Genomic DNA, 114380 nt, shown 5'->3' on the forward strand with positions numbered 1-114380 from the left:
TGGGTGAACCAGCTGTGGCTGGAAAAGGATGAGCGGATCGGGCGGTTGCGTTGGGAATGAATGCACTTTGTTGCTTCTGTGGCTCTAGCGCCGGCAAGCCGGGGCCTGAAGGATCATGACAGCCATCAGGACATTTAGGCGGTAGGGCTACTTGACGCTGGAACAGCCTGCCAATGCCCGCCAAACTTTTTTCGGCCTCCTGATACTTCTTGTCACACACCCCTTTTGTGGATAAAGATCGATCACAGACAACTACAAAAAACTCTGGATCGATCGATGACCCAACCATCAAGCTCAGCCCCACCCCAACTCCGTCGAGTTCTGGGCCTCCCTGCCCTGGTATTCTTCGGCCTTGTGTACATGGTCCCGCTGACCATTTTCACCACCTACGGCATCGTCACCGAGCTTACCGGTGGCCGCACGTCAGGCGCCTATCTGATCACGCTGATGGCCATGCTGTTCACAGCCGCGTCCTACAGTTTCATGGTCAAACGCTTCCCGGTCGCGGGTTCGGCCTACTCCTACACCCACATGGCTTTCGGCCAGAACACAGGCTTTCTGGCGGGCTGGTCGCTGCTGCTCGACTACCTGTTCCTGCCGATGATCAACTACCTGCTCATCGGCCTGTTCCTGAATATCGCCTTCCCAGCAGTGCCGGCTTGGGCTTTCGTACTCGCCTGCATCGCCTTGGTGACCGTCCTCAACGTGCTCGGTATCAGCTCGGTGGCCAAGACCAGCAACCTGATCGTGGGCGCGCAAATCGTCTTCATTGGGGTGTTCATCGCGCTGTCCTGGCAGACCCTCAACCACGGCCAGCCCATCGACTGGCTGGCGCCGCTGCACGGTGACGGTAGCGCACCTGGCTTTGGTCCGATGATGGCAGGCGCGGCAGTGCTATGCCTGTCCTTCCTGGGGTTCGATGCCGTCTCCACCCTCGCCGAGGAAAGCCGCGATGCTCGGCGTGACGTGCCTCGGGCGATCATCCTCACCACGCTGTTCGCCGGCCTGCTGTTCACCGTGCTGGCCTATGTGAGCCAACTGGTGCTGCCAGGCAGCACCTTCGCCAATGCCGATGCTGCTGCGAATGAGGTCATGCTCAAGGCAGGCGGGCAGTTCCTGGCCAACTTCTTCACTGCCGCTTATGTCGCCGGTAGCCTCGGCTCGGCCTTGGCATCGCAGGCCGCAGTGTCGCGCATTCTCTACACCATGGGCCGTGACCGGGTGCTGCCGCAGCGCACCTTCGGTCACCTGTCGCCACGCCTCGGTACACCGGTATTCGCCATCGTGGTGGTGTCGGCGTTCTCACTGCTGGCGCTGGTGATCGACTTGTCCACCCTGGCCTCGCTGATCAGCTTCGGCGCCTTGGTGGCGTTCTCGGCGGTGAACCTGGCGGTGGTGAAGACGCATCTGATGGACGATGCAAGCCTGCGCACTGCGAAAGGGCTATTGAGCTATGGCGTAGTGCCACTGGTGGGCTTGGGATTGACGCTGTGGCTGTGGACCAGTCTGTCGGCGCTGACCTTGGTGATTGGCCTGTGCTGGTTTGCGCTGGGGCTGGCATACCTGGCAGTGCTGACCGCCGGCTTCCGCCGCCCGGTGCGCTTGGTGGACTTCACCGAGGCTGCCTGACCCAATCATCTCGCGGCCTGCGCGGCCCCTTGAGCGGCCTTGCCGGGGCGCCGGACCGGTCGGAAAGGGCCGCGTAGCTGTCCTGGCAATCTCCGAGGCGAAGCTGAAATTCCGGAGCCGCTACGCCAGGGCAGCTCCCCTGAAGTAGTCTGAAGCCAGCGGCGTGCACTAGTAATTCTGCTAGTTGTACCTGGCCTCGAAAGCGCCAAGACTCAGGCTTACCGACTTGCAAGGCCAAACCCTGTGTCAACAACGCTGCCTGCCTATTGCCCTTATGGGTACCACCAAAATCAAGCAAGCCCTGCATCCATGCTTGGCTTCAATGGTGAGCGATACGACCCGTTTACTTATGGGTATGCCTTGGGTCAAGGCTACCGTTGCTACAGCCCGACATTGATGCGTTTCCAAGGGCCAGACGACCTCAGTCCGTTTCTAGAAGGAGGGTTTAATACCTATATTTATTGCAAGGGTGATCCCGTTAATTACCAAGACGACTCAGGGCGTGCTCCGACGCCCGCGCAACTGACTGCGGCCATCAATAAGCTGAAGCCTGTTTCATCGGCCCGTGCCGAACAGCAAATCTTTACCAAAACAAATAGGCACCACGAGCAACCCGCCGCCCGTGCGATTAAAATGAAGCAGAAGGCAAAAAGCGTGAGTTTTGCGGAAGACACCATCTTTGAAAGGAACCGCTCTGCTCATTACAGGGAGTACCAAGAGCGAAAAAAACTTATCAACGAAATGAATCGGCTTCATACATTCAATGAGGAACTGAATAACGACCTCAATCAACTCTGGAGCCCTGTCACTCGAAGCAACTATCGAGCGTATGACCTCTTACCCGATTATCGGCGCCGGCTTGAGTCGATCAATCACAGCCTCCGTAAAGTGCAGTTGAAAAAGGAAGCAATCCAGTTACGCCTGCAACAAATCCGGCGATAAAGCACGCTATTTCACACCGACGGAGTGGCTGCCGCTGCTGGCATAGTCCATAGACTACCCAGATTCTGCAACAACGACCCGGCAATCCCCTGCTGCCCCAGGTACTGCAGAATCAACGGCGCAAACTTCCCGATCATCCCGGTATCCATCCCCAGCGCTTTGAACGCATTGTCCAGGTCGCTCCGGCTCTGCACATCGTAGCCCAACGCCTTGTTCAAGGCGGACTGGCTGCCCTTGTCATTGCCCAGCAATTCACCCAGCCCGCTCAACCCGCCCAGGACATTGGCGCCCGACAGCAGGTCCAGGCGCGGCATGACCTTGGTCAACTGGCCATAGTCGTCGCTGCTCAGGTTGTTACGCGCCAGCCCCAGCATCGCCCCTGCCCCGCCCACGGCCTGCTCGAGGGTAATGTTCAACTGGCTGCCCAGCGTGTTGAGCAGGTTGGCCTGCCCTTCAGGCGACTGCACCTGGCCTTGTTGCTGCGGGTTCTGCATGGCGGAGACGGTGTTGGCAGCATCGCTGAGGTTGAAGGCGAACACAGGGCTTGCGGTGAGGGTCACCAGGGTTGCCAGGGTGAACGCTTGCATCGGGAGGGACCTCGTTGGCCGGGATGGCCTGGGAAACGACGATTTTGACTCGGTAATTGGGAGATTGTTCCGATACTGTTGTCAGCGGGTGTTTTCCGACCAGAACCGTTAGCCACTCCCTGTTATTTCTGCCAGTAGCGGTGTGCGCAGATCGCCGAGATACTAAGCAGTACCCATGTAACGGGGCGAAAAATATGTTCCGCCTTCAAAGCGAGCACAACGGAACAAAGTACCCAAAGCACGCCATCGAGCATCAGCCGGTCACTAACTCGAGGCGGACCACGCCTACGGGTTTCGATTAAAAGATCGGAAACCGCATCCCAGGCCTCATGCGAGATTTCGTATCGCTTTGCCATCACAGGATTCCTTTCCGTTGGTGGCCGGGGAATGTACGAAATCATTGGAGATGCGTGGAGATAACTGGGTTTCTACGAATTTTGTACAGAGCCTAGAAGCAGACGTGCTTTGTGTTGGGACAGGTCGGCTTGTGAAACACAGCTTGAACGCGTGGCGTCTAGCAATTCTGCTAGTTGTGGATGGTCTTACTGTGAGGAACACTTAGCCGACACGTCCTTGCGGAGCCTACACGGTGACAACGGCCTACAGCGCTTACGAGTACAACAGTCAATCTCACCAGCTCGCCATCCTTGGGCTCAACGGAGAGCGGTGCGACCTACTCAGTAGCTTACACATGCTAGGGCAGGGCTTTCGATCATACAGTCCCATGCTGATGCGCTTCAATGCATCGGACAGCTTAAGCCCATTTGATGACGGGGGGGTATCAATATGTACAGTTATTGTTCTGGAGACCCTATCAACTATTCAGACCCAACGGGCAATTTTAGAAGTGTGGCGGGACGCCCAAGAAGCATCCTGAAAAGAACCTCGACCTCCGTATCTATGTTTGCTGAAACGGGTACGCCACGCAGACAGGTTCAAACAGCCGACTGGGTTAAATTCCACCATTACGACGAGGAGGTTCGCATGAGATCTGCAAAGCTCTATACTGAGATGAAACCTATAAAGCTTGAGCCAGACATGACACAGCCCCCATTCGCGGCCCAACCTTGTTACCCATACCTTCACGTCAAAAATTGACAGAGGGTTATCGAGGATTGGTTACAATCTACAGTACAACAACCACTAAGCTTCATCGAGCAAGGTCATATCTTGAATATAAAGCGATCCGGCAGGAGTCAGTATCGCTAGACAATCTTGAGCGCATTGAAAATGCTGGAGTTCCGATACAGTACATTACGCAATCTGTATTATAGCTACCATACCGATTATAGGCGGTCGCCCCCACAGCATGCGGCGGAAGTCCGGCAGTTTGGTTGACTGCTCGATGGTCAGAAACGAGCGCTCCTAAAGGAACCGACGGCGTAGCCGGGAGTTACGACAGTGACGTGCGTTTCCGCAGACACTAGAGACACGATCTGGGCTTAATCGTCCTGATCAGGTTCTGGGGCCGCGCTCCGTGGTGAAACCCTGTATAAACCGGGGCCATGAATTCTCTGTCTGGTGACCTTTCTGATGACCTTATTTTGCTCAAGCAACTTTTGTTTTAGCCCCTCAATCGCCAGGATGAAACCAGGTGCTGAGGCAGCGATCCTTCACCTATCACTTATACCAGTAGATGGACATAAACCAATCAAGATACTGATAGTCCATGGGACGCCAAGTACTCTCAAATATCCAGGAGGTCTGAAAGATGGAGTTGATTGAAACACGTACTTATACTGCCTATGGGCAGTGGCGAGCGTTGTCATCGAACGCGACACGCCTAGGGTTCAACGGAGAGCCCATAGATAAGTCTTTAACACTCTACCTTTTAGGAAATGGCACCCGCGGCTATTACCCGGCATTAATGCGATTCATAAGCCCCGATACAGAGAGCCCATTTTTCAGAGGGGGCCTGAATTGCTATTGCTTCACACTCAACGACCCGATTAACGGTAGCGATCCAACGGGCCACTTTACGATATTCAGTAAAAGCATAACTTACAAATATCCATTATTGCCAGTCAAAAATCTCCCGGGCAAAGCCTTCTATGCCCCCTCCCCTGTTAACCCCGAGGTGAAGGCTCTAACGATAATGGCGCATTCTGGAGAGCAGGGCTTTGGCAATAGAACAACTGTAGACTATCGAGAATTAATGACGTTATTAACCAATGCCAAGGTACTCAAGAAAGGAATGCCCTTACATATCATAGGCTGCAGATCTGCACACTTGGCCGAATCAATCACAAAAGACTATAACATCGAAACCATTGCTTATAAAGACATTGTGAACGCCCCCTTTATCCGCGCACCCGCACTCCACTCCAATTTCAAACTCATCGAAAAAGAGTCTACGTTCAATAAGTTGACCGGCAGTAAATCAGCTTACTCCAGCCGGGTAGTTTTCGAACCCATCAGATCAGCTCGGAGGCATACTACAAACAGCCAAGCCATCAGAAACCCTAACCAACGGACTGATTTACTTTATTAAACGAACGCTGCTACCGTCGCCATGACTCCATCCGCACCGGAGGTTGCTCAAATTCCCGAACATTTGAATGTGCATTATTCCCTGGTGGAGGCTTTTGAAAGATACTTGCCGGCGCTCTAGGTCGCTTTTACACTGGGCTGCATGATGGTCTCGGCCCGTCGTTGTGAACGTGCCGTCCGAAGGGCGCGGGTCGGCGTTCTAGGGATTCGTACAGCGCCTAGCATTTTTGTCAGTAGCGGCTCCCCCCTCATCCGATCCATGATCGGTCACATCTCAGTGAATCATGACGGGAAGTCTCCCATGTCAACGAGTATGAATATCACTCAATTGTTCTACTCTGGTAGCCATTTGCATACCGTTTCAGGAGCAACTCACAGCGTCCTCCTGCGTGGCGGAGTCCTGCCACTGGCTGAACTCAACAGCACGCTCCCTACGGGAGTGCTCGCAACCGATCAAAACGGCTCAGCCATGCACGCTGTTAACTCAGCTGACCAACTCAAGGTGTATACCCCATACGGCTACCACCGCGCTGCGCCATCAGGGCTGCAACTCGTAGCCTTTAACGGTGAACGGCTCGATCCAATATCGGCAGGTTACCCGCTCGGCAATGGCTACCGGCTATACAGTCCGGCACTGTTGCGTTACTTGGCGGCTGACAGCCTTAGCCCATTCGACATTGGCGGCATCAATCCCTATTGCTACGTGCTAGACGACCCCATCAATAAATCCGATCCTTCCGGACGTGCCCCAGGCATACCGCTGATAAACAAACTAGGTGTACTGGCAATCGCGAAAAAAAAACCTTTTAGCAGGTCGCTTACCATCCAGGCTCATGGTGGGCCAGGCGAGGCGCTCGTGGGCAGTGAAAGACTGGGTGCAGCGGAATTTAATGCGTTTCTTCAAGAGAATGGCGTGTTTGCTGAAAAATACAAAAAAATAACGTTATGCATGTGTTATTCAGCCAGCACCGCCGAGAATAATTCGATTTCTTTTGGGCAAACATTCGCCAACTTTACCGGCCGTCCAATCAAAGCGTTCGATGGCATCGTATTTCACCTCGTGAGTGAATATAAAAAATCCGGAAAATTTGAAATTCAAATCTTGAAAAAGGACGCTCGCAATCACACCGATGCGCAAATCAGTGTCTCTCCGGACGTGCCCTTCAACTACCGCCCCAAAATATTCATGCCAATTGATCAACAAAAAAAGGTAAGGCAAGACTGACCAGTCGGAAATTTATAGGTTCGAGACAGCTCTAGTGCCATACTAAGAAAAGTACAAAAATTTGAGCATGAAGAAAGCTTTAGCCTTTTCAAGACACAACAATGACGCCCCAACCGGCCTCAAATATCTTACGAGTAGTTGACCCATAGGGCAATGGAGGCTTTCTTGCTTAATCTATTCTACCAACACAGCACCTTGTGCACAGTCACTGACGCTCATCGTCAACGCTCCCTCTTTCGGTCCGATAAACATAGTCTGGCAGAACATAATTCCGATAGGAGTGGAGCACCTCTTCTGCTAGGCTACGGACCAAAGAAACATCATTCTGTATGACCGCTCTGGCCGGGATCTAGACGCTCACACCTATCTGCCTTTCGGATATTCAGTAAATTCCCTAGCCAGCGAATACTACAAGGCTTCAATGGAGAGTTCATTGAGCTACAGCTCGGCGCCTATCTACTAGGTTTGGGATACCGCATGTATACGCCTGCACTGATGCGCTTTCAATCGCCAGACAACCTAAGCCCTTTTAGGCGGGGGGGGGGATCAACTGTTATGCCTACTGTAGCAATGCCCCCGTCAACTACACCAACCCGACAGGCCATGCACTTGTCCACTTGAAAAATGGTCAAACACTGCAACCTTATAAGAACCACGCGGCGCCCCTGCCTCATGTGTTCAAGCCATCCAGGCTAAGACGCACAACCTCTCATGCTAGCGCGCTGAATCCAAACCCACCCAAATATGTTCCTCCCACAGAAGACTATTACAAGAGGATCAGGGAGCCTGACATATTTGAATCAATCATCAGCAATCTTACTTTCCAAGATGCCGCCGCCTTTGCAAAGACCGCCCAATCCAATAGAAGCTATGCCGTGCCGGTCATCGAGCGGTACATGTCAATAATCTCAGATACAGATGCCACCATGGAAGCCGTCCGGTCTGGCGTACTCCCCGGTGTCCCTAGGAGGTTTGGACAAAGCCTGGGCTTGGAGCTGAATCCCTATCTGCGAGACATAAACGCTTTAAGCTCAATTCATAGAGCAGCGCTTGACGGCATCCGAAACATTGCCCGACTTATAAGATTTAACAGGGAGTATGATGCACGCGCGAATCGTTCGCGTAGCGACAGTCTGCTGGGAGAATGAAACACGGTCGAAGCATCGTGGTTAAATTAACTTGCTATAAATACGCCTGGGATCAACTTACTTGTTCCCTTGATGCAGAAAGCCCCTCGGTTTGAGGGGCTTTCGTTACTCGATGCTAATTACGCCGCCCCCCACATCTTATGCGGGTCAATCACAAACTTCTTCGGCACACCCGCATCAAACTCGCCATACCCTTCTGGCGCCTGATCCAGGTTGATCACCTGCACGCCCACCACTTCGGCAATGTTGATGCGGTCCCACATGATTGCCTGCATCAGCTGGCGGTTGTACTTCATGGTCGGAGTCTGGCCGGTGTGGAAGCTGTGCGACTTGGCCCAGCCCAAGCCGAAGCGGATGCTCAGTGCACCGATTTTGGCAGCAGCGTCCACCGCACCCGGGTCTTCGGTCACGTACAGGCCCGGAATACCGATCTGCCCAGCCACACGGGTCACCTGCATCAGCGAGTTCAATACAGTTGCCGGCGCCTCGTGCTTGGCGCCTTCATGGCCATGACCGCGAGCTTCGAAGCCTACGGCATCGACGGCGCAATCCACTTCCGGCTCGCCGAGAATGTCCACGATCTGTTCGTGAAGCGGCGTGTCCTTGGACAGGTCGACCACTTCGAAACCCTGGGACTTGGCGTGGGCCAGGCGCGCAGGGTTCAGGTCACCGACGATGACGCAGGCAGCGCCCAGCAGGCGGGCCGAAGCGGCAGCAGCCAGGCCTACAGGGCCAGCACCGGCTACGTAGACGGTGCTGCCAGGGCCGACCCCAGCGGTCACCGCACCGTGGTAGCCGGTCGGCAGAATATCGGACAGGCAGGTCAGGTCACGGATCTTCTCCATGGCCTTGTCGCGTTCTGGCAGTTTCAACAGGTTGAAGTCAGCGTACGGCACCAGCACGTATTCGGCCTGGCCGCCCGTCCAGTCACCCATGTCGACATAACCGTAGGCACCACCAGCACGGGCCGGGTTGACGGTCAGGCAGACGCCCGTATGCATTTCCTTGCAGGAGCGGCAGCGACCACAGGCGACGTTGAACGGTACCGAGACCAGATCGCCGATCTGCATGCGCTCGACGTCACTGCCCTTCTCGACAATTTCGCCGGTGATTTCGTGGCCCAGCACCAGACCGACCTGGGCCGTGGTACGGCCTCGGACCATGTGCTGGTCGGAACCGCAGATGTTGGTGGAAACCACCTTGAGGATCACGCCGTGCTCGATCTTCTTGCCGCGTGGGTCTTGCATTTTCGGGTAGTCGATTTTCTGCACCTCGACCTTGCCCGCGCCGAGATACACCACTCCACGATTGCCAGACATGCTCTTACCTCGCTTTATTTGTATTTATGCAGCGGTGGTGAACGCGCCGCCATCCATGGGCGGCATGTGTTACTGGATGGGGGAATTGTGGGCTCGATGGGCGATGTCACAGTGACTGGTTGCGACAGGGGTATGCCTGTTAGCGGCGCCTACCGCCTGGAGGGTGAGCGGTCGCAGCCAAGCCGCTACCTGACATTTATTTGTATGCAGCCAGCGGTGGTGAACGCGTCACCCTCCATGGGCAGCCCGTGTCATTGAAATGTAGGGGTGGTGGGCGTGTTAAGCCGCTGTGCGGTGACTGGAGACAGTAGGGGGATACTTTTTCACCGTGCCCCGTTTGGCAACCTATTAGTTTTGCCAGTGGTAGAGGCACGGCGGGTGTTGAGAATGGACGTGTGTCAACCGCGCTCATCCGTTGCACAGAGACGTTCATCATGACGACAACGAACCGTTCACTTTATTTCTACCAGGCCAACAGACTCATCGCAGTGCAACAGAGTGGCGACCACCGCTCAGTTTTTCGCACCGCAGGCACACCCTTAGCCGAACAATTATCAGGACAACTGGGCACGAGCCTGCTCGCAGTCGAGGGGAGCGGGACCGTACTGCGGGCCGGCTGTGCTGGTCGGAACGAACCACACCACTACACAGCTTACGGGTACGATCCGAAACTGCCGTCCTACATGACGCTGCTGGGGTTCAACGGCGAAATATTAATTGCGTTGCAAGATGACTACGCCCTTGGCCAAGGCCATCGCTGTTTCAGTCCGGTGAGGATGCGCTTCAATACGCCCGATAGGTTGAGCCCTTTCGAGGCGGGCGGTTTGAATACTTACTGTTACTGTGAAGGGGATCCCGTCAATTACATAGACCCCAGCGGGCAAATGAAACGCTTAGGGAGGAACGCCAAGCCGTCCGTGAGTGCTCCTAATGCGAGTACCCGACGACCCCGCCACTCACCGCCTCCCACCACCGGGTTGTCAAACTTAACAAACGACAACAAGACGGTGGCGGCCGCACAACCGCCTGCGTCAAGGAAACCCGCTGGGCTTTTACCCCGGCAGGCCGTATTACGTTCTGACAACCCCAATCCCAGCCCTAGGTCTGATTGGATAGAGGACCCCAGAAGTGACTCATTTATATTCAACGTAAATATAAACCCAAAACCCACGGCCGTGGTCACACCCATTCAAACTTCACGGCCATCAAGCCCCTACCGGCAGCAGCCCCACTCCCCTGCATCTTCAGCGAACTCGTCAAGGGACTCGACGCCCGCTGAAAGTCGATCATCCAGTCCTCCATCTGGACTGATACCCGACTTCGTTCAGAGAACTATCGATATTCGCCAAAGCTCTTTTTACAGCCGTCGACATGATCCATCTAATTTCTATGGCTCATAGCCAGCATGCCGGCTCCCACACGGGCATCCACTGCCCTGATGTCCAAACAGCCAGCACAACCGGTCAGAGCACAACCGTCCGATTGGCGTTCAGAAACACCCGCCTTTCAATGTGGTACCCCACCGCCCGCGCCAAGGTCAGGCACTCGATGTCTCGCCCTTTGGCGATCAGGTCCTCGGGGTAATAGGTGTGGTCCACCACCTCCACGCCCTGGGCGATGATCGGCCCTTCGTCCAGGTCGTTGTTGATGTAGTGCGCCGTGGCCCCGACCATCTTCACACCTTTGTTGTACGCCTGGTGGTAAGGCTTGGCGCCCTTGAAACCCGGTAGTAGCGAATGGTGGATGTTGATCGCGCGGCCATCGAGCTGGCGGCACAGTTCAGGCGAGAGCACCTGCATGTAGCGGGCGAGGATGACCAGCTCTGCGCCCGTGTCCTCGATCACCTGCAACACCTTGCGCTCCTGCGCAGGCTTGTCTTTGGGATCGAGCGCGAAGTGGTAGTAGGGAATCTTGTGCCAGTGTGCCAAAGGCTCGAGGTCGGGGTGGTTGGAAACCACCGCCGCCACGTCCATGCCCAGTTGACCGATGCGCTGGCGATACAGCAGGTCGTTCAGGCAATGATCGGCCTTGGAGACCATGATCACCACCTTGGGGCGATGGTTGGGCGCCGTCAGCTCGAACGCCATGCCAAACGCCTCGCTGCGCTCGGCAAGGCCTGCACGCAACCCGTCTTCGTCGAAGCCATCAGGCACGCGAAACTCCACGCGAATGAAGAAGCGCCCTGACAGCCGATCATCGAAGGAATGGTGCTCCGTCACGTAGCAGCGTTGCTCGAAGAGGTAACGCGTCACCACGTCGACGGTACCGAGCATGCTCGGGCAGTCGGCGGTGAGAATCCAGGTATCCGGTGCCCGACTCATGGTGTTTCTCCTTAAGCCTCGATGGCCAGTCCGTACTCAGCCGATGCGTCCTGCAGCCACAGCCACCAGTAATCGGAGAAGCTGCGGCGGATGACCAGTTCCCAGGTGTCTTCGGCGGTGCGCCGAATCACCAGTTGCGACTTGGCAAACACCGTGCCGACAGCCTTGCCGACCGGGAAGTTGTTCGGATGCACGTCATAGCTGGTGGATTTCATCAGCACTTCGCGCACGTTCGGGCCGCGCAGTTCCAGCAGGCTCTGCCCACCGCTGACGTTGACCACCTGGATGTGTTGCCCTTCCAGGGCATCGCGCAACTTCTGCTCAATCGCCACTTCCTGCCCACCCGGAACGATCAGCAGCCATTCGTCAGGGCCGACCCATTGCAGCGACAGGTCGCCATTGGCAACGACGGTCAGTGCCACCGGCAACTCCAGGCCCAGGGCCTTGTGGACGCCACCGGCAAAGGCGGGATCATGGCCGTTGCCACGCAGGGTCAGGTGACCGAGGAACTTGCGCTCGCGCAAGGTCACGCCGGCATTTTTGCGGCCCTTACCCACCAGGCTCGCCAGGTCGGCGTGGTGCAATGGCGACTCGGCCTTGGCCGAGGCACCAGGGTTTTGCTCGAAGACGTTGATAGCGCTCATTTCATACCTGCCTAGAATTCTTGTTCGTCGATGGGATGCAGACATCCGGTCCTGCAAACTCTGCCGGCCTCATCGCCGGCGAGCCTGCGCCGATCCTTGACATCTGCATCGCGCCATTAGGAGCAGGCCTGGCCTGCTCCTAATGGAGCCCGGAGTCAAACGTTCTGCCGCTCACCCTTCGGATCGAAGAACACCGAAGACACGATTTCCGCCTCGATCACGCTGCCATCGGCCTGAGGCGAGTAGACACGCTCGCCCATGCGCTTGAGGCCGCCCTTGACCACACCCATGGCGAACGAGTAGCCCAGAGAGTTGGCAGCGTAGCTGGAGGTAACGTGGCCAACCATGTCCATCGGGATGGGCTGCTTCGGATCGAACACCAGTTGAGCGCCTTCAGGCAGCCACTGGTTCGGGTCGATCGGTTTCAGGCCAACCAGCTGCTTGCGGTTTTCACGCACGCAGTCTTCACGGTTCATGCCGCGCAGGCCAATCCACGAATACGGCTTGTTGCGCCCTACGCACCAGCTCATGTTCAGGTCGTCCGGGGTCATCGAGCCGTCCGTGTCCTGGCCGACGATGATGAAGCCCTTCTCGGCACGCAACACGTGCATGGTCTCGGTGCCGTACGGGGTCAGGTTGTACTTCTTGCCTGCCTCGACGATCTGCTCCAGCACGCCCATGGCGTAGTTGGCCTGCACGTTGATTTCGTACGACAGTTCACCAGTGAACGAGATACGGAATACACGGGCCGGCACACCGCCGACGTTGCCTTCCTTCCAGGTCATGAACGGGAAGGCTTCCTTGTCCATGTCGATGTCGGTCAACTCGCTGAGCAGCTTGCGGCTGTTTGGCCCGGACAAGGTCATGGTCGCCCAGTGGTCGGTCACCGAGGTGAAGTACACCTTCAGGTCCGGCCACTCGGTCTGGTGGTACAGCTCCAGCCACTGCAACACGCGCGCCGCGCCGCCAGTGGTGGTAGTCATGATGAAGTGGTTGTCGCCGACGCAGGCGGTCACGCCGTCGTCGAACACCATGCCGTCTTCCTTGCACATCAGGCCATAGCGCGCCTTGCCCACATCGAGCTTGGTCCAGGCGTTGGTGTACACGCGGTTGAGGAACTCGCGCGAATCCGGGCCCTGAATATCGATCTTGCCCAGGGTAGAGGCGTCTAGGAAGCCGACGCTGTCACGCACGGCCTTGCATTCGCGGGCAACGGCGGCGTGAATGTCTTCACCGGCCTTGGGGAAGTACCACGGGCGCTTCCACTGGCCGACGTCCTCGAACTCGGCGCCGTTCTTCACGTGCCAGGCATGCAGGGCCGTAAAGCGCACGGGCTCGAACAAGTGCCCACAGTGACGGCCCGCCACCGCGCCGAACGTCACCGGCGTGTAGTTGGGGCGGAACATGGTGGTGCCCATTTCCGGAATGGTAATGCCCATCGAACGCGCCGCAATGGCTAGGCCGTTGATGTTGCCCAGCTTGCCCTGGTCGGTACCGAAACCCAGCGCGGTGTAGCGCTTGACGTGCTCGACCGACTCGAAGCCTTCACGGGTAGCCAGCTCGATGGCAGCGGCCGTGACGTCGTTCTGCTGATCGACGAACTGCTTCGGCGCACGGGCGGTGCCCTTGTCGTGTGGCACCTGGAACAGCGCCAGGGTGGCGTCTTCCTTGCGCGAAACGGTTTTCGGCAAGGTGCCTACGCTGGCCTTGAAACCTGCTTCGGTGGCTGCACGCACGCCGCCTTCGAAGCCGTCGGCAATGGCATCGCCCAACGGGTAGACACCGTTGATGCCGCCAACGCACTCGCGCTTTTGCGGGGCATTGCCCGGCACGAAGCCCAGGATGTCTTCACGCCATACCGGACGGCCGCCCAGGTGCGAAGCCAGGTGAACCACAGGGCTATAGCCCCCGGAGGTGGCGATCAAATCGCACTCGAGGGTTTCACCAGGGCTGGTGACCTTGTGGGCCTGCACATCGATGGCCGCCACACGAGCGCCGGTGACGTGCTTGCTGCCCTTGGCTTCGATGACGGCACTGGAAGTGAGGATACGAATACCCTTGGCGCGCGCTTCTTCGACCAGCGAGCCACGTGGGTTGTGGCGCGCATCGGCGATGGCCACCACTTGCAGCCCAGCATCGTGCCAGTCCAGCGCGGTACGGTAGGCGTGGTCGTTGTTGGTCGACAGCACCAGCTTGCGGCCAGGTGCTACGCCGTAGCGACGAACGTAGGTCGAAACGGCGCCGGCCAGCATGTTGCCCGGCACGTCGTTGTTGCCGTACACCAGCGGGCGCTCATGGGCGCCGGTGGCCAGTACGACACGTTTGGCCCGTACACGGTGCACGCGGTGGCGCACCTGACCGAGCGGAGCACGGTCGCCCAGGTGGTCGGTGAGGCGCTCATGGATGGTCAGGAAGTTGTGGTCGTGGTAGCCGTTGACCGTGGCGCGTGGCAGCAAGGTCACTTCCGGCAGGCCTTCGAGCTCCTTGATGACGCCACTGACCCATTCAGCGGCCGGCTTGCCGTCGAGGGTTTCACGGGTGTCCAGCAGGCTGCCACCGAATTCTTCCTGCTCGTCCGCCAGGATCACGCGAGCACCGCTGCGCGCAGCGGCAAGGGCCGCCGCCAGGCCCGCAGGCCCTGCACCGACGATCAGCACGTCGCAGTGCTGGTTCATGTAGTCATAGCTGTCCGGATCATTCTGCAGCGGCGCGCGGCCAAGGCCGGCTGCCTTACGGATGTACTTCTCGTACGTCATCCAGAACGACTTAGGGTACATGAAAGTTTTGTAGTAGAAGCCCGGCGGCATCATGCTGCCGCCCACCTTGCCGAGGATACCCATGACGTCATTGTTGACGTTCGGCCAGCCATTGGTGCTGGTGGCGACCAGGCCCGAATACAGGGCTTGCTGGGTGGCGCGCACGTTGGGGATCTGGGTGGCTTCGCTGGAGCCGATCTGCAAGATGGCGTTCGGCTCCTCGGTGCCTGCGGCAATGATGCCGCGCGGACGCGAGTACTTGAAGCTGCGGCCAACGATGTCGACGCCGTTGGCCAGCAGGGCCGCTGCCAGGCTGTCGCCGGCATAGCCCTGGTAAGTCTTGCCGTTGAAGGTGAAGTTCAACACCTTGCTGCGGTCGATACGGCCGCCGCTGGCGAGGCGATAGGTCTGGCTCATACGTTGACTCCCCGTTCGTTTACAGCAGCCGAGCGCGCCGGTGTGTGTTCACGGGCGCTGACTTGCGGCTTCTCGCCAATCTTGTAGGTTTCCAGGATCTCGTAGGTTTCGGTGTTACGGGTGACGTTGAAATACTGACGGCAGCCGGCAACGTGATCCCACAGTTCGTGGTGGATACCGCGCGGGTTGTCACGGTAGAACATGTACGTGCCCCACTCCTGGTCGGAGCAGGCGTTTGGGTCCAGCGGGCGGGCAATGTGCGCCTGGCCAGAGGCGTGGAACTCTTCTTCGGAGCGCAGCTCGCCGCAGTGGGGACAGAAAATATGCAACATGACGGTGTCTCCGGTTAGTGGGCGACGGCGGCAGCGCCGTGTTCGTCGATCAGGGCGCCGTTGTAGAAGCGGTCCATGGAGAACGGCGCGGCCAGTGGGTGCATCTCGCCCTTGGCCAGGCTCGCGGCGAAGACGTTGCCCGAACCTGGGGTCGCCTTGAAGCCGCCAGTACCCCATCCGCAGTTGAAGAACATGTTCTTGACCGGGGTCTTGGTGATGATCGGGCAGGCGTCCGGCGAGGTGTCGACGATGCCGCCCCATTGGCGGTTCATGCGCACACGCGAGAGGTTGGGGAACATCTCGACGATGGCCTGCAAGGTGTGCTCGATCACCGGATAAGAACCACGCTGGCCGTAGCCGACCCAGCTGTCGATACCCGCACCGATCACCAGGTCACCTTTGTCCGATTGGCTGATGTAGCCGTGCACGGCGTTGGACATGATGACGCTGTCGATGATGGGCTTGATCGGTTCGGAAACCAGTGCCTGCAAGGGGTGCGATTCGAGCGGCAGGCGGAAGCCGGCCAGCTTGGCCATGTGGCCGGAGTTACCTGCCGTGACCACGCCCACGCGCTTGGCGCCGATGAAGCCCTTGTTGGTTTCCACGCCGATGACCGCGCCATTTTCCTTGCGGAAACCCGTCACTTCGGTCTGCTGGATCAAATCCACGCCCAGGGCGTCGGCGGCACGGGCGTAACCCCAGGCCACGGCATCGTGACGGGCAACGCCGCCACGGCGCTGTACGGTAGCACCCAGGATTGGGTAACGGGTGTTCTTGGAGCAGTCCAGGTACGGAATCTCGGCCGCGACCTGGGCGGTGTTGAGCAGCTCGCCATCGACGCCGTTGAGGCGGTTGGCGCTGACCCGGCGCTCGGAGTCACGCATGTCCTGCAGGGTATGGCACAGGTTGTACACACCGCGCTGGGAAAACATGACGTTGTAGTTGAGGTCCTGGGACAGGCCCTCCCACAGCTTCATGGCGTGCTCGTAGAGGTGGGCCGACTCGTCCCACAGGTAGTTGGAGCGCACGATGGTGGTGTTACGGGCGGTGTTGCCGCCGCCCAGGTAACCTTTTTCGATCACCGCGACATTGGTGATGCCGTGTTCCTTGGCCAGGTAGTAGGCCGTGGCCAGACCGTGGCCACCACCGCCGACGATGACCACGTCGTACACCTTCTTCGGTGTCGGCGTACGCCACATGCGCTGCCAGTTCTCGTGGTGGCTGAGGGAGTGCTTGAGAAGGCCGAAGCCCGAGTAACGTTGCATGGTATGGGACTCCACTCAGCGGTAAACAGGGAAATCTGCGCACAGCGCCGCGACATTGCTGGCCACATCGGCTTCGACGTCAGCGTCACCGAGGTTGTCGAGCACGTCGCAGATCCAGCCGGCCAGGGCCACGCATTGGGCGACCTTGAAGCCACGGGTGGTGACCGCTGGGGTGCCGATGCGCAGGCCCGAGGTCACGAACGGCGATTGCGGGTCGTTGGGGACGGCGTTCTTGTTGACGGTGATATGCGCGCGGCCCAGGGCAGCGTCGGCATCTTTGCCCGTCAGGCCCTGGCGAATCAGGCTGACCAGGAACAGGTGGTTGTCGGTGCCACCGGAAACCACGTCATAGCCGCGTTCGATGAACACCTGCGCCATGGCCTGGGCGTTTTCGATGACCTGCTTCTGGTAGCTCTTGAACTCAGGCTCAAGCGCTTCCTTGAAGCACACCGCCTTGCCGGCGATTACGTGCATCAGCGGGCCGCCTTGGGCGCCCGGGAAGACGGCAGCGTTGAGTTTCTTCTCGATCTCTTCGTTCGACTTGGCCAGGATCAGGCCGCCACGCGGGCCGCGCAAGGTCTTGTGGGTGGTGGTGGTCACCACGTCCGCGAACGGGATCGGGTTCGGGTAAAGGCCCGCAGCGACCAGGCCGGCCACGTGGGCCATGTCCACGAACAACAGCGCCCCGACCTTGTCGGCGATGGCGCGAAAACGCGGGAAGTCCAGGGTTTTGGAGTAGGCCGAGAAGCCCGCGACAATCATTCTGGGCTTGTGCTCGACCGCCAGTCGCTCGACTTCGTCGTAGTCGATCAGGCCGGTATCGGTGTCGATGCCGTACTGCACGGCGTTGTACAGCTTGCCCGAAGACGACACCTTGGCGCCGTGGGTCAGGTGGCCCCCGTGGGCCAGGCTCATGCCTAGAATGGTGTCGCCGGGCTGCAGCAACGCCAGGTATACAGCGCTGTTGGCCGAGGAGCCGGAGTGCGGCTGGACGTTGGCATAGTCGGCACCGAACAGCTGCTTGGCGCGCTCGATGGCCAGCACTTCGACCTTGTCGACATGCTCGCAGCCACCGTAGTAGCGCTTGCCTGGGTAGCCTTCGGCGTATTTGTTGGTCAGGCCGCTGCCTTGGGCCTGCATCACGCGCTTGGACGTGTAGTTCTCCGAGGCGATCAGCTCGATGTGGTCTTCCTGACGCTGCTCTTCGGCACTCATCGCCGCCAGCAGTGCATCGTCGTAACCTTGAATCTGGTCTTGCTTGCTGAACATCTTGTATCTCCCGGCAGCGATCATTTTTTGTTCGGAGGGTTCACTTTGACCCTTTGTGGCGATGGTAGGGCTGGCCGGGGTGTGCCAGATGCCTGCGCACGCCTTGCAATGGCGCGTTTACGACATTGGTCAGCGTCCCGATCACACTGACCACACGTACGGCTTGCGTTGGGGGGCGCTGGCCTGAACACCCGCCAGGCCACGGCCCGTTTCTTCATCGGGCCAAGCTCACTGACCTGACGCTTCGGCAAGCCTGCCTGGATCTGGATACAGCGAAGCCCGTGAACAAGTGCGCTTGAAACGCATGGGTATCGGGGTTGTATAGTCAACCGCTGAATCGATGGTTTAGAGTGCTGTCCTGCGTCGTTCACAGGACAGTGTCATGACAGATAAGAGCCAACAATTCGCCAGCGACAACTATTCCGGCATCTGCCCGGAAGCCTGGTCTGCGATGGAAAAAGCCAACCACGGCCACGACCGCGCCTACGGCGACGATCAATGGACGGCGCGCGCCTCGGAATACTTTCGGGCCTTGTTCGAAACCGACTGCGAAGTGTTCTTCGCCTTCAACGGCACCGCCGCCAACTCGCTGGCCCTGGCCTCGCTGTGCCAGAGCTACCACAGCGTGATCTGCTCGGAGACCGCGCATGTCGAAACAGACGAGTGCGGCGCCCCGGAATTTTTCTCCAATGGCTCTAAGCTGCTTACCGCCCCAAGTACCAACGGCAAGCTCACCCCCGAGTCGATCCGCGAAGTGGCGCTCAAGCGCCAGGACATTCACTATCCAAAGCCCCGCGTGGTCACGCTCACGCAAGCCACGGAAGTCGGCACCGTCTACCGCCCCGACGAACTCAAGGCGATCAGCGCCACCTGTAAGGAATTGGGCCTTAACTTGCACATGGACGGCGCGCGCTTTACCAATGCTTGCGCTTTCCTGGGCTGCAGCCCGGCCGAACTGACCTGGAAAGCCGGCGTCGACGTATTGTGTTTTGGCGGCACCAAGAACGGCATGGCCGTCGGGGAAGCCATCCTGTTCTTCAACCGGCAGTTGGCCGAAGACTTCGACTACCGTTGCAAGCAAGCCGGGCAATTGGCTTCGAAGATGCGGTTTCTGTCTGCGCCTTGGGTCGGGATACTCGAAGACGGCGCCTGGATGCGGCACGGCAAGCATGCCAACCACTGCGCCCAATTATTGGCATCACTGGTGAGTGATTTGCCAGGCATCGAGCTGATGTTCCCAGTGGAAGCCAACGGGGTGTTCCTGCAAATGCCCGAACCGGTGATCGAGGCCTTGCGAGGCAAGGGCTGGCGCTTCTATACCTTCATCGGCAGCGGCGGTGCGCGGTTCATGTGTTCCTGGGACACTGAAGAAGAACGTGTGCGCGAGCTGGCGGCAGACATCCGGGCCATCGCCGGCACTTGATACTTCTGCCAGTCGGCTTCACCTGAAACTCAGTCATCGAGCAACTGGGGGAAACCGTGAAGCGTGGGGGCGAGGTTAGCCGCTCCCCACTTGGCTTGGCCAACGACCTGTCACTGCTCGGCCATGGTCCGAACGATCGCGTCAACGGTGGCGTCGATCTGCGCCTGGGTCCGTGCAAGCGTCTGCTGATGCTCCTTCTGCAGTTCTACCTGCTTCGAACACAGGTTCAAGGCTGCCAGCACCAGCAGCTTGTCGCCGATCAACGTCGGATACGAACGCTTGGTCTCGGCCAGGGCCGTGTTCAACATACGCACCGCGTGCGCCAAGGTTTCTTCCTGGCCTTCGGGCGCCTTGATCGAATAGTCGTTGCCAAGAATCGACACGACATTGATCGGCTGCGCTTGCAGGTTCATGCGTTGACGACACCCGCGCTGGCACGCTCGACCAACGCCTGGATACGGGCAGCGGTGGCGCCGTTCTTTTCTTCCTGCTCCATCAAGGACAGCTGCAGGGTTTCGTTCTCTTCGTTTGCCTGGGCCAGTTGCTGACCGAGTGCGTTGTTCTGCTCGGTGAGTTGAGCGTTCTTTTGCATCAGGTCGCTGACCAGTTGCTCGAGTTGATTGAGGGAAGCTTCAAGCATGGGTCTATCTCAGGTTGTTGCGAGGGGCGCACACGATAAAGAAAACCGTTGCCCATCGCCATTAAATATCGGATTCACAAGGTTTCTACCCCGCACATTGACAGGGTAACCCCCCTCTTGTTCCGACCTGAGTCAACCATCGGTCAGTCAAACACAGGGAGCTGCACAGCAGCCCCCCCTGACAGATCCAAGGCCGTGCCAGAAACTCAGTAGTCGATGCGCACATCCCCTTTCGGCACGCTGCAGCACGACAGGATGTACCCCTCGGCTTCATCTTCCTCGGTGATACCGCCGTTGTGCTCCATTTCGACTTCGCCACCCAGCTTGAGCACCTTGCAGGTACCGCAAATGCCCATGCCGCAAGCTTTCGGGATCATCAGGCCGACCTTGGCCGCTGCAGCGTGCACGGTTTCGCCGGGGGCGATGCGGATGCTCTTCTCGCTGCCGATGAACTCAACCAGGTTGAGGTCGGCGGCGTCCACTTCAGGTGCCTCGGCGGCCGCTTCGGCGTGTTCGACCGCATCGGCCTTGGCTTCGGCTGGCGTCGCCCCGAACGACTCCTCGTGGTAATTGTTCATGTCGAAGCCGACAGCCTCGAGCATGCGCTTGACCGCCGTCATGTAAGGGGTCGGGCCACAGCAGAACACCACACGCTCCATGTAGTCCGGCGCGATCAGCTCCATCAGCCGTTGGTTCAGGTAGCCACGGTAGCCCGCCCAAGGCTCGCCCAGGCCATGCTTCTCGCAGATGATGTGCAGGCTGAAATTGGGCACGCGGGACGCCATCTGCTTCAGTTCGCGATGGTAGATGATGTCCTTGGGTGAACGGGCACTGTGAACGAAGACCATGTCGACATTGGCGTTGGTGTCATAGAACCAGCGGGCCATGGACATGACCGGGGTGATGCCCACGCCGCCAGACAGGTACAGCACCTTGGCGCCTGGAAAATCGATGGCGTTGAACAGCCCCACAGGTCCGTGTACCGGCAGCTCGGCACCTTCGTGCATGGTGTCATGCAGGAAGTTGGACACCAGTCCGCCGGGTACGCGCTTGACCGTGATGGAGAAGCTGTAGGGCACCGATGGCGAGCTGGATATGGTGTAGGAACGCATCACCGGCTTGCCTTCGATTTCCAGCTCCAGGGTCACGAATTGCCCGGGCTTGAAGAAGAACATGATCGGCTGGTCTGCCATGAAGCAGAAGGTGCGCACGTCCCAGGTCTCCTGGATGACCTTGACGCAGCGCACGATGTGGCGGCCGTTGGCCCAGGTCTGGGTAGTGACCGGATTGAGGAAGGTTTCGGACATGTTCATCTCCAGCAGCCGACAGTTGGCCTTTTTATGGCTCGGATGATGCTCAAGCTTGCGACCTTGAACATTCCTGCCAGCGACATCGGCGTACTTATCGCGACCAGCCCCGCACGACAAGGGTTGCGGCGTCGTAATTCAAATCGGCCATGTCGCCCATGGATACGGTTCACGCCGCCTTCGGACGCACACTCCACCGCAAAACAACACGCTGTTCATGGTTAACAGCCTTGCGGCACCACAACAACGATTAGCCACCTTTTGCCGGCCGCACACGGCCCCGAGGAATACACGATGGACGTCACCGCAACCCTGAGCCTGGGCGATCCACTTGAACCTGCACGCAAGGCGACTGCCCAGATGCTGCAGAACCGCGAGCGCACCTACTCGCTGCCCCAGCCGTTCTACACCGACGAGCGTCTGTTCCAGATCGACATGCAGGAGATTTTCCACAAGGAGTGGCTGATCGCCGGCATGACCTGCGAGATCCCGGCGAAGGGCAATTACCTCACGCTGCAGATCGGCAAGAACCCGATCATTGTAGTGCGTGGTACCGAGGGCAAGGTGCATGCGTTTCACAACGTGTGCCGTCACCGCGGCTCGCGCCTGTGCGTCAGCGAAAAAGGCAAGGTGGCCAAGCTGGTGTGCCCTTACCACCAGTGGACCTACGAGCTGGACGGCCGCCTGCTGTTCGCCGGCACCGAAATGGGCGCCGACTTCGACATGAACCAGTACGGCCTCAAGCCTGTGAACGTGAAGGTCGCTGGCGGCTACATCTTCATCAGCCTGGCGGAAAACCCACCAGCCATCGACGAGTTCCTGGCCACCCTTGACCACTATATGGAACCGTACGACATGGAAAATGCCAAGGTGGCGGTGCAGACCACCTTGATGGAAAAGGCCAACTGGAAGCTGGTGCTGGAAAACAACCGTGAATGCTATCACTGCAATGGCTCGCACCCGGAGCTGCTGCAGACCCTGCTGGAATGGGACGACACCAACGACCCACGCGCCAGCCAGGAATTCAAGGACCACGTGGCCGCCTCTGCTGCCGCCTGGGAAGCCGAGAAGATCCCGTACCTGCACAAGAGCCACGGCCTGCGTAACCGTATCGTGCGCATGCCGCTGCTCAAGGGCACGGTCTCGATGACCATGGACGGCAAGCAGGCCTGCCAGAAGCTGATGGGCCGCATCAAGAACCCAGACCTGGGCTCGATGCGCATCCTGCACCTGCCGCACTCCTGGAACCACTGCATGGGCGATCACATGATCGTGTTCACCGTGTGGCCGATCAGCGCCCAGGAAACCATGGTCACCACCAAGTGGCTGGTGCACAAGGATGCCGTCGAAGGCGTGGACTACAACCCTGAGAACATGCGAAAGGTGTGGGACGCCACCAACGACCAGGACCGCCGCCTGGCAGAAGAGAACCAGCGAGGCATCAATTCCACGGCATACCAGCCTGGGCCTTACTCGAAGACCTACGAGTTTGGCGTGGTGAATTTCATTGACTGGTACAGCGGGCGCTTGCTGAACAACTTGGGGGCGGAGCCTGCTCCGTACTTGAAGGAAGTGCTAGCTCAGTAGTCATCAGATGGAGCAGTAGCGCGCTCTGCCTTTCACCGGCAGAGCGTGCTTAGCCTCGTGGCATTCTTAACGCTAGCTCTGCACGTCATAGGGGCGAGTACCCCAGGACCTTATCTTGGCCGCAGCTGATATGAACCCACGGCCAACAGTGGATAGCATCTCGTCCACCATCGTGACATCCATCAGCGTCTCGAAGGCTACTGTGGGAATTTCTCGCGGGTTAGCCCGCAAATAACCGACTACCTCGCGAGCAGCCGCAAAGTTACCGATCGAGCCGCCGCTCAGATTCGTGACTGCGTTCACGACGCCCAGTACATCCGTGGCCGATTGAAAAGTGGCAGTTGCACCTGTGAACGCGGCAGTGAGCTGACCCGCCACCCCTGCGCTTCCAGTGATGAAGAATTGCTGGTTTGCAACCCTGGAAGCCTGCGTCAACTCCGTATGATTGAGCGGACTTTCTCTGCTTGCATTGGTGCTTGCAGCCTTGAATGCGCTTCTACGCCCAACAACGTTCCTGGCGGTTCGCATCAATGAACCGAAGAGCGTTGCGCCGCTGGATGCAACACCAATGGTTCTGAGCAGAGCGCTCCAGAAAGCGCCATCCGGATCGTGGCGATTGACGGGATCACCACCGCAGTACCCGTATGCATTGATACCCCCCTTGCCAAATGGGCTCAGCGAGTCCGGGCTGGTGAAGCGCCCCAGCCTGGGACTGTAGAAACGACGACCGTTTCCTAGCGGATACTTAGCCGTCAGCGCATCCCTGAACTCACCACAGAACCCTATGCAGGTGGCCTGTGCCAAGCACCGGGCACCGTAGGGTGTGTAGGCAAGTGGCTTGCGGTGACTTTTTCCCGATACAGAATAAAGTCGGTCGGTGCTATCCAGAAGGGTCGCCATGATCACTCTGACTCGCTTGGCATACGCGTAGAGTAAGTGAGGATGCGGTGCTTGCGAACTGGCAGAAATGACAGGTAGTGAACGGCGCGTATCGTTCATTGTGAGAGCGGGCGAACCCGCGTTCACTGCCAGCTACTGCGCTGGATGCCTCGCGGGTTCAGTCATGTGGCATGCCCGTCAGCGCAGCACGCCTTCCTCCACCAATAGTTTCATGATGGCTTCAGCGCCTTCCTGCGGCGTAACGTCCTTCAGCACCTTGCCCCCGCCCCCACTGGCCTTGGCCGTTGCGGCCTTCATCCGGTCAGCGCCGCTCTTGGCCTTGATAACCTTCAAGCGCTTGGGCCGTGGACGCGCCGGCTGAAGGGCCTCTTCGCCCAACAGCTCATCCTCCACCACCTGTACGTCCTGCGCCGCCAGCACACCACGGCGCGCTGGCCCGAAGGCGCTTTGACGCGGCTTTGGCGCGGCGTTATCCACTGTCGCCACCATGGGTAGGCGTACTTTCAAACGCCGGCGCTGACCGCGCGGTAGCGCCTGCAACACCTGGGCAGTACCGTTCTCGATGGATTCCACCTCGGCCAGCCCCACCACCAACGGCCAGCCAAGTTTTTCGGCGAGCAGGAACGGCAGCATGCCCGACCCCTCCCCCGTCTCGGCCTGGCTGCCGGTAAGTACCAGTTGCGCACCGGCACCGCGCAGGTAATCGCCTAGTACTCCCAGCACATCGGCGCCTGCGGGTTGCTCAAGCACATCCAAATGTTCCAGGCCCATCCCCAGGTAACCGCGCAACGCTTCCTCACGGGGATCCCCTGCGTGCACGACTTGCAGGTCTTCGCCGGCCAGTTGCAGGCCCAACTCGACTGCCCGCGAGTCCTGCTCGGCGCGCCGCGTGCGACCGGAGCTTGGATGCGCACCGATCGAAACCAGGCTGATGACTTTCGTACTCATGCTCGTGCCCTTATGCCGCGTCACGCTGGGCGCCGTTGCGGAACTGCTCCACAGCGTCGATCAGTGCCTGAAGAATCGCCGCGCTGTCGCCAATCACCGACAGGTCGGCCCGTTTGATCATGTCGCAACCCGGATCCATGTTGATCGCCACCACTTTGTCGCACGCACCGATGCCCTGCAGGTGCTGGATCGCGCCAGAGATACCCACCGCCATGTACACCCGAGCCGTTACCCACGTACCCGTGGCGCCGACCTGGCGATCACGCGGCATGTGGCCATCATCCACCGCCACCCGCGATGCACCTTGGGTCGCGCCCAGTGCCGTGGTCGCCTTGTGGAACAAGGCCCAGTCCTTGACCCCGTTACCGCCGGATACGATGAACTCGGCTTCGGCCATGGCGATCTTGGCCGGGTCGACGGCCACCGAGCCCAGGTCCTCGATGCGCGAGATACTGCGCGCCACACTGCCGGACAACTCGACCGGTAAAGCCTCGTGACGGGTTTCGCTGACAGGCTCTGCACATTCGGCCGCAGCCAGGATCAGGCGTGGCAGCGCGCGTTGCATGTCTTGCTGGCCCGCACCGGCGCGGCCGATGCACTGCCCATCCTTGACCTGCCAGACGCGTGTTGCCGGGCGCTCGCCCAGCGCAGCACCCAGGCGTCGGCCGAGCTCGCCACCGCCGGTGCGGCTGTCTGGCAGCAGCCAGTGGCGCGGAGCGAACTGGTTGTCGACAGCGCGCAGGCCCTGCACCAACTGCTCCGGTGCATACCCTTGATACGCCTCGCCTTCGATGACCAGCAAGCGGTCCACACCTGCGCCGGCAAAGTTGGTTTCCTTGTGCTCGCCGAACACGATTGCCAGTACCGCACCGTCACTGCCCGCCAGCCCATGGGCTAGGCCCAGCAGGTCGCGGTCATGGCTACCCAGGCGCCCGCCGATCATGTCCGGTACTACGGCAATGTAGAACGCAGGCTCTGGCACCTGGTGCAGCGGCAACTGCACTTCGACCGCAGCGCTACGGCGTGCGCCACCACTGGTGCCCTGCTGGGCCCCCGAGCGGTCGATGCGCTTGAGCCCATTGGGGCCGATGAAGCCCGCTGCACTGGCGTGAGGGTTCTTGCGCACGAGGCCGTTGGGCCCCATCCAGCTGGTCTGTTGCGTCTGCATGGCTGCATGCAGCGGATGCAGGCGGTTACGGGCGATCCACTCGGCGCGAGGGTCGCGGCGGATGATGTCGCTCATCAATGCACCTCCGCAGGTTCACGTTTGGATTTCGCAGGCTTGGCAGCCGCTGGCTGGGCCTCTTCCTCGATCAGTACATCGGCCACCAGTTCGGCCAGGTCCTTGATCAGCGGCCGTGGCTCTACTACCCCTTCAAGCATGGCCGTGCACTGCGGGCAGCCCACGGCAACCACTTCGGCTTCGGTGGTGCGGATGTCGTCCATGCGCATGTCGGGAATACGCTGTTTGCCAGGGATGTCAGTGATCGGCGCACCGCCTCCCCCGCCACAGCAGCGTGAGCGAAAGCCCGAGCGCTCCATTTCGCGAACTTCGATTCCCAGCGCGCGGAGCACCTCGCGAGGCGCCTCGTACTCGCCGTTGTAGCGGCCCAGGTAGCACGGATCGTGGTAGGTGACGCTGCCGCCCTTGTGCTGCCCCAGGTTGAGTTTGTTGGCGCCAATCAGCTCGGCAATGTAGGTGCTGTGGTGCTGCACCTGGTAGTTGCCGCCCAGTGCGCCGTATTCATTCTTGAGCACATGGAAGCTGTGCGGGTCGCAGGTGACGATGCGCTGGAACTTGTACTTGGCCAGGGTCTGGATATTGCGTTTGGCCAGTTGCTGGAACGTCGCTTCGTCACCCAGGCGGCGCGCCACGTCGCCGCTGTCGCGCTCCTCCAGGCCCAGCACGGCGAAGTCCACACCCGAAGCCTTGAGTACCTTGACGAACGAACGCAGCGTGCGCTGGTTGCGCATGTCGAACGCGCCGTCGCCCACCCAGAACAGCACCTCGGTGCTCTTCACCTCCGACAGCAGCTTGAGGTTCAGGTCGGCAGCCCAGTTCATGCGGCCACCCGGTGCGAAACCACCGGGGTTGTCAGTGGCAATCAGGTTGTCGAGCACTTCGGCACCCTTGTTCGGGGTGGCGCCCTTTTCCAGGGTGAGGTGGCGGCGCATATCGACGATGGCATCGACGTGCTCGATCATCATCGGGCACTCTTCAACGCAGGCGCGGCAAGTGGTGCACGACCAAAGTGTCTCGGCATCCACCAGGCCGTTGACGATCGGCTGGTGCGGATGGCCACCATGCTCGCCAATCGGCTTGCCGGGGTAAGGGCTGCCGGCGAACTTGGCGTCAGTGCCACCGGCCAGGCCGATGACCATGTCCTGAATGAGTTTTTTCGGGTTCAACGGCTGCCCAGCGGCGAAGGCCGGGCACATGGCCTCGCACTTGCCGCATTGCACGCAGGCATCAAAGCCCAGCAGCTGGTTCCAGGTGAAGTCCACCGGCTTTTCCACGCCAAGCGGCGCACGTGGGTCTTCCAGGTCCAACGGCTTGAGGCCGGTCGAGCGGCCGCCACCGAAACGCTCGGCGCGCCGGTGCCAGGCCAGGTGCAGGGCACCGGCGAAGGCGTGCTTCATGGGCCCGCCCCAGGTCATGCCGAAGAAGAGCTCCGACACGCCCCACAGCACGCCCAGGCCCAGAATGCCGACCATCACCCAGCCGCCCGTGTTGGCCGGCAGAATACCGGCCACCGGCAAGGTGGCGATGAAGAAGCTGGCAGCAAATACCAGCAGGCTCTTGGGCAGGCGCATCCACGGGCCCTTGGACAGGCGCGAAGGCGGGTTCAGGCGGCGCTTGAAGACGAAGATGGCGCCGGTGAACATGACCACCGTGGCCAGCAGCAAGGCGTAACCCAGGACCTTGCTCTGCAGGCCGAAACCGTGCACCAGGATCGCCAGCAGCGCCGAGAGCACGAAACCACCAGCGGTGGCCACGTGGGTGTTGGACATGTACTTGTCGCGCTCGACCACATGGTGCAGGTCCACCAGGTAGCGGCGCGGCATGGCCAGCAGGCCGCCGACCAGGTCCACCTTGGAGGGCCGGCCACGGCGCCACATGTTCACACGGCGCAGCGCACCGAGCACGGCAAGCCCGAGCGCGGCGAACAGCAGGATGGGTAGAAGGGTGTTCAACATGGGAAGCTCCCACAACAGCTAGATTCTTGCGCCACCCCGAAGGCCAGCGCGGGCCCCTGTAGGGGCGGCCTGTTGCCGCGAAAGGGCTGCGAAGCGGCCCCAGCATCCGTGGTACTGATCAAATGCTGGGGCCGCTTCGCAGCCCTTTCGCGGCGCAAGGCCGCTCCTACAGGGGGGCCAGTCCCGCTTTCAGAAAGGCGGTGCGATCAGAAGTCCTTGCACAGCCGCAAGGCATCGTAGATCGCCGCATGCACGTTACGCTGGGCCACACAGTCGCCGATGCGGTACAGCAGGTAGCCTTCGCCTGGCTGGCTCAGGATCGGCTGTGGCTTGATGGCGAACAGCGCCTCCACGTCGATCTGGCCCTTGTTGCGCGAGCCGTCCTTGAGGGCGTAGTACAGCTGCTCGTCCGGACGCACGCCGTTTTCCACCACCACCTGATCGACCACCCGCTCTTCCTTGGCACCGGTGTACTCGTTCTCCAGCACAGCGACCAGCTTGTCGCCCTCGCGGTAGACTTTCTCCAGCATCATGTCCCCGGTCATGATCACTTCCTTGGGGTACATGCTGCGGTAGTAGGTCGGGAAGGTCGTACCGCCCATGGCCACACCCGGCTTGATGTCGTCGGTGACGATCTCGACCTGGCTGCCCTTGTCAGCAATGAAGTCGGCCACCGACATGCCGGTGAACTCGCAGATGGTGTCGTACACCAGCACGTTCTTGCCCGGCGCGACCTTGCCGTCGAGCACGTCCCAGCTGCTGACCACCAGCCCTTCTGCTGCACCCCAATGTTCGTTCTGCTCCAGGAACGAATGCCCGCCCACGGCCAGCACGATGATGTCCGGGCGCAGATCCTGGATGGTGTCCACATCGGCCGCAGTGCCCAGGCGCAGGTCCACCTTCAGGCGGGCCAGCTCCAATTGGTACCAGCGGGTAATGCCAGCAATCTGGTCACGTTGCGGCGCCTTGGCCGCGATGGTGATCTGGCCACCGATCTGGTCGCGTTTTTCGAACAGGGTCACATCGTGGCCACGCTCGGCGGCCACGCGCGCCGCCTCCATGCCGGCAGGGCCGGCACCGACGATGACCACCTTGCGCTTGGCGCCGGTGGTCTTCTCGATGATGTGCGGCACACCCATGTACTCACGGGAGGTCGCGGCGTTCTGGATGCACAGCACGTCCAGGCCTTGGTACTGGCGGTCGATGCAGTAGTTGGCGCCGACGCACTGCTTGATCTGGTCGATCTGGCCCATCTTGATCTTGGCGATCAGGTGCGGGTCGGCCATGTGTGCACGGGTCATGCCGACCATGTCCACATAACCACCTTCGAGAATCCGGGTAGCCTGGTTTGGGTCCTTGATGTTCTGCGCGTGCAGGACCGGGACCTTGACCACTTCCTTGATGCCAGCTGCCAAATGTAGGAACGGCTCTGGCGGGTAGCTCATGTTCGGAATGACGTTGGCCAGGGTGTTGTGGGTATCGCAACCCGAGCCCACCACACCGATGAAGTCGAGCATGCCGGTGCCATCGTAGTAGGCAGCGATCTGCTTCATGTCTTCGTGGCTGAGGCCATCGGGGTGGAACTCGTCGCCGCAGATACGCATGCCCACGCAGAAGTCGTCGCCCACTTCGGCACGCACGGCCTTGAGTACTTCCAGGCCGAACTTCATGCGGCCTTCGAAGCTGCCGCCCCACTCGTCGGTACGCTTGTTGACGCGCGGGCTCCAGAACTGGTCTATCATGTGCTGGTGAACCGCCGACAGCTCGACGCCATCGAGGCCACCTTCCTTGGCACGGCGGGCCGCCTGCGCATAGTTACCGATCACACGCCAGATCTCTTCCACCTCGATGGTCTTGCAGGTGGCGCGGTGCACCGGTTCGCGGATGCCCGAGGGCGACATCAGGGTCGGCCAGTTGAAGCCATCCCAGCGCGAACGACGACCCATGTGGGTAATCTGGATCATGATCTTGGCGCCATGCTTGTGCATGGCGTCGGCCAGGTTCTGGAAGTGCGGAATGATACGGTCGGTGGACAGGTTGACCGACGACCACCATTCCTGCGGACTGTCGATGGCCACCACGGACGAGCCGCCGCAGATGGCCAAGCCGATGCCACCCTTGGCCTTCTCTTCGTAATACTTCACATAGCGGTCGGTCGTCATGCCGCCGTCAGTGGCGTAGACCTCGGCGTGCGCGGTGCTGAGCACGCGGTTGCGGACGGTCAGTTTGCCGATCTGGATCGGCTGGAACATTGCTTCGAATGCCATGACGCTATCTCCGGCTTACAACGGCTTCGTTACGAACAGGCCATCTTCGTGGCCTTCTTCCGACCCGCCATATACCTGCTCGGCAACAGTGCGGATCGAGCTGCCGCGGGCAGCGAGAATCTGGTCCATGGCACCGGCGAACCAGCCAGTGAACATGTAGTCGACCTTGCGGCCGCACTTGCCATAGACATAGACGAAAGCCGAGTGCTTGAGCTTGACGCTGCACGTGCCCTTGTCCAGATCGATGTCCTGAATCTCGAACAGCCCCCAGCCGCGCTGGCTCAGGCGTTTCATGTAGTGCTCAAAGACCGCGACCCCTTCCAGGCCATGGCACTCGGCTTCCTTCTCGCACCAGTGCCACGCCGACTTGTAACCGGCCTTGTAGAGAATTTCGGCGTACTTGTCGGCGCCCAGGACCTCTTCGATGCCCATGTGGTTGTTGACGAAGAAATGGCGTGGCACGTACAGCATCGGCAAGGCGTCGCTGGTCCAGACACCGGTCTCGCTGTCGACTTCGATTGGCAATTGCGGGGCGATCTTGGCCATGGAAACTCAACTCCAGAAAAAATTTTTATTGGGTTGCCCCGGCGTTGCTGGCAGGGGCTTGAAGCTTGGAGAGCGGCTTATTCGCCCCAGACGTCTTTCAACACGTTGACCCAGTTCTCGCCCATGATCTTGCGAACCACGCGCTCGGAGTGGCCACGTTTGAGCAAAGTCTCGGTGAGGTTGGGGAACTCGCCCACGGTACGAATGCCCAGTGGGTTGATGATCTTGCCGAAGTTGGTCAGGCGACGGGCGTAGCCCTTGTCGTGGGTGAGGTATTCGAAGAATTCCTTGCCGTGACCTTGGGTGAAGTCGGTACCGATGCCGATGGCATCTTCACCCACGATGTTCATGGTGTACTCGATGGCCTCGGCATAATCGTCGATGGTCGAGTCGATCCCCTTGGCCAGGAACGGTGCAAACATGGTCACGCCAACGAAACCACCGTGGTCGGCGATGAACTTCAGTTCCTCATCGGACTTGTTGCGAGGGTGCTCCTTGAGGCCCGATGGCAAGCAGTGGGAGTAGCACACCGGCTTTTTCGATTCGAGGATGACTTCCTCGGAGGTTTTGGACCCGACGTGGGACAAGTCGCACATGATGCCGACGCGGTTCATTTCGGCAACGATCTCGCGACCGAAGCCTGACAGGCCGCCGTCGCGCTCGTAGCAGCCGGTGCCCACCAGGTTCTGGGTGTTGTAGCACATCTGCACGATGCCCACGCCCAGCTGCTTGAACACCTCCACGTAACCGATCTGATCTTCGAAGGCATGGGCGTTCTGGAAGCCGAAGAGGATACCGGTCTTGCCCAGTTCCTTGGCCTTGCGAATATCGGCGGTGGTGCGCACGGGCATCACCAGGTCGCTGTTCTCGCGGATAAGCTTCTGGCTGGCGGCGATCTGGTCGACGGTGGCCTTGAAACCTTCCCAAACCGACACGGTGCAGTTGGCGGCGGTAAGGCCACCTTTGCGCATATCCTCGAACAGCTCGCGGTTCCACTTGGCGATGATCAGGCCATCGATGACGATGCTGTCGGCGTGTAATTCGGCTGGGCTCATCAGGCGTCCCCTTTTATTGAATGGGCTGGCGCCAAACCTTGTGCCGGCGCTTTGGGGCCAGCATATGCCTGTGCCCCGAGGCGCCCCGATGCAAAAACGACAGGGGGTTTGCCGAAAGCGTCAATGCGCGACAACGCGCGCTCTGGCGCGGTCTGTGGCGATGAGACACAGTCTCGATAACGACCATGGAGGGTCCTTTGATGAACAATTTGCCCAGGTGATACCGTACGCGCCGAGAGTGCGCGAGAATCGTCGGCATTCGTCAGTCGATGGAGGAAACAGCGAATGAAAGCGATGGCAGCAGTGGTACTGCTGGCGGTGGCGGCAGCAGCCCAGGCCGGTGAGGAGGAAAATACCCCATGCGATAACGTCGAGACAGAGGCGCAAGCCCATGCCTGCGCAGCGTTCAACAAGCAAGCTTCCGAACGGGAGCTAAAATCGGCCTATGACGAACTTCTCCAGCGCATTCACGACGCGTTTGACGACAAAGGCGGCATTGCAGCAACGATGATCGAGCGCTTGAAACAGGCTCAGGGGCTATGGACGCAGCTTCGCGATGCCGATTGCAAGGCGGAAACCTTCGCCCTGCCCACCAACGGCAAGGCTTACCAGGCAGCCTGGGACACCTGCGTCGCGCAGCGCACTGATGACCGGTCCGAATACCTGCAATCGATTCTGCAACAGTAGAGTAGGACTGCCTGGTTAGGAAAAGTTTGCGGCTTATTCATCAAGCTGGCTCGTATCAAAGTGAGTGCCAAGTGCCCTTATCCAAGGCGCTTCACCCACTTAACAGGAGTCGCAGATATGACCGTGAACCTCACGAAAACCGACATGGACAGTGCCATCGCTGCCTTGAAGAAAGAAGGCGAAGAGCGGGCCGTCATGGTGGCAAACACTGTGTGCATCTTCGCACCAGACGTACCGGCCAGCGTCGCTGAAGACGTGCTGGACGGCATGCGCCTGATGAACCTGTCGGCGAACAAGAAGTTCGACAAGGAAACGCAGCAGCGCGAGTGGTACAACTTCTACAATGATGGGCTCGGCAAGTTCGGCTGGACGCTGACCGGCGCCGCCCATGTGGAAGAGGCGGTCGACAAGGACACCCATACCCTGGCAACCCTGGTGCCAGAAATCGTCTCGGTGCAGATTGGCCACAACCATCGTCTGAACCGCTGCGTCAAACGCTCTTTCGAAGTGATCGTCAAGACACCCAAGGCCCAGCAGTTGCTGGAAGAAAGCGCCGCGAGCGTTTCCGGTAAATCCAGCACCGTGCAGATTTCGACCTGCGAAATGTCGCCACAGGGGCTGCCGATCATGCACATGACCAGTGTTCAACTGAGCTACGACAAAGCCGAGAAGACTGCCGGCGCCACTGGCCGCACCCTCGACAAGTCCAATACCCGTGTGTATCGCGCCTCGCAGCAGGGTTCCTTCAGCATCCGCCACTTCAATGCCATGCGCGAAGCGGTCAGGCTGAAACTGGCCAGCCAGGCCGTCGATATTCTGGCCCTGGACATCTGAACAAGCCCTGGCGCCGCGCTGCGGCGCCAAGCTTCCCTGTTTGCCGAAGGCCTATCTAATGCCCATGGAAGTTGTCAGCCACCCTTACGAGGACCTGCAGGGCTGCCTGCGCGTGGCGCAGTTGGAAGCCAACCTTGTCCACAATCAACACCTGGACAGCCAACGCTGGTTCGAGCATTTTCTAACCAACCTGGAGCGCTACGGCGCCTTGTTATTCGAGCGGACCACCAGAACAATACCGTACGTGCCCACCGAGGCAGTTTTCGAAGACATCTTCTCAGGTTGGATCCCCGCTCCCCAAGGCAAGAATCTCAAGTTCCAACGTGTGGGCAACGACATTCTGCAGGGACTGAAGCAGCCAGACCCGGCCTTGTTGAAGATTCGATCGGCAAGCTCACACATGCTCATCGACTTCGACACTGACGAGGCGGCACGGCCCGTGGCCATCGTTCTGCACATGGCCTGCTCGACCAACCCAGATACGAGTCGAACCAAGGCGTTGCTTGAACTGGATCACTTGGGTATCCGGCTTGTCGATGAATACGCAGCGCTGTACAGAGACTGCGTAGAACGACGTCTCGAAGCGCATAGCAGCATCGATCACCTCTAATTCGGTGGAGACGACTTCACGAACTTGCGCTCTTCGCGTGGGCAGCACCCGAAGCGGCGCTTGTAACGTCGGGTAAAGTACGACGGCAGTTCAAAACCGCATGCCACGCTGACCTGGGTGATCGTCATCTGGGTCTGGCGCAGCAACTGGCGAGCCTTGTCCAGGCGCAGGCCAAGGTAAAAACCGCTGGGCGTATCGTTGAGATGCAACCTGAACAGGCGCTCCATCTGACGACGCGTGATCATCACGCGCGCGGCCAATTCTGTTGTACCAAGCGGGTGTTCGGTATGCTTTTCCATCTCTGTGATCACCTGCACCAGCTTGCGGTTGCTGATGCCATAGCGTGCAGCAATCTGCATGCGCTGATGATCTTGGCGCGGTCGAATACGGCTCAACACGAACTGCTCGGAAACTTGCACAGCGAGCTCGGCGCCATGGGCCTGGGCGATCAGATCGAGCATCAAGTCGATCGAAGCGGTCCCGCCCGCACAGGTGATGCGTTGCCGGTCAATTTCGAACAGCTCCTGGGTGGCATGCAGGCTGGGATAGTTTTCCCTGAACGCATCCAGCGCCTCCCAATGCACGGTCGCACGATGACCATCGAGCAAGCCTGCCTCGGCCAGCACCACAGCGCCGGTATCGATACCGCCTAGCATGACGCCCTCGTGAGCCAGGCGGCGCAGGCTTTGCTGAAGCTTTGGGGCGTAGCAGCCCAGGGGTTCGAAGCCTGCCACGATCAGCAATGTACTGCAGGGCGTTTGCGCGCCCAACGCTGCATCGGCATTGACTGACATGCCGTTGCTGGCGTTCACGGCGCTCCCATCCAGGCTCAATACCTGCCAGTGGTATGCCTGGGCTTTGAACCTGTTGGCCACGCGCAGGGGCTCCAGGGCACTGATGAACCCCATGGCAGAGAAACCGGGCAACAACAGAAAGTGGATGATCCGCGCCATGGCATGCTCCAGCGAACAGGTCGCCTGCGTGCAAATGTTGGTCGCCGGCGTGCGATTTTCAATAGTGCCACCAGCGTAGCGTGTTCACACGGTCCGCAGAGGCCGCCCCCATAAAAATATGCACTGCCGATGGAGAGCCACCATGCACAGCTTGATCCGCCGCAGCCTGTTGACCTTGGCCCTGACCAGCCTTGCTACCCCCTCGCTTTACGCCGCCGATGCCGCTGCTTGCAAGAATGTCCGTCTGGGCGTGGTCAACTGGACCGATGTGATCGCGACCAGCGCCATCGCCCAGGCTTTGTTCGATGGCCTGGGTTACACCACCAAGCAAACCAGCGCGTCGCAGCAGATCATCTTCGCTGGCATTCGCGACAAACGCCTGGACATGTTCCTGGGCTACTGGAACCCGATCATGACCCAGACCATCACCCCCTTCATCGATGCCGGGCAGGTCAAAGTCATGGACAAGGCCAGCCTCGAAGATGCCCGGGCCACCTTGGCAGTGCCCAAATACCTGGCCGACAAGGGGCTGCGCACCTTCGCCGACATCCATAAATTCGAGAAGGAGCTTGGAGGCAAGCTCTATGGCATCGAGCCGGGTTCGGGCGCCAACACCCAAATCAAGGCCATGATTGCCAAGAACCAGTTCGGCCTGGGCAAATTCCAGCTGGTCGAGTCCAGCGAAGCGGGCATGCTGGCCGCCGTGGACCGGGCAGTACGGCGCAAGGAAGCCGTGGTGTTCTTCGGCTGGACCCCACACCCCATGAACGTGAACATCGACATGGTGTACCTCGGGGACAGCCAGGACGCGCTCGGCCCGGACGAAGGCCGCGCGACGGTGTGGACCGTCACCGCACCCGATTATGCAGCGCGCTGCCCCAATGCCAACCGCCTGCTGGCCAACCTGAGTTTCAGCGCCGAAGACGAGAGCCGCATGATGCAGCCATTGCTCGATCACAAGGACCCGCTGGAATCGGCGCGCCAATGGCTCAAGGACCACCCCGAGGACAAGGCCCGCTGGCTTGAGGGTGTAACCACCTTCGATGGCAAACCGGCCGCCGACAATCTCAAGCTTACCGCCAACTGAAACCGCCCCATCACCGACAAACCAGCCCCTACAGATCCACGGACACCAAGGTTCGTCCAGAACCTTGCAGGGGTCGGCTTGCCGGCGAAAAGCCCACAACAGATCGCACAGGATCCCCCATGAACCACGACGTCATCATTACGTGCGCCCTGACCGGCGCCGGCGACACTGCCTCAAAAAGCCATCTGGTCCCCGTCACGCCGAAGCAGATCGCTGCAGCGGCCGTGGAAGCCGCCAAGGCCGGCGCCACAGTGGTCCACTGCCACGTACGCGACCCGCAGACGGGGCGCTTCAGCCGTGATGTCGCCCTGTATCGCGAAGTCATGGAGCGCATTCGCGAAGCCGACGTGGACATCATCGTCAACCTCACTGCCGGCATGGGCGGCGACCTGGAAATCGGGCCCGATGAAAACCCCATGGCATTCGGGCAGGGCACTGACCTGATCGGCCCGCTCGAACGCCTGGCCCACGTCGAGGCGTTATTACCGGAAATCTGCACCCTGGACTGCGGCACCCTCAATTTCGGTGACGGCAATTCCATCTACGTTTCCACGCCCGCGCAACTACGCGCCGGTGCCCGGCGCATTACGGAGCTGGGGGTCAAGGCAGAGCTGGAAATTTTCGATACCGGCCACCTGTGGTTCGCCAAGCAAATGATGAAGGAAGGGCTGCTCGACAACCCCTTGTTCCAGCTGTGCCTGGGAATACCGTGGGGCGCACCGGCTGACACCACCACCATGAAAGCTATGGTCGATAACCTGCCCGCCGATGTCACCTGGGCCGGCTTTGGCATCGGCCGCATGCAGATGCCCATGGCCGCGCAGGCCGTGTTGCTCGGCGGTAACGTGCGAGTCGGCCTGGAAGACAACCTGTACCTGGACCGTGGCGTACTGGCGAGCAACGGCCAGTTGGTCGAGCGCGCGGTAGAGATCATTTCGCGCCTGGGTGCCCGTGTCCTGAGCCCCGCAGAAGGCCGGGCAAAGATGAACCTGAACCGTCGCTGATCGCTTCTGGAGACCTGCATGACCTTCATCACTGACATCAAGACATTTGCCGCGTTGGGCAGCGGCGTGATCGGCAGCGGCTGGGTTGCACGCGCCCTCGCCCATGGCCTGGACGTGATCGCCTGGGACCCGGCGCCAGGCGCCGAACAGGCCCTGCGCAAACGCATCGCCAACGCCTGGCCTGCCTTGGAGAACCAGGGCCTTGCGCCAGGCGCATCGCAAGCCCGCCTGACCTTTGTCGATACCGTTGAAACGTGCGTGCGCGAGGCTGATTTCATCCAGGAAAGCGCGCCTGAGCGGCTGGACCTGAAGCTCGATTTGCATGCACGGATCAGCGCCGCTGCCAAACCCGATGCAATTATTGCCAGCAGCACGTCGGGCTTGTTGCCCAGCGAGTTCTACGCCTCGGCCGTTCACCCTGAGCGCTGTGTGGTAGGCCATCCTTTCAACCCGGTGTACCTGCTGCCATTGGTCGAGATCGTCGGCGGCAAGCAGACTGCGCCGCAGGCCATCGAGGCGGCCAGCACTGTTTATACCGCCCTTGGCATGCGGCCACTGCACGTACGCAAGGAAGTCCCCGGTTTCATCGCCGACCGGTTACTCGAAGCGCTGTGGCGCGAGGCGCTGCACCTGGTCAACGACGGGGTCGCCACCACGGGTGAAATCGACGACGCCATCCGTTTTGGCGCGGGCCTGCGCTGGTCGTTCATGGGCACCTTCCTGACCTACACCCTGGCCGGTGGCGATGCCGGCATGCGTCACTTCATGTCGCAATTCGGGCCGGCACTGAAGCTGCCGTGGACCTACCTGCCGGCGCCTGAGCTGACCGACAAACTGATCGACGATGTGGTGGAGGGTACGTCGCAGCAACTGGGTGATCGCAGCATCGCCGCGCTGGAACGCTACCGGGATGACACGCTGCTGGCGGTGCTGGAAGCGGTGACCACCAGCAAGGCCAACCATGGCATGTCGTTCAGCGACTGAGGAGAGCACGATGCCTGCATTGATCACCTACCGGACCCAAGTGCTGGAAGACTGGGTCGATTACAACGGTCACCTGCGTGATGCGTTCTACCTGCTGATATTCAGCTACGCCACCGACGCGCTGATGGAGCGCATTGGGCTGGATGCCGAAAGCCGTGGGCAGGGTGGCAACTCTCTGTTCACGCTCGAGGCGCACATCAACTACTTGCACGAGGTAAAGCTCGGCACCGAGGTGTGGGTGCAGACGCACATCGTCGGTTTTGACCGCAAGCGCCTGCATGTCTACCACAGCCTGCACCGCGCGGGGTTTGGAGATCCATTGGCGGCGAGCGAACAGATGCTGCTGCATGTGGACCTCGCGGGGCCGAAATCCGCACCCTTCAGTCAGCGCAGCAGCGCTGCCCTGGCCGCCACCCTCAATGCTCAGGGGCCTGTACCGGCCAACGCCTATACCGGGCGGGTGATCCGCCTTCCAGCGAACGGCTAGGGTCTTGCGAGCGATTGAAAATGGATAGGTGATCTGCAAAAAAATAACCCCGGAAAGCCGTGAGCATCCGGGGCCAAGAGCGAGCAACATCCACTGTGCACGAGTGAGGGTGACCAAACCCTCCGTAGCGGTAGATGACTAGAGTGTGCGCAGTTCCTGGGCAGCGGATTTAGCCGGAAACGACCTGTTCATAGCCAAAGCGGCCACTCTGCCCTTTCGAGGTTGCGAGCATGACGGCGGCGCCACAGAATCGGTCGTGATCACTGCAGCACTCTCTATGCGATAAAAGGGACAACAGCCATGATGCATGCCGATTTGATTGATCAAGACGACCTGGCGGGCCACCTGCGGGCACGCGGGTTCGACATTCCGGCCGGTGCCAGCGCCGAGCAGGCGTGTGAGGCCGTAGTACGCGGGCTCACCGAACCGAATGCGCGGGCGCTCAAGGGGATGGTCGAGCAGATGTACGCGGGCAGCGCCACCCTGTTACCGGCCGTGCGGCAGGCGATTGATAAACAGCTGCTGCCAGCCTTGGCGCAATTCAACAAGCGCGCCTGAGCGATTGCTCCGATGCCGGCGTGATCGTCGGCAAGCCGGCCCCTAGAGGGGCCGCGCGATGCCGGCGAACGGGCTGCAGCGCAGCCCTGAACCCTTAGAGCCTTACACTGGCAAACGTTGACTCATTACGCGCCTGGCTCAATGCCGCCATCGGACCACTGTGGGGCGACAGGGTGATGGCCTGTGGAATCGGCATCATCGCCACCTGCTGGGTGGTATTGGAGCCAACACGCTCGTCGCGCGGTGGAATGCCGAAGTATTCGCGGTAGCACTTGGAGAAGTGCGGCGTGGACACGAAGCCGCAGACCGAAGCCACCTCGATGATCGACATCGGCGTCTGCTTGAGCAACTGACGTGCGCGTATCAGCCGCAGCTTGAGGTAATAGCGCGAAGGCGAGCAGTGCAGATACTTCTGGAACAGCCGCTCCAGCTGCCGACGCGACACGGATACGTAGACGGCGAGTTCGTCCAGGTCGATCGGCTCCTCGAGGTTGGCTTCCATCAGGGCGACGATTTCCTGCAGTTTCGGCTGATTGGTGCCCAGCATGTGCTTGAGCGGTACGCGCTGGTGATCCTGCTCGTTACGGATGCGCTCGTAGACGAACATCTCGGAAATGGCCGCCGACAATTCCCGACCATGATCGCGGCTGATCAAGTGCAGCATCATGTCCAACGGCGCGGTGCCGCCAGAGCTGGTGAAGCGGTTGCGGTCGAGCGTGAACAGGCGCGTGCTCATGTTGACCCGTGGGTAGGCCTCTTGCATGGCCGCCAGGCATTCCCAGTGCACGCTGCAATCGAAGCCGTCGAGCAGGCCGGCACAGGCCAGCGCCCAGCTGCCGGTGCACACCGCCCCAAGGCGGCGCGACTGGCGAGCCTGGGCTTGCAGCCAGGTCACGTGCTCACGCGTCACGGTGCGCTGGATACCCACACCGCCACAGACGATGACCGTGTCCATGGGGGGCGCGCTGTGCATGGCGGCATCGGGTGTGATCTGCAAGCCGTCGCTGGCCCAGACCTGGCCGCCATCGACGGTCAGGGTATGCCAGCGGTACAGCTCGCGGCCGGACAGCTGGTTGGCCATGCGCAGGGGCTCGACCGCCGACGCCAGAGAAATGAGGGTGAAGTTGTCCAGGAGAAGAAACCCGATGGACTGGGGGGTTGTGCGGTTCTGGGTTGGGTTCCCGGAGGTGTACGACGTCATCGCGATTTCTCCTCACACAAATGCAGGGCGTGCCTCAGGCGGACACTGATTTCTTGTTATTGCCCCGGGGTCGTCCACGGGGCTTGGTTGTCTATCACTACGCAAACGCCGTGCCTGAAATTGAACAGCTATCCGAAAAAACCTGAAAACGACCTACTCCGTCGTCAAAATCAGGACTTTCCTACAAGTCTGTTACAGCCCTCAAACAGGCGTTCTAGGCGGCATGCGTGTCACCCCTGAGCACTTTGGTGACACGCATTACCCAAGTTGCCCAGAAACGACACTCTTGAGTGTCACCGACAACGCCTGCACCGATCGCGACATCCGACTGACGGTAGGCATCGTCTTGCACGTTTTAAGGTCACGAGGTGGTGCTTTGCACCGTTATGATGAGCGTGGTGCCAGCGCCGATCGCTCGACGATGACACCGCAGGTCGAAGAAGTGCATCAGCACTCGATGGCGCTAACGGCAAGGCCGCCGCGCGAGGTTTCCTTGTACTTGTCGTGCATGTCGGCACCTGTATCACGCATGGTGCGGATCACCTGGTCGAGGGAGATGAAATGCTCGCCATCACCACGCAACGCCATCTGCACAGCGTTGATGGCTTTCACTGCAGCAATTGCATTGCGCTCGATGCAGGGCACCTGCACCAGTCCGCCTACCGGGTCGCACGTCAGGCCCAAATTGTGTTCCAGGGCAATCTCGGCTGCGTTTTCAACCTGGGGCGGGGTAGCGCCCAGTACCTGAGCAAGTCCTGCAGCGGCCATGGCGCAGGCCGAGCCCACCTCACCCTGACAGCCCACCTCGGCCCCTGAGATCGAGGCGTTCTTCTTGCACAGGATGCCCACGGCGGCGGCCGCCAAGAAGAAATCCACCACGCTGGACTCGTCCACCTCGTCACTAAAGCGCATGTAGTAGTGCAGCACCGCCGGAATGATGCCGGCCGCGCCATTGGTAGGCGCGGTGACCATGCGCCCGCCTGCGGCGTTTTCCTCGTTCACGGCCAAGGCGAACAGGTTGACCCACTCCATGGCGCTCATGGTCGAGCCGATCACGTTGGGCTTGCCGATTTCCTGCAGGCTGCGGTGCAGCTTGGCAGCACGACGACGGACATTCAGCCCGCCCGGCAGCGTGCCTTCGTACTTGAGCCCATTGTTGACGCACTCCTGCATGGCATCCCAAAGCGTGTGCAGGCCGGCCCGAATTTCTGCCTCGCTGCGCCAGACCCGTTCATTGGCCATCATCAATTGCGACACACTCAGGTCGTTTTGCTTGCACAGGCGCAACAGCTCGGCCGCGCTGTTGAAATCGTACGGCAGCACGGTCTGGTCGGCGTCCAGCACGCCACTGGCGGCCTGGGCGGCATCGACCACGAAGCCACCGCCGACTGAGTAGTAGGTATCTCGGTGAATTTCGCCCTGCTCGCCTTCTGCCACAAGGGTCATGGCGTTCGGGTGGTAAGGCAGGTTCTCGTCAAGCAGCAGCATGTCACGGGCCCAGATGAAATCGATGGGCAGGCGGTTATCGAGTTTGAGCACTTGGGTTTCGCGCAGGTCGGCGATACGCGGGACAATCTGGGTAGGGTCGATGGCGTCTGGCCATTCGCCCATCAGCCCCATGATGGTGGCGTTGTCGGTTCCATGGCCGATACCGGTAGCCGACAGCGAGCCATACAGGCGCACCTCGATCCGCTTAACCTGGTCCAGCTCGCCGCGCTCGCGCAGCCCCTGGACAAACAGGGCACCGGCTCGCATGGGGCCGACGGTATGCGAGCTGGAAGGCCCGACACCGATCTTGAACAGGTCGAACACGCTGATGGCCATTGTCGAATCACCTCTTGCTGGGCTTGTCTGTACACGCAATGCGCAGGGCGGGGCAGCTGCTAGGCTGGACTGCAGGCCGCCTTCAATGCACGCATCATCGGGCTTTTGCCACCCTGCTCGCCGTCTGCAACCGACGTAGTCTTGTCCAGCCGCGCCGCCTGTTTTGCAGGCTCAGTGCGCCGCTTTCCGGTGCCTTGGTGACGCAAAAAAGCGGCAGGATGGGTAGAAGAATCCATAAGCGACATTGCCCATACTGGATGCGACCCGTTGCGTACTGGATACGACTCCACCAGTAGGCGATTGCCCGGCGCTGGAGGATTATCGAAAGCGACTCGTAAAGCACGGCCACGCAACCTGCCCTCTGCAGGCCTGATCGATCGGACCCTCAGAACGTCCGACGAACCACGCGAACCCGAAGACAAAATCACAGGAGTCCACCCATGAAAGGTTCACCCTCGCTGTTGCTGGTCGCGTTGCTGTCCGCACCGGTACTGGCCCAGGCCGCAGAACCCGAGCAGTGCCAGACGGTGCGGTTTTCGGATGTCGGCTGGACCGACATCACGGTAACCACGGCCACCACCAGCGCTGTGCTCGACGCCCTGGGCTACAAGACGCACACCACCATGATCTCGGTGCCGGTGACCTACAAGTCGCTGGCGGCCGGCAAGGACCTGGACGTGTTTCTCGGCAACTGGATGCCGACCATGGAGAACGACATCAAGCAGTACCGCGACGCCGGTACGGTCGAAACCCTGCGCGCCAACCTGGAAAACGCCAAGTATACGCTCGCAGTACCGCAAGCCCTGTACGACAAGGGTTTGAAGGATTTCAGCGACATTCCCAAGTTCAAGGATGAGCTAGGCGGCAAGATCTACGGGATCGAGCCGGGCAACGATGGCAACCGCACCATCCAGAGCATGATCGACAAGAACGCCTTCGGCCTGAAGGACGCCGGCTTCAAGATTGTCCAGTCCAGCGAGGCCGGCATGCTTTCCCAGGTGGACCGCTCGCAGAAACGTGGCGAGGCCATCGTGTTCCTGGGATGGGAGCCGCACCCGATGAACACCCGGTTCAAGATGCAGTACCTGACCGGTGGCGATGAGTTCTTCGGCCCCGATTTCGGCAAGGCGACGGTGTACACCAATACCCGCAAGGGGTATGCGCAGGAATGCAGCAACGTCGGCCAACTGTTGAAGAACCTGTCGTTCGAGCTCAAGGACGAAAGCACCATGATGGGCTATGTCCTGGACGACAAGATGAAGCCTGACGCCGCTGCGCGCAAATGGCTCAAGGACAATCCCGGCAAGCTGGACACCTGGCTGGCAGGTGTGACCACTGTGGATGGCAAACCTGGCCTGGAGGCGGCCAAGGCCAAGCTGACGCAATAACCGAACTACGCAGTAGCGCTACCTCGGGGCAGGACCGTGCCCGCCCCGGGTTGATTTCAATCTACGCAGGTGGAAGCTCGCTATCATGCTTATCGATCAGAAAATACCCCTGGGCCAGTACATGTCCTCGTTCGTCGAGTGGCTGACCCAGCACGGCGCGAATTATTTCGACGCCATCGCCCAAGGCCTGGAGTTCATGATCCATGGCGTCACCAGTACCCTGACCTGGTTCAACCCGCTCGTGCTCATCGCCCTGTTCGCTGCACTGGCGCACCTGATCCAGCGCAAGTGGGCATTGACCGCCTTCGTCGGATTGTCCTTCCTGCTGATCCTCAACCTGGGCTACTGGCAGGAAACCATGGAAACCCTGGCCCAGGTCAGCTTCGCCACCGTGGTCTGCGTGGCTATCGGCGTGCCGCTGGGTATCGTCGCCGCACACAAGCCGATGTTCTACACCGCCATGCGGCCGGTGCTCGACCTGATGCAGACGGTCCCCACCTTCGTCTACCTGATCCCTACCCTTACCCTGTTCGGCCTGGGCGTGGTGCCTGGGTTGATCTCGACGGTCGTGTTCGCCATCGCCGCCCCCATCCGCCTGACCTACCTGGGCATCTGCGATGTCCCCCAGGAACTGATGGACGCCGGCAAGGCCTTTGGCTGCTCGCGCCGTCAACTGCTCACCCGTATCGAACTGCCCCATGCGATGCCGAGCATCGCCGCAGGCGTCACCCAATGCATCATGCTGTCGCTGTCGATGGTGGTGATCGCCGCCCTGGTGGGCGCCGACGGCCTGGGCAAACCTGTGGTCAACGCACTGAACACCGCCGATATTTCCCTGGGCTTCGAAGCGGGCCTGGCAATCGTGCTGCTGGCGATCATGCTCGACCGTATCTGCAAGCAACCGGAGCTGCCGGCCAGGAGTGAAGCATGAGTATCATTCGATTCGAAGACGTCGACGTCATCTTCTCCAACAAGCCACGCGAAGCGCTGTCGTTGCTGGACCAGGGCAAGACCCGCGAAGAAATTCTCAAGCAGACCGGCCTTGTGGTCGGCGTAGAAAAAGCCAACCTGGACATCCAGAAAGGCGAGATCTGCGTGCTCATGGGCCTTTCCGGTTCGGGCAAGTCCAGCCTGCTGCGCTGTATCAACGGGCTGAACACCGTGAGCCGCGGCAAGCTGTTCGTGGAGCACGAAGGCAAGCACATCGATATCGCCCACTGCACCCCGGCTGAACTGAAGATGATGCGCACCAAGCGTATCGCCATGGTGTTCCAGAAGTTCGCCCTGATGCCTTGGCTCACGGTGCGCGAGAACATCAGCTTCGGCCTGGAAATGCAGGGCCGCCCCGAGAAGGAACGGCGCAAGCTGGTCGACGAAAAACTCGAACTGGTAGGCCTGGCCCAGTGGCGCAACAAGAAGCCCGATGAATTGTCCGGCGGCATGCAACAGCGCGTAGGCCTGGCACGTGCGCTGGCCATGGACGCCGACATCCTGCTGATGGACGAACCGTTCTCGGCCCTGGACCCTTTGATCCGCCAAGGCCTTCAGGACGAATTGCTGACCCTGCAGAGCCAGCTGAACAAGACCATCGTCTTCGTCAGCCACGACCTGGACGAGGCGCTCAAGCTGGGCAGCCGGATCGCGATCATGAAGGACGGACGGATCATCCAGTACAGCAAGCCCGAGGAAATCGTGCTGAACCCGGCCGATGAATACGTGCGCACCTTCGTGGCCCATACCAACCCGCTGAACGTGCTGTGCGGACGCAGCCTGATGCGCTCGCTGGACAACTGCAAGCGCGTCAACGGTTCGGTCTGCCTGGACCCCGGCGGCGACTCGTGGCTGGACCTGGGTGAAGGCAATTCGATCAAGCGTGCGCGGCAAGGCCAGAATGGCCTGGAGATGCAGAACTGGGCGCCTGGGCAGGCAGTGGAAGGCCTGAGCCGCAGGCCAACCCTGGTGCATGCCGACATCGGCATGCGTGAGGCCCTGCAGATTCGCTACCAGACCGGCAACAAGCTGGTGCTGCAGGAAAACGACAAAGTCGTGGGCATTCTGGGAGACACCGAGCTGTATCACGCGCTGCTGGGCAAGAACCACGGTTGATTGCACGAGGGCCGCACTCGCGGCCCTCTTCTTTGAGGAGAGCGGTTCGCGCTGCGGGCTGGCTTGCCTACATCTTCAGAAACGCTTTACAGGCTGCCAATTCATCAGGTTAGAATCGGTTGGCACGCGACCTGCTAGCAAACATCGAATACGCGCTACCACGTCTTCCCTCCTCGTTGTCCCGGAGTACCTGCCTTTGGATGCCAGTACCATCAATAGCCTGTTCCTGATCGGCGCATTGCTGGTAGGGGCAAGCATCCTGGTCAGTTCGCTGTCGTCGCGGCTCGGCATCCCGATTCTGGTCATTATCCTGGCCGTCGGCATGATCGCTGGCGTGGACGGGGGTGGCATCATTTTCAACAACTACCCGACCGCCTACTTGGTGGGCAACCTCGCGCTTGCCGTGATCCTGCTCGACGGTGGTCTGCGCACGCGGGTAGCAAGCTTCCGGGTTGCCTTGTGGCCGGCGCTTTCGCTGGCAACGGTCGGGGTCATGATCACCACGGCGCTGACCGGCATGGTGGCGGCCTGGTTGTTCGACCTGAGCCTGATCCAGGGCTTGCTGATTGGCGCCATCGTGGGCTCCACCGATGCCGCGGCGGTCTTTTCACTGCTGGGCGGTAAAGGCCTGAACGAACGGGTCACCGCCACGCTGGAAATCGAATCGGGTAGCAACGACCCGATGGCGGTGTTCCTCACCGTGACCCTCATCGACATGATCGCCAGCGGCCAGACCGGGCTGCACTGGAGCCTGCTGGGCCACCTGCTGCGCGAGTTCGGCATCGGCGGGCTGCTGGGGCTGGGCGGCGGCTGGGTGATGCTGCAGCTGGTCAACCGCATCAACCTGGCAGGCGGCCTGTACCCGATTCTGGTCGTGGCCGGTGGCCTGGTGGTCTTCTCGCTGACCAACGCCCTGCATGGCAGTGGTTTCCTGGCGGTCTACCTGTGCGGGCTGGTGCTGGGCAACAAGCCGATCCGCAGCCGCCACGGCATTCTGCACATGCTCGACGGCATGGCGTGGCTGGCCCAGATCGGGATGTTCTTGGTGCTGGGCCTGTTGGTGACGCCTCACGATCTGCTGCCTATCGCCCTGCCGGCACTGGGCCTTGCCCTGTGGATGATTCTGGTCGCACGCCCCTTGTCGGTGGTCGCCGCACTGCTCCCCTTCAAGGCGTTCCACGACCGCGAGAAGGCCTTCATTTCCTGGGTGGGCCTGCGCGGCGCCGTGCCCATCATCCTGGCGGTATTCCCGTTGATGGCCGGCCTGCCAGACGCTCAGCTGTTCTTCAACTTGGCGTTCTTCATCGTCCTGGTTTCGCTGCTGGTGCAGGGCACCAGCCTGCCCTGGATGGCCAAACTGCTCAAGGTGACGGTCCCGCCAGACCCGGCGCCCATTTCACGCTCGGCACTGGAAGTGCACATCACCAGCGAATGGGAGATGTTCGTCTATCGCCTGGGTGCCGAAAAGTGGTGCATTGGCGCAGCGCTGAGGGAGCTGAAGATGCCAGAGGGCACGCGCATCGCCGCGCTGTTCCGTGGCGAACAATTGCTACACCCTTCGGGCAGTACGGTGCTGGAAGTGGACGACATGCTGTGCGTGATCGGGCATGAGCACAACCTGCCTGCACTGGGCAAACTCTTCAGCCAGGCACCCCAGCGCGGGCTGGACCTGCGCTTCTTCGGCGACTTCGTGCTCGAAGGCGATGCCGAACTCGGCGCCGTGGCATCGCTCTACGGTCTCAACGTCGACAGCCAGGATGCCCACATGCCGCTGGCGCAGTTCATCCGACAGAAGGTCGGAGGCGCGCCAGTGGTAGGCGACCAGGTCGAATGGCATGGCACGATCTGGACCGTGGCGACCATGGACGGGAACAAGATTCAGAAAGTGGGCGTCAGATTCCCCGAAGGATCGCGACCAGGACCAGGATTGTTCCTCTAAACTTCGTTTCTGCCTGATCCACAAGTAGTCTGCCTATGTCCTTTCGCCTGCACCTTCGCACAGCCCTGCTCGGGCTGTGCCTTTGCCTTCCCCTGGCGGTCGCCGCCGCTGAAGCCCCCACCACCGCCAGCGTCCAGGAAAGCCTCGACAAGATCGCCGAGCGCAAGCTGCCCGAAGCCGATCAGAAGGCCCTGCAGCAAGTGCTCGAGCAGACCCTCGGCCTGCTGGCCAGCAAGGAAGACAACGAACGCAGGCTGGCTGCCCTCAAGCAGCAACTGGCCAGCGCGCCCAAGGAAACCAGCGACAGCCAGAAAGAGCTGGCAAGGCTCAAGCAGAGTTCGGTGCAGTCGGTGGCCCAGCGCTACGCAAACCTAGGCGTGCCGCAGCTCGAGCAGATGCTCAGTGAGCGCACTACCCAGCAAGGCGAGCTGCAAAAAGCGCTGGCCGAAGCCAACAGCCTGATCATCAATTCGCAGACCCGTCCCGAACGGGCCCAGTCCGAGATCAGCAGCAGCCAGGCGCGGGCCCAGCAAATCAACAGCATCCTCAAAAGCGGCAAGGACGCGGGCAAGCCTGTCAGCCCCGACCTGCGCAACCAGCTCAACGCCGAACTGGCCTCGCTCAACGCCCTTACCCAGTTGCGCCGCCAGGAGCTGGCTGGAAACAGTGTGCTGCAGGACCTGGGCAATGCCCGCCACGACCTGCTGATCGAGCGCACAGCACGCCTGGAACAGGAAATCCAGGACCTGCAGACTCTGATCAATGACAAACGCCTGGCCCAGTCCCAGGAAACCGTCACGCAGCAGTCGATCGAAGCCCAGAAAGCCGGCGGCAGCAGCCTGCTGGCCACCGAAAGCGCAGCCAACCTCAAGCTGTCCGACTACCTGCTCAGAAGCACCGACCGGCTCAACGAACTGACCCAGCAGAATCTGCGGACCAAGCAGCAGCTCGACACCTTGACCCAGGCCGACCAGGCGCTGGACGAGCAGATCAGCGTGCTCAAGGGCAGCCTGCTGCTGTCCAAGATCCTCTACAAACAGAAACAGACCCTGCCGCATCTCAAGCTCGACCGTGACTTGGCTGACCAGATCGCCGACACACGCCTGTACCAGTTCGAGGTCAATCAGCAGCGCGAGCAGATGAGCAGCCCGGTCAGCTATGTGGACAAACTGCTGGCAGCCCAGCCCCCCGAAACTGTCACCCCTCAGCTGCGCAAGGCATTGCTGGAAGTGGCCATCACCCGCAGCGACTTGCTCGAACGCCTGAACCGGGAGCTGTCGGCGCTGCTCAACGAATCCATTACCTTGCAGCTTAACCAGAAGCAGCTGCTGGGCACTGCCCAGAGTCTGCGTACCACGCTGGACGAGCAGATGTTCTGGATACCCAGCAACAAGCCATTGGACTGGGACTGGCTGGCCTATGTGCCGCAACGCCTGGCTGACCAGGTGGCGGACCTGCCGTGGGGCTCGGGCCTCAAGGAGCTGGCTGACGGGTTGAGTCAGCGCCCGTTGCTGTTCCTGCCGCTGTTGCTGGTGATCGGCGCGTTGCTGTGGCGTCGCAAGTACCTGTACCAGCGCCTGGGCAAGGTGCACCAGGACATCGGCCATTTCCGCCGCGACAGCCAGTGGCACACCCCTCAGGCGATCTTGATCAACATCCTGTTGGCGATGCCAGTGAGCCTGGGTCTTGCGCTGTGCAGCTATGCCTTGCAGATCGACGCCCGAGGGCAGAACGCCAACCTTGGCGCGGCGCTGTGGCAACTGGCCCAGGCCTGGCTGGTGTTCTATACGGCCTACCGCATTCTCTCGCCTGGCGGGGTGGCCGAGATTCACTTCCGCTGGTACAAGCCGCAAGTGGAGTTCCTCCGCGGCTGGGTCCGGCGTCTTGGCACCGTGGTGCTGGCACTGGTAGGGGTAGTGGCGGTAGCCGAACACCAGCCCTCGGCGCTGGCCGATGACGTTCTGGGGATTGGCGTGGTGCTGACTTGCTACGCATTGATGGCCTGGTTGCTCAGCCGCCTGTTGCTGAGCAGCCCTGCCCACCGCGACACCTCGCTGTTTCGCAAGGCAGTGGGTGTGGCGTTCACGGCCTTGCCCATCGCCCTGTTCATCGCCGTGTGCTTCGGCTACTACTACACGGCGCTGAAACTCACCGACCGCCTGATCTACACCCTCTACCTGCTGCTGTTCTGGCTGGTGATCGAGGCGGCATTCGTGCGCGGGCTGTCCGTGGCCGCCCGACGCCTGGCCTACCAGCGCGCGCTCAGCAAGCGGGCTGCGGCCAAGGAAGGGCTCGATGGTGAAGTCGTCGTCGAAGAACCGACGCTGGATATCGAACAGGTCAACCAGCAGTCCCTGCGCCTGATCCGCCTGGCCTTGCTCGGCGGTTTCATCGCCGGCCTGTACTGGGTGTGGTCGGACCTGCTCTCGGTGTTCGCCTACCTCAACAACTTCGTGCTGTACGAATACACCAGCGGTACAGGCGCTGCGGCGAGCATGGTCCCCATCAGCCTCGGTGACCTGCTCGGCGCACTGGTGATCGTGGGCATCACCTTCGCCCTGGCCGGCAACTTGCCCGGCCTGCTGGAGGTGCTGGTACTGTCGCGGCTGAACCTGGCCCAGGGCAGCGCCTACGCCACCACCACGCTGCTGTCCTACACCATCGTCGGCGTCGGCATCGTCAGCACCCTCTCCACCCTGGGGGTCAGCTGGGACAAGCTGCAGTGGCTGGTCGCCGCGCTGTCGGTAGGCCTGGGTTTCGGCATGCAGGAAATCTTCGCCAACTTCATTTCGGGCATCATGATCCTGTTCGAACGCCCGGTGCGTATCGGTGACACCATCACCATCGGCAACTTGTCGGGCACGGTGAGCAAGATCCGCATCCGCGCCACCACCATCACCGACTTCGACCGCAAGGACATCATCGTCCCCAACAAGACGTTCATCACCGGGCAACTGATCAACTGGTCGCTCACCGATACCGTCACCCGCGTGACCCTGAAGCTGGGCATCGACTACGGCTCGGACCTGGACCTGGTGCGCGACCTGCTGCTCAAGGGTGCACATGAGAACCCCAGGGTACTCAAGGACCCCGAACCCCTGGTGTACTTCCTGCAATTCGGGGAAAGCTCGCTGGACCACGAACTGCGCATGCATGTCCGTGACCTGGGCGATCGCAACCCCACGCTGGACGAGATCAATCGCTACATCAACCGGGAATTCAAGGCGCACGACATCAAGATCTCCGTACGCCAGGTCGAGGTGTTCCTGATGGACCCCAAAGCCGGCAAACAACAGTTGATACCGATGGACTCGCCAAAATCCGATGGCACTCCCCCGGTGTGATTGGACTCCATAGGGCAGATATGCCTGTTCCACCCGCGAGGGCGTGGTCCTCGCTCACGGCCGGTCCGCCCGCACAGGGCCACGCAGCGGCCTCTTGCCACCCCGACTCAGGAGCAGCCCCGTGAAAGCCCTCGACCAGCTCACCTTCGACAACCGCTTCGCCCGCCTGGGCGACGCATTCTCTACCCAGGTACTGCCCGAGCCCATCGCAGACCCTCGCCTGGTGGTTGCCAGTGCGTCGGCCATGGCGCTGATCGACCTGGACCCGGCCCAGGCCGAGCTGCCGTTGTTCGCCGAGCTGTTCAGCGGCCACAAGCTCTGGGAAGGCGCCGATCCGCGGGCGATGGTGTACTCCGGCCATCAGTTCGGCGGCTACAACCCGCGCCTGGGGGACGGGCGCGGCCTGTTGCTGACCGAGGTGGTCAACGATGCCGGTGAACATTGGGACCTGCACCTCAAGGGCGCCGGCCAGACACCCTACTCACGCATGGGCGATGGCCGTGCCGTGCTGCGTTCCTCGATCCGTGAGTTTCTGGCGAGCGAAGCCTTGCATGCCTTGGGCATACCCAGCAGCCGCGCCCTGTGCGTGATCGGCTCCAGTACCCCGGTGTGGCGCGAAACCCAGGAAAGCGCTGCCATGCTCACCCGCCTTGCCCAGAGCCATATCCGCTTTGGCCATTTCGAGTACTTCTATTACACCCAGCAGCCCGAGCAGCAGCGCGTGCTGATCGACCATGTACTCGATGAGCATTACCCGCAGTGCAAAGACGCCGCACAGCCTTACCTGGCTATGTTCCAGACCATCGTCGAGCGCAATGCCGAGCTGATCGCACGCTGGCAAGCGTACGGCTTCTGTCACGGCGTGATGAACACCGACAACATGTCGATCCTGGGAATCACCTTCGATTTCGGTCCGTTCGCATTCCTCGACGATTTTGATGCCAACTTCATCTGTAACCACTCCGACGACCGCGGCCGCTACAGCTATGCCAATCAGGTACCGATCGCCCATTGGAACCTCAGTGCGCTGGCCCAGGCCTTGACCACGGTGATCGATGTCGAAGCGCTCAAGCAGGCGCTGGCGCTGTTCCTGCCCCTGTACCAGGCCCATTACCTGGACCTGATGCGTCGTCGGCTCGGCCTGACGACGGCCGAGGACGAGGACATGGCCCTGGTCGAGCGCCTGCTGCAACGCATGCAGAGCGGTGGCGTGGACTACAACCTGTTCTTCCGCCGACTGGGCGATCAACCGCTGGCCGACGCGCTGCAATCGGTACGTGACGACTTCGTCGACTTGGCGGGTTTCGACGCCTGGGCGGTGGACTATCAAGCGCGCTGCGAACGTGAACCGAACCATGCTGCCGGGCGGCGTGAGCGCATGCACGCCGTGAACCCGCTGTATGTGCTGCGTAACTATCTGGCGCAGAACGCCATCGAAGCGGCCGAGGCAGGCGACTACACTGAGGTCAGGCGTTTGCATCAGGTGCTCAGCCGCCCGTTCGAGGAACAGACCGGGATGCAGGCCTATGCAGCGCCGCCCCCTGCCTGGGGCAAGCACTTGGAAATCAGTTGCTCGTCCTGAAACCCACTTACTCGAACGGAGATGAAATGACCGATTCGCTGGTTGTCCCTTGCCCTCACTGCAATGGCCTGAACCGCTTACCCGCCGACCGCCTGGGCGATGCGCCCAAGTGTGGCCGCTGCAAGCAGCAGGTCGTGCTGCAGACGCCGTTCGTGCTGACCGGGAACAGCTATGCCAGCCAGGTCAAAGGCGACCTGCCCTTGCTGATCGATGTCTGGGCCGATTGGTGCGGCCCCTGCAAGGCCTTCGCGCCAGTGTTCGAACAGGCGGCCCGCCAATTGAGTGGCCGCTGCCGCCTGGCCAAGCTCGACAGCGAAGCCAACCGCACCTTGGCCGGGCAACTGGGCATTCGCTCGATCCCGAGCCTCATCCTGATGCGCAACGGCCGCGAGGTCGTGCGCCAGGCGGGGGCTCTTCCCCTTCAGGCACTGCTGGAGTGGCTGCGCAGCAAAGGGGTTTGACTTCAGGTACCCCCCAGCAGCGACTCATAGGGGATGCGTAACCCCTCGTGCAGGCGTCTGATCATGGAGAGGCTCAGCCTACGCTTTCCATTCAAGACCTCAGATACCCGGCCACTGGGCCCGATATAGGGCTCCAGGTCTCGCGGGGTGAGGCTTTGTTGCTCCATGCAGAATTTGATGGCTTCCAGAGGGGTAGCCGACTGAATGGGGTAGTACTTGTTTTCGTACACTTCAATCAGGGTTACGAGTACTTCCATTTCATCAGCTTCGGGGGTGCCCGGTTCGGCTTGGAAGATAGCCTCAAGCCGCCGAAAGGCCGCGTGCAGATCCTCATCACTGCGAATAGGCTTAATATTCACACACTGTCTCCACGTCAATTTCGTCATAGCATTCATGGGTGCCGACGAATTTCACCCAGGCGATGCCCGACTTATATTGCATTTCCATGACGAGGCGATATTTATTACCGCCAATGTTGAAAACAATGCGGTTCCTTCCACAGATGCGAGCGTTGCCGAGCTGATCTTTCACATCCTGCGGTGTTAGCCAAGTAGCTTTGATCACTAAGTCATACCAGCTTTCCAATGCAGCCTTGGCATCGCGATTACCGGGCATCTCCCAAAATTTCACTAGACTGCTTTTGGCAATCACCCGCATTTCAAAAAATCTCCCGTTTTGGGAGATTATGATCAACACCAGACTTGCACGGAAGCTGCGCCTACCCCTCCCCACCCAGCAAATCATGCAGCGCCACGAATTGCTGGGTCAGTTTGTGGCGGGGGTCGAGGTGGATCAGGGGCAGGCTGGCGTGGTGCGACTCACGCATCTTCACCGAACTGCCCAGATACACCGGCAGCACCGGCAAGCCTTCGGCCAGTAGCGCGTCCAGCATCTGCTGCGGCAGGCTGGCACGGGGCTGGAACTGGTTCACCACGATGCCCTCGACGATCAGGTGTTCGTTGTGGTCTTCCTTGATGTCCTCGATCTCGGCCAGCAGCCCGTACAGGGCCTGGCGCGAGAAACTGTCGCAGTCGAACGGGATCAGTACACGGTCCGCTGCGATGAGCGCCGAGACGGCGTAGAAGTTGAGGGCCGGCGGGGTGTCGATGTAAATCCGCTCATAGTCTTCACTCAAGTTTTCGAGCAGTTTTCGCAGCTTGTTGATCTTGTGCTTGGCTTCGAGCTTGGGTTGCAGGTCGGCCAGCTCAGAGGTGGCGGTGACCACGTGCAGGTCGTCGAATGGCGTCTGGTAGATTTCGACCTTGTTCTTCTTTGCTCCAGGTCCGCCGGACAGGCTTTGCTTGAAGAAATCGGCGATCCCCATGGGAATGTCTTCGCCCACCAGCCCAGTGAGGTACTGGGTCGAGTTGGCCTGTGCATCCAGGTCGATCAGCAAGGTTCGGTAGCCTTCATGGGCACTTACCGCGGCCAAGTTGCAGGCGATGCTGGACTTGCCCACCCCGCCTTTCTGATTGAACACCACGCGTCGCATGACTGAGCTCCGGATAGGGACGAGGTTCCGAGTATGTGGCGACGCTGTGTTCATGACCAGCGCTGCTACAGCGGCCGCCCACCACCCGTGGCGCCGTAACCGACTGTCGGAAAAATGAAACTATTCAATCGGACCACGCCACATCCGCTTTAAGGCGTTGTCTCTTTGGATCCGAATCCATTGCTACATCACTGCCGCACCGGGATAATGCGCGCCACTCGATGAACGCACCACCCCTGACAGGCAGGCGCCGAGTCGTTCGCTCGGCATGGAAGCCCCTCAGGGCGGGAAGAAGACCACCGTGATCACCTTCAACATCACCCAATGGCGTGCATGGGCTCCGGGCCTTTCGGCGCCTGCCGACTGGCACGCCTGGGCTAGCGGCAATTCGCCATCGGGTGCAGACGCCTGCGCGCCTGACGTAGCCTTCCTGCCAGCCATGCAGCGTCGTCGGCTGAGCCACATGGCGCGCATGGCGTTCGCGGTGGCCTGGCCATTGGCAGAGGGCCAGCCGCCGCTGCCGCTGGTGTTCGTTTCACGCCACGGTGAAACACCCCGCACGTTTTCGATTCTGGGCGAACTGGCTGCCGGGCAGCCGCTGTCCCCTACCCAGTTCAGCCTCTCGGTGCACAACGCGGTCATTGGCCTGTGGTCGATCCTGCGCGGTTCCACCTGCGAGATGACGGCTCTGGCCGCTGCCGGGGATGGTTTCGAACAGGGCGTGGTAGAAGCCGCAGCGCTCATGGCTGATGGCGCCCCAGCCGTGCTGCTGATCGTCACCGAAGAGCAGCCACCACCGGCCTATGGCCCCTGGATAGACGACGTACCGTTCGCCTACGCGCTCGGCCTGTTGCTGACCCCGGGCCGGCAATGGCAGCTGGCGCCCGGCGAGGTCGCCGCGTCACCTGCCGTGCCTGCGCTGCCTCACGGCCTGGCCTGGCTCAAGGCCATGCTCAACGGCCGCACCGATTTCACTCACACAGGGAAGCGTCGTACATGGAACTGGCACCGACAGCCGTGAGCAGGCCAGGCGACGCCTATATCTGGCGCCTGCTGGCCACCGCCACGAGCTTTATGCTGTTTGGCGTGGGCTGCCTGACCCTGCGGCTATTCGTGTTTCCGCTGCTGGCCTGCCTGCCGGGTGGCCGGGCACGCCACCGCGAGCGGGCCCGGCGCACCATCAGCTGGCTGTTCTGGCGCTTCGTGCAGTTCATGCGCGCCATGGGTGTGCTGACCTACGAAATTGACGGGGCCGAGCGCCTGGGCCGGCCGGGCCAGATGATCATCGCCAATCACCCGTCCCTGATCGATGTGGTGTTCCTGATCGGCCTGGTACGCCAAGCCAATTGCGTCGTGAAGCAGAGCCTGTTCGACAACCCGTTCACGCGCGGGCCGGTCAGCGAGGCGCAGTACATCGGCAACGATGGCAGCATGGACATGCTCGACACCGCCGTCGCCTCGCTGCAACAGGGCCAGACCCTGGTGATTTTCCCGGAAGGCACGCGTACCTCGCCCGGTCAGCCGCCGGCCTTTCACCGCGGCGCGGCTGCGATTGCCCTGCGCGGTGCAAGCGTCATCACCCCTGTCACCATCAAGGTCAGCCCGACCACGCTGACCAAGAACGAACCCTGGTACCGCATACCCGGCAGGCGGGTGCACTTCACCCTTTCGGTGGGCCCGGACGTGCATCCCGGCGCCTACACGGCCCTGGGCCCTGCGCCCAAAGCTTCCCGTCTGCTCAACGATTATCTGCACAACTACTACATCAAGGAGCTCGCCGCCGATGAGCGCGTCACAGCAAGACCTCAACCGTGATCTCAAGCAACTGATCATCGACGCCCTGGGCCTGGAGGACATCAGCGTCCAGGACATCGACGACGAACAGACCCTGTTCGGCGAAGGCCTGGGCCTGGATTCGGTTGATGCGCTCGAGCTCGGCCTGGCCATCCAGAAGCGCTATGGCATCAAGATCGACGCCGATGCCAAGGACACCCGCAACCATTTCAGCAGTGTCGCCGCCCTGGCGGCGTTCGTCACCGCCCGTCAGGCCGCCTGAGACCGCATCATGCAAACCCGTGAAGACATCTTCAACATTCTGCGCGACGCCCTGGTCGAATTATTCGAGCTCGAGCCTGAGCGCATTAGCCTGGACGCCAACCTCTACCAGGATCTGGAGATCGACAGCATTGACGCCGTCGACCTGATCGATCACATCAAGCGCCAGACAGGCAAGAAGATCGCCGCTGACGAGTTCAAGTCGGTGCGTACCGTCAACGACGTGGTCGAGGCTGTGTTCCGCCTGGTGAACCCGGCGGCATGAAGCGACTGATCGGCGCCGGCCTGCTGATCGCCGGGCTGCTGTATCCGTTCGCCGTGCATTTCGGCATGGCGCACTACGCCCCCTGGCAATTTGGCCTGCTGCTCGGCGGCCTCTGGCTGGCACGTGCGCTGAGCGCGCCTCGCCGGCCCGGCAGCCTGTGGATGGCAATCGCCGCCCTGGCGTTCTGTGGGCTGCTGGGGCTATCGGACAGCCAGGCACTGCTGCGTTGGTATCCGGTGCTCATCAGTACCTTCATGCTGGGGCTGTTCGGTAGCAGCCTGGTGCACGGCATGCCGGTGGCCGAACGCCTGGCACGCTTGAGCGACCCGGCGCTGCCGCCGCGCGCTGTGCGTTATACCCGGCAGGTCACCCAGGCCTGGTGCCTGTTCTTCCTGATCAACGGCCTGATCGCGGCCGCCCTTACGCTGTGGGCGCCGTTGGGCTGGTGGACGCTCTACAACGGCGTGATCGCCTATGCCGCGATGGGCGTGCTGTTCGCCCTCGAATGGCTGATTAGACAACGTGTGCGAGGACGCTCATGAACTGGATCAACCTCGAACACCTGCTGCTGCCGCTGGATGCGCCGCGCCAGGTGACCCAAGCCCCCGCCCTGGACCACGCCGAACTGAGCCAGCAGGCGCTGCGCCTGGCCGGTGGCCTGCATGCGCGGAGTGTTCGCCGACTGGCGGTGCACCTGGAGGACGCCGCGCAACTGGCCGCCGTCCTGCTCGGTGCATGGCGGGCCGAGGTCGAGGTCTTGCTGCCGGCCGACCTGCAACCGGCCACCCGCGAGCGCTGGAATGCCCACGTAGACCTGTGGCTCACGGATCTGGCTGAGGACACATCGCCCAACAGCTTGCTGGACACGCCCTTGCCACCTGCCATTCTGGACCTGGCCCGGTGCCGCATCAGCCTGTGTACCTCCGGGTCAAGCGGCGAGCCCAAGCGCATCGACAAGCAGGTCACGCAACTGGCCAGCGAGGTGAATGCGCTGGAGCACCTGTGGGGCAAGGCTCTAGGCCCTGCCTGGATCATCGGCAGCGTCGCTACCCAGCACATCTACGGCCTTCTGTTCCGCGTGCTGTGGCCCTTGTGCGCCGGGCGCGGGTTCGAGCGCCGCCAATTGCCGTTCCCCGAGGACCTGCAACGGGCCAGCCGCGCCCACCCGGCCTTTGCCTGGGTCGCCAGCCCGGCGCTGCTCAAGCGCATGGGCGAAAACCTCGACTGGCCAGCCCTGCAACCGGTGCGCAAGGTGTTCTCGTCGGGCGGTGAGTTGCCCGCCGATGCAGCCGAGCGCCTGCACCAGCGGCTGGGCCAATGGCCAGCAGAGATCCTCGGCAGCTCGGAGACCGGCGGGATCGCCTGGCGCCAGGGGCAGTCGTTGTGGCAGCCGTTTGCCGGTGTACAGCTTAGCCAAAATGACCAGGGGGCGCTGTGCATCGCCTCGCCCTACCTCCCAGCGGGGCATGTGGAACACAGCGCTGACGCCGTCGAATTCTCGTCCGACGGGCGCTTTCGCTTGCTGGGGCGACTGGATCGGATCGTCAAGCTCGAAGAAAAACGAATTTCGCTCCCCATGCTCGAACAGGCCTTGTGCACGCATCCATGGGTGTCTGAAGCACGTCTTGGCATGATCGAAAACGGCCGGGCCAGCCTAGGCGCCGTGCTGGTGCCGACCCCCGCAGGCCTGCACGCCCTGCGCAACCAGGGGCGGCGGGCCTTGGTCGAGGCCCTGCGCAGCCACCTGGCAGGCCACTGCGAGGCGCTGGCACTGCCACGCCGTTGGCGCTTGGTGCAGCACTTGCCGCTCAACAACCAGGGCAAGCTGACCCAGGCTGCGCTGCAGGCATTGCTGCTGGCGCCTCGCAGCATGGCCCCGCATGTGCTGGAGCAGCACCGCGAAGGTGACGAGCTCCAGCTCAAGCTCGGCGTGCCCCTGGACCTTGCCTGTTTCCCAGGGCATTTTCCCCGCACGCCGGTGTTGCCCGGTGTGGTCCAGATCGACTGGGCCGTCGCGCTGGCCGCTGAGCTGACCGAGTCGCCGCTGCGCTTTGCTGGCATGGAGGTGCTCAAGTTCCAGCAGTTGGTGCGGCCCGGCGATGAGCTGGCGCTGAGCCTTCGCCTGGACACGTCACGCGGCAAGCTTTACTTCGCCTTCACCTGTGCCGGTCAACCGTGTTCGAGCGGCCGGGTTCTGTTGGAGAACGCCTGTGCATAAGCCCTGCGCGGTGATCCCGGTCTACAACCACGAACAGGCCGTCCCGGCGGTCGTGGACGATTTGCTGCGCGCGGGCCTGCCCTGCGTGCTGGTCGACGATGCCAGCGATGCAGGCTGCGCGCAGGTACTCGCCCGGCTGGCCGAACAGAGGGATGTGTTCCTGGTCACCCTGCCTGTCAATCAGGGCAAGGGCGGTGCAGTCATGGCCGGCCTGCGCGAGGCGGCGCGACTGGGCTTCAGCCATGCGTTGCAGGTCGATGCCGATGGCCAGCACGACCTGGGCGATGTGCAGACGTTTCTGGAGCATTCCCGCCATGCCCCCCAGGCACTGGTGTGTGGGTATCCACAGTACGACGCCAGTGTGCCCAAAGGGCGGCTGTACGCGCGTTACCTGACCCACGTCTGGGTGTGGATCAACAGCCTGTCGCTGCAGATTCCCGATTCCATGTGCGGGTTTCGGGTCTATCCGCTGCCAGCCACGCTGGCCCTGATCGACAACGTGCGCCTTGGCAAGCGCATGGACTTCGACCCGGAAGTTCTCGTGCGCCTGGCCTGGCGCAACCAACCGATGCGCTGGTTGCCGACGCGGGTACATTATCCACAGGATGGCCTGTCGCATTTTCGCCTGGTCCACGACAACGCACTGATCTCCAAGATGCACGCCAAGCTGTTCTTCGGCATGCTGGTGCGAGCACCTGCAATCCTCTGGCGTCGGTGGCAGTCATGAGCACACCGTCGCAGCACTGGGCCGACCACCAGGAGCGGGGCAGCTTCTGGCTGATGAAGTTGACCGCCACCCTGGTACGGTTGCTTGGCCGCCGTGTGCTCAGCCCATTGATCCACCTGATCGTCGCCTACTTCTTCCTGTTCGGTCGCCGCGCCCGCCGCAGCGCGTGGCAGTACCAGCAACGCTTGCACCAATGGAACGCCGGGCAGACGCCTGCCCCCAGCTCATGGCAGGTCTTTCGTCAGTTCATGGCCTTTGCCGAGGCCCTGCTAGACAAGCTTGACGTGTGGAACGGCAAGCTGCGCATCGAGGATATCGAAATCCACGACCCGGCCGGCTTGCGTCAGCAACTGCGCGGCGCTCGCGGGCAGATGCTGGTGGGTGCCCACCTGGGCAACCTGGAAGTCTGCCGGGCCCTGGCCGAAATCGGCGAGCAGGTGACCATGAACGTGCTGGTGCACACCCGCCATGCCGAGCGCTTCAACCGCCTGCTGGGCGAGGCGGGAGCCACCAATCTGCGACTGATCCAGGTCAGCGAGCTGGACCCTGCGGTGATGCTGCAACTGTCCGAACGCCTGGAGCGTGGTGAATGGCTGGCCATCGCTGGGGATCGCGTGCCGCTGCATGGCGGGCGCACTGTCGAGGTGGACTTTCTAGGCCATCGCGCCGCCTTCCCCCAGGGCCCATGGTTACTGGCGGGCATGCTCGAATGCCCGCTCAACCTGCTGTTCTGTCTCAAGCACGACGGCCGCTATCACGTCACCCTCGAACCTTTTGCCGAACGCCTGCAATGGCGACGTGGCCAGCGCGATCAAGTCATCGCCCAATGGGCCGCCCGCTACGCCGATCGCCTGGGCCATTACTGCACGCGCGCACCCCTGCAGTGGTTCAATTTCTACCCTTTCTGGAAGACCGATGACGATGCAAGCGCATGAACCTGTCACGTTCGGCGAATCGCCGCTGGCTATCGAAGACGTCGTGGCGCTGGCCGAGGGCCGTGCCATGGCACACCTGCAGGACGATGCTGCCTACCGCGAGCGCATTGCCCGCGGGGCGCGCTTTCTCGACACCCTGCTCGACAAGGAAGGGGTGATCTACGGCGTGACCACCGGCTACGGTGACTCGTGTGTCGTGGCCGTGCCGCTTGAACACGTCGAGGCGCTGCCACGCCACCTCTACACCTTCCACGGTTGCGGCCTCGGCAAGCTGCTGGACGCCTCGGCCACTCGCGCAGTGCTGGCTGCACGCCTGCGTTCACTCAGCCACGGCGTATCGGGTGTTCGCCTGGAACTGCTCGAGCGCCTGCGCGACTTCATTGCCCACGACATCCTGCCGCTGATCCCCGAAGAAGGTTCGGTAGGCGCCAGTGGCGACCTTACCCCGCTGTCCTACGTAGCCGCGACGCTCTCGGGCGAGCGCGAGGTGATGTTCCAGGGTCAACGCCGCCGCAGCGCCGACGTGCACCGCGAACTGGGCTGGCAGCCCCTGGTGCTCAGGCCCAAGGAAGCCCTGGCCCTGATGAACGGCACGGCAGTGATGACCGGCCTTGCGTGCCTGGCATTTGCCCGCGCCGATTATCTTCTGCACCTGGCAACCCGGATCACTGCATTAAACGTGGTTGCCTTGCAAGGCAACCCCGAGCACTTCGACGAGCGCCTGTTCGCCGCCAAGCCGCACCCTGGCCAGGCGCAGGTCGCCGCCTGGCTGCGCCAGGACCTGGCGATCGACGCCCCCCTGCCGCCCTTGCACCGCCTGCAGGACCGCTATTCGCTACGCTGCGCGCCCCATGTCCTGGGGGTGCTGGCCGACAGCCTGGGCTGGTTGCGCGGTTTCATCGAGACCGAGCTCAACAGCGCCAACGACAACCCGATCATCGACGGTGATGCCGAGCGCGTGCTGCACGGTGGGCATTTCTACGGCGGGCACATCGCCTTTGCCATGGACAGCCTGAAAACCCTCGTCGCCAACGTGGCCGACCTGCTCGACCGACAGCTCGCGCTGGCGGTGGATGTGCGTTACAACCACGGCCTGCCGAGCAACCTGTCGGGCGCACCGGCCGAGCGCGCCATGATCAACCATGGGTTCAAGGCTGTGCAGATCGGGGCCAGCGCGTGGACCGCCGAAGCGCTCAAGCAGACCATGCCCGCCAGCGTGTTTTCGCGCTCAACCGAATGCCACAACCAGGACAAGGTGAGCATGGGCACCATCGCCGCCCGCGATGCCCTGCGGGTCCTGGAGCTGACCGAGCAAGTCGCCGCCGCGGCACTGCTGGCCGCCAATCAGGGCGTCTGGTTGCGCAGCCAGCAGGCTCAGGCACACGCGTTGCCCCCTGCGCTGGCGCAGATGCATGAGGCGTTGCTGCAGGAGTTCGCGCCGGTCATCGAAGACCGCGCACTTGAAGGCGACCTGCGCCACTGCCTGGTGCGCATCGGTCAACGTCACTGGAGGCTGCATGCGTAACCCTGGCGTTTTCCACGTCGACACCGAGGTCATCGTGCCGTTTTTCGATGTCGACAGCATGCATGTGGTCTGGCATGGCCATTATGTGAAGTACCTGGAAGTGGCACGATGCGCCCTGCTCGACCGCCTGGCGCACAACTATGTGCAGATGCAGGCCAGCGGCTATGCATGGCCGGTGATCGACCTGCAGCTGCGCTACATGCGCGGCGCGACGTTCGGCCAGCGCCTGAATGTGAGGGCCAGCCTGGTGGAATGGGAAAACCGCCTGAAGCTGCATTACCTGATCAGCGATGCCGTGACCGGGGAGCGCATGACCCGTGCCAGTACGGTTCAGGTGGCCGTGCACATCGACAGTGGCGAGATGCAGCTGGCCTCGCCGCAGGCCATGCTCGATGCCGTGCAGCAGGTGTTGCCATGACCCCTGCGCTAAAACGGCTGGCCCGCGTGCTGGCAACGCTGGCGGTGCTGATCGTCAGCCCCTTGAGCGCAGCCTTCGACTTGGACGACCTGCAACGCCAGCTCAGCGCACCTGCGGTGGTCAAGGGCCCATTCATTCAGGAAAAACACCTGCGTGCCCTGCCCCAGCCCTTGCTGAGCGAGGGTGAGTTCGTGCTTGCCCGTGATCATGGCCTGCTCTGGATGCTGCATACCCCCCTGCGTCAGAACTACCGGATCGACGCCCAGGGCATTGCCCGGCGCGACCCGAGCGGCTGGCAAGTGCTGCCAAGCCGCAGCGCCGGTGCGCAGCAAAACCAGCTGTTCTTTGCCGTGCTGCAAGGTGACAGCACCGGGCTGCAGCGTGATTTCGAACTGGCGTTGAGCGGCGATGCAACCCAGTGGCAGCTGCGTCTGACCCCACGCTCGTTGCTGCTCAAGCAAATCTTCAGCCGCATCGACATCAGCGGTGGGCGTTTCGTGCAGCGCATCGAGCTGAGCGAGACCCAAGGCGACAGCACGGTATTGCGCCTGCCTGAAAGCACCGGCGCGGCCGAGCTGAGCGACATGGAGCGCAGTGACTTTGCCGACTGAACGCCAGTTGCCACGCCTGTTCGTCTTCGTGCTGCTGATCATGCTGGCCGTGGCCGGCTGGCAGTGGCACCGCGGCGCGCCCTTGTCTGCCGACTTGATGGCGCTGGTGCCCGGCGCGACCCAGGATCCTCTGGTGCAACAGGCCGAGCAGCGGATGCAGGAGCCACTGAACCGCGAGTTGCTGCTTCTGGTCGGCCACGCTCAGCGACCACAGGCAGTGGCGCTGGCACAACGGTTGGCGAATCAGTGGCAGGCCAGTGGCCTGTTCGAAAAGGTGCAGTGGAGCCTGGACACCGACCTGCAGGCGGTGCGAGACCAGTTGCTCAAAGGTCGCCTGGCCATGCTGCCGGCATCTGACCGGCAACAATTGCAGCAGCAGCCGGACGCCTTCGTGGCGCAGCGCGTCCAGAGCCTGGTCGACCCTTTTGCGGGGTTCAGCCTGGTGCCGGGCCAGGACGACTGGTTAGGGCTGACCGGGCGCATCCAGAATGCCCAGCCCAAGCCCGCGAACGTGGAACTGGACACCGCCAGCGGTGCCTTGATTGCCCAGGCCGAAGGGTATTACTGGGTGCTGGTGCGCGCGCGCACCCTGGGCAATGCCTTCGACATGCATCTGCCCCTACAGGTGGCGGATTTGCTGGCCCAGGGGCGTGTGCAGGCAAGCGCCGTCGATGCGCGGTTGCTGGCCGCCAGCGGCCTGCTGCACGCCGCCGCCGGCCAGCAGCAAGCCAGCCGGGAGATCACCTGGGTAGGCGGCGGGGCAACACTGGGTATCTTGCTGTTGCTATTGCTGGCCCTACGCAGCGTGCGCGCGCTGCTGGCGTTCGTGCCCGTGCTGGTCGGCATGCTGTTTGGCTCAGTGGTGTGCGTGGCAGTGTTCGGCCAGATGCATGTCATGACCCTGGTCCTGGGCTCCAGCCTGATCGGCGTCGCGATTGACTATCCGCTGCATTATCTGACCAAGAGCTGGAGCCTCAAGCCCTGGCAAAGCTGGACGGCCGTGCGCCTGACCCTGCCAGGCATGAGCCTGAGCCTGGCCACCAGTTGCATCGGCTATCTGGCATTGGCCTTCACCCCTTTCCCGGCGCTGACCCAGATTGCCGTTTTCTCCGCCGCTGGTCTGATGGGTGCCTACCTTAGTGCGGTGTGCCTGGTTCCGGCCCTACTGACCAAGGCTCAACTGCAACCCGCGGATTGGCCGATGCGTATCGCCCAGGCGCTCACCCGCTGGCGTAAGGCATTGCTGCGCAAAGTGCCGAGCGCAGCGTTGCTGGCCCTGCTACTGCTGTTCTGCGCCAGCGGCCTCTGGCACCTGCAGACCCACAACGATATCCGCCAATGGGTGGGCACGCCGCCGCAGCTGTTGCAGCAAGCCCAGGCAGTAGCACGCATCACCGGTTACCAGCCCACCAGCCAGTTCTACCTGGTGCGGGCTGCCGACCAGCAGCAATTGCTCGAACGCACCCAGCAGCTGGGGGCCAAGCTGGACGAGTTGGTGGCGCTGGACAAGCTCAAGGGCTACATGAGCCTCGGCCAACTGGTCGCTACCCCTGCCGAGCAAGCACAGGTGCGCGAGGCCTTGGCTGCGCTACCGGAGCATTGGCAGCCTCTGCTGGCGCTCGGCGTTCCCCAAGCGGCCCTTGACGCTGAAGTCGCGCAACTGCGCGCACTGCCACTGCAGCGCATCGACGACGTGCTGGCAGGCCCATTGGGCGAGGCATGGCGACCCTTGTGGCTGGGCAGCGCAGGTGACGGCGTTGCTGCCATCGTCAGCCTGCAAGGCTTGTCTGACGCCGCCCTGTTGCGGTTGCAGACGCAGGACCTGCCCGGTGTACAGCTGGTTGATCGTCTCGGCGAGCTGAACCAGTTGTTCGCCGCCACTCAGGTCAGCGCAGCGGAGCTCAAACTGCTTTCGTGCGCGTTGATTTTGATGCTGCTGGCCGTGCCTTTCGGGTTGCGGGGCTCTTTGCGCATCGTGGCCTTGCCGCTGCTGGCTGCACTGTGCAGCCTGGCGAGCCTCGGCTGGCTGGGCGAGCCGTTGACACTGTTCAGCCTGTTCGGGCTACTGCTGGTGACAGCCATCAGCGTCGACTACGCCATCCTCATGCATGAGCGCATCGGCGGCGCCGCGGTGAGCCTGCTCGGAACCCTGCTGGCTGCGTTGACCACATGGCTGTCGTTCGGCCTGCTGGCACTGTCCAGCACGCCGGCCGTCAGCAACTTTGGCGTGGCGGTGAGCCTGGGGCTGGTGTTCAGCTTCCTGCTGGCGCCTTGGGCAGCGCCCCGCGAGGGAGCGCACGACCGCTCATGATGATCGTTATCTTCTGGGCGCTGGCGCTGGCGCTCTTCACCCTGGCCAGCAGGCTGGGCAAGCGCCTCGGGTTGATCCCGATCGTCAGCCATCTGTTGCTGGCAACACTGGTGCTCCCTGCCTCGATGGGCCTGTGGGTGACGCCGCATTGGCGCTTGGAGGGCACTGCGCTGATCGCACCGGCATGGGTAAAAACGCTCTACGGCGGTAGTTTCGCCCTGTTGCTCGGCCACATTCTGATCGACGTGCTGGCGCTGCGCCCGGACCGCCAGGCGCTGAAACTTGCCGTGCCCAGTTTCCTGCTGCCGTTCGCCTGCGGTATCGCCTGTGCCTTCTGGGTGATAGGGCTGAGCGGTGTCGGTGCACTGGCACTGGGGCTGGTGTTCGCGATCACCGCCATACCGGTGCTCTACCTGTATCTCCAGGCAATCGGTTATCCCCCGGCGGCCAGCCGGCGGTTGTTGCAGGCTGCCATCCTGATCGACCTGGCATGCTGGCTGTTGCTAGGGGTAGGCCAGGGCAGCCTAGACCCCGGCACACTGGCCTTGCCGCTACTGGCGGCACTGCTGCCGTGGCCGTTGCACGCACTGGGTTTGCGTGCGCCTTCGCTGTATGGCGCGTTGTTCCTGGTGCTGTTGTTCATTGCCGAACACTACACGCTCAACGCACTGGTGCTGGGGGTTGGCTATCTGGCGTGCCTGGCCTGGCTCAAGGTCGCGGCGGCATTGCCGCTGCCAGAGCGGTACAACCGCCGCGTGCAGCAGGGTTTGGCGGTACCCATGATCCTGACTTACGGCGTGGTGCAGATCGATGCCCATCAAGCCTTGGGGCAGTTGGACGCGTGGCAGCTAGTTGCCCTGCTGGTGCTTCCGATCGTCAGCAAGTTGCTGGGCAACTGGCTGGGCCTGTGCTGGGCTGCTCCGTCGCCCGGCGCTGCCGGCAAATGGCGCGAGAGCCTGCTGCTGAACATTCGCGGCCTCAGTGAAATCGTTTTCCTCAACCTGCTGCTTTCCCAGCAGTTGATCACCCCAGCGGTGTACTTCGCGCTCATGCTGATGAGCCTGGTCGCCACCCTGATGCCGGCGCTGGCTGGCCTTCATCGCCTTCCACTCAACACAGAACCCATGGCAAGGAGCCCGCATGCCAAACCTTGAAACCCAACAACGCGAGGTCCTGGTCATCGGTGCCGGGCCTTCCGGCGCCATCGCGGCGGCCTTGCTCAAGCGCAGCGGGCACGACGTACTGGTGATCGAGCGTCAGCGTTTCCCGCGTTTTTCCATCGGCGAAAGCCTGCTGACGCACTGTCTGGACTTCGTCGAAGAGGCGGGCATGCTGGACGCCGTGCAGGCGGCAGGTTTCCAGTACAAGAATGGCGCTGCATTCGCCTGGGGCGACGAATACACCGCCTTCGACTTCGGGCAGACCTTCACGCCAGGCAAGACCAGCACCTTCCAGGTGCAGCGTGCCCGCTTCGACCAGATACTGGCCGACCAGGCCCAGGCTCAGGGCGTGGAAATCCGCTACGAGCATGAAGTTGTCAGCGCCGACATGGGCGGGCCACAGCCGCAGGTGGTGGTGCGCCGGCCCGATGGCAGCGAGTACCTGCTCCGGGCCCAGTTCGTCCTGGATGCCAGCGGCTACGGCCGCGTGCTGCCGCGCCTGCTGGACCTTGAAGCCCCGTCCGCTTTCCCAGTGCGCAAAGCGGTCTTCACGCACATCGAAGACCGCATCGACCACCCCGGCTTCGATCGCGACAAGATCCTCATCACCACCCACCCCGAGTACCGTGACGTCTGGTTCTGGACCATTCCCTTCAGTGATGGCCGCACCTCGTTGGGGGTAGTGGCCGCCGCTGAGCGCTTTGCCGCTGCCCCTGACGACCTCGATGCGTGCCTGAAGCACTTCGTGGCGCAAGCGCCTGGCCTGGCCAAGGTGCTGGCCAATGCAGTCTGGGACACCCCGGCTCGCACCATCGGCGGCTATTCGGCCAACGTGAAGGCGCTGCATGGGCCGGGCTACGCCCTGCTGGGCAATGCAGCGGAATTCCTTGACCCGGTGTTCTCCTCCGGTGTCACCATCGCCATGCGCTCTGCCAGCATGGCTGCCGGCCTGCTGCACCGCCAGCTGCAAGGGGAGGCAGTGGACTGGCAGAGCGCGTTTGCCGAGCCGCTGCAGCGTGGCGTCGATACCTTCCGTGTGTACGTGGAAGGCTGGTACGACGGCAGTTTCCAGGATGTGATCTATCACCCCGGCAGCTCACCGGAGATTCGCGCCATGATCAGCTCCATACTGGCCGGGTATGCCTGGGATACACGTAACCCGTTCGTCGCCGAGCCGCGGCGCCGGCTGCGTACCCTGGCCGAACTGTGCGCAAGGGACACCCCATGACCCAGCGCCCGTTCCTGAGCGAGACTTACGTGAAAGAAACCCGCATCGGGTTTCGCTTCCTGAGCAGCCACACCTGGCAGCATCACGTGCTGCGGGTGGCAATCGATGACCTCGCCCGGCTCTTCGCAGGCGCCCTTCCCCAGGCGCCGGTTCTGCTCGATGCCGGCTGCGGGCAGGGCAAGTCATTCAAGCACCTGCAGCGGGTATTCGCTCCCTCCAGGCTGCTGGGCACCGACGCCGATCCGCACAGCCTCGACCTCAGCGCAGCCGAGGCCAAGCGCCTTGGCATCGAGGTGGAGTTGTCAGGCGGTGACTGCGCCAGCCTGCCCTACCCCGATGCCACCATCGATGTACTGTTCTGCCACCAGACCTTCCATCACCTGGTCGAGCAGGAAAAGGCCCTGGCCGAGTTCTACCGCGTACTTAAACCGGGCGGCTACCTGCTGTTCGCCGAGTCCACGCAAGCCTATATCGATACCTGGGTCATTCGCTGGTTCTTCCGTCACCCCATGCACGTGCAGAAAAACGCCGAGGGCTATCTGCACATGCTGCGCGTGCAGGGGTTCGCGTTTGGGCCCGACAACGTGTCCTATCCCTACCTGTGGTGGAGCCGGGCCAAGGACTTCGGCCTGCTGGAGCGCCTGGGCCTGCGCAAGCCTCCACCGGTCGGCGAACGCGATGAAACGCTGGTCAATGTAGTGGCTCGCAAGCCCCTGGAGCACGCATGAAACCCTGGATGGCGCTTGCCCTTTGCCTGATGCTTGGTGCCTGCGCCGCCAGGGCACCACTGCCCGCATCCCTTCCGGCGCTTGCCCTGCCGCAGCAACTGCATGTTGAGCGCACCCAGGCCGGGCAGCGCCAGGACTGGCTACTGGTGATCCAGGACGAGGGCGGCCGTCTGCGCTGGTCGCTGCTCGACCTGCTGGGTATTCCCCAGGCGCGGCAAGTGCTGGACGGCCAGCAATGGCAGGCCGACGGCTTGCTGCCACCTAACCCGGCGGCCCGCGAGTTGTTCGCCGCCGTGCTGTTCGCCCTCACGCCACAGGACCAGCTGGCCCGGTTGTATCCCCAGGCCCGGGAGCAGCAGGGGCAGCGTTGGCTGGGCGCGCGCTGGCGGGTAACCTACCGCACGGCCCACGCGTTTGACTTGCACCTGGACCAAGGCCTGCGCTATGTAATCGACCCCCTGCCCCGTGAGCACACACCATGACCGCCTACCTCAATGCCCTGGGCCTGATCTGCACCCTGGGCCATGGCCAGGCCGACGTCGCCGCACGCCTGTTTGCCGGCGACTGTTCAGGGATGCGGCCCGCCCCAGGCTGGATTCCCGAGCGCCAGCCTCCGGTGGGCGCCGTGACGCAGCCGCTGCCAGCCGTCCCCTTGCCGGAGCAGCACAGCCGCAACAATCAGCTGTTGTACGCCGCCGCGCTGCAGATCGAGCCCGCCCTGCGCCAGGCGATCACGCAATACGGTGCCCACCGTGTCGGGGTGGTCCTGGGTACCAGCACCTCGGGCATCGCCGAAGGCAGTGCCGCCATTGGCCACTTCCTGGCGAGCGATCACTTCCCGGCCGATTATCACTATGCCCAGCAAGTGTTGAGCGCGCCGGCTGACTTTCTCGCCGACTGGCTGCAACTCGGCGGGCCGGCCTATGTGATTTCAACCGCGTGCACCTCCAGCGGCCGCGCGCTGCTGAGCGCTCGGCGTCTGCTGGACCTGGGCGTATGCGATGCGGTGTTGTGCGGTGGGGTGGACAGCCTCTGTCACCTCACGCTCAACGGGTTCAGCGCCCTGGAGGCGATCAGCGACCGCCGCTGCAATCCGTTCTCGGCCAACCGCGATGGCATCAATATCGGCGAGGCTGCCGCCTTGTTCTTGATGACCCGCGCGCCTGAAGCGCACGGCGAGCGCATCGCCCTGCTCGGCGCAGGCGCCAGTTCCGACGCCCACCACATCTCCGCGCCCGACCCAACTGGCGCCGGTGCCTTGCAGTGCATGGGCAAAGCGCTGGACAATGCCGGGCTTGAGCCCGCGCACATCCATTACCTGAACCTGCACGGCACCGCCACGCCCCATAACGACGCCATGGAAAGCCTGGCCGTCGATACCCTGTTCGGCGCCGGCCTACCGTGCTCATCCAGCAAGCCGATGACGGGCCATACCCTGGGCGCTGCCGGTGCGCTCGAGGCGGCGTTCTGCTGGCTGAGCCTGAGCAGGCACAACCCGTTGGGCTTGCTGCCGCCGCACCTGTGGGACGGCCAGCCCGACCCTGCCCTGCCTGAACTGACCCTGGTCGACGGCAGCCAGCGCCTGGCAGCCCATGGCCCACGCCGACTGATGAGCAACTCGTTCGCCTTCGGCGGCAACAACGTCAGCCTGATTCTTGGAGACATCGCATGATCACCTGGCCCCTGGCCGAGCTGCTGCCCCATGCTGGCGACATGATCCTGATCGATCACATCGAGCACTGTGACGAGGAGCAGATCAGCACCCGTACCACCGTACGGCCCGGCGCACTGTTCAATCGCGCCGATGGCAGCCTGCCGGCCTGGTTCGGCATCGAGCTGATGGCCCAGAGCGTCGCCGCCTACGCCGGTTGCCGGGCGCGACGCAATGGCCAGGCCGTCGAGCTGGGGTTTTTGCTCGGTGCCCGCAAGTACACGTGCGATGTCGAGTCTTTCCCGGCCGGCGCCCAATTGCATGTCCACGCCCAACGCTCGCTCGAAGACGAGAACGGCATGGGCGTTTTCGAATGTCACCTGCGCGGCCCCGGCATCCACGCCACCGCCCGCCTGAATGTGTACCGCCCGCCGCAAGCGGCCAGCTACCTGGCCGAAGCGGGCCCTGAGGAGCCCCTTTCATGACTGATACCATCCTGGTGACCGGTTCGAGCCGTGGAATCGGCCGTGCCATCGCCCTGCGCCTGGCACGTTCGGGTTACGACCTGGTACTGCATTGCCGCAGCGGCCGGTCCGAAGCCGACGTGGTGGCCGATCAAGTGCGTGCTCTGGGGCAGCAGGCGCGCGTATTGCAGTTCGACATCGGCGAACGCGCCGCCTGCCGCTTGGCGCTCGAAGCCGACGTGGAGGCGCACGGTGCTTACTACGGCGTGGTGTGCAATGCCGGCCTGACCCGCGATGGCGCTTTCCCCGCGCTGACCGACGAGGATTGGGACCAGGTGCTGCGGACCAACCTGGACGGTTTCTACAATGTGCTGCAGCCACTGACCATGCCCATGATCCGCCGCCGCGCGCCGGGCCGCATCGTCTGCATCACCTCGGTTTCAGGGCTCATCGGCAACCGCGGGCAGGTCAACTACAGCGCTTCGAAGGCGGGCCTGATCGGGGCGGCCAAGGCCTTGGCAATCGAACTGGGCAAGCGGCGCATTACCGTCAACTGCGTAGCGCCCGGGCTGATCGACACGGCCATGCTCGACGAACATGTGCCGGTGGACGAACTGATGAAGATGATCCCTGCCGGGCGCATGGGCACCGCTGAAGAGGTAGCAGGCGCCGTCAACTTCCTCATGTCGCCGGAGGCCAGCTACATCACCCGCCAAGTGCTGGCGGTCAACGGGGGGCTGTGCTGATGCGCCGAGTGGTCGTCACCGGCATGGCCGGCATCACCTCGCTGGGCAACGACTGGGCAACCATTGCCGGTCATTTCGCCAGCCAACGCAGTGGTATCCGCCGCATGGACGAGTAGGACCGCTTCGAGGAAATGAACACGCGCCTGGCCGGGCCCATCGATGATTTCAAGGTCCCGGCGCACTGGACGCGCAAGCAGCTTCGCAGCATGGGCCGGGTGTCGCGCCTGGCCGTTGGCGCTGCCGAACAGGCCCTCGCCGATGCAGGCTTGCTCGGCGACCCGAGCATTCGCGATGGCCGCATGGGCGTTGCCTGCGGCTCATCCACCGGCAGTACCGACGAGATCAAGGCGTTCGGCAACATGCTGCTCAACTCGGTGGCCGACGGGCTCAACGCCAATTCCTATGTGCGCATGATGCCGCACACGACCGCCGCCAACATCAGCATTTTCTTCGGCCTGACCGGGCGCCTGATCCCCACGTCCAGTGCCTGCACCAGCGGCAGCCAAGGCATTGGTTATGCCTATGAAGCCATCAAGTACGGGCGCTTGCCGATGATGCTGGCCGGCGGTGCCGAAGAACTGTGCCCCACCGAGGCCATGGTCTTCGACGCGCTCTATGCCACCAGCCTCAAGAACGACACGCCGCACCTCAGCCCGCGCCCCTACGACTGCGGCAGGGATGGCCTGGTGATCGGCGAAGGCGCCGGCATGCTGGTGCTCGAAGAGCTTGAGCATGCACGGGCGCGAGGCGCGAAGATTCATGCCGAAATCATCGGTTTCGGCAGCAACGCCGACGGCCAGCACACGACCCGACCCGAACAGTCGACCATGCGCCGGGCCATGGAACTGGCGCTCGAAGACGCAGGCCTGGCACCGGAGGCGATTGGCTATGTGAACGGCCATGGCACCGCGACCGAGCAAGGCGACATCGCCGAAACCCTGGCCACCAGCAGCCTGTTTGGCCCACGCATGCCCCTCAGTTCGCAGAAGAGCTTCCTGGGCCATACCCTGGGAGCGTGCGGTGCGCTGGAGTCCTGGTTCAGCATCGAAATGATGAACAGCGACCGCTATGTGCACACGCTGAACCTGGACGCGGTAGACCCTCGCTGCGGCGAACTGGACTACCTGCGTGGTGAGTTCCGCCACATGAGCCACGGGTTCGTGATGAACAACAATTTTGCCTTCGGCGGGGTCAACACGTCGCTGATCTTCCGCCGCTGGCCCTGACCCTCGATAGGAGCGCAAGGAATGTCCTCACTGCTACGCGCCGCTGCACTAGGGCTGGTACTGGCCGGCCTTGCCGGTTGTACCTCCAAGCCGGTGCTCAACCCCTCGGAACAACTGGCTGCTGCCACCCCTTACACCCAGCAGCAGGTCCAGCAGGCGATCCTCAAGGCCATCGTCGAGCGTGGCTGGACGGCCCGTTCGGTGGGCGCCTCGGTCATTCAGGCCGACATCACCGTGCGCAATACCTTCTACGCCGCCGTGGATATTCACTACAGTGCCAGCCAGTTCCGCATCGATTACCGCGATAGCCGCGAACTGGGCTATGACGACGGCAAGATCCACCGCAACTACAACCGCTGGGTCTACAACCTGGACCGCAGCATCGTGCGCCAGCTCAACGCACTGTCCGCCGATCAGCTTCTGCAACGCAGCAACGCCTCATCCAACCACTGACCAAGGAAGACCCCGATGCGCTTGAAAACCCTGACCGCCGCCACCGCCCTGCTGCTCGCTGCCCTACCCGGCATGAGCCAGGCTCGCGACACAGCGCTGTACCTGCCGTTCGAAAAGGTGGTGCAGCAGATGCTCGCCGAGAAGAAGCTCGATGGCTCGGTCAAATTCTACCTGGCCGGCGTAAAGCCGCGCGGCAAGGTCACCGTGATCAGCCCCAACTCGGTCACCAACAAGAAAACCAACGCCTTCAACAAGAGTGACGAGGCTGCCTGTGAGTGGGCCCTGCAATCCGCGTTGCTGACCTTGCAGGACGCTGCTCGCAAGGCAAACGCCAATGCCGTGACGAACATCGCCAGCTACTACAAGCGCAACGAGCGCAAGGACGCTTCCACCTACGAATGCCACGCCGGTGCAGTGATTGCCGGTGTTGCGCTCAAGGGTGACCTGGCCCGCGTCAACTGATGACTCTCCGCGCTCACCGGGCAGGTTTCATCCCTGAACCTGCCCGGTGAGCAGCTCGGCAAATGCCTCGGCCATCGCCGACCTGCGGCACTGGCGCTGTACCAGCCAGACCGCCGAGGTGGCCTGCTCGTCCAGCAAGGTGCGGTACACCACGCCCTCGATGCGCATGCGCTGATAGGACGCCGGCAGCACCGACACCCCAAGCCCCGCCGACACCAGGCCGATGATGGTCATGGCCTCCCCTGCTTCCTGCGCGAAATGGGGACTGAAACCCGCCTGGCGCGCCAGATCCAGTAACTGCGCGTACAAACCACTGCCGTAGCTGCGTGGAAAGAAAACGAAAGGCTCGTGGGCCAGCGCTGCTAGGTGCACACCCTGCTCGGCGCCGTTGGCCAGCGCATGGGAGGCGTTGATCACTGCCACCAAGGGCTCACGAAACAGCTCGGTCGCAACCAGGCCGTCGGCCAGCGGCATGGGTCGCATCAGCCCCACTTCGATGGACTCGTCGAACACGCCCTGCGCCACTTCGCGGCTGCTCATTTCCATGAGGTTCAGGTGCACGGCAGGGAAGCGCTGCCGGAACGCATGAATCGCCTTGGGAATTTTCGATGTGAACGGGGCCGAGGATGTGAAGCCGATCTTCATTTCACCCAGTTCGCCCAACTGTGCGCGGCGGGCGACATCGGCGGCCTTTTCGACCTGCGCCAACACCTGACGAGCCTCTTCCAGAAACAGTCGCCCGGCCTCGCTGAGCTCGACACGGCGGTTGGTCCGTTCGAACAGCCGCGCACCGAGTTCCTGCTCGAGCGCAAGGATCTGTTGGCTAAGTGGAGGCTGCGAGATGCCCAGTTGCTGGGCTGCCCGGCCGAAGTGCAACTCTTCGGCAACCGCGACGAAATAGCGTAAGTGGCGCAGCTCCATCACCCACCTCATAGGTCGTGAAACGTCTCAATTAGGTCGAACAATATATTGGACCTAATTATTAGCCAGCTATATGATTTTTTCACTGCCTCTGAGGTACTTGCCCGTGAAAACCGCTGTAGCCCTCGTATCGACCCAACCCGAACCCGAGCCTGTGACCTCGCACGACGCCTGGATCGAAAAGGGCACCCCGGCGTTCATGAGAACGGTCCTGGCGCTGTTCAGCGGCGGCTTCGCCACCTTTGCCCTGCTCTACTGTGTACAACCGATGATGCCCTTGCTGTCGAAGGAATTCGGCATCAACGCTGCACAGAGCAGCCTGGTGCTTTCGGTCTCGACTGGCATGCTGGCGCTTGGGCTGCTGGTCACGGGCCCGATCTCTGACCGCATCGGCCGCAAGCCAGTGATGGTGGCGGCCCTGGGCTGCGCGGCCTTGTCCACGATAGCCAGCGCGCTGATGCCGACCTGGGAACTGGTCCTGGCAACTCGGGCCTTGGTCGGGTTGTCGTTGAGCGGGCTGGCGGCCGTGGCCATGACCTACCTTAGTGAAGAGATCCACCCACAGCACATTGGCCTGGCCATGGGCCTGTACATCGGCGGCAATGCCATCGGCGGCATGTGCGGGCGCCTGATCACGGGCGTGCTGATCGATTTCGTCAGCTGGCACGCGGCATTGCTCACCTTGGGAAGCCTGGCACTGCTGGCGGCCATCGTGTTCTGGAAGGCATTGCCCGAGTCGCGCAACTTCCAGCCTCAGACCCTGAACCCACGCACGTTGGTCAACGGGTTCCTCATGCACTTCAAGGACGCCGGCCTGCCCTGGCTGTTTCTCGAAGCCTTCCTGCTCATGGGCGCCTTCGTCACGCTGTTCAACTACATCGGCTACCGCTTGCTGGCCGAGCCTTATCACATGAATCAAGCCCTGGTGGGTTTGCTGTCGGTCGTCTACCTGTCTGGCATCTACAGTTCGGCCCAGGTGGGCGCTCTGGCTGACAGGCTGGGACGGCGCAAGGTGTTCTGGGCCAGCATCGTGGTCATGGGCGGCGGCTTGCTCATGACCCTGACCCAGCCGCTGTCGCTGATCATCCTGGGCATGCTTGTCTTCACCTTCGGCTTCTTCGGGGCCCACTCGGTGGCCAGCAGCTGGATCGGGCGACGAGCGCTCACAGCCAAGGGGCAGGCCTCCTCGCTGTACCTGTTCTGTTACTACGCCGGTTCAAGCGTGGCGGGCACGGCTGGCGGGGTGTTCTGGCACCATTGGGGCTGGAACGGCATCGGCCTGTTCATTGGATGCTTGCTGGCGGTGGCCCTGATGGTGGCGTTGCGCCTGAGCACCTTGGCGCCGAAGGCCGCCTGAAGGCAGGGGAACGCGGCAACACAGGCAGGCTCGCAGTGGATCCGCCGCGAGCCTGCCTGCGACAGGATCACTGGATCAGTTGATGATCTCGACCCGGTCCACGTCCACCTCGCGGCTCATCAAGTGTTTTTCGACTTCACCGATGAGCTTGACCTTGGTCTTGTCATTGAAGGGTGTGGGCGGCAGGTCCTCGTCGTCGATCTCGACCGTAATGGTGCCGGTGCTGTCCTTGAATTCGTATTTATCATCGTTGTCGAGCTTGCGGGTCACGTAGCCCTGCAAGACCACCGGCGTATCGTCCGCGGCCTCGCTGGCAGCGGCCACGGTGGCAATCGACTGCGCACCAGGGCCGGTGTAGCCGCCTGACGCCAGTGCAGCGGTGCTGAACAAGGGGGCAAGGATCAGGGCAAGGTAGCGTGCTTTCATGGGAGCGGGTCCTATCTCTGTTGGAGTAGGACCAGCCTAGCGAGCACCGCTGAATTGAAACTTAATGCGACAATCTCGCTGCACTCAGCCCCGGCCGGGCTACGCAGCGTCATGCGCTGTCACAAGCGGCTCACAGGTGATACTGCGCCGACAGCTCGTGCACGGCGTTGATGAAAGCGCCCGCGTGTTCAGGATCGACCTCCGGCGTGATGCCGTGGCCCAAGTTGAACACATGGCCGCTGCCGTGGCCGTAGCTGGCCAGGATGCGTGCCACTTCCGCACGAATGGCCTGCGGCCGGGCATACAGGACGGTCGGGTCCATGTTGCCCTGCAAGGCGACCTTGTCACCCACCCGGCGACGGGCATCGCCGATGTCGCAGGTCCAGTCCAGCCCCAATGCATCGGCCCCGGCATCGGCAATGCTTTCCAGCCACAGGCCGCCGTTCTTGGTGAACAGGATCACCGGCACCTTGCGCCCGTCGTGTTCGCGAATCAGGCCGCTGACGATCTTGCGCATATAGGCCAGGGAGAACTCCTGATAGGCCGCCGACGACAGGTTGCCGCCCCAGGTATCGAAGATCTGCACGGCCTGGGCACCGGCCAGGATCTGCCCATTGAGGTAGGTGGTCACCGACTGCGCCAGTTTGTCCAGCAACAGGTGCAGTGCCTGCGGATTGTCATAGGCCATGGCCTTGGTCTTGCGAAAATCCTTGGAAGAGCCGCCTTCGACCATGTAGGTGGCCAGGGTCCAGGGGCTGCCGGAGAAGCCGATCAGCGGCACGCGACCATTGAGTTCGCGGCGGATGGTACTGACCGCGTCCATCACATAGCCCAGGTCTTTCTGCGCGTCGGGAACAGGCAGCGCCTCGATGTCGGCCGGGGTGCTGACCACCTTCCTGAAACGCGGGCCTTCACCGGTTTCGAAATACAGGCCCAGGCCCATGGCGTCCGGGATGGTGAGGATGTCCGAGAACAGGATGGCCGCATCCAGCGGGTAACGGTCCAGCGGCTGCAGGGTCACTTCGCAGGCGAACTGCGGGTTCTTGCACAGGCTCATGAAGTCGCCGGCCTTGGCGCGGCTGGCGCGGTACTCCGGAAGGTAGCGGCCGGCCTGGCGCATCATCCAGACCGGGGTCACGTCAACGGGTTGCTTGAGCAGAGCACGCAGGAAACGGTCGTTCTTCAGGGCAGTCATGTCGGCATCCGGAAAAATAGTGGGGGCATTTTCTCAGACACCGACACAAAAGGCACGGTCGGGGCCATGCGTTTTGTTTTTTGCGTGCTTCAGGTCAAGCATTCCCGGGCAGGTCTGGGCGCTTGTCCCTGGCAAATGAGGCCGCCCAGCGACCCCACGTGACCTGCCAGGGCGCGCTTAGACTTCCAGGTAGTCCAGGATGCCTTCGGCTGCGGTGCGCCCTTCGAAGATCGCGGTCACGACCAGGTCCGACCCGCGCACCATGTCGCCACCGGCGAACACTTTCGGGTTGCTGGTCTGATGCTTGAACCTGCTCTTCTCCGGCGCCACCACACGGCCCTGGCTGTCGAGCTGGATATCGTGCTGCTCGAACCAGGAGGCAGGGCTGGGGCGGAAGCCGAACGCGATCACCACCGCATCGGCCGGCAGGATCTCTTCGGAGCCTGGGATCGGTTCCGGGCTGCGGCGCCCACGCGCATCAGGCTCGCCCAGACGCGTCTCGACCACCTTCACCCCCTCGACCTTGTCCTCACCGACAATAGCGATGGGCTGGCGGTTGTAGAGGAACTTGACCCCCTCTTCCTTGGCGTTCTTCACTTCCTTGCGCGAACCCGGCATGTTGGCTTCGTCGCGGCGGTAGGCACAGGTCACGGACTGGGCACCCTGGCGGATCGAGGTGCGGTTGCAGTCCATGGCCGTGTCACCACCACCCAGGACCACGACTTTCTTACCCTTCATGTCGACGAAATCTTCAGGCGACTTCTCGAAACCCAGGTTGCGGTTGACGTTGGCGATCAGGAAATCCAGAGCGTCGTGCACCCCTGGCAGGTCCTCGCCAGGGAAGCCGCCTTTCATGTAGGTATAGGTGCCCATGCCCATGAAGACTGCGTCGTACTCAGCCAGCAACTGCTCCATGGTCACGTCCGTGCCCACGTTGGTGTTGAGGCGGAACTCGATACCCATGCCGGTGAAGACTTCGCGGCGATTGCTGAGCACGCTTTTCTCGAGCTTGAACTCAGGAATGCCGAAGGTCAGCAAGCCGCCGATTTCCGGGTTCTTGTCGAACACCACGGGCGTCACGCCGGCGCGCACCAGTACGTCTGCGCAGCCCAGGCCAGCCGGGCCGGCACCGATGATGGCCACGCGCTTGCCGGTTGGTTTGACCTTGGACATGTCCGGGCGCCAGCCCATGGCGAAGGCCGTGTCAGTGATGTACTTTTCCACCGAGCCGATGGTCACGGCGCCGAAACCGTCGTTCAGGGTGCAGGCACCTTCGCACAGACGGTCTTGTGGGCATACGCGCCCACAGACTTCGGGCAAGGTGTTGGTCTGGTGCGACAGCTCGGCGGCCGCCAGGATGTTGCCCTCGGACACCAGCTTCAACCAGTTGGGAATGAAGTTGTGCACGGGGCACTTCCACTCGCAATACGGGTTACCGCAGCCCAGGCAACGGTGCGCCTGTTCCACGGACTGCTGCGGCTTGAAGGGTTCGTAGATTTCCACGAACTCTTTCTTGCGCTGGCGCAGCAATTTTTTCTTCGGGTCCTTGCGGCCCACTTCGATGAACTGGAAGTCGTTGTTCAGACGTTCAGCCATTTTTCAAAACCTCTTAACAGCAGCCGCACGCTACACGCTGCAAGCCGCAAGACGATCACTTGAGCCGGGCAAACCCTGGGCTGCTCGGTTCGAGCGCCCAGGGTTGGTCACGTGCAGCTGTTTACTGCGGGTTGGCGCGGGTGCTGGACAGCAGTTGCTTGAGGTTGGCGGCCTTGGGCTTGACCAACCAGAAACGTCGTACGTAGTCGTCCAGGTTTTCGGAGAGCTCACGCCCCCACTCGCTACCGGTTTCATCCACATACTCGGCAAGAACCCGCGCCAAGTGACTGCGGTAAGCCTCCATCGCTTCACCACTGATGCGCTGGATTTCCACCAGTTCGTGGTTGAGCTTGTCGACGAAGCTGTTGTCCATGTCGAGCACGTAGGCGAAACCGCCCGTCATGCCAGAGCCGAAGTTGTAACCGGTCTTGCCCAGAACACAGACGAAGCCGCCGGTCATGTACTCACAGCAGTGATCACCAGTGCCCTCTACCACGGCGTGGGCACCAGAGTTGCGTACAGCAAAGCGCTCGCCCGCCGTACCGGCAGCGAACAACCTGCCACCGGTGGCGCCGTACAGGCAGGTGTTGCCGACGATTGCGCTGTGCTGGGTTTCGAACGGGCTGCCAGCCGGCGGCACGATGGTGACCTTGCCACCGGTCATGCCCTTGCCGACGTAGTCGTTGGCGTCACCCTCAAGGTACAGGTTCAGGCCGCCGGCGTTCCAGACGCCGAAGCTCTGGCCTGCGGTACCTTTGAAACGGAACGTGATCGGCGCACCGGCCATGCCCTGGTTGCCGTACAACCGGGCGATTTCACCGGAGACACGCGCACCGATGGAACGGTCGCAGTTGCAGATGTCGAGCGCGAACTCGCCACCGGCCTGGTCACGCACAGCGGGCATGGCCATTTCGACCATCTTCTCGGCAAGCTCGCCCTTGTCGAAGGGTGGGTTGCTGTCCACTTCACAAAACTGCGGCTTGTCGGCCGCAATGTGCGAGCTGCCCAACAGCGGGGTCAGGTCCAGGTGGTGCTGGCGCTCGGTGTCGCCCGGCAGCACCTCGAGCAGGTCGGTGCGCCCGATCAGCTCGCCAAGGCTGCGCACGCCAAGCCTTGCCAGCCACTCTCGGGTTTCCTCAGCCACGAAGGTAAAGAAGTTGACGACCATGTCGACCGTGCCGATGTAGTGATCCTTGCGCAGCTTGTCGTTCTGGGTCGCCACGCCGGTCGCGCAGTTGTTCAGGTGGCAGATACGCAGGTACTTGCAGCCCAGCGCGATCATTGGGGCGGTGCCGAAACCGAAGCTTTCGGCACCCAGGATGGCAGCCTTGATGACGTCCAGGCCGGTCTTGAGGCCGCCGTCAGTCTGTACCCGGACCTTGCCGCGCAAATCGTTGCCGCGCAGTGTCTGGTGAGTCTCGGCCAGGCCCAGTTCCCACGGCGCGCCCGCATACTTGATCGAGGTCAGTGGCGATGCGCCCGTACCGCCGTCGTAGCCCGAGATGGTGATGAGGTCGGCATAGGCCTTGGCCACGCCAGCGGCGATGGTACCGACACCTGCCTCTGCCACCAGCTTGACCGAAACCAGCGCCTGCGGATTGACCTGCTTGAGGTCATAGATCAGCTGCGCCAGGTCTTCGATCGAGTATATATCGTGGTGCGGTGGGGGCGAGATCAGTGTCACGCCCGGTACGGCATAGCGCAGCTTGGCGATCAGACCGTTGACCTTGCCGCCGGGCAGCTGGCCGCCCTCGCCGGGCTTGGCGCCCTGGGCCACCTTGATCTGCAACACTTCGGCATTAACCAGGTATTCAGGGGTCACGCCAAAGCGGCCGGTCGCCACCTGCTTGATCTTGGAACTCTTGAGGGTGCCGTAGCGGGCTGGGTCTTCGCCGCCTTCGCCGGAGTTGGAGCGCGCGCCCAGGCGGTTCATCGCCTCGGCCAAGGCTTCGTGGGCCTCTGGAGACAGCGCACCCAGCGAGATACCGGCAGAATCGAAGCGCTTGAGGATGGCGTCGAGCGGCTCGACCTGCTCCAGCGGCAATGGCTGATCGGCCACCTTGACCTTCAACAGATCGCGAATCATCGAGACCGGACGCTGGTCGACCAGCGTGGTGTACTCCTTGAACTTGGCGAAGTCGCCCTGCTGCACGGCGGCTTGCAGGGTGTTGACCACGTCGGGGTTATAGGCGTGGTATTCGCCACCGTGGACGAACTTCAGCAAGCCACCCTGCTGAATCGGCTTGCGCACGCTCCAGGCCTCGGCAGCCAACAGCTTCTGGTCACTTTCCAGATCGACGAAGCGCGCACCCTTGATACGGCTCGACACACCCTTGAAGCTCAACCCGACCACTTCTTCGGCAAGGCCAATGGCTTCGAACAACTGGGCGCCCCGGTAGGAGGCGACCGTGGAGATGCCCATTTTCGACAGGATCTTGAGCAGACCTTTGGAGATGCCCTTGCGGTAGTACTTGAAGACCTCGTCCAGATCGCCCAGCACTTCGCCCGTGCGGATCAGGTCGGCCAGCACTTCATAGGCCAGGTACGGGTACACAGCCGAGGCCCCGAAGCCCAGCAGCACGGCGAAGTGGTGCGGGTCGCGGGCGGTGGCGGTTTCCACCAGGATGTTGCTGTCGCAACGCAGGCCTTGCTCGGTCAAGCGGTGATGCACTGCACCTACGGCCAGCGAAGCATGCACCGGCAGCTTGCCGGGTGCGATGTGGCGGTCGCTGAGCACCAGTTGCGTCTTGCCCGCGCGCACGGCCTCTTCGGCCTGGTCGGCGATGTTGCGGATAGCCGCTTCCAGCCCGACGGCCTCTTCGTAGTTCAGATCGATCAACTGACGCTCGAAGCCGTCACGCTCCAGATTCATCAGCGAGCGCCACTTGGCCGGCGAAATGACGGGCGAGCTCAGGATGACGCGTGAGGCATGCTCCGGCGACTCCTGGAAAATGTTGCGCTCGGCGCCCAGGCAGATCTCCAGCGACATCACGATCGCTTCACGCAGCGGGTCGATCGGCGGGTTGGTGACCTGGGCGAACTGCTGGCGGAAGAAATCGTACGGCGAGCGCACGCGCTGCGACAGCACGGCCATCGGCGTGTCGTCACCCATCGAACCGACCGCCTCCTGGCCCTGTTCACCCAAGGGGCGCAGCACCTGGTCACGTTCCTCGAAGGTAACCTGGAACATCTTCATGTACTGCTTGAGCTGGTCAGCGTCGTAGCTGGCCACACCCTGGTCGTCGGTCAGAGTCGCCTGGATCCGCGTGGCGTGCTGACGCAGCCAGCGCTTGTACGGGTGACGAGACTTGAGACGGTCATCGATGGCATCGGTGTCGAGGATCTGCCCGGTCTCGGTGTCCACCGCCAGGATCTGCCCAGGCCCGACGCGGCCCTTGGCCAGTACTTCATCAGGCTGATAGCCCCACACCCCGATTTCCGAGGCAATGGTGATGTAGCCGTTGGTGGTAGTGACCCAGCGCGCCGGGCGCAGCCCATTGCGATCAAGCAGGCATACCGCGTGGCGGCCTTCGGTCATCACGATGCCGGCCGGGCCGTCCCATGGCTCCATGTGCATGGAGTTGTATTCATAGAAGGCGCGCAGGTCGGCGTCCATGGTCTCGACGTTCTGCCAGGCTGGCGGCACCAGCATGCGCACGCCACGGAACAGGTCAATACCGCCGGTCACCATCAGTTCGAGCATGTTGTCCATGCTCGAGGAGTCTGAGCCGACGCGATTGACCAGCGGGCCAAGCTCTTCAAGATCGGGGATCTGGTCATTGGCGAATTTGGTACGCCGAGCCATGGCCCAGTTGCGGTTACCCGTGATGGTATTGATCTCGCCGTTATGGGCGAGGAAGCGGAAGGGCTGCGCCAGCGGCCACTTCGGCAGGGTGTTGGTGGAGAAGCGCTGGTGGAACACGCAGATCGCGGTTTGCAGGCGCTCGTCGCTCAGGTCCGGGTAGAACGCAGCCAGGTCCCGCGGCATCATCAAGCCTTTGTAGATGATGGTCTTGTGCGAGAAGCTGCAAATGTAGTGGTCGGCGTCATGGGCATTGGCTACAGACGAACGGCGACGGGCGCTGAACAGCTTGATGGCCAGTTCCTGATCGCTCAGGCCGTCGCCACCGATGAACACCTGCTCGATCTGCGGCAAGCGCTCCAGGGCCAGGCGGCCCAGCACGCTGGTGTCGATCGGCACCTTGCGCCAGCCCACCAGCTGCAGGCCGGCCGCACGGATTTCACGGTCCATGTTGGCGCGAGCCGCTTCTGCCTTTATCGGGTCCTGGTTGAAGAACACCATGCCAACGGCGTACTGCCTGGGCAGTTCGACGGCAAAATGTTCCTGGGCCATGGCACGCAGGAACTGATCGGGCTTCTGCATCAACAGCCCGCAACCGTCGCCGGTCTTGCCGTCGGCGTTGATACCGCCGCGGTGCGTCATGCAGGTCAACGCCTGCATGGCGGTTTGCAGAAGGTGGTGGCTGGGCTCGCCCGTCATATGGGCGATCAGGCCGAAACCACAGTTGTCCTTGAATTCTTCGGGATGGTACAGACCTGTTTTCATAGACACATTCTCACCAGGTTCACCCCTCAACGGAGGCAAATCTCTTTTTTAACAACCACTTACCATCCACGCCGATCAAACGCCAGCTTTTTTGCGGTGGCCATGGAAAACCATTGTTGCACAGCGACAGCGACACTCACAAATTTTCATGTCTCACCATTGAAAATTTATGTCGCATTTTTGAATGTATTGATGCCGCCAACCAGGTGGCGACTTCACTGGACTCTGAAGCGATTCAGCCAGAGCTGCGTGGGTGGCTTGTGGCCGACAGCCCGGGACAGAAAAGCCTGCCGCGCTTGGGCGCAGCAGGCTAGACGAAAACCAGAATTCGCTTGGCTACAGGGCAGCGGGGTGATGCTGCCCGGAAGGTATCAGCGGGCCGAAGCCAGCTCTTGTTGGACGCTGGCGACAGTACGTGGCCAAGGTTTACCAGCCTGGACCTTCGCTGGCAAGTTCTTGATGGCGGCCACCGCTGCATCGCGGTTGGCGAAGTTGCCGTAGGTGACCACGTACAGCGGCTTGCCCTGCAGGGACTTGCGGAAGTAGCGATAGTCGCCACCTTGGGCTTTCACAAAGGCCTGGGCCGACGCTTCGGAGCTGGTCCCCAGAATTTGCACTACATAGTTGCCTGGCTTCTGGCCGGTGTACCAGGCGCTGTTGCCGCTGCCACCTGACGCTGATTTTTCAGCAGGTTTCTCGGCAGCCTTGGGCGCGGGCTTGGCCACCGCCACCTGGGTACGTGCAGGCTCAGGCTTGGCCGGCGAGGTCTGCTTGGGCTGTTGCGTGACCGCCGGCTTGGCCGTGGAGGTAACCGGCTGGGCAGGCGCCGGCGCTGGGCCAGCAGACACACCTTGTGGCGGTGCGATGGTGGTGACCGTGGGTGGCGGATTGCCCGGTTGCAGCGCTGTATCACCCGCCGGGCTGCCCTCTTCGCCCTCGCCCATGCCTGCTGCCTGGGCCAAGGGTTCACGCATCACCGGTTGCGACTGCCCGCCCAACGGCAGGGGCTTGGGCTGGGACGAGCCGGAGAACTCGATTGACGCGCTGGAATTGCCGTCGCCAAGGGGCAACTGGGCTTGGGCTGCGGGTGCATCTTCAGGGGCCTTGTCGCCCTTGCGGGGCATCAACACCGCCGCGGCCACGGCGACGACGACCACGGCGGATAGCGCGAGTACGTGTTTTTTAGGCATCTTGAACCCCATGGCTGGTCGCTTTGCCGTCGTGCGGCTGGCGATCATGGCTTCGATCAGAGTGTCACGGGCAACCTGGTTGATAGTGCCAGGCCACCCGTCGGCATTTTCATGGATATCGGCGATCTGCTCCCGGCTGAACACCTCGATACCCCGGCCGGCACCCACCAGGCGCTGTTCGAGGTACTCGCGGGTTTCATCCTCGCTGTACGGCGCAAGTTCGATGATGTGGAAGCGTTCTTCCTCGATGTTCAACTCATCGAGCCCTGCGATCAGCGATGGCTCACCGAACAGGAAGACATGCGGACGCCCTTCGGGAACGCCTGCCGCCAATTCCAGCAACGCTTGGAGTGCCGACTCGTCCAGTTGTTCCGCATCGTCCACCAGCAGATACACTTCCTGGCCAGTCAGGGCCAGTTGCACCATCTTGGACAGGATGCTCTGCACCTGCGGCTCGGCCACATCCAGGTATTGCGCGATCTGGCCGAGAATACTGGCAGCATCGCCGGCACTGCGGGCCGACACCACGACGCTCTGCACCGACTGCTTGTTGGTGCTGGCCGCCAGCGCCTGGCGCAGCAGGGTCTTGCCGCTGCCCAGAGGCCCGGTGACCACCAGCATCAGGTGGCTGTAGCGGGCCAGGTGGTGCAGCTGTGCCAGGACCGGCTTGCGCTGGGCGGGGAAGAACTTGAAGCCCGGTACGCGTGGTGCGAACGGGTCGTGGCTCAGTTGGTAATGGTCGAGAAAGGCCTCATCGGCGTGCAAACTGGTCATTGCGCTGTCACAACCTCAAAGCTGGGCCACGATCGCGCGGTAATCCGCCGACAGCGTGGCCTGAAGAATCTCATTGGGATAGTCGTCGGTGACCACGGCCTCGCCTAGCTGGCGCAGCAGCACCAAGCGCAGACGGCCGTCCAGCACCTTCTTGTCGACCGCCATGTGTTCCATGAAATGCGCCGGGGTCATTTCCTGTGGGGGCACCACCGGCAAGCCTGCTTTCAGCAGCAAGCCAATGCCGCGGTCGCGTTCGGCCTGGGTGATCCAGCCCAGCCGCATGGACATCTCCAGCGCCATGGCCGTACCTGCTGCCACGGCTTCGCCATGCAGCCAGACGCCATAGCCCATATGGGTTTCGATGGCGTGGCCGAAGGTATGGCCAAGATTGAGCGTGGCCCGAACACCCGACTCGCGCTCGTCAGCCCCTACGACGGCTGCCTTGGCCGCGCACGAGCGACGGATGGCTTCGGTCAACGCTACTGGGTCAAGACTGCGCAGCGCCGGCATATTTTCTTCGAGCCAGGCCATGAAAGGCTTGTCACAGATCAAGCCGTATTTGATGACTTCGGCCAACCCGGCAGACAGCTCACGCGCTGGCAACGTCCCGAGCGTCGTGGTGTCGATCACCACGGCGTTTGGCTGGTAGAAGGCGCCGACCATGTTCTTGCCCAGCGGGTGATTGATGCCGGTCTTGCCGCCGACCGACGAATCCACCTGCGACAGCAGGGTGGTGGGCACCTGGATGAAATCCACACCGCGCTGGTAGCACGCTGCGGCAAAACCGGCCATGTCGCCGATCACGCCGCCACCGAGCGCCACGACAGTGGTGCGCCGATCGTGGCGGGCCGTCAGCAGGCCATCGAAGATCAGCTGCAACGTTTCCCAGTTCTTGTGGGCCTCACCGTCAGGCAGTACCACCGGCAGTACGCTGTAAGCCCCCAGGGTCTTGCTCAGACGTTCCAGATAGAGCGGCGCCACAGTTTCATTGGAAACGATGGCAACCTGACGGCCCGCGATATGCGGCGTCAGCCACTCAGGCTGGTCAAGCAGGCCTTCGCCAATGTAGATCGGGTAGCTGCGCTCGCCCAGGTCGACCTTCAGTGTCTGCATGTATCCCCACAATGAGCTGGTGCACGGCGCCTTTGGCAGGCAAGCCACGCGGTATCGTTGAACCTCGCCTTGGCGCAGGAGGCCGAGAATAGTCCCGGGCTAACGGGGCGGCAACTGCTGCAGGCGCTCGAGAATGTCGATCACTACCATCCGCGGTGGCCGCTCGTCGGTTTGCACCACCAGATCGGCAATTTCACGGTAAAGCGGGTCTCGGGTTTCGAGCAAGGCGCGCAGGGTCGCCTCCGGGTTGGCGGTACGCAGCAATGGCCGGTTGCGATCCCGAGCGGTGCGGCCAACCTGCTGCTCGACCGAGGCATGCAGGTAGATCACCCGGCCGCCCTGGTGCAGCACGCGGCGATTGGCCTCGCGCATGACAGCCCCGCCGCCGGTGGCAACGACCACGCCATCGAGGCCGCATAACTCGGCGATCATGGCCTGCTCGCGGTCACGGAAACCCGGCTCGCCTTCCTTGTCGAAGATCCACGGGATGTTGGCACCGCACCTCAGTTCGATTTCCTTGTCGGAATCCCTGAATGGCAGGCGCAGCTCTTTGGCCAATAGGCGCCCGATGGTGCTTTTACCAGCACCCATGGGCCCCACAAGTATCAAATTTCGCACAGAATCAACGACTCACAGCAATCGTCTGGTCACTCATGATACGCGGAGTCAGGAAGACCAGCAGCTCGGATTTTTTCTCTTGTAGTACATCGCGTCGAAACAGCCGTCCAACATACGGCAGATCGCCAAGAAATGGCACCTTGTCCACCACATTGTTTTGCGTGGTCGAGTAGACGCCTCCGATCACGATCGTCTGTCCGTTCTCGACCCTGACCTTGGCATTGACCTCGTTCTTGCGAATGGGCGGGACGTCATTCAGGGCATTGACATAGTCAGGTTCGTCCTTGGTCACTCTCACGGTCATGACGACACTGTCATCGGGCGTGATCTGCGGCGTTACTTCCAGTGAAAGCGAAGCCTCGCGAAACGACACAGTCGTCGCGCCGTTCTTGTTGGACTGCTGGTAAGGCACCTCGGTACCTTTGAGTATCCGCGCCGTCTCCTTGTCAGCGGTCACTACCTTGGGCTGCGAGATGATCTCCCCCTCACCGCTCTTTTCCATGGCGCTGAGCTCAAGATCAAGGAGCACGTCGCCGCGCAACAGACCAACGCCAAGGCTGCTGCCGCCCCGCTCGACGCCCAGGTCTACAAACAGGTCCTTGCCCGGTCTTAGTTCGTTGCTGTACAGGTCGCCGCCCCATCGCACCCCCAGGCCTTTCTGGTAGTCGACATTGGCCTCCACGATACGGGCTTCGATCGCGACCTGACGCACGGGCACATCCAACTGGGCGATCAGTTGCCGAATCTCGGCAAGTCGATTCGCCGGCTGGTGGACAACCAGCGTGTTGGTACGCTCATCCACACCCAGGCTGCCCCTGCCGGCAAGGATGCCGTCCTCAGACAGGCTCGCCAACAACAGCTCGGACAAATCTGCGGCCTTGGCATAGTGGATACGCATCAGTTCTCGACGCATGGGCTGTTGTTGCACGTCGAGTGAATTTGCGGTGCCCTCGAACGACTGCGCGTTCAGGGTCGAAAGCGGTGCGATCAGCAGTACATTGCCTTCCTGGCGTCGACCCAGGCCCTTGCTGCGCAATACCAGGTCGATCGCTTGATCCCAGGGGACATCTTCCAGCCGCAAGGTGACGCTCCCTTGGACGTCGTCGCTGGCGACCAGGTTGATACCGGCATGGTCGGCAAGCACCTGCAGCACGGCGCGTACCTCGACATCCTGAAAATTCAGTGACAGCCGTTCACCCTGGTAGGGGGCGGCCATTGCCGTCAACGGCAACAGCAGGGTTGCGAGTAGCCATTTCCATGTCTTGCTCATCCAGGATCAGGGCCTCCTTGCCCGCAGGTGTTGCCATAGAGATAAACGCAACGCGCTCGTGCCATGCACCGTCCATGAACCAGTGTTCGCGAATTTCCACCTGACCCGGATCGATATGCGCAACGACCCCTTGATCGCGCCCGACCCGGTCACCCAGGCTTACCCGATGAACCCTACCGGCTGCCATCAACAGCGCTTCGTGAGCCTGCGCCCGCGACAGACTGCCAACCATGCGCACCTGCGACAGCGGCACGCTTGCCAGCCCGCGATCAGGCAGTTGGTCCTGCTGCGGCCTGAATGGGTCGACGTGCGGTGCCGCCACGGGCATGCGTGCCGGCAGCTGGGCCAATGCCTGTGCCGGCAGCGTTGGGACGGTTGCCTGGAAGGCATCGACCTGCAGCCGCAGTTGCACCATGCCAGGCTGCCCGGTGACAGGTTCCAGGCTCATGTCGCCAGTGCGCAGCAGCCGAGCCTGGCCAAGCCACTCGAACAACCATTGCCGCACGCCGGCATACTCGCCTTTGACCCGCAGTTCCAGCGGCACCTGTTGGTAATCACCGTGGGTTTGCGCCTCTTGCACCCGCAGCAGCTCGATGAGCAAGCCGTGGGCGCGGCCCAACGCCGCGATGTGATCCACCAGGTCGCTCATGTCCTGGCCGGCGGCCATGCTCCACAGGGCCACCTGCAGGCGTTGCTCGGCCTCAGCCACCGCGGCGCGCAGACTGTCGAGCCCCGCGCGCTCTGCATTCAAGGCCGATTGCCGCTCATCCAGCGCCTGGGCCCTGGCCTGCTCCCGGTCCATTTGCTGCAGTGCCGCGGGCAGGCGTATTGCGCAGCCCAAGATGAACAGGCAACAGGCAAGCAGCACCGGCGCCAGGCTCTTGGCCCGCGCGGACTGCCCGAACGCCGCCGCTCGCTCAAAGACCGTCTGCAGTTTCATGACCAGGACGCAGCGACGCGTGCCGTCAGCAGGAACTGATCGGCACGGGGCAGGCTTTTGATCTGCTTAAGTTGCAGGTCGATCAACATGCCCGAGCGATCCAGGTCCCGCATGAATTGGGCGATCACGGCGCCAGAGGGAGCCAGGCCCGTTATCTGCAAGTGTCTGTCTTCAAATTGCAGGCCCAACAACTGCACAGTGGTTGGCAGGGCGCGCTCAAGGTCCGTGAACAACCCCTCCAGAATGCGCTGCTCAGCGCGCAGCGTCTCAAACCGGGAAAGCTGGCTCGACGACGTGGCGTGCTGGTCCTGCAGCTGTGCCCTAGACGCTGCCGGCTCACCCAGGGCCGTCAATTCAGCCGCTCGCTGCTTGTTATCGGCCGCCTGCAAGTGGGCCCGTTGACGCGCCAACTGATCGACCGTCGTCACGGCGCACAGGGCCGCCAATGCGCTTGCCAATAGCTGGTTGCGAAAGCGCCGAATGGCCGCTTGCCGCTGCCGCTCGCGCCAAGGAAGCAGGTTGAACCGGATCATGCCCGCAACCCTCCTGCCGCCAGCGTGCTGGCAAGCAGCATGGGGCCGCCGAGACATTCGAGCCCGCCGGGTGCAGGTAACGGCCGGCAATGTACGTTGAGCCTTTCGCTCATCGCTTGCAGGTGCCGATGGGTCATGCAGTCGCCGCTTGACACCCACAGGTCGGCCGGCAGGCCCTGCGACACGAGCGCCGCAGCAACCTGCTCTGACAACTCACCCGACCGCATGGGTTCAGTCGCCGTCCACTCCCATCGCTGGCAGACGCCCTTGGGTTGCCAGCGATGCAGCACGATGTTTTGCCGATCAATCCGCAACAAGGCTGCCTGATCCGAAAATGCAGACGGTAACAGGCGGGTAAGGGCGACCGTGTCGACCTCCACGGCCTCGAGTTGTAGCCCCGCTTGCGTCACCATCGATTGCACCAGTGCCAGCGTGCTTTGCCGGCAAGCCGCCACCATCACGTCGATACTGTTGGGCTCATCAAGGCTGGGGCCCAGTACATGAAAATCCATGGCCAGGTCATCCAGTGCAAAAGGCAGTAGCCGCTCGGCTTCGGCGAGCAATTGCGCTTCGATCTGTTCCTCACAAGCCTGAAGCGGCAGGCAGGTCGGCTTGCAGATCACCTGGTCGGCTGGCAGCGCCATGGCCACTCGATGCTGGCGTAGACCGTGACGTTCGAAGGCGCGCCGCAGCGCAGCTGCGGCATGTGCTGGCTGGGCCATCCAGGTGGTGGCCGCTGGCTGTCGGTAGGATTCCTGTGTCTGGCACAGCACCTCAAAGCCCCGCTTGCGTTTGCGCAACTGAACCACCCGCACCGCATTCTCGACGATTTCAATCCCTGTAAATGAACCGGCATCCCTGCTAAAGCGTCCAAGCATCGCGGCCTCCCTGCGCTCGATACCCCCTGGGGCGTTCCCTGAATCCGGCCGCCGCCAGACGACGAGCAGCCCGGGCGGTAACCCCGGCGTGGCGAAAAATGCTTATAATGCCCGGCGTTTTCCGGCCCGCCGGGCCTGCGTGCAATCCATTCACAACCTGGACACCGAAAAGCCTTGATACGTCTGCTTAAGTTCTTCTGGTGGTCTTCCGTCGCAGCCATCTGCGCGCTCGTACTCGGTGTGAGCGGTGCGTTTCTGTATCTTAGCCCCAACCTGCCTTCGGTCGATTCGCTCAGAAGCATCCAGTTGCAGATCCCCCTCAAGGTGTTCAGCAGCGACGGTAAGCTGATCGCCGAATTTGGCGAAATGCGCCGTTCCCCGATCCGCTTCTCGGAGATTCCGCCACAGTTCATTCAGGCACTTCTGTCCGCCGAGGACGACAATTTCCTCAACCACTATGGCGTCGACCCCAGCAGCCTGATGCGCGCGGCCACACAGCTGGTCAAGACCGGCCATATCCAGACCGGTGGCAGCACTATCACCATGCAGGTGGCGAAGAACTTCTTCCTGACCAGCGAACGCAGTTTCTCGCGCAAGACCAACGAGATTCTGCTGGCACTGCAGATCGAGCGCGAGCTGACCAAGGACGAAATTCTCGAGCTGTACGTGAACAAGATCTACCTGGGCAACCGCGCGTACGGCATCGATGCCGCCGCCCAGGTTTACTACGGCAAGTCGATCCGTGACGTGAGCCTGGCGCAGATGGCGATGATCGCGGGCCTGCCCAAGGCGCCGTCACGCTTCAACCCGCTGGCCAACCCGGTCCGCGCCAAGGAGCGCCGTGACTGGATCCTGGGCCGCATGTACAAGCTCGGCAAGATCGACGAGGCAAGCTACCAGGCCGCCCTGGCCGAACCGCTGAACGCCCGCTATCACGTGCCCACGCCGGAGGTGAATGCGCCCTTCGTCGCCGAAATGGCCCGCGCCGAGATGGTCGGCCGCTACGGCAGCGACGCCTACACCGAAGGCTTGCGCGTGACCACCACCGTGCCGAGCGACACCCAGGAAATCGCCAACAAGGCGGTGCTCAAGGGGTTGACCGACTACGATCAGCGCCATGGCTACCGCGGCCCCGAGGCCCGATTCCCTGGGCGCACCGTGGCGGCCTGGACCCACGAACTGGCCAGGCAGCGCACACTGGGTGGACTGGAACCGGCCATCGTTACCCACGTCGAGAAGACCGGCCTTCAGGTGCTGACCCGCAACGGCAAGGAACAGACCGTGGCCTGGGACACCATGAAGTGGGCACGTCCGTTCATCAACACCAATGCCCAGGGCCGTGCGCCTCAGTCGCCGGCAGACGTTGCCCAAGTGGGCGACCTGGTGCGCCTGCAACGCCTGGATGACGGGTCATTGAAATTCAGCCAGGTGCCTAGTGCACAGAGCGCACTCGTCACCCTGGACCCGACCAGCGGCGCCATCCGTGCACTGGTCGGCGGCTTCTCGTTCGAGCAGAGCAACTATAACCGTGCCATGCAGGCCAAGCGCCAGCCTGGTTCGAGTTTCAAGCCCTTCATCTACAGCGCAGCGCTCGACAGCGGCTACACCGCTTCCAGCCTGGTCAACGACGCGCCGATCGTGTTCGTCGACGAGTCGGTGGACAAGGTCTGGCGCCCCAAGAACGACACCAATACGTTCCTCGGCCCGATTCGCATGCGCGAAGCCCTGTACAAGTCACGTAACCTGGTTTCGATCCGGCTGCTGCAGGCCATGGGCATCGACCGCACCATCGACTACATCGCCAAGTTCGGTTTCAACAAGCAGGACCTGCCCCGTAACCTATCGCTGGCACTGGGTACCGCCACCCTGACGCCGATGGAAATCGCCACCGGCTGGAGTACGTTCGCCAATGGCGGCTATAAAATCTCGCCCTACCTCATCGACCGTATCGAGAGCCGCAATGGCGAGACGCTGTTCACGGCCAACCCGCCACGCGTTCCCCAGGGTTCGGAAGACAACGCCGGGCTGGCCGCTCCCGAGCAGCCCATCAGCACTGGGCAGGTTCCTGGTGAGCCCGCCGGCTCGTTCGATCAGACACCCGCACCCCAAGCCCCGGCAGTGGCCGAGCGCATTATCGACGGCCGTACCACCTACATCCTCACCAGCATGCTGCAGGACGTCATCAAACGCGGTACGGGCCGCCGAGCGCTGGCACTGGGACGCACCGACCTGGCAGGCAAGACCGGTACCACCAACGAATCCAAGGATGCCTGGTTCTCTGGCTACAACGCCGACTACGTGACCACGGTATGGGTTGGTTTCGATCAGCCCGAAACCCTGGGTCGTCGGGAATACGGTGGCACTGCCGCACTGCCGATCTGGATGGGCTTCATGGGCCCTGCCTTGCAAGGCCGGCCGGAGCACCCGCCTGCGCAGCCTGAAGGCATCCTGAGCCTGCGGGTCGATCCGGTCAGTGGCCGTGCTGCCTCGGCAAGTACGCCCAATGCCTATTTCGAGCTGTTCAAGGCGGAGGACTCTCCACCCTCGGTGGATGAACTGGGTAACGGGACTGCACCGGGTAGCCCGCTTCCAGCCGATGAAACAACGCCCATGGATCTCTTCTGATATCCAACCGGCACCCTGACAGGGCTGCAACGCGGCCCTGGCATTACGGCGCGATGCCGGCGATTTTCCGCGAACCCTTCGTTTGTCCAGCCATGAAAAAAACCGGCAGTCATGGCTTGATGCTGTCTTGATATCGTTGGGGCCGCTTCGCGGCCCTACGTAAACAGCATCAGGCCATGACAGCCGGGTTAGTCAGTGCAGAACAACGATCAGCCGTTGAACACGTCGTCAACGTTCTTGAGCGGGTAATGCTTCGGATACGGCAGCGTAGCGACGCCCGACTCGATGGCAGCCTTGGCCACGGCGTCGGAGACGACAGTGATCAGGCGTGCATCCAGCGGCTTGGGAATGATGTACTCACGGCCGAATTCCAGGCCTTCCACACCGTAGGCTTCGCACACTTCCTTGGGAACCGGCTGCTTGGCCAGGTCTTTCAGGGCGATGGCAGCGGCGATCTTCATTTCTTCGTTAATACGCTTGGCTCGAACGTCCAGCGCGCCGCGGAAGATGAACGGGAAGCCCAGTACGTTGTTGACCTGGTTCGGATAGTCGGAACGACCAGTGGCCATGATCACGTCGTCGCGCGTGGCATGGGCCAACTCAGGGGCGATCTCGGGATCGGGGTTTGAGCAGGCGAACACGATCGGGTTGGCGGCCATCGACTTCAGGCCTTCAGCGCTCAACAGGTTCGGACCGGACAGGCCCACGAACACGTCAGCACCCTCGAGGGCATCGGCCAGGGTACGTTTGTCGGTCGCGTGCGCGAACTGCGCCTTGTACTGGTTCAGGTCGTCACGGCCAGCGTGGATAACGCCGCTGCGGTCGATCATGAAGATGTTCTCGACCTTGGCACCCATGCTGACCAGCAGCTTCATGCAGGAAATGGCCGCTGCACCAGCGCCCAGGCAGACGATCTTGGCGTCTTCGAGGGTCTTGCCGGCGATTTCCAAGGCGTTGATCATGCCGGCGGCCGTAACGATGGCGGTGCCGTGCTGGTCATCGTGGAAGACCGGAATGTCGCACTGCTCGATCAGGGTGCGTTCGATCTCGAAGCACTCTGGCGCCTTGATGTCTTCAAGGTTGATGCCACCGAAGGTGATCGAAATGCGGCGTACGGTATCGATGAACGCCTGCGGGCTCTCGGACTCGACTTCGATGTCGAACACGTCGATACCGGCGAAACGCTTGAACAGAACACCCTTGCCTTCCATGACAGGCTTGGACGCCAGCGGACCCAGATCGCCAAGACCGAGAATGGCAGTACCATCGGAAATCACGGCAACCAGGTTGCCTTTGCCGGTGTACTTGTAGGCCAGCTCCGGATCACGACCGATCTCGCGCACAGGCTCTGCCACACCTGGGCTGTAAGCCAAGGCGAGGTCACGGGCGGTGGCGGTGGGCTTGGAGAGCTCGACGCTCAGTTTCCCTGGACGAGGGTGAGCGTGATATTCGAGAGCGGCGGTTTTCAGGTCTGACATGTTGGGCATTCCGCTATTGGCTGTTCTGACGGACCGCCGAGGATACGCAAAGAGTCCAGCCGTCACAAGACTGGCCGGTCACTCGTGTCAAGGCCTCTAGCCTAAGACTTTATGCTACAACCCACGGGGCATGCAGGCTTCAGTGTGTACAATCTGCTGTAGAAATGTCTACATCTTTTATCTCTGCACACGGTCGAGCATGCTGACGTCTGTGAGGGTCAGCTGCCAGCGTCGCTGACCCGACGTGTAGGAAGCCTTACGTGATGCACTGCGAATCCAACCCCTGGCCTCGACCTTTTGCCCCTTGAGGTTATCGAAGAAACCTGTGGGGAATGCACGGCGCAGACGAGCGGGTATATGAAGCGTCACGGCGCTGTCGAGGGTCACTCGAATGCCCGCGCGGCTCCGTTCGATGGCGGTGACGCGGCCTGACACCAGCGCAAAACCTGGCTTGCGCACTGCATGGGCGGGCACCACCGGTGAGCGCTTCCACACACCGACAGCCGCCTGACGCGCAACTGACTCGGCACTTTGCTGGCAGCGGCTGAGCTCAGTATTGGGTGCGAAGGCGATGCGGTATGCAAGGCCTTCGCTGAGCAGCTGCGCCTCAAAGTTACGCCCCTCACGGCTGTACAGGTGGGCCAGCGTGCGACCGTACCGGTCTTTGGCTTCCTTACCGCGTACCAAGCCAACGCGCCCGTCACTGGCCTTGATCAATGCTTGCAAGCGTTTTCGGGCAGCCTGGGCAAAAGGCTCATCCGCTTGCCCCTTGCGGCCGATTTCGGGGGCATTGATCCCGATCAGACGCACACTGCGGCCATCGACCAAGCGCACGGTGTCGCCATCGACCACATGCCGTACGGCGACCCATTGCGCACGTGCCGGGGGCGGGCAGAAAGCCAGCGCCTGGGATGCCCAGCAAACGAGCATAAAAAAAGCGCCCACAAGGGGCGCTTTTCTCTGCAACGCTGCGAAACCCGAAGGGTTCGCCACGCACATCAGCCTTTCTTGGCACCGAACATGCCGAAGCGATCGGCGAACTTCTGTACGCGGCCGCCGGTGTCCAGGACTTTCTGCTTACCGGTGTAGAAAGGGTGGCACAGGTTGCATACGTCGATCGACAGGGTATCGCCCAGGGTCGAACGGGTTTCGAATTTGTTGCCGCAGCTGCAGGTGACAGCAACTGCTTCGTAGTTCGGATGGATATCAGCTTTCATGGTCACTTCCTCGAGCTGCGTGCCGCCACCCAACACCAATTGTTGAATACCGCACGTAATTAGGCGGCAAATAATACCAGAGCATGGCGCCAGCGCAAGTTGTCGCTTGTACCGACCGTCGTCTGCTAGGCTCGCCAGTTCTGAAACGCCCCCCGAGACCTTTAGCGTGCCCGACGTCATCCTGCGCCTTGCCCTGCCCTCCCCGCTGCGCCGCCTGTTCGACTACAAGGCGCCGGTCGGCATGGCGAACCAGACATGGATGCCTGGCATGCGCCTGCGCGTGCCGTTCGGGCGGCGCGAGATGATCGGTGTCCTGGTAGAAGTGTGTGCCGAAAGCGAGGTGCCGGCTGACAAACTCAAGCCAGCAAGCGCCCTGCTCGACCCGGTATCGCCCATTCCAGCCTCGCTGTTCAAGCTGTGCCTGTGGACCGCCCAGTACTACCAGCACAGCTTGGGTGACACCTTGAGCTGGGCGCTTCCTACCCTGCTGCGTCAGGGTGAACCTGCCGAGATGCGCCAGGAACGTTTCTGGCACGCAGCGCCGGGCGCTCGCCTTGAAGACCCGCGCATCGCGCGTGCACCTCGCCAACGCGATGCGCTCAAGACCCTGGCTCAGCACCCGCATGGGGTGGCCCACAGCGTGCTGTCGAAGCTCAACCTCAACAAGGACAGCCTTGACCTGCTGTTGGCCAAAGAGCTGGTGTGCGTAGAAATACGCCGTCAGCGCCCGGCCGAACGGCGTGAGCATTGGCTGGCGCAGTCGGAATTGCCCCTGAACGAAGAACAGCGTGATGCCTTCGATGCCGTGCTCGGCGGTTTCGGGCAGTTCGGCGCTTTTCTGCTGGCGGGCGTCACAGGAAGCGGCAAGACCGAGGTTTACCTGCAACTGATTCGTGAAACGCTCGAAGCAGGCAAGCAAGCCCTGGTATTGATCCCGGAGATCAACCTGGGGCCGCAGACACTGGCGCGTTTCGAGCAGCGCTTCAACGCCCGCATTGCCCTCGTGCACTCGAACGTCAGCGACCGTGAGCGCCTCGATGCCTGGCTGGCGGCGCGTGACGGCGAGGCAGACATCATCATCGGCACACGCTCGGCCTTGTTCACGCCCATGAAGAACCCGGGCCTGATCATCATCGACGAGGAACACGACGGCTCTTATAAGCAGCAGGAGGGCCTGCGCTACCACGCCAGGGATCTGGCGCTGGTGCGCGCGCATCAGGAGAACGTGCCGATCGTGCTTGGCTCGGCCACGCCCTCCCTGGAAACCCTGCACAACGCCGTGAGCGGCCGCTACCGCCTGCTGCACATGACCCAGCGCGCAGGCGGTGCGCGTGCACCACGCATGTTGCGCCTGGACGTGAAAAGCCTGCCGCTGGACAGCGGCATCAGCGGCCCCCTGCAGCAGGCCATTGGCCAGACCCTAGAGGCGGGACAACAGGTACTGGTGTTCCTCAATCGCCGTGGCTTCGCGCCTACCCTGCTATGCCACGACTGCGGCTGGCTGTCCGAATGCCCGCGGTGCGATGCGCGCATGACGGTTCACCAGCGCTCCGGCGTGCTGCGCTGCCACCACTGCGGCTACGACGAGCGGTTGCCGCATCACTGCCCACAATGCAAGCACGTGGACCTGCGCCCTGTCGGGGCCGGCACCGAGCGCGCCGAAGAGCGCCTGAAGGTGTTGTTCCCGGATTATCCCGTGCTGCGCGTGGACCGCGACAGCACCTCGCGCAAGGACGCGATGCACCAACTGTTCACAACCATTCAACGCGGCCAGCCAAGCCTGTTGGTCGGCACGCAGATGCTCGCCAAAGGGCATCACTTCCCCCGGGTAACGCTGGTTGCCATTCTCGATGCCGATGGCGGTCTGTTTTCCGGGGACTTCCGCGCCAGTGAACGCATGGCCCAATTGATCGTACAGGTCGCTGGCCGTGCAGGACGGGCGGAAGAGCCCGGCAAGGTCATCATCCAGACGCACTTGGCTGACCACCCTTTGCTGGTTCAACTGACCGAGCAGGGCTATTTTGCCTTCGCCAAACAGGCGCTCGACGAACGCCGCGCCGCCGGTTTGCCGCCCTTTTCGCACTTGGCCTTATTACGCGCCGAAGCGCACAAGCCAGGGCAGGCCGAGGCGTTTCTGGATGAAGCCTGCACAGCGGCCGAGCGCCTGATGGCGCAGCAGCGCCTGCCCGGCATCGAACTGCTTGGCCCGGTACCGGCGCCCATGGAGCGCCGAGCGGGGCGCTTTCGCGCACAACTGTTGCTGCAGGCCAGTACCCGCGCCCCTCTGCACCGCCTCATCAGCGCCTGGCTACTGGTGCTGGAGCAACTGCCAAGCGGGCGCCAGGTACGCTGGTCGGTGGACGTCGACCCGGTGGATCTTTACTGAAGGCATGTTTAAAGCGCCACGCCGCGCGCGGCGAGGCTGCATCAGGACCCAGCGAAGGCTTTCGAGTTGCCTCGTGGCTGGGCACGTGCCTGCCAAAGGTTGGCAACGCGCGCCCAGCCACGGATAATGCCCAGTTTTTCCACCAGCGCATCCAGGCGCCCGCCGCGCTTGCGGTCGAAAAGAGATTCCTATGAAAGACACCATTCGCCAGCTGATCCAGCAAGCCCTCACCCAACTCGTCAACGACGGTGTGTTGCCTGACGGGCTGTCGCCGGCGATCCAGGTGGAAAACGCCAGGGACAAGACCCACGGCGATTTCGCCAGCAACATTGCCATGATGCTGGCCAAGCCGGCCGGCATGAAGCCGCGTGACCTGGCCGAAAAACTGAGCCAGGCCCTGCCGGCCAGCGCCGACATCAGCAAGGTCGAGATCGCAGGTCCGGGCTTTCTGAACTTCTTCCAAAACACCGCTGCATTGGCCGCCCGCCTGGACGCAGCGCTTGACGATCCTCGGCTTGGCGCGCGCAAGGCTGGCCCTGCGCAGAAGGTGGTGGTCGACCTGTCGGCGCCGAACCTCGCCAAGGAAATGCACGTTGGTCACCTGCGCTCGACCATCATCGGCGACAGCGTGGCGCGGGTACTCGAGTTCCTGGGTGACCAGGTGATCCGCCAGAACCACGTAGGCGACTGGGGCACCCAGTTCGGCATGCTGCTGGCATACCTCGAAGAAAACCCCATCACCAGCGACGAACTCTCCGACCTGGAAAACTTCTACCGTGCGGCCAAGAAGCGCTTCGACGAATCCGAAGCCTTCGCCACGCGCGCGCGCGGGTTGGTGGTCAAGCTGCAGGCGGGTGACCCTGACTGCCTGGCCCTGTGGACACGGTTCAAGGACATCTCGCTGTCGCACTGCCAGAAGACCTACGAACTGCTCAACGTCAAGCTGACCATGGCCGACGTCATGGGCGAAAGCGCCTACAACGATGACCTGGCCAATGTCGTCGCCGAACTCAAGGCCAAGGGCCTGTTGGTCGAAGACCAAGGTGCCCAGTGCGTGTTCCTGGAGGAGTTCAAGAACAGCGAAGGCGAACCGCTGCCCGTGATCGTGCAGAAGGCCGATGGTGGCTACCTGTACGCGACCACTGACCTTGCCGCGGTGCGCTACCGCAGCAATGTGCTCAAGGCAGATCGCGCCCTCTATTTCGTCGACCAACGCCAGGCGCTGCACTTCAACCAGGTATTCGAAGTCGCTCGCCGCGCCGGCTTCCTCGGGCACCCGATGCAGATGGAGCACATGGGCTTTGGCACCATGAACGGCGCCGACGGCCGCCCGTTCAAGACCCGTGACGGCGGCACGGTCAAGTTGATCGACCTGCTCAACGAAGCCAAGGACCGTGCGTATGCGCTGGTGAAGGAAAAAAATCCAGGCCTGCCCGAAGACGACCTGCGTCGCATCGGTGAGGTGGTGGGTATCGGTGCGGTGAAATATGCCGACCTGTCCAAGCACCGTACCAGCGACTACAGCTTCAACTTCGAGTTGATGCTCAACTTCGAAGGCAATACGGCCCCCTACCTGCTGTACGCCTACACCCGTGTGGCCGGGGTGTTCCGCAAGCTGGGCAAGGGCTTTGACGAAGTCGAAGGCACTATCGTGCTGCAAGCGCCTCACGAGCAGGACCTGGCCGCGCGCCTGGCCCAGTTCGGGGAAATTCTCAACAACGTAGCCGACAAGGGCACGCCTCACGTCTTGTGCAGCTACCTGTACGACCTGGCAGGCCTGTTCTCCAGCTTCTACGAAAATTGCCCGATCCTGGCTGCCGAGACGCCCGAGCAGCAACAAAGCCGCCTACGTCTGGCAGCGCTGACCGGGCGCACCCTCAAGCAAGGTCTGCAACTGCTCGGCCTGGAAACTCTGGAGCGCATGTAAGGTGGCTGCCAAGAAGAAACCTGCCCCCAAACGTGGCGCCAGTCGTCAGACGGCGCCCGCCAAGCAGCCCATGCCCGGCTGGGTATGGCTGGCAGTCGGCCTGACCATCGGTGCGTTCATCGTGTTTCTGATGAAGCTCGAACCCGGTGGCGGCGATATCAAACGCACCAAGCCCGAACAGCAGAAAACCGAAAAGACGGTCGAAGCCGGGAAGTCGACCCAGGCCACCCCGCAACAGCCGGTAAAGCCCAAGTACGACTTCTACACCTTGCTGCCGGAGTCGGAAGTCATCGTGCCGCCTGAGGCAGTGCCCGAGAAGACGCCACCTGTGCCAGCCCAGCCGGTCACCCCAGTGACCCCGGCAGAGGCCGCCAAGATCGACACCGCACGCGCCCAAGCTGCATTGTTGGGCCAGACACCACCGCCTGCCCCTCCGGTGATCAAGCCGGCGGCAACCACGCAGTTCTTCCTCCAGGCAGGCTCGTTCCGCAAGCAGGCCGATGCCGACAAGGTGCGCGCGCAGATCATACTGCTGGGGCAGAGCGTGAAAGTGGAGTCCGGCACGGTGAAGGACGAAACCTGGTACCGGGTGCTGGTCGGGCCGTTCAGCAACCGCGAGCAGTTGACCGTCGCCCAGAAGCAATTGGCCGGCGCGGGCTTCAGTAACCTGCTGCTGCAACAGCGTCAGACCCGCCAATAGCAGTCAGTGCCCACAGGCTGGCGCGGCCTGGCCAGGCCGCGCCAGCGTTTCTAACGGTCAGCGCTGGCCGGCATTGCGCTCGGACACCTGCCCGTTCAACGTCCAGAAGTCATACAGAACGCCCACCAGGAACAACCCGCCCGTGCAGAAGTAGATGATGGCGGTGATCCACTTGCCTTGATAAAGGCGGTGCAGGCCGAAGATGCCCAGGAACGTCAGCAGTATCCAGGCGATGTTGTAGTCGATTCGGCCAGAGTGGAAACGCAGGTCGGCTTCGCGGTCCATGGCCGGGATCAGGAACAGGTCGATGAGCCAGCCAATGCCCAGCAGCCCGAAGGTGAAGAACCAGATCGTCCCGGTGATGGGCTTGCCGTAATAGAAACGGTGCGAGCCGGTAAAGCCGAAAATCCACAGCAAGTAGCCGATCACCTTGCTGTGGGTGTCGTGGAAGGGCGCGCCCTGTTGATAAGTGTTCATGCATGGCCCTCGTGGGTTGCTGATTAAATTTTCTAAAAAAAGTTGTGACTTTTTCCGCCAAGGCCGACGGATGGTAAGCAAGAATCGACCAGCGGATCAAAATTTGATCAAAAAGCTGTTATAAAGTTGCGCGCCCAACACACAACTATTCATAAGAGCTTCATCTATGCCGCCTTTGATCAAGACATGGCTGACCCTCTGCCTACTATTGCCCCTGGCCGCCCACGCCACCAACCGTGAGCAACGTCTTCCCAACGGCTTTACCGGTTACACCACCAACGCCTCGGTAAAGCGCACGCCCATCAAGCAGACCACCCTGCACGCCCGCCCTGGCAACGCTGCCAGTAAGTCGCGTGGCAAGACGGTGGCGGCTGCTTCGAGCAAGCAAAGCAGCGCCGTGCTCGATCGTGCCGTGAACATGCTCGGCACCCCTTATGTTTGGGGCGGTACCAGCCCGAAAAAAGGGTTCGATTGCAGCGGCCTGGTTCGCTACGCCTTCAACGACGTGGCTGAGGTCAACCTGCCTCGCACTTCCAGCGCCATGGCCAGCGGTCACGGCATCAAGGTTGCCAAGGGCGATCTCAAGCCGGGCGACCTGATCTTCTTCAACATCAAGAGCCGCCGCGTCAACCATGTTGCCATCTACCTGGGCAATGACCGCTTCATTCATGCGCCGCGTCGCGGCAAGCGGGTGAGCATCGATAACTTGAGCAAGCCCTATTGGCAGAAACACTACGTGGTCGCCAAACGCGTACTGCCCAAGGAAAAGCAACAGCTTAGCCTGGCCAAGCGTTAACCCTGCCTCATAGCAACCCCGTGGAGGGCCGCTCCGCTGCCAACCCTAGGTGGTGGGTAGCGGCCCTGGTTGCATCACTCGGCGAGCAGCCCGCGCGCTCGAAGTTGCCTCATGGCCCCGTCCAAGGTTTGCATACCCTCTGCCGCGCCGGTCTGCATCGCCGAATGGAGCTGGGCCATGCGCCCTTCGCGGATCAGATTGCGGACAGCATCCGTCACCACCAGCACTTCTCGCGCCGCGACCCTCCCACCGCCCCGGCGGCCAACCAGCACTTGCGCCACTACCACTCGCAGCGAGTCTGCCAGCATCGCGCGCACCCATGCCTTTTCCTGCGCAGGGAATACCTCTACTACCCGGTCGATGCTGTTCACCGCTGAGCGTGTATGAACGGTTGCCAGTACCAGATGACCCGTTTCGGCGGCACGCAGTGCAAGACGAATGGTTTCCAGGTCTCTCAACTCGCCCAGCACGATCACGTCGGGGTCCTGACGCAACGCACTGCGCAGGCCTTGGGCAAAGCTGCAGCAATCTCGGCCGACCTCACGCTGGTTGACCACGCCCTGATGGCTGGCATGGACGACCTCGATCGGATCCTCGAGGGTGACGATGTGCAGCGCGCGCTCGCGGCTCATCTGATCGAGCAGGGCTGCCAACGTGCTCGTCTTGCCACTGCCCGTCGGCCCACCTATGAGCACCAGACCGTCACGGTATTGGCCAATGGTTTGGGCAATCTCGCCCAGGCCAAGCGCTTCGGCGCAGGCGAGCCGCGCGGGGATCAAGCGGAACGTGAGCGCAGGGCCGTTCATCTGCCTGAACAGGTTCACGCGAAACCGCCCAAGTGCGGGCAGCTCCAGTGCCAGGTCCAGGTCGTGACCGGCGACCCACTGTCGATACGGGTCGGCGTCGAGCAACGTTTCCATGCTTCGCATCAATCCATCCGGCGTTGCCATCGGCACGGGCAGGCGTTGCAGCACGCCATGCACGCGCACCGTCGGCGCCTGGCCTGCAGCCAGGTGCAGGTCGCTGGCACCTGCCTTCAAGGCAAGCGCCAGCAGGTCTGTCACATCCATGAGACTCCCCATCTGCCTTCAACCAGGTAAAATGCGGCGAAACTTCAGCTGCCGGCCTCGATCTATGTCCACCCTAGCAGACAACCTTTCCTCGATTCGCGACCGCATCAACCGGGGTGCCCAGGCTGCCGGGCGTAATCCCGCCGACGTCCGGTTGCTGGCCGTCAGCAAAACCAAGCCGGCCGCCGCCATACGCGAACTCCACGCCGCAGGCGTGCAGGATTTCGGGGAAAACTACCTACAAGAGGCGCTGACTAAACAACAGCAACTCATCGACCTGCCTCTGACCTGGCACTTCATTGGCCCTATTCAGTCGAACAAGACCAAGGCCATTGCCGAGCATTTCGACTGGGTGCATTCCGTGGACCGCCTGAAAATCGCCCAACGCCTTTCAGAACAGCGCCCAGTTGGCCTGGCGCCGCTCAACATCTGCCTTCAGGTGAACGTCAGCGGTGAGGCCAGCAAGGCCGGTTGCGCACCCGCGCAACTGCCCGCACTGGTGGAGGCCGTGGCTGCCCTACCCAACCTGCGTTTGCGTGGGCTGATGGCAATCCCCGAACCTACCGATGATCGTAACGCCCAGGAAGCAGCGTTCGCCCAGCTGCGCCAGTTACAGGACGCGCTCGGGCTGGGCCTGGACACCCTGTCCATGGGCATGAGCCATGACCTGGAAGCGGCAATTGCTCAAGGCGCGACCTGGGTCCGTATCGGCACCGCCTTGTTTGGTGCCCGCGACTACGGCAACGCTTGATGACATGCTTAACTCACTTTTCCTAACAAGGACCTGACATGAGCAAGACACGTATTGCCTTTATCGGCGCCGGCAACATGGCCGCAAGCCTGATCGGTGGTCTGCGTGCCCAGGGCGTGGAGGCGACGCACATTCGCGCCAGCGACCCCGGTGCCGAAACCCGTACTCGCCTCCAGGCCGAACAGGGCATCGAAACCTTCGAGCACAATGCACAGGCCATCGAAGGCGCCGATGTGATCGTGCTGGCGGTCAAGCCGCAGGTGATGAAGACCGTGTGCCAGGCCTTGCGCGATGACCTGAAGGAAGGCCAGCTGATCGTGTCCATCGCTGCGGGCATCACCTGCGCCAGCCTGCAGAGCTGGGTGGGCAGCCACCCGATAGTGCGCTGCATGCCCAACACGCCGTCGCTGCTGCGCCAGGGCGTCAGTGGCCTGTACGCCACAGCCGAAGTCACGGCCGAGCAACGCCAGCAGGCCGAGCAACTGTTGTCGGCGGTAGGGACGGCGCTCTGGCTCGAACAGGAGCAGCAACTGGATGCAGTGACCGCCGTCTCCGGTAGCGGCCCTGCGTATTTCTTCCTGCTGATCGAGGCCATGACTGCGGCGGGCGAGAAGCTCGGCCTGCCTCGGGAGACCGCCACCGAGCTGACCTTGCACACGGCGTTGGGCGCCGCCCGCATGGCGGTTGCCAGCGATGTGGACGCCGCCGAATTGCGCCGCCGCGTGACATCACCTGCCGGCACCACCGAAGCCGCTATCAAATCGTTCCAGGCCAGTGGTTTCGAGGCCATCGTGGAGCAGGCGCTGCACGCTGCAGCCACACGCTCTGCTGAGCTGGCCGAGCAACTGGGCAAATAAGGAGTTTCAAATGAATGCACTGTCCGGCGCCGCGATTTTCGTGGTGCAAACACTGGTCAGCCTGTACTTGGTGATCGTCCTGTTGCGCTTTGTGCTGCAACTGGTCAAGGCCAACTTCTACAACCCGCTCAGCCAGTTCACGGTACGCGCGACCCAGCCGCTGCTCAAGCCGATCCGCCGGATCGTACCCAGCATCGCCGGGCTGGATACTTCATCGCTACTGCTGGCCGTGCTCATCCAAGCCCTGCTGATGGGGTTCGTGCTGATGGTGACCTACGGCACCTTCGGTGATGTGCTGCACCTGCTGTTATGGGCCATTATCGGCATCACCTCGCTGTTCCTGAAAATCTTCTGGGTGGCAATGATCGTCATGGTGATCGTTTCCTGGGTAGCGCCGAACAGTCACAACCCGGCGGCCGAGCTTGCGTATCAGATCAGCGAGCCGGTGCTGGCGCCGTTCCGCCGTATCGTGCCAAACCTGGGGGGCATGGATATTTCGCCGATCTTCGCGTTCCTGGCCATTCAGGTCATCCAGTCGTTCGTCATGCCACCACTGGCTGCCTACGCTGGCATGCCGCAGGAGCTGTGGCGGATGATCTGACCCGGCAGCACCCTGGCGACAAGCCTGCGCTTGCCGCTGGGGGTGGTGCTCTTTAGACTTACGCCTCCGTCAAGCGTGAGCAGGGTCGATGTCCACTGTCTTTCCAGAAGATTCCGTCGGTCTGGTCGTACCCCAGACCGCCCGGTTCGACGAGCCGCTGGCTCTGGCCTGCGGCCGTTCGCTGAGCAGCTACGAGCTGGTCTACGAAACCTATGGCACGCTGAACGCCAGCGCGAGCAATGCAGTACTGATCTGCCATGCCCTGTCTGGGCACCACCATGCCGCGGGCTACCACGCTGCCACTGACCGCAAGCCGGGTTGGTGGGACAGCTGCATCGGCCCAGGCAAGCCCATCGACACCAACCGCTTCTTCGTGGTCAGCCTGAACAACCTGGGCGGCTGCAATGGCAGCACCGGGCCAAGCAGCATCAACCCGGCCACTGGCAAGGCCTATGGCGCCGACTTCCCAATCCTGACCGTCGAAGACTGGGTTCACAGCCAGGTCCGCCTGGCAGAGCGCCTGGGCATCGCGCAGTGGGCCGCCGTGGTGGGTGGCAGCCTGGGCGGCATGCAAGCGCTGCAATGGACCATCAGCTATCCCGAGCGCGTGCGCCACTGTATCGATATCGCCTCGGCGCCCAAGCTGTCCGCGCAGAACATCGCGTTCAACGAGGTGGCGCGCCAGGCCATTCTCACCGACCCCGAGTTCCATGGCGGCTCGTTCCAGGATCAGGGCGTGATTCCCAAGCGGGGCTTGATGCTGGCACGCATGGTCGGGCATATCACCTACCTGTCGGATGACTCGATGGGTGAGAAATTCGGTCGCGAGCTCAAGAGTGACAAGCTCAACTACGACTTCCACAGTGTGGAATTTCAGGTTGAAAGCTACCTGCGCTACCAGGGCGAAGAATTCTCCGGGCGCTTTGATGCCAACACGTACCTGCTGATGACCAAAGCACTGGACTACTTCGACCCGGCGGCGGCGCACAATGGCGATCTGGCCGCGACCCTGGCCCATGTCAAGGCCAACTACTGCATCATGTCGTTCACTACCGACTGGCGCTTCTCGCCGGCCCGCTCGCGGGAAATCGTCGATGCCCTGATGGCGGCGCGCAAGAACGTCTGCTACCTGGAAATCGACTCGCCCTACGGCCACGATGCCTTCCTGATTCCCACGCCTCGCTACATGCAGGGTTTCTCGAACTACATGAACCGCATTACCCTCTGAGGACAGCATGAGAGCCGATCTGGAAATCATCCACGACTGGATTCCCGCCGGCAGCCGGGTACTGGACCTGGGCTGTGGTACCGGCGAGCTGCTGGCTTCGCTGCGCGACCGCAAGCAGGTCACCGGCTACGGCCTCGAAATCGACGGGGACAATATCGCCGCCTGCGTGGCCAAGGGCGTGAACGTCATCGAGCAGGACCTGGACAAAGGCCTGGGCAATTTCGCCAGCGACAGTTTCGATGTGGTGATCATGACCCAGGCCTTGCAGGCGGTGGAGTACCCCGACCGCATCCTGGACGAAATGCTGCGCGTCGGTCGCCAGTGCATCATCACCTTCCCCAACTTCGGTCACTGGCGCTGCCGGTGGTACCTGGCGACCAAAGGCCGCATGCCCGTCTCGGACTTCATGCCGTACACCTGGTACAACACCCCTAACATCCACTTCTGCACCTTCGCCGACTTCGAAGAGCTGGTCCACGAGCGCAAGGCCAAGGTGCTGGACCGGCTGGCGGTGGATCATATGCACCGCAACGGTCTGGGCGGCCGGCTGTGGCCTAACCTTCTGGGCGAAATCGGTATCTACCGCGTCAGCAGCCCCGGCCCGCAGGCACATCAACTCGCGGTCTGACCCAGGAGAATCTGCACCATGCGTCGCCTTGCCCTGCTTTTGATCAGCCTGTGTCTGGCAATGCCAGCACTGGCAGCCGATACTGCACGCGCTGCTCGCAAAGAGGTATTTGGCGATATCACGGTGCACTACGGCGCGTTTACCTCAAGCATGCTCACCCCGCAGGTCGCAGCGGCCACAGGCCTGGTCCGCAGCCGTCACCAGGGCGTGCTCAGCCTCACCGTACTCAGAGCCGGCAAACCTATCACGGCCGTGGTCAGCGGCGCGGTCAAGGACCTGACCGGGCGCAAGCAGCCCCTGGCCTTCAAGCAGGTCACCGACCACGGCACCGCGTCTTACGTCGCCCAATTCAAGATCGAACACCCTGAGACCGTCGTCTTCGAGCTAGGTGTCCAAGCCGGTGGTGTCAGTCACTCCTTCAGCTTCAACCAGGACGTTTTCCCAGGCGAATGATGAATTTCCAGCAACTCGTATTGGCCAGCCATAACGCCGGCAAACTCAAGGAACTGCAGGCGATGCTCGGTCAATCCGTGCAATTGCGATCGATTGGCGAATTCAGCCAGGTCGAGCCGGAAGAAACCGGCCTCTCGTTCGTCGAGAACGCCATCTTGAAAGCCCGCAATGCCGCGCGCATTTCCGGGCTGCCCGCCTTGGCGGACGATTCCGGTCTGGCCGTGGATTACCTGGGAGGTGCACCTGGCATCTACTCAGCGCGTTATGCCGACGGCCAAGGCGATGCCGCCAACAACGCCAAGTTGCTCGACGCGCTGAAGCACGTACCCGAGGCCGAGCGCGGTGCGCAGTTCGTCTGTGTATTGGCGCTGGTGCGTCATGCCGATGATCCGTTGCCAATCCTGTGCGAAGGCCTGTGGCATGGTCGCATCCTGCTCAAGGCAAGCGGCGAACACGGGTTTGGCTACGACCCACTGTTCTGGGTGCCAGAACGTGATTGCTCAAGCGCCGACCTGACCCCGGCTGACAAGAACCAGATCAGCCACCGTGCCCGCGCCATGGCGCTGCTGCGTCAACGTCTGGGCCTGGCATGACCCTGACGTCGTCGCTCATCCAGGCACCGGGCATCAGCCAGCTGCCGCCGTTGGCGTTGTACATCCATATTCCGTGGTGCGTGCGCAAATGCCCCTACTGCGACTTCAACTCCCATGCCGCGGGGCCTGAGCTGCCCGAAGCGGCCTACGTTGCGGCGCTGCTGACCGACCTGGACCAGGAACTGGCCGCAGTCCAGGGCCGCGTCATCACCTCGATCTTCTTCGGTGGTGGCACACCAAGCCTGTTCAGTGCCGATGCCCTAAGCCGGTTGCTGCGCGGCGTCGAGCAACGCATCCCATTCGCTTCGGACATTGAGATCACCCTGGAAGCCAACCCGGGAACGTTCGAACAGGACAAGTTCAAGGCCTATCGCCAGACCGGCATCAACCGCCTGTCCATTGGCGTGCAGAGTTTCCAACCCGCCAAGCTGCAAGCGCTGGGCCGCATCCACAACGGCGAGGAGGCGATCCGCGCTGCTGGCATGGCAAGGGCCGCAGGCTTCGACAACTTCAACATGGACCTGATGCATGGCTTGCCCGACCAATCGATGGACGACGCCCTGGGCGATCTGCGTCAGGCAATCGAGCTCGGGCCCACGCACCTGTCCTGGTATCAACTGACGGTAGAGCCCAACACCGTATTCTGGAACCAGCCGCCCGAGCTGCCCGAGGACGATATCCTCTGGGACATCCAGGAAGCCGGCCAGGGCCTGATGGCGGCCAATGGGTTCGGCCAGTACGAGGTGTCTGCCTACGCTCAGCCCGAGCGCGCTGCCCGCCACAACCTCAACTACTGGCGCTTCGGAGACTTCATCGGCATTGGTGCCGGGGCCCATGGCAAGCTCACCTATGCGGACGGCCGTATCATACGCACCTGGAAAACCCGGCTGCCCAAGGACTACCTGAACCTGGCCAAACCGTTCAAGGCCGGCGAAAAACAGTTGCCCGAGGACGAGCTGCCCTTCGAGTTCCTGATGAACGCGCTGCGCCTGACCCAGGGTGTGGAAGCGCAGCTGTTCACCGACCGCACCGGGTTGCCGCTCGCACGGCTCGCCCAAGCCCGTCGCCTGGCAGAACAAAGGGGGCTTTTGCAGGTCGAACCGGATCGACTGGTGGCAACGCCCAGGGGCCAACTGTTCCTCAATGACTTGCTGCAGTATTTCTTGACCTAAGGATGACCCATGGATCTGGTACTCGACCTGCTCGCGACGATTTCCCGCTGGAGCCGCAGCAACTTGTCGGAGATTTCTCTGGCGTTGGTAGGCTGTCTGCTGGTGCTGTTCGGGACGGACATCAAGGCCTGGGCCGAGCAGCGCCTGGGCGGGCTGACAGGGGCCCTGCGGGTGCCGCTGATGGCATTGCTGGTGATGATCGGCAGCGGCGCGGCCTTGATCTACGCCACACCCTGGGTTTTGAAGGGGCTGAGCCAGTTCAACAACTACGCGTTGGCGCCTGTGCTGCTGGTGGTCCTGGCGCTGATCGGCGTGGTGGCGGACCGTCGCGGCTGAAGCTGTAGCAGTCCGGCCGCCTTTTACGTAACGCCCTGGCGTTAGCCCCCGTGGTTGTCGGCACTCAAAAACCGACCTTGCAGAATGATGCTGTTCATCAAGATCGCTGGGGCCGCGCCGTGGCCCCAAATACTAGCGCTTGCAAGGCAGCTTTTTGTCCATCCGCACAGCGTCAGGCTTAGCGGGTCACGCGGTCTTTTCGAATTTCAGGTCCCAGACACCATGGCCCAAGCGCTCGCCGCGGCGTTCGAACTTGGTGATCGGCCGCTCGGTCGGGCGCGGCACGTAGGTACCGTCCGCTGCTTGATTGCGATAGCCAGGGGCTGCATTCATCACTTCCAGCATGTACTCGGCATAGGGTTCCCAATCCGTGGCCATGTGAAACACGCCGCCGGGCTTGAGCTTGCGCCGTACCAACTCGGCGAACGCCAGCTGGACGATGCGGCGCTTGTGGTGGCGCGCCTTGTGCCAAGGGTCAGGGAAGAACAGCATCAGGCGGTCAAGGCTGTCGTCGGCCACGCAACGGTTCAATACCTCGATGGCATCGCAATCGTATACCCGCAAGTTGGTCAGCCCTTGGGTGAGCACGCCATTGAGCAGCGCCCCTACGCCTGGGCGATGGACCTCGACACCGATGAAGTCCTGCTCAGGCGCAGCGGCGGCCATTTCCAGAAGGGAATGACCCATGCCGAAGCCGATTTCCAGCGTGCGCGGTGCCGAGCGGCCGAAGACCTGGTCGTAGTCGACCGGGCTGTCCGCCAGCGGCAGGATGTACAGCGGCCCACCCTGGTCCAGGCCGCGCTGCTGGCCTTCGGTCATGCGCCCGGCACGCATCACGAAGCTCTTGATGCGGCGGTGTGGGCGGGCGTCGCCGTCGGCGGCGTTCGGCAGATCTTGCGAATCAGTCATCAGGGGCTCTTACTTGATCAGACCATCCAGCGGCGAAGAGGCGCTGGCATAGAGTTTCTTGGGCATGCGACCGGCCAGGTACGCCATGCGACCCGCCACGATGGCGTGCTTCATGGCCTCGGCCATCAATACCGGTTGCTGGGCATGGGCGATGGCCGAGTTCATCAGCACCGCCTCGCAGCCCATTTCCATGGCGATGGTGGCGTCGGAGGCAGTGCCTACGCCAGCATCCACCAGCACCGGTACTTTGGATTCTTCGAGGATGATCTGCAGGTTGTAGGGGTTGCAGATGCCAAGCCCTGTACCGATCAGGCCAGCCAGGGGCATGACGGCGATACAGCCGGCTTCGGCCAGTTGGCGGGCGATGATCGGGTCGTCGCTGGTGTAGACCATCACGTCGAAGCCATCCTTGACGAGCACCTCGGCGGCCTTGAGGGTTTCGATTACGTTGGGGAACAGGGTTTTCTGGTCGGCCAGCACTTCCAGCTTGACCAGGTTATGCCCATCGAGCAGCTCCCGGGCCAGGCGGCAGGTACGCACCGCTTCGACGGCGTCATAGCAGCCGGCAGTATTGGGCAGAATGGTGTAGCGGTCCGGTGGCAGTACGTCCAGCAGGTTCGGCTCGCCCGGGTTCTGACCAATGTTCGTGCGGCGCACCGCGACAGTCACGATCTCGGCACCAGAGGCCTCGATGGCCTGGCGGGTTTGCTCCATGTCACGGTACTTGCCGGTGCCTACCAGCAGGCGCGACTGGAAGGTACGCCCGGCCAGGGTGAAGGGCTTGTCGCTGCGAACGTTGCTCATCGTTGTTCCTCGGGAAAAGGTTGCGGGGCCTGCCGTTGGGTTGCCGACAGCGGTCAGCCGCCGCCAATCGCGTGCACCACTTCGACCTGGTCGCCATCGCTCAGCGCGGTGGTGACATGCTGACTGCGCGGCACGATGTCCTGATTCAGCTCCACCGCCACGCGGCGGCCAGCCAGCTCAAGGCGTGCCAGTAGCCCGGCGACGCTTTCGCCAGCAGGCAATTCGTAGGGTTCACCGTTCAGTTGGATACGCATGCTCACGGCCACCATTGTTCTTTGGGGCCCGCATTCTAGCGCCGAAAGGCCGCGCAACCCAAGGCCACCGCACGCCATTAGTCGTTAATGTGGACTGGGCAGTCAGCCCAGTCGCCACGCGGCGAGCCCAAGGCAAAGCCACCCTGCCAGGAAGCACAGGCCACCGATGGGCGTGATCATGCCCAGCTTGCTGATGCCGGTCAGCGTCAGCAGGTACAGGCTGCCGGAGAACAGCACGATACCCAGCACGAACAGATAACCAGCCCAACCCACCAGCCGGCCAGGCAGATGGACCGCCAGCAATGCCACGCCAAACAGCGCCAGCGCGTGAACCAGTTGGTAGGTGACACCGGTGTGGAAGATAGCCAGGTAGTCAGCGCTGAGTCGATTTTTCAGGCCGTGGGCTGCAAAGGCGCCCAGGGCCACGCCGGTAAAGCCGAAAAAAGCGGCAAGCATCAGGAAGCTGCGAAGCATGGGACGACTCCTCGAATCGGGTCTGTATAATGGCCCTTCCCAAACGTCCGGCCAAGCCACCCTATGCTGCGAAACCTTCTCCGACGTCTTCTGCGCGCCCTGCTCTGGTTTGCTGCCGTCAGTATCGTGCTGGTTCTGGTGTTTCGCTGGGTGCCCCCGCCCGGGACGGCGTTGATGCTCGAGCGCAAGGTGCAATCGTGGGTGAGCGGCGAACCGATTGATCTGCAGCGCGAATGGGTGGGTTGGGACCATATCTCCGATGACCTCAAGGTGGCGGTCATCGCTGGCGAAGACCAGAAGTTCGCCAGCCATTGGGGGTTCGACATACCCGCCATCCAGGCAGCCCTGGCTTTCAACGAGCGTGGCGGTAGCGTGCGCGGAGCCAGCACCCTGACCCAACAGGTGGCCAAGAATCTGTTCCTGTGGCCGGGGCGCAGCTGGCTGCGCAAGGGGCTGGAAGCATGGTTCACCGGCTTGATCGAGCTGTTCTGGACCAAGCAGCGCATTCTTGAGGTCTACCTGAACAGTGCCGAGTGGGGCCAGGGTGTGTTCGGCGCCCAGGCAGCCGCTCGCCATCACTTTGGTGTGGAGGCCAGTCAACTCAGCCGGCAACAAGCCGCGCAACTGGCCGCGGTGCTGCCCAGCCCTCTCAAGTGGAATGCTGGGAAGCCAAGCACCTACGTGGCCAGCCGTGCTGGCTGGATTCGCCGCCAGATGAGCCAGCTGGGTGGGCCAAGCTACTTGATGCAATTGGACACATCACGCAGGCCCTGAGCCTGGCACCGCGTACAGGGCAGACATGAAAAAGCCGCTGTTCCTTTGCGGGGCAGCGGCTTTCTTGTCGAACAGAGAACGATCAGGCTGCGATCAAGGCCTTGACCTTGTTCATCGCGTTCTTCTCCAACTGGCGAATACGCTCGGCCGACACGCTGTATTTCTCGGCCAGCTCATGCAGGGTAGCTTTCTCTTCGGCCAACCAGCGCTGGTACAGAATATCCCGGCTACGGTCATCCAGACCCTGCAAGGCCTCATGAAGGTTGCTGGTGGAGTTGTCGCTCCAGTCTGCATCTTCAAGCTGTACTGCCGGGTCGTAACGGTGGTCTTCCAGGTAATGCGCAGGCGACTGGAAGGCACTGTCGTCATCGGCTTCGGCTGCCGGATCGAACGCCATGTCGTGACCGCTCAGACGGCTTTCCATCTCGCGGACTTCACGAGGCTCGACCCCCAGGCTTTCGGCAACCCGGTGCACTTCGTCGTTATTCAACCAGGCCAGACGCTTTTTCTGGCTGCGCAGGTTGAAGAACAGCTTGCGCTGGGCCTTGGTGGT

The 114380-nt window shown here is 62.0% G+C and carries 106 protein-coding genes and 2 pseudogenes (2 of these 108 cut by a window edge); 61 read left to right on the forward strand and 47 right to left on the reverse strand.

Translation table 11 applies throughout. The features are described 5' to 3' along the window. The 3 genes from ACF8GB_RS05480 to ACF8GB_RS05490 all read left to right on the forward strand — a co-directional run. Window positions 1-60: the 3' end of an acyltransferase gene (locus tag ACF8GB_RS05480; protein ID WP_392526686.1), read on the forward strand. 822 nt of this gene lie to the left of the window's left edge; only the last 60 of its 882 coding nucleotides appear in the window; its start codon lies off the left edge, out of view; it ends in the stop codon at window positions 58-60. Window positions 61-276: 216 nt separating this feature from the next. Beyond that, complete coding sequence (locus tag ACF8GB_RS05485) at window positions 277-1629, forward strand: APC family permease (protein ID WP_145254004.1); 1353 nt, start codon at window positions 277-279, stop codon at window positions 1627-1629. A 243-nt stretch (window positions 1630-1872) separates the two neighbouring features. Continuing rightward, on the forward strand, window positions 1873-2571 hold the full coding sequence (locus tag ACF8GB_RS05490; RefSeq protein WP_228385155.1) for an RHS repeat-associated core domain-containing protein: 699 nt from the start codon (window positions 1873-1875) through the stop codon (window positions 2569-2571). A gap of 11 nt (window positions 2572-2582) precedes the next feature. On the opposite strand, the gene ACF8GB_RS05495 is transcribed toward ACF8GB_RS05490, so the two are convergent. Together ACF8GB_RS05495 and ACF8GB_RS05500 are read right to left on the reverse strand one after the other, a co-directional pair. Further along, the gene (locus ACF8GB_RS05495) at window positions 2583-3158 is read right to left on the reverse strand and encodes a DUF2780 domain-containing protein (protein WP_326383300.1); all 576 of its coding nucleotides are present in this window, start codon (window positions 3156-3158) and stop codon (window positions 2583-2585) included. Window positions 3159-3379: 221 nt separating this feature from the next. After that, a pseudogene (locus ACF8GB_RS05500) lies at window positions 3380-3514 on the reverse strand (IS5/IS1182 family transposase); the annotation flags it as partial. Window positions 3515-4869: 1355 nt separating this feature from the next. Between ACF8GB_RS05500 and ACF8GB_RS05505 the strand changes: the two are divergent. Both ACF8GB_RS05505 and ACF8GB_RS05510 read left to right on the forward strand, forming a co-directional pair. Further along, window positions 4870-5649 (forward strand): RHS repeat-associated core domain-containing protein, encoded by a 780-nt coding sequence (locus ACF8GB_RS05505; protein ID WP_078479254.1) that lies wholly within the window; start codon window positions 4870-4872, stop codon window positions 5647-5649. 312 nt (window positions 5650-5961) lie between these two features. After that, on the forward strand, window positions 5962-6873 hold the full coding sequence (locus tag ACF8GB_RS05510) for an RHS repeat-associated core domain-containing protein (RefSeq protein ID WP_197844117.1): 912 nt from the start codon (window positions 5962-5964) through the stop codon (window positions 6871-6873). 1267 nt (window positions 6874-8140) lie between these two features. Here ACF8GB_RS05510 and fdhA read toward each other — a convergent pair. Then, window positions 8141-9340: a formaldehyde dehydrogenase, glutathione-independent gene (gene fdhA, locus ACF8GB_RS05515; protein WP_023532721.1), complete on the reverse strand. Its 1200-nt coding sequence runs from the start codon at window positions 9338-9340 to the stop codon at window positions 8141-8143. A 434-nt stretch (window positions 9341-9774) separates the two neighbouring features. Here fdhA and ACF8GB_RS05520 point away from each other — a divergent pair, with 434 nt between their 5' ends. Then, window positions 9775-10740, forward strand: coding sequence for an RHS repeat-associated core domain-containing protein (locus ACF8GB_RS05520; RefSeq protein WP_392526688.1), 966 nt, complete (start codon window positions 9775-9777; stop codon window positions 10738-10740). A 63-nt stretch (window positions 10741-10803) separates the two neighbouring features. Here the strand turns inward: ACF8GB_RS05520 and purU are convergent, their stop codons facing one another. The 6 genes from purU to ACF8GB_RS05550 form a co-directional block, all read right to left on the reverse strand. Continuing rightward, complete coding sequence (purU, locus tag ACF8GB_RS05525; protein WP_058638083.1) at window positions 10804-11661, reverse strand: formyltetrahydrofolate deformylase; 858 nt, start codon at window positions 11659-11661, stop codon at window positions 10804-10806. Window positions 11662-11672: 11 nt separating this feature from the next. Further along, the gene (locus ACF8GB_RS05530; protein WP_058638084.1) at window positions 11673-12305 is read right to left on the reverse strand and encodes a sarcosine oxidase subunit gamma; all 633 of its coding nucleotides are present in this window, start codon (window positions 12303-12305) and stop codon (window positions 11673-11675) included. Window positions 12306-12460: 155 nt separating this feature from the next. Then, window positions 12461-15478 carry a sarcosine oxidase subunit alpha gene (locus tag ACF8GB_RS05535; RefSeq protein ID WP_058638085.1) on the reverse strand — a complete coding sequence of 1006 codons (3018 nt, stop codon included), beginning with the start codon at window positions 15476-15478 and terminating at the stop codon, window positions 12461-12463. After that, window positions 15475-15810 (reverse strand): sarcosine oxidase subunit delta, encoded by a 336-nt coding sequence (locus ACF8GB_RS05540; RefSeq protein WP_027913567.1) that lies wholly within the window; start codon window positions 15808-15810, stop codon window positions 15475-15477. Before ACF8GB_RS05540 ends, ACF8GB_RS05535 begins: the two co-directional genes overlap by 4 nt. A gap of 14 nt (window positions 15811-15824) precedes the next feature. Then, window positions 15825-17075, reverse strand: a complete 1251-nt coding sequence (locus tag ACF8GB_RS05545; RefSeq protein WP_023532460.1) for a sarcosine oxidase subunit beta family protein — start codon at window positions 17073-17075, stop codon at window positions 15825-15827. Between the two features lie 15 nt (window positions 17076-17090). Beyond that, a complete protein-coding gene (locus ACF8GB_RS05550) occupies window positions 17091-18344 on the reverse strand; it encodes a serine hydroxymethyltransferase (RefSeq protein WP_392515420.1) in 1254 nt (417 codons plus the stop codon). A 382-nt stretch (window positions 18345-18726) separates the two neighbouring features. Here ACF8GB_RS05550 and ACF8GB_RS05555 point away from each other — a divergent pair, with 382 nt between their 5' ends. Beyond that, entirely contained in the window at window positions 18727-19767 is a 1041-nt protein-coding gene (locus ACF8GB_RS05555; protein WP_078479259.1) for a low specificity L-threonine aldolase, read from the forward strand. 110 nt (window positions 19768-19877) lie between these two features. On the opposite strand, the gene ACF8GB_RS05560 is transcribed toward ACF8GB_RS05555, so the two are convergent. The 3 genes from ACF8GB_RS05560 to gbcB all read right to left on the reverse strand — a co-directional run bounded on the left by ACF8GB_RS05560 (window position 19878) and on the right by gbcB (window position 21714). Next, complete coding sequence (locus ACF8GB_RS05560) at window positions 19878-20180, reverse strand: cell division protein ZapA (RefSeq protein WP_196185548.1); 303 nt, start codon at window positions 20178-20180, stop codon at window positions 19878-19880. Continuing rightward, complete coding sequence (locus tag ACF8GB_RS05565) at window positions 20177-20407, reverse strand: hypothetical protein (protein ID WP_100852392.1); 231 nt, start codon at window positions 20405-20407, stop codon at window positions 20177-20179. The genes ACF8GB_RS05560 and ACF8GB_RS05565 overlap by 4 nt, the downstream gene beginning before the upstream one ends. A gap of 206 nt (window positions 20408-20613) precedes the next feature. Then, window positions 20614-21714, reverse strand: a complete 1101-nt coding sequence (gene gbcB / locus ACF8GB_RS05570; RefSeq protein ID WP_392526690.1) for a glycine-betaine demethylase subunit GbcB — start codon at window positions 21712-21714, stop codon at window positions 20614-20616. A gap of 294 nt (window positions 21715-22008) precedes the next feature. On the opposite strand from gbcB, the gene gbcA reads away from it, so the two are divergent. Beyond that, a complete protein-coding gene (gbcA, locus tag ACF8GB_RS05575; protein WP_058638090.1) occupies window positions 22009-23301 on the forward strand; it encodes a glycine-betaine demethylase subunit GbcA in 1293 nt (430 codons plus the stop codon). 72 nt (window positions 23302-23373) lie between these two features. Here gbcA and ACF8GB_RS05580 read toward each other — a convergent pair whose 3' ends face one another. From ACF8GB_RS05580 to ACF8GB_RS05610, 7 genes are all read right to left on the reverse strand, one after another. Continuing rightward, window positions 23374-24201, reverse strand: coding sequence for an RHS repeat-associated core domain-containing protein (locus ACF8GB_RS05580; protein WP_078479462.1), 828 nt, complete (start codon window positions 24199-24201; stop codon window positions 23374-23376). A 177-nt stretch (window positions 24202-24378) separates the two neighbouring features. Next, the gene (locus ACF8GB_RS05585) at window positions 24379-25149 is read right to left on the reverse strand and encodes an electron transfer flavoprotein subunit beta (protein ID WP_058638091.1); all 771 of its coding nucleotides are present in this window, start codon (window positions 25147-25149) and stop codon (window positions 24379-24381) included. Window positions 25150-25159: 10 nt separating this feature from the next. Next, entirely contained in the window at window positions 25160-26392 is a 1233-nt protein-coding gene (locus ACF8GB_RS05590) for an electron transfer flavoprotein subunit alpha/FixB family protein (RefSeq protein ID WP_058602964.1), read from the reverse strand. Continuing rightward, entirely contained in the window at window positions 26392-28347 is a 1956-nt protein-coding gene (dgcB, locus tag ACF8GB_RS05595; protein ID WP_058638092.1) for a dimethylglycine demethylation protein DgcB, read from the reverse strand. Before dgcB ends, ACF8GB_RS05590 begins: the two co-directional genes overlap by 1 nt. 206 nt (window positions 28348-28553) lie before the next feature. Continuing rightward, window positions 28554-30614, reverse strand: a complete 2061-nt coding sequence (gene dgcA / locus ACF8GB_RS05600) for a dimethylglycine demethylation protein DgcA (protein WP_027913555.1) — start codon at window positions 30612-30614, stop codon at window positions 28554-28556. A 15-nt stretch (window positions 30615-30629) separates the two neighbouring features. Beyond that, a complete protein-coding gene (locus tag ACF8GB_RS05605; RefSeq protein WP_013970507.1) occupies window positions 30630-31160 on the reverse strand; it encodes a DUF5943 domain-containing protein in 531 nt (176 codons plus the stop codon). A 77-nt stretch (window positions 31161-31237) separates the two neighbouring features. Further along, window positions 31238-32215, reverse strand: a complete 978-nt coding sequence (locus tag ACF8GB_RS05610) for a dipeptidase (protein WP_023532386.1) — start codon at window positions 32213-32215, stop codon at window positions 31238-31240. A gap of 285 nt (window positions 32216-32500) precedes the next feature. On the opposite strand from ACF8GB_RS05610, the gene ACF8GB_RS05615 reads away from it, so the two are divergent. From ACF8GB_RS05615 to ACF8GB_RS05625, 3 genes are all read left to right on the forward strand, one after another. Further along, complete coding sequence (locus tag ACF8GB_RS05615; RefSeq protein ID WP_392475083.1) at window positions 32501-32902, forward strand: lysozyme inhibitor LprI family protein; 402 nt, start codon at window positions 32501-32503, stop codon at window positions 32900-32902. A 117-nt stretch (window positions 32903-33019) separates the two neighbouring features. Then, window positions 33020-33736: a hypothetical protein gene (locus tag ACF8GB_RS05620; RefSeq protein ID WP_078479264.1), complete on the forward strand. Its 717-nt coding sequence runs from the start codon at window positions 33020-33022 to the stop codon at window positions 33734-33736. A gap of 58 nt (window positions 33737-33794) precedes the next feature. Beyond that, a complete protein-coding gene (locus ACF8GB_RS05625; RefSeq protein WP_058638096.1) occupies window positions 33795-34346 on the forward strand; it encodes a hypothetical protein in 552 nt (183 codons plus the stop codon). On the opposite strand, the gene ACF8GB_RS05630 is transcribed toward ACF8GB_RS05625, so the two are convergent. After that, window positions 34343-35299, reverse strand: a complete 957-nt coding sequence (locus ACF8GB_RS05630) for a GlxA family transcriptional regulator (protein ID WP_196126245.1) — start codon at window positions 35297-35299, stop codon at window positions 34343-34345. The two genes, ACF8GB_RS05625 and ACF8GB_RS05630, sit on opposite strands and share 4 nt — an antisense overlap. A gap of 142 nt (window positions 35300-35441) precedes the next feature. On the opposite strand from ACF8GB_RS05630, the gene choX reads away from it, so the two are divergent. The 5 genes from choX (at window position 35442) to ACF8GB_RS05655 (ending at window position 39419) form a co-directional block, all read left to right on the forward strand. Further along, complete coding sequence (gene choX, locus ACF8GB_RS05635; RefSeq protein ID WP_058638098.1) at window positions 35442-36386, forward strand: choline ABC transporter substrate-binding protein; 945 nt, start codon at window positions 35442-35444, stop codon at window positions 36384-36386. 119 nt (window positions 36387-36505) lie between these two features. Beyond that, the gene (locus ACF8GB_RS05640; RefSeq protein WP_058638099.1) at window positions 36506-37390 is read left to right on the forward strand and encodes a 3-keto-5-aminohexanoate cleavage protein; all 885 of its coding nucleotides are present in this window, start codon (window positions 36506-36508) and stop codon (window positions 37388-37390) included. Between the two features lie 18 nt (window positions 37391-37408). Next, window positions 37409-38374, forward strand: a complete 966-nt coding sequence (locus ACF8GB_RS05645; protein ID WP_392526693.1) for an L-carnitine dehydrogenase — start codon at window positions 37409-37411, stop codon at window positions 38372-38374. Window positions 38375-38384: 10 nt separating this feature from the next. Continuing rightward, window positions 38385-38861: a thioesterase family protein gene (locus ACF8GB_RS05650; RefSeq protein ID WP_058638101.1), complete on the forward strand. Its 477-nt coding sequence runs from the start codon at window positions 38385-38387 to the stop codon at window positions 38859-38861. Between the two features lie 300 nt (window positions 38862-39161). Next, window positions 39162-39419, forward strand: coding sequence for a hypothetical protein (locus tag ACF8GB_RS05655; RefSeq protein WP_023532364.1), 258 nt, complete (start codon window positions 39162-39164; stop codon window positions 39417-39419). Window positions 39420-39513: 94 nt separating this feature from the next. Here the strand turns inward: ACF8GB_RS05655 and ACF8GB_RS05660 are convergent, their stop codons facing one another. Further along, window positions 39514-40620, reverse strand: coding sequence for a GlxA family transcriptional regulator (locus ACF8GB_RS05660; protein WP_023532694.1), 1107 nt, complete (start codon window positions 40618-40620; stop codon window positions 39514-39516). A 447-nt stretch (window positions 40621-41067) separates the two neighbouring features. Further along, complete coding sequence (locus ACF8GB_RS05665) at window positions 41068-42444, reverse strand: L-serine ammonia-lyase (RefSeq protein WP_392526694.1); 1377 nt, start codon at window positions 42442-42444, stop codon at window positions 41068-41070. Between the two features lie 440 nt (window positions 42445-42884). Between ACF8GB_RS05665 and ACF8GB_RS05670 the strand changes: the two genes are divergently transcribed. The 7 genes from ACF8GB_RS05670 to trxC all read left to right on the forward strand — a co-directional run bounded on the left by ACF8GB_RS05670 (window position 42885) and on the right by trxC (window position 53264). After that, window positions 42885-43832, forward strand: a complete 948-nt coding sequence (locus tag ACF8GB_RS05670; protein ID WP_023532510.1) for a choline ABC transporter substrate-binding protein — start codon at window positions 42885-42887, stop codon at window positions 43830-43832. Window positions 43833-43914: 82 nt separating this feature from the next. Beyond that, complete coding sequence (gene choW, locus ACF8GB_RS05675) at window positions 43915-44763, forward strand: choline ABC transporter permease subunit (protein ID WP_193754990.1); 849 nt, start codon at window positions 43915-43917, stop codon at window positions 44761-44763. Then, window positions 44760-45938 (forward strand): choline ABC transporter ATP-binding protein, encoded by a 1179-nt coding sequence (choV, locus tag ACF8GB_RS05680; RefSeq protein WP_023532472.1) that lies wholly within the window; start codon window positions 44760-44762, stop codon window positions 45936-45938. The genes choW and choV overlap by 4 nt, the downstream gene beginning before the upstream one ends. A 196-nt stretch (window positions 45939-46134) precedes the next feature. Further along, complete coding sequence (locus ACF8GB_RS05685) at window positions 46135-47877, forward strand: potassium/proton antiporter (RefSeq protein ID WP_058602953.1); 1743 nt, start codon at window positions 46135-46137, stop codon at window positions 47875-47877. Between the two features lie 35 nt (window positions 47878-47912). Further along, on the forward strand, window positions 47913-51221 hold the full coding sequence (gene mscK / locus ACF8GB_RS05690) for a mechanosensitive channel MscK (RefSeq protein ID WP_392526696.1): 3309 nt from the start codon (window positions 47913-47915) through the stop codon (window positions 51219-51221). A 121-nt stretch (window positions 51222-51342) separates the two neighbouring features. Then, window positions 51343-52803 (forward strand): protein adenylyltransferase SelO, encoded by a 1461-nt coding sequence (selO, locus tag ACF8GB_RS05695; RefSeq protein ID WP_058638105.1) that lies wholly within the window; start codon window positions 51343-51345, stop codon window positions 52801-52803. Window positions 52804-52829: 26 nt separating this feature from the next. Then, on the forward strand, window positions 52830-53264 hold the full coding sequence (gene trxC, locus ACF8GB_RS05700) for a thioredoxin TrxC (RefSeq protein ID WP_197844109.1): 435 nt from the start codon (window positions 52830-52832) through the stop codon (window positions 53262-53264). 2 nt (window positions 53265-53266) lie between these two features. Here the strand turns inward: trxC and ACF8GB_RS05705 are convergent, their stop codons facing one another. The 3 genes from ACF8GB_RS05705 to ACF8GB_RS05715 form a co-directional block, all read right to left on the reverse strand. Further along, window positions 53267-53623, reverse strand: coding sequence for a type II toxin-antitoxin system HigA family antitoxin (locus tag ACF8GB_RS05705; RefSeq protein ID WP_058638107.1), 357 nt, complete (start codon window positions 53621-53623; stop codon window positions 53267-53269). Continuing rightward, on the reverse strand, window positions 53613-53921 hold the full coding sequence (locus tag ACF8GB_RS05710; RefSeq protein ID WP_197844108.1) for a type II toxin-antitoxin system HigB family toxin: 309 nt from the start codon (window positions 53919-53921) through the stop codon (window positions 53613-53615). Before ACF8GB_RS05710 ends, ACF8GB_RS05705 begins: the two co-directional genes overlap by 11 nt. A gap of 61 nt (window positions 53922-53982) precedes the next feature. Continuing rightward, entirely contained in the window at window positions 53983-54756 is a 774-nt protein-coding gene (locus tag ACF8GB_RS05715) for a ParA family protein (protein WP_058638108.1), read from the reverse strand. A gap of 301 nt (window positions 54757-55057) precedes the next feature. Between ACF8GB_RS05715 and ACF8GB_RS05720 the strand changes: the two genes are divergently transcribed. From ACF8GB_RS05720 to ACF8GB_RS05825, 22 genes and pseudogenes are all read left to right on the forward strand, one after another. Continuing rightward, on the forward strand, window positions 55058-55777 hold the full coding sequence (locus ACF8GB_RS05720) for a beta-ketoacyl synthase chain length factor (protein ID WP_392475098.1): 720 nt from the start codon (window positions 55058-55060) through the stop codon (window positions 55775-55777). Continuing rightward, window positions 55753-56571, forward strand: a complete 819-nt coding sequence (locus tag ACF8GB_RS05725; RefSeq protein WP_196185545.1) for a 1-acyl-sn-glycerol-3-phosphate acyltransferase — start codon at window positions 55753-55755, stop codon at window positions 56569-56571. Before ACF8GB_RS05720 ends, ACF8GB_RS05725 begins: the two co-directional genes overlap by 25 nt. After that, entirely contained in the window at window positions 56540-56812 is a 273-nt protein-coding gene (locus tag ACF8GB_RS05730; RefSeq protein ID WP_196185544.1) for a phosphopantetheine-binding protein, read from the forward strand. Before ACF8GB_RS05725 ends, ACF8GB_RS05730 begins: the two co-directional genes overlap by 32 nt. A gap of 9 nt (window positions 56813-56821) precedes the next feature. Further along, window positions 56822-57076 (forward strand): acyl carrier protein, encoded by a 255-nt coding sequence (locus ACF8GB_RS05735; protein ID WP_023532695.1) that lies wholly within the window; start codon window positions 56822-56824, stop codon window positions 57074-57076. Continuing rightward, the gene (locus ACF8GB_RS05740) at window positions 57073-57618 is read left to right on the forward strand and encodes a hypothetical protein (RefSeq protein WP_196185543.1); all 546 of its coding nucleotides are present in this window, start codon (window positions 57073-57075) and stop codon (window positions 57616-57618) included. The genes ACF8GB_RS05735 and ACF8GB_RS05740 overlap by 4 nt, the downstream gene beginning before the upstream one ends. Next, window positions 57615-59294, forward strand: coding sequence for an AMP-binding protein (locus ACF8GB_RS05745; RefSeq protein WP_326383310.1), 1680 nt, complete (start codon window positions 57615-57617; stop codon window positions 59292-59294). The genes ACF8GB_RS05740 and ACF8GB_RS05745 overlap by 4 nt, the downstream gene beginning before the upstream one ends. Further along, window positions 59287-60021: a glycosyltransferase family 2 protein gene (locus ACF8GB_RS05750; protein ID WP_197844106.1), complete on the forward strand. Its 735-nt coding sequence runs from the start codon at window positions 59287-59289 to the stop codon at window positions 60019-60021. The genes ACF8GB_RS05745 and ACF8GB_RS05750 overlap by 8 nt, the downstream gene beginning before the upstream one ends. After that, window positions 60018-60956 carry a glycosyl transferase gene (locus ACF8GB_RS05755; protein ID WP_100852412.1) on the forward strand — a complete coding sequence of 313 codons (939 nt, stop codon included), beginning with the start codon at window positions 60018-60020 and terminating at the stop codon, window positions 60954-60956. Before ACF8GB_RS05750 ends, ACF8GB_RS05755 begins: the two co-directional genes overlap by 4 nt. Continuing rightward, complete coding sequence (hutH, locus tag ACF8GB_RS05760) at window positions 60937-62481, forward strand: histidine ammonia-lyase (protein ID WP_392475086.1); 1545 nt, start codon at window positions 60937-60939, stop codon at window positions 62479-62481. The genes ACF8GB_RS05755 and hutH overlap by 20 nt, the downstream gene beginning before the upstream one ends. Next, window positions 62474-62899, forward strand: coding sequence for an acyl-CoA thioesterase (locus ACF8GB_RS05765; protein WP_326383311.1), 426 nt, complete (start codon window positions 62474-62476; stop codon window positions 62897-62899). The genes hutH and ACF8GB_RS05765 overlap by 8 nt, the downstream gene beginning before the upstream one ends. Continuing rightward, window positions 62896-63510, forward strand: coding sequence for an outer membrane lipoprotein carrier protein LolA (locus ACF8GB_RS05770; RefSeq protein WP_196185538.1), 615 nt, complete (start codon window positions 62896-62898; stop codon window positions 63508-63510). Before ACF8GB_RS05765 ends, ACF8GB_RS05770 begins: the two co-directional genes overlap by 4 nt. Continuing rightward, a complete protein-coding gene (locus ACF8GB_RS05775; protein ID WP_196185554.1) occupies window positions 63500-65821 on the forward strand; it encodes an MMPL family transporter in 2322 nt (773 codons plus the stop codon). Before ACF8GB_RS05770 ends, ACF8GB_RS05775 begins: the two co-directional genes overlap by 11 nt. Continuing rightward, a complete protein-coding gene (locus ACF8GB_RS05780) occupies window positions 65818-66975 on the forward strand; it encodes a sodium:proton antiporter (protein WP_326383312.1) in 1158 nt (385 codons plus the stop codon). Before ACF8GB_RS05775 ends, ACF8GB_RS05780 begins: the two co-directional genes overlap by 4 nt. Further along, window positions 66962-68209, forward strand: coding sequence for an NAD(P)/FAD-dependent oxidoreductase (locus tag ACF8GB_RS05785; protein WP_392526698.1), 1248 nt, complete (start codon window positions 66962-66964; stop codon window positions 68207-68209). Before ACF8GB_RS05780 ends, ACF8GB_RS05785 begins: the two co-directional genes overlap by 14 nt. After that, window positions 68206-68937: a class I SAM-dependent methyltransferase gene (locus ACF8GB_RS05790; protein WP_392526699.1), complete on the forward strand. Its 732-nt coding sequence runs from the start codon at window positions 68206-68208 to the stop codon at window positions 68935-68937. The genes ACF8GB_RS05785 and ACF8GB_RS05790 overlap by 4 nt, the downstream gene beginning before the upstream one ends. Continuing rightward, window positions 68934-69419: a hypothetical protein gene (locus tag ACF8GB_RS05795; RefSeq protein WP_182138603.1), complete on the forward strand. Its 486-nt coding sequence runs from the start codon at window positions 68934-68936 to the stop codon at window positions 69417-69419. Before ACF8GB_RS05790 ends, ACF8GB_RS05795 begins: the two co-directional genes overlap by 4 nt. Continuing rightward, entirely contained in the window at window positions 69416-70609 is a 1194-nt protein-coding gene (locus ACF8GB_RS05800) for a beta-ketoacyl-[acyl-carrier-protein] synthase family protein (protein ID WP_196185533.1), read from the forward strand. The genes ACF8GB_RS05795 and ACF8GB_RS05800 overlap by 4 nt, the downstream gene beginning before the upstream one ends. Further along, window positions 70606-71073 (forward strand): hotdog family protein, encoded by a 468-nt coding sequence (locus tag ACF8GB_RS05805; protein WP_023532704.1) that lies wholly within the window; start codon window positions 70606-70608, stop codon window positions 71071-71073. The genes ACF8GB_RS05800 and ACF8GB_RS05805 overlap by 4 nt, the downstream gene beginning before the upstream one ends. Next, window positions 71070-71798 carry a 3-oxoacyl-ACP reductase FabG gene (gene fabG, locus ACF8GB_RS05810; protein WP_058602930.1) on the forward strand — a complete coding sequence of 243 codons (729 nt, stop codon included), beginning with the start codon at window positions 71070-71072 and terminating at the stop codon, window positions 71796-71798. The genes ACF8GB_RS05805 and fabG overlap by 4 nt, the downstream gene beginning before the upstream one ends. Further along, window positions 71798-73024, forward strand: a pseudogene (locus ACF8GB_RS05815) (beta-ketoacyl-ACP synthase). Before fabG ends, ACF8GB_RS05815 begins: the two are co-directional and overlap by 1 nt. A 21-nt stretch (window positions 73025-73045) precedes the next feature. Beyond that, on the forward strand, window positions 73046-73477 hold the full coding sequence (locus ACF8GB_RS05820; RefSeq protein WP_058638111.1) for a hypothetical protein: 432 nt from the start codon (window positions 73046-73048) through the stop codon (window positions 73475-73477). A 15-nt stretch (window positions 73478-73492) separates the two neighbouring features. Next, window positions 73493-73939, forward strand: a complete 447-nt coding sequence (locus ACF8GB_RS05825; RefSeq protein ID WP_196185531.1) for an excinuclease — start codon at window positions 73493-73495, stop codon at window positions 73937-73939. Window positions 73940-73966: 27 nt separating this feature from the next. Here the strand turns inward: ACF8GB_RS05825 and ACF8GB_RS05830 are convergent, their stop codons facing one another. Further along, a complete protein-coding gene (locus ACF8GB_RS05830; protein ID WP_058602927.1) occupies window positions 73967-74860 on the reverse strand; it encodes a LysR family transcriptional regulator in 894 nt (297 codons plus the stop codon). A 199-nt stretch (window positions 74861-75059) separates the two neighbouring features. On the opposite strand from ACF8GB_RS05830, the gene ACF8GB_RS05835 reads away from it, so the two are divergent. Then, the gene (locus ACF8GB_RS05835; RefSeq protein ID WP_196121378.1) at window positions 75060-76217 is read left to right on the forward strand and encodes an MFS transporter; all 1158 of its coding nucleotides are present in this window, start codon (window positions 75060-75062) and stop codon (window positions 76215-76217) included. A gap of 75 nt (window positions 76218-76292) precedes the next feature. Here ACF8GB_RS05835 and ACF8GB_RS05840 read toward each other — a convergent pair whose 3' ends face one another. From ACF8GB_RS05840 to pilM, 11 genes are all read right to left on the reverse strand, one after another. Then, on the reverse strand, window positions 76293-76643 hold the full coding sequence (locus ACF8GB_RS05840) for a YgiW/YdeI family stress tolerance OB fold protein (RefSeq protein WP_058602925.1): 351 nt from the start codon (window positions 76641-76643) through the stop codon (window positions 76293-76295). Window positions 76644-76773: 130 nt separating this feature from the next. Further along, window positions 76774-77838, reverse strand: coding sequence for a uroporphyrinogen decarboxylase (gene hemE, locus ACF8GB_RS05845; protein ID WP_058638113.1), 1065 nt, complete (start codon window positions 77836-77838; stop codon window positions 76774-76776). Between the two features lie 177 nt (window positions 77839-78015). Next, window positions 78016-79434, reverse strand: coding sequence for an FAD-dependent oxidoreductase (locus tag ACF8GB_RS05850; RefSeq protein ID WP_058602923.1), 1419 nt, complete (start codon window positions 79432-79434; stop codon window positions 78016-78018). A 121-nt stretch (window positions 79435-79555) separates the two neighbouring features. After that, window positions 79556-84001 (reverse strand): glutamate synthase large subunit, encoded by a 4446-nt coding sequence (gene gltB, locus ACF8GB_RS05855; protein ID WP_392475089.1) that lies wholly within the window; start codon window positions 83999-84001, stop codon window positions 79556-79558. 371 nt (window positions 84002-84372) lie between these two features. After that, on the reverse strand, window positions 84373-85965 hold the full coding sequence (locus tag ACF8GB_RS05860) for an SPOR domain-containing protein (RefSeq protein WP_392526700.1): 1593 nt from the start codon (window positions 85963-85965) through the stop codon (window positions 84373-84375). Window positions 85966-85980: 15 nt separating this feature from the next. Next, window positions 85981-87078, reverse strand: a complete 1098-nt coding sequence (gene aroB / locus ACF8GB_RS05865) for a 3-dehydroquinate synthase (RefSeq protein WP_196127211.1) — start codon at window positions 87076-87078, stop codon at window positions 85981-85983. 99 nt (window positions 87079-87177) lie between these two features. Further along, window positions 87178-87696 carry a shikimate kinase AroK gene (gene aroK, locus ACF8GB_RS05870; RefSeq protein ID WP_196185527.1) on the reverse strand — a complete coding sequence of 173 codons (519 nt, stop codon included), beginning with the start codon at window positions 87694-87696 and terminating at the stop codon, window positions 87178-87180. Between the two features lie 4 nt (window positions 87697-87700). Next, complete coding sequence (locus tag ACF8GB_RS05875) at window positions 87701-88966, reverse strand: type IV pilus secretin PilQ (RefSeq protein ID WP_058638117.1); 1266 nt, start codon at window positions 88964-88966, stop codon at window positions 87701-87703. After that, window positions 88890-89906, reverse strand: coding sequence for a pilus assembly protein PilP (locus ACF8GB_RS05880; protein ID WP_145254050.1), 1017 nt, complete (start codon window positions 89904-89906; stop codon window positions 88890-88892). Before ACF8GB_RS05880 ends, ACF8GB_RS05875 begins: the two co-directional genes overlap by 77 nt. Next, window positions 89903-90439, reverse strand: coding sequence for a PilN domain-containing protein (locus tag ACF8GB_RS05885; RefSeq protein WP_078479273.1), 537 nt, complete (start codon window positions 90437-90439; stop codon window positions 89903-89905). Before ACF8GB_RS05885 ends, ACF8GB_RS05880 begins: the two co-directional genes overlap by 4 nt. After that, entirely contained in the window at window positions 90436-91317 is an 882-nt protein-coding gene (gene pilM / locus ACF8GB_RS05890) for a type IV pilus biogenesis protein PilM (RefSeq protein WP_078479274.1), read from the reverse strand. The genes ACF8GB_RS05885 and pilM overlap by 4 nt, the downstream gene beginning before the upstream one ends. Before the next feature lie 174 nt (window positions 91318-91491). On the opposite strand from pilM, the gene ACF8GB_RS05895 reads away from it, so the two are divergent. Then, on the forward strand, window positions 91492-93942 hold the full coding sequence (locus ACF8GB_RS05895) for a penicillin-binding protein 1A (protein WP_196126251.1): 2451 nt from the start codon (window positions 91492-91494) through the stop codon (window positions 93940-93942). Between the two features lie 209 nt (window positions 93943-94151). On the opposite strand, the gene ACF8GB_RS05900 is transcribed toward ACF8GB_RS05895, so the two are convergent. The 3 genes from ACF8GB_RS05900 to rpmE all read right to left on the reverse strand — a co-directional run bounded on the left by ACF8GB_RS05900 (window position 94152) and on the right by rpmE (window position 96637). Continuing rightward, on the reverse strand, window positions 94152-95420 hold the full coding sequence (locus ACF8GB_RS05900; protein WP_058638201.1) for a malic enzyme-like NAD(P)-binding protein: 1269 nt from the start codon (window positions 95418-95420) through the stop codon (window positions 94152-94154). Between the two features lie 177 nt (window positions 95421-95597). Beyond that, on the reverse strand, window positions 95598-96419 hold the full coding sequence (locus tag ACF8GB_RS05905) for a thermonuclease family protein (RefSeq protein ID WP_182138591.1): 822 nt from the start codon (window positions 96417-96419) through the stop codon (window positions 95598-95600). Further along, the gene (rpmE, locus tag ACF8GB_RS05910) at window positions 96419-96637 is read right to left on the reverse strand and encodes a 50S ribosomal protein L31 (protein ID WP_023532368.1); all 219 of its coding nucleotides are present in this window, start codon (window positions 96635-96637) and stop codon (window positions 96419-96421) included. Before rpmE ends, ACF8GB_RS05905 begins: the two co-directional genes overlap by 1 nt. 166 nt (window positions 96638-96803) lie before the next feature. Here rpmE and ACF8GB_RS05915 point away from each other — a divergent pair, with 166 nt between their 5' ends. The 3 genes from ACF8GB_RS05915 (at window position 96804) to ACF8GB_RS05925 (ending at window position 101650) form a co-directional block, all read left to right on the forward strand. Continuing rightward, window positions 96804-99023: a primosomal protein N' gene (locus tag ACF8GB_RS05915; protein WP_058638123.1), complete on the forward strand. Its 2220-nt coding sequence runs from the start codon at window positions 96804-96806 to the stop codon at window positions 99021-99023. A 190-nt stretch (window positions 99024-99213) separates the two neighbouring features. Beyond that, window positions 99214-100950, forward strand: coding sequence for an arginine--tRNA ligase (gene argS, locus ACF8GB_RS05920; protein WP_392526701.1), 1737 nt, complete (start codon window positions 99214-99216; stop codon window positions 100948-100950). Window position 100951: 1 nt separating this feature from the next. Beyond that, window positions 100952-101650, forward strand: coding sequence for an SPOR domain-containing protein (locus ACF8GB_RS05925; RefSeq protein ID WP_023532748.1), 699 nt, complete (start codon window positions 100952-100954; stop codon window positions 101648-101650). Window positions 101651-101707: 57 nt separating this feature from the next. Here ACF8GB_RS05925 and ACF8GB_RS05930 read toward each other — a convergent pair whose 3' ends face one another. Beyond that, window positions 101708-102127 carry a TM2 domain-containing protein gene (locus tag ACF8GB_RS05930; protein ID WP_023532338.1) on the reverse strand — a complete coding sequence of 140 codons (420 nt, stop codon included), beginning with the start codon at window positions 102125-102127 and terminating at the stop codon, window positions 101708-101710. Window positions 102128-102293: 166 nt separating this feature from the next. Between ACF8GB_RS05930 and ACF8GB_RS05935 the strand changes: the two genes are divergently transcribed. After that, the gene (locus ACF8GB_RS05935; protein WP_145254059.1) at window positions 102294-102923 is read left to right on the forward strand and encodes a C40 family peptidase; all 630 of its coding nucleotides are present in this window, start codon (window positions 102294-102296) and stop codon (window positions 102921-102923) included. A gap of 74 nt (window positions 102924-102997) precedes the next feature. Here ACF8GB_RS05935 and ACF8GB_RS05940 read toward each other — a convergent pair whose 3' ends face one another. Further along, window positions 102998-103993 carry a type IV pilus twitching motility protein PilT gene (locus ACF8GB_RS05940; RefSeq protein ID WP_196126254.1) on the reverse strand — a complete coding sequence of 332 codons (996 nt, stop codon included), beginning with the start codon at window positions 103991-103993 and terminating at the stop codon, window positions 102998-103000. A 64-nt stretch (window positions 103994-104057) separates the two neighbouring features. Here ACF8GB_RS05940 and ACF8GB_RS05945 point away from each other — a divergent pair, with 64 nt between their 5' ends. The 9 genes from ACF8GB_RS05945 (at window position 104058) to ACF8GB_RS05985 (ending at window position 110612) form a co-directional block, all read left to right on the forward strand. Beyond that, window positions 104058-104744 carry a YggS family pyridoxal phosphate-dependent enzyme gene (locus ACF8GB_RS05945; RefSeq protein ID WP_182138586.1) on the forward strand — a complete coding sequence of 229 codons (687 nt, stop codon included), beginning with the start codon at window positions 104058-104060 and terminating at the stop codon, window positions 104742-104744. 38 nt (window positions 104745-104782) lie between these two features. After that, complete coding sequence (proC, locus tag ACF8GB_RS05950) at window positions 104783-105601, forward strand: pyrroline-5-carboxylate reductase (RefSeq protein WP_058638127.1); 819 nt, start codon at window positions 104783-104785, stop codon at window positions 105599-105601. Window positions 105602-105611: 10 nt separating this feature from the next. Further along, complete coding sequence (locus ACF8GB_RS05955) at window positions 105612-106202, forward strand: YggT family protein (protein WP_058602904.1); 591 nt, start codon at window positions 105612-105614, stop codon at window positions 106200-106202. Between the two features lie 88 nt (window positions 106203-106290). Further along, window positions 106291-107430, forward strand: coding sequence for a homoserine O-acetyltransferase (locus ACF8GB_RS05960; RefSeq protein WP_058602903.1), 1140 nt, complete (start codon window positions 106291-106293; stop codon window positions 107428-107430). Between the two features lie 7 nt (window positions 107431-107437). Then, on the forward strand, window positions 107438-108058 hold the full coding sequence (gene metW / locus ACF8GB_RS05965; protein ID WP_058638129.1) for a methionine biosynthesis protein MetW: 621 nt from the start codon (window positions 107438-107440) through the stop codon (window positions 108056-108058). 18 nt (window positions 108059-108076) lie between these two features. After that, window positions 108077-108511, forward strand: a complete 435-nt coding sequence (locus ACF8GB_RS05970) for a DUF4426 domain-containing protein (protein WP_078479279.1) — start codon at window positions 108077-108079, stop codon at window positions 108509-108511. Continuing rightward, window positions 108508-109104: an RdgB/HAM1 family non-canonical purine NTP pyrophosphatase gene (gene rdgB / locus ACF8GB_RS05975; RefSeq protein WP_058602900.1), complete on the forward strand. Its 597-nt coding sequence runs from the start codon at window positions 108508-108510 to the stop codon at window positions 109102-109104. The genes ACF8GB_RS05970 and rdgB overlap by 4 nt, the downstream gene beginning before the upstream one ends. After that, window positions 109101-110276, forward strand: coding sequence for a radical SAM family heme chaperone HemW (hemW, locus tag ACF8GB_RS05980; RefSeq protein WP_392526702.1), 1176 nt, complete (start codon window positions 109101-109103; stop codon window positions 110274-110276). Before rdgB ends, hemW begins: the two co-directional genes overlap by 4 nt. A gap of 9 nt (window positions 110277-110285) precedes the next feature. Further along, window positions 110286-110612: a DUF3392 domain-containing protein gene (locus tag ACF8GB_RS05985; RefSeq protein WP_023532330.1), complete on the forward strand. Its 327-nt coding sequence runs from the start codon at window positions 110286-110288 to the stop codon at window positions 110610-110612. 186 nt (window positions 110613-110798) lie between these two features. On the opposite strand, the gene trmB is transcribed toward ACF8GB_RS05985, so the two are convergent. From trmB to ACF8GB_RS06005, 4 genes are all read right to left on the reverse strand, one after another. Continuing rightward, entirely contained in the window at window positions 110799-111521 is a 723-nt protein-coding gene (gene trmB / locus ACF8GB_RS05990; RefSeq protein WP_058602898.1) for a tRNA (guanosine(46)-N7)-methyltransferase TrmB, read from the reverse strand. A gap of 9 nt (window positions 111522-111530) precedes the next feature. After that, window positions 111531-112325 carry a thiazole synthase gene (locus ACF8GB_RS05995; RefSeq protein ID WP_023532295.1) on the reverse strand — a complete coding sequence of 265 codons (795 nt, stop codon included), beginning with the start codon at window positions 112323-112325 and terminating at the stop codon, window positions 111531-111533. 53 nt (window positions 112326-112378) lie between these two features. Continuing rightward, window positions 112379-112579, reverse strand: coding sequence for a sulfur carrier protein ThiS (gene thiS / locus ACF8GB_RS06000; RefSeq protein ID WP_058603078.1), 201 nt, complete (start codon window positions 112577-112579; stop codon window positions 112379-112381). 102 nt (window positions 112580-112681) lie between these two features. Then, complete coding sequence (locus ACF8GB_RS06005) at window positions 112682-113053, reverse strand: DUF423 domain-containing protein (RefSeq protein ID WP_027913492.1); 372 nt, start codon at window positions 113051-113053, stop codon at window positions 112682-112684. A gap of 63 nt (window positions 113054-113116) precedes the next feature. On the opposite strand from ACF8GB_RS06005, the gene mtgA reads away from it, so the two are divergent. After that, window positions 113117-113827 carry a monofunctional biosynthetic peptidoglycan transglycosylase gene (gene mtgA, locus ACF8GB_RS06010; protein ID WP_058602896.1) on the forward strand — a complete coding sequence of 237 codons (711 nt, stop codon included), beginning with the start codon at window positions 113117-113119 and terminating at the stop codon, window positions 113825-113827. 82 nt (window positions 113828-113909) lie between these two features. Here the strand turns inward: mtgA and rpoH are convergent, their stop codons facing one another. Continuing rightward, a protein-coding gene (gene rpoH / locus ACF8GB_RS06015; protein WP_023532728.1) for an RNA polymerase sigma factor RpoH crosses the window boundary here: on the reverse strand, window positions 113910-114380 show its 3' portion. Its footprint extends 384 nt past the window's final position; only the last 471 of its 855 coding nucleotides appear in the window; its start codon lies off the right edge, out of view — the gene reads right to left on this strand; it ends in the stop codon at window positions 113910-113912.

The organism is Pseudomonas sp. xss_4 (assembly GCF_043104125.1).
GTDB lineage: Bacteria > Pseudomonadota > Gammaproteobacteria > Pseudomonadales > Pseudomonadaceae > Aquipseudomonas > Aquipseudomonas parafulva_B.

Excerpts from the sequence above, each read along its gene's own strand:
- ACF8GB_RS05940 (WP_196126254.1), bottom strand. The coding sequence starts at position 103,993 with ATGGATGTGACAGACCTGCTGGCGCTTGCCTTGAAGGCAGGTGCCAGC.
- ACF8GB_RS05725 (WP_196185545.1), top strand. The coding sequence starts at position 55,753 with ATGGAACTGGCACCGACAGCCGTGAGCAGGCCAGGCGACGCCTATATC.
- ACF8GB_RS05785 (WP_392526698.1), top strand. The coding sequence starts at position 66,962 with ATGCCAAACCTTGAAACCCAACAACGCGAGGTCCTGGTCATCGGTGCC.
- mtgA (WP_058602896.1), top strand. The coding sequence starts at position 113,117 with ATGCTGCGAAACCTTCTCCGACGTCTTCTGCGCGCCCTGCTCTGGTTT.
- fabG (WP_058602930.1), top strand. The coding sequence starts at position 71,070 with ATGACTGATACCATCCTGGTGACCGGTTCGAGCCGTGGAATCGGCCGT.
- rpmE (WP_023532368.1), bottom strand. The coding sequence starts at position 96,637 with ATGAAAGCTGATATCCATCCGAACTACGAAGCAGTTGCTGTCACCTGC.
- ACF8GB_RS05790 (WP_392526699.1), top strand. The coding sequence starts at position 68,206 with ATGACCCAGCGCCCGTTCCTGAGCGAGACTTACGTGAAAGAAACCCGC.
- ACF8GB_RS05630 (WP_196126245.1), bottom strand. The coding sequence starts at position 35,299 with ATGGCGCGGATCATCCACTTTCTGTTGTTGCCCGGTTTCTCTGCCATG.
- ACF8GB_RS05715 (WP_058638108.1), bottom strand. The coding sequence starts at position 54,756 with ATGCGACGCGTGGTGTTCAATCAGAAAGGCGGGGTGGGCAAGTCCAGC.
- gbcA (WP_058638090.1), top strand. The coding sequence starts at position 22,009 with ATGGACGTCACCGCAACCCTGAGCCTGGGCGATCCACTTGAACCTGCA.
- ACF8GB_RS05755 (WP_100852412.1), top strand. The coding sequence starts at position 60,018 with ATGAGCACACCGTCGCAGCACTGGGCCGACCACCAGGAGCGGGGCAGC.
- mscK (WP_392526696.1), top strand. The coding sequence starts at position 47,913 with ATGTCCTTTCGCCTGCACCTTCGCACAGCCCTGCTCGGGCTGTGCCTT.
- trxC (WP_197844109.1), top strand. The coding sequence starts at position 52,830 with ATGACCGATTCGCTGGTTGTCCCTTGCCCTCACTGCAATGGCCTGAAC.
- gltB (WP_392475089.1), bottom strand. The coding sequence starts at position 84,001 with ATGAAAACAGGTCTGTACCATCCCGAAGAATTCAAGGACAACTGTGGT.
- ACF8GB_RS05840 (WP_058602925.1), bottom strand. The coding sequence starts at position 76,643 with ATGAAAGCACGCTACCTTGCCCTGATCCTTGCCCCCTTGTTCAGCACC.
- ACF8GB_RS05885 (WP_078479273.1), bottom strand. The coding sequence starts at position 90,439 with ATGATCCGGTTCAACCTGCTTCCTTGGCGCGAGCGGCAGCGGCAAGCG.
- ACF8GB_RS05900 (WP_058638201.1), bottom strand. The coding sequence starts at position 95,420 with ATGTCAGACCTGAAAACCGCCGCTCTCGAATATCACGCTCACCCTCGT.
- metW (WP_058638129.1), top strand. The coding sequence starts at position 107,438 with ATGAGAGCCGATCTGGAAATCATCCACGACTGGATTCCCGCCGGCAGC.
- ACF8GB_RS05970 (WP_078479279.1), top strand. The coding sequence starts at position 108,077 with ATGCGTCGCCTTGCCCTGCTTTTGATCAGCCTGTGTCTGGCAATGCCA.
- ACF8GB_RS05640 (WP_058638099.1), top strand. The coding sequence starts at position 36,506 with ATGAACCACGACGTCATCATTACGTGCGCCCTGACCGGCGCCGGCGAC.
- ACF8GB_RS05735 (WP_023532695.1), top strand. The coding sequence starts at position 56,822 with ATGCAAACCCGTGAAGACATCTTCAACATTCTGCGCGACGCCCTGGTC.
- ACF8GB_RS05955 (WP_058602904.1), top strand. The coding sequence starts at position 105,612 with ATGAATGCACTGTCCGGCGCCGCGATTTTCGTGGTGCAAACACTGGTC.
- ACF8GB_RS05530 (WP_058638084.1), bottom strand. The coding sequence starts at position 12,305 with ATGAGCGCTATCAACGTCTTCGAGCAAAACCCTGGTGCCTCGGCCAAG.
- ACF8GB_RS05615 (WP_392475083.1), top strand. The coding sequence starts at position 32,501 with ATGAAAGCGATGGCAGCAGTGGTACTGCTGGCGGTGGCGGCAGCAGCC.
- gbcB (WP_392526690.1), bottom strand. The coding sequence starts at position 21,714 with ATGTCCGAAACCTTCCTCAATCCGGTCACTACCCAGACCTGGGCCAAC.
- ACF8GB_RS05520 (WP_392526688.1), top strand. The coding sequence starts at position 9,775 with ATGACGACAACGAACCGTTCACTTTATTTCTACCAGGCCAACAGACTC.
- ACF8GB_RS05590 (WP_058602964.1), bottom strand. The coding sequence starts at position 26,392 with ATGAGCGACATCATCCGCCGCGACCCTCGCGCCGAGTGGATCGCCCGT.
- ACF8GB_RS05650 (WP_058638101.1), top strand. The coding sequence starts at position 38,385 with ATGCCTGCATTGATCACCTACCGGACCCAAGTGCTGGAAGACTGGGTC.
- ACF8GB_RS05830 (WP_058602927.1), bottom strand. The coding sequence starts at position 74,860 with ATGGAGCTGCGCCACTTACGCTATTTCGTCGCGGTTGCCGAAGAGTTG.
- dgcA (WP_027913555.1), bottom strand. The coding sequence starts at position 30,614 with ATGGCATTCGAAGCAATGTTCCAGCCGATCCAGATCGGCAAACTGACC.
- ACF8GB_RS05620 (WP_078479264.1), top strand. The coding sequence starts at position 33,020 with ATGACCGTGAACCTCACGAAAACCGACATGGACAGTGCCATCGCTGCC.
- aroB (WP_196127211.1), bottom strand. The coding sequence starts at position 87,078 with ATGCAGACACTGAAGGTCGACCTGGGCGAGCGCAGCTACCCGATCTAC.
- trmB (WP_058602898.1), bottom strand. The coding sequence starts at position 111,521 with ATGACTGATTCGCAAGATCTGCCGAACGCCGCCGACGGCGACGCCCGC.
- ACF8GB_RS05820 (WP_058638111.1), top strand. The coding sequence starts at position 73,046 with ATGTCCTCACTGCTACGCGCCGCTGCACTAGGGCTGGTACTGGCCGGC.
- ACF8GB_RS05860 (WP_392526700.1), bottom strand. The coding sequence starts at position 85,965 with ATGACCAGTTTGCACGCCGATGAGGCCTTTCTCGACCATTACCAACTG.
- ACF8GB_RS05605 (WP_013970507.1), bottom strand. The coding sequence starts at position 31,160 with ATGGCCAAGATCGCCCCGCAATTGCCAATCGAAGTCGACAGCGAGACC.
- argS (WP_392526701.1), top strand. The coding sequence starts at position 99,214 with ATGAAAGACACCATTCGCCAGCTGATCCAGCAAGCCCTCACCCAACTC.
- ACF8GB_RS05550 (WP_392515420.1), bottom strand. The coding sequence starts at position 18,344 with ATGTTCAGCAAGCAAGACCAGATTCAAGGTTACGACGATGCACTGCTG.
- ACF8GB_RS05730 (WP_196185544.1), top strand. The coding sequence starts at position 56,540 with ATGAGCGCGTCACAGCAAGACCTCAACCGTGATCTCAAGCAACTGATC.
- ACF8GB_RS05505 (WP_078479254.1), top strand. The coding sequence starts at position 4,870 with ATGGAGTTGATTGAAACACGTACTTATACTGCCTATGGGCAGTGGCGA.
- ACF8GB_RS05585 (WP_058638091.1), bottom strand. The coding sequence starts at position 25,149 with ATGAGTACGAAAGTCATCAGCCTGGTTTCGATCGGTGCGCATCCAAGC.
- ACF8GB_RS05905 (WP_182138591.1), bottom strand. The coding sequence starts at position 96,419 with ATGTGCGTGGCGAACCCTTCGGGTTTCGCAGCGTTGCAGAGAAAAGCG.
- ACF8GB_RS05660 (WP_023532694.1), bottom strand. The coding sequence starts at position 40,620 with ATGACGTCGTACACCTCCGGGAACCCAACCCAGAACCGCACAACCCCC.
- ACF8GB_RS05770 (WP_196185538.1), top strand. The coding sequence starts at position 62,896 with ATGACCCCTGCGCTAAAACGGCTGGCCCGCGTGCTGGCAACGCTGGCG.
- thiS (WP_058603078.1), bottom strand. The coding sequence starts at position 112,579 with ATGCGTATCCAACTGAACGGTGAACCCTACGAATTGCCTGCTGGCGAA.
- ACF8GB_RS05540 (WP_027913567.1), bottom strand. The coding sequence starts at position 15,810 with ATGTTGCATATTTTCTGTCCCCACTGCGGCGAGCTGCGCTCCGAAGAA.
- ACF8GB_RS05880 (WP_145254050.1), bottom strand. The coding sequence starts at position 89,906 with ATGAAACTGCAGACGGTCTTTGAGCGAGCGGCGGCGTTCGGGCAGTCC.
- hemE (WP_058638113.1), bottom strand. The coding sequence starts at position 77,838 with ATGACTGCCCTGAAGAACGACCGTTTCCTGCGTGCTCTGCTCAAGCAA.
- choV (WP_023532472.1), top strand. The coding sequence starts at position 44,760 with ATGAGTATCATTCGATTCGAAGACGTCGACGTCATCTTCTCCAACAAG.
- proC (WP_058638127.1), top strand. The coding sequence starts at position 104,783 with ATGAGCAAGACACGTATTGCCTTTATCGGCGCCGGCAACATGGCCGCA.
- ACF8GB_RS05670 (WP_023532510.1), top strand. The coding sequence starts at position 42,885 with ATGAAAGGTTCACCCTCGCTGTTGCTGGTCGCGTTGCTGTCCGCACCG.
- ACF8GB_RS05995 (WP_023532295.1), bottom strand. The coding sequence starts at position 112,325 with ATGAGCAACGTTCGCAGCGACAAGCCCTTCACCCTGGCCGGGCGTACC.
- dgcB (WP_058638092.1), bottom strand. The coding sequence starts at position 28,347 with ATGTTGAACACCCTTCTACCCATCCTGCTGTTCGCCGCGCTCGGGCTT.
- ACF8GB_RS05645 (WP_392526693.1), top strand. The coding sequence starts at position 37,409 with ATGACCTTCATCACTGACATCAAGACATTTGCCGCGTTGGGCAGCGGC.
- ACF8GB_RS05800 (WP_196185533.1), top strand. The coding sequence starts at position 69,416 with ATGACCGCCTACCTCAATGCCCTGGGCCTGATCTGCACCCTGGGCCAT.
- rdgB (WP_058602900.1), top strand. The coding sequence starts at position 108,508 with ATGATGAATTTCCAGCAACTCGTATTGGCCAGCCATAACGCCGGCAAA.
- ACF8GB_RS05610 (WP_023532386.1), bottom strand. The coding sequence starts at position 32,215 with ATGAGCCCAGCCGAATTACACGCCGACAGCATCGTCATCGATGGCCTG.
- pilM (WP_078479274.1), bottom strand. The coding sequence starts at position 91,317 with ATGCTTGGACGCTTTAGCAGGGATGCCGGTTCATTTACAGGGATTGAA.
- ACF8GB_RS05835 (WP_196121378.1), top strand. The coding sequence starts at position 75,060 with ATGAGAACGGTCCTGGCGCTGTTCAGCGGCGGCTTCGCCACCTTTGCC.
- ACF8GB_RS05580 (WP_078479462.1), bottom strand. The coding sequence starts at position 24,201 with ATGGCGACCCTTCTGGATAGCACCGACCGACTTTATTCTGTATCGGGA.
- ACF8GB_RS05945 (WP_182138586.1), top strand. The coding sequence starts at position 104,058 with ATGTCCACCCTAGCAGACAACCTTTCCTCGATTCGCGACCGCATCAAC.
- ACF8GB_RS05805 (WP_023532704.1), top strand. The coding sequence starts at position 70,606 with ATGATCACCTGGCCCCTGGCCGAGCTGCTGCCCCATGCTGGCGACATG.
- ACF8GB_RS05850 (WP_058602923.1), bottom strand. The coding sequence starts at position 79,434 with ATGGCTGAACGTCTGAACAACGACTTCCAGTTCATCGAAGTGGGCCGC.
- hemW (WP_392526702.1), top strand. The coding sequence starts at position 109,101 with ATGACCCTGACGTCGTCGCTCATCCAGGCACCGGGCATCAGCCAGCTG.
- ACF8GB_RS05555 (WP_078479259.1), top strand. The coding sequence starts at position 18,727 with ATGACAGATAAGAGCCAACAATTCGCCAGCGACAACTATTCCGGCATC.
- choX (WP_058638098.1), top strand. The coding sequence starts at position 35,442 with ATGCACAGCTTGATCCGCCGCAGCCTGTTGACCTTGGCCCTGACCAGC.
- ACF8GB_RS05795 (WP_182138603.1), top strand. The coding sequence starts at position 68,934 with ATGAAACCCTGGATGGCGCTTGCCCTTTGCCTGATGCTTGGTGCCTGC.
- ACF8GB_RS05825 (WP_196185531.1), top strand. The coding sequence starts at position 73,493 with ATGCGCTTGAAAACCCTGACCGCCGCCACCGCCCTGCTGCTCGCTGCC.
- ACF8GB_RS05930 (WP_023532338.1), bottom strand. The coding sequence starts at position 102,127 with ATGAACACTTATCAACAGGGCGCGCCCTTCCACGACACCCACAGCAAG.
- ACF8GB_RS05545 (WP_023532460.1), bottom strand. The coding sequence starts at position 17,075 with ATGCAACGTTACTCGGGCTTCGGCCTTCTCAAGCACTCCCTCAGCCAC.
- ACF8GB_RS05710 (WP_197844108.1), bottom strand. The coding sequence starts at position 53,921 with ATGCGGGTGATTGCCAAAAGCAGTCTAGTGAAATTTTGGGAGATGCCC.
- ACF8GB_RS05535 (WP_058638085.1), bottom strand. The coding sequence starts at position 15,478 with ATGAGCCAGACCTATCGCCTCGCCAGCGGCGGCCGTATCGACCGCAGC.
- ACF8GB_RS05745 (WP_326383310.1), top strand. The coding sequence starts at position 57,615 with ATGAACTGGATCAACCTCGAACACCTGCTGCTGCCGCTGGATGCGCCG.
- hutH (WP_392475086.1), top strand. The coding sequence starts at position 60,937 with ATGACGATGCAAGCGCATGAACCTGTCACGTTCGGCGAATCGCCGCTG.
- ACF8GB_RS05655 (WP_023532364.1), top strand. The coding sequence starts at position 39,162 with ATGATGCATGCCGATTTGATTGATCAAGACGACCTGGCGGGCCACCTG.
- ACF8GB_RS05780 (WP_326383312.1), top strand. The coding sequence starts at position 65,818 with ATGATGATCGTTATCTTCTGGGCGCTGGCGCTGGCGCTCTTCACCCTG.
- ACF8GB_RS05565 (WP_100852392.1), bottom strand. The coding sequence starts at position 20,407 with ATGCTTGAAGCTTCCCTCAATCAACTCGAGCAACTGGTCAGCGACCTG.
- ACF8GB_RS05510 (WP_197844117.1), top strand. The coding sequence starts at position 5,962 with ATGAATATCACTCAATTGTTCTACTCTGGTAGCCATTTGCATACCGTT.
- purU (WP_058638083.1), bottom strand. The coding sequence starts at position 11,661 with ATGAGTCGGGCACCGGATACCTGGATTCTCACCGCCGACTGCCCGAGC.
- ACF8GB_RS05960 (WP_058602903.1), top strand. The coding sequence starts at position 106,291 with ATGTCCACTGTCTTTCCAGAAGATTCCGTCGGTCTGGTCGTACCCCAG.
- ACF8GB_RS05495 (WP_326383300.1), bottom strand. The coding sequence starts at position 3,158 with ATGCAAGCGTTCACCCTGGCAACCCTGGTGACCCTCACCGCAAGCCCT.
- ACF8GB_RS05485 (WP_145254004.1), top strand. The coding sequence starts at position 277 with ATGACCCAACCATCAAGCTCAGCCCCACCCCAACTCCGTCGAGTTCTG.
- ACF8GB_RS05560 (WP_196185548.1), bottom strand. The coding sequence starts at position 20,180 with ATGAACCTGCAAGCGCAGCCGATCAATGTCGTGTCGATTCTTGGCAAC.
- ACF8GB_RS05765 (WP_326383311.1), top strand. The coding sequence starts at position 62,474 with ATGCGTAACCCTGGCGTTTTCCACGTCGACACCGAGGTCATCGTGCCG.
- ACF8GB_RS05875 (WP_058638117.1), bottom strand. The coding sequence starts at position 88,966 with ATGAGCAAGACATGGAAATGGCTACTCGCAACCCTGCTGTTGCCGTTG.
- ACF8GB_RS05985 (WP_023532330.1), top strand. The coding sequence starts at position 110,286 with ATGGATCTGGTACTCGACCTGCTCGCGACGATTTCCCGCTGGAGCCGC.
- ACF8GB_RS06005 (WP_027913492.1), bottom strand. The coding sequence starts at position 113,053 with ATGCTTCGCAGCTTCCTGATGCTTGCCGCTTTTTTCGGCTTTACCGGC.
- fdhA (WP_023532721.1), bottom strand. The coding sequence starts at position 9,340 with ATGTCTGGCAATCGTGGAGTGGTGTATCTCGGCGCGGGCAAGGTCGAG.
- ACF8GB_RS05625 (WP_058638096.1), top strand. The coding sequence starts at position 33,795 with ATGCCCATGGAAGTTGTCAGCCACCCTTACGAGGACCTGCAGGGCTGC.
- ACF8GB_RS05935 (WP_145254059.1), top strand. The coding sequence starts at position 102,294 with ATGCCGCCTTTGATCAAGACATGGCTGACCCTCTGCCTACTATTGCCC.
- ACF8GB_RS05665 (WP_392526694.1), bottom strand. The coding sequence starts at position 42,444 with ATGGCCATCAGCGTGTTCGACCTGTTCAAGATCGGTGTCGGGCCTTCC.
- ACF8GB_RS05740 (WP_196185543.1), top strand. The coding sequence starts at position 57,073 with ATGAAGCGACTGATCGGCGCCGGCCTGCTGATCGCCGGGCTGCTGTAT.